The organism is Paenibacillus sp. V4I3 (assembly GCF_030817215.1).
Lineage (GTDB): Bacteria > Bacillota > Bacilli > Paenibacillales > NBRC-103111 > Paenibacillus_E.
The window spans coordinates 2,614,481-2,728,829 of the sequence record NZ_JAUSZA010000001.1; the positions used below are offsets into that span (position 1 = coordinate 2,614,481).

The 114,349-nt window shown below is 43.9% G+C and carries 129 protein-coding genes, 3 pseudogenes and 1 riboswitch (2 of these 133 cut by a window edge); of the genes and pseudogenes, 105 read left to right on the forward strand and 27 right to left on the reverse strand.

Annotated elements, in window-relative coordinates; all coding sequences use genetic code 11:
* The 5 genes from QFZ77_RS11990 to QFZ77_RS12010 form a co-directional block, all read left to right on the forward strand.
* Window positions 1-40, forward strand: partial view of an ABC transporter ATP-binding protein gene (locus tag QFZ77_RS11990; RefSeq protein ID WP_373462736.1) — the end only. Its footprint begins 758 nt before the window's first position; only the last 40 of its 798 coding nucleotides appear in the window; the start codon falls outside the window, past its left edge; the stop codon is at window positions 38-40.
* Window positions 41-61: 21 nt separating this feature from the next.
* Window positions 62-1,399 carry an FAD-binding oxidoreductase gene (locus tag QFZ77_RS11995; protein ID WP_307439705.1) on the forward strand — a complete coding sequence of 446 codons (1,338 nt, stop codon included), beginning with the start codon at window positions 62-64 and terminating at the stop codon, window positions 1,397-1,399.
* A gap of 134 nt (window positions 1,400-1,533) precedes the next feature.
* On the forward strand, window positions 1,534-2,313 hold the full coding sequence (locus tag QFZ77_RS12000) for an ABC transporter permease (RefSeq protein WP_307449451.1): 780 nt from the start codon (window positions 1,534-1,536) through the stop codon (window positions 2,311-2,313).
* A gap of 59 nt (window positions 2,314-2,372) precedes the next feature.
* A complete protein-coding gene (locus QFZ77_RS12005) occupies window positions 2,373-3,593 on the forward strand; it encodes an amidohydrolase family protein (protein WP_307449452.1) in 1,221 nt (406 codons plus the stop codon).
* Between the two features lie 164 nt (window positions 3,594-3,757).
* The gene (locus tag QFZ77_RS12010) at window positions 3,758-5,653 is read left to right on the forward strand and encodes an ATP-binding protein (protein ID WP_307439707.1); all 1,896 of its coding nucleotides are present in this window, start codon (window positions 3,758-3,760) and stop codon (window positions 5,651-5,653) included.
* A 47-nt stretch (window positions 5,654-5,700) separates the two neighbouring features.
* On the opposite strand, the gene QFZ77_RS12015 is transcribed toward QFZ77_RS12010, so the two are convergent.
* The 3 genes from QFZ77_RS12015 to QFZ77_RS12025 form a co-directional block, all read right to left on the reverse strand.
* Complete coding sequence (locus tag QFZ77_RS12015) at window positions 5,701-5,940, reverse strand: NHLP leader peptide family RiPP precursor (RefSeq protein WP_307439709.1); 240 nt, start codon at window positions 5,938-5,940, stop codon at window positions 5,701-5,703.
* 80 nt (window positions 5,941-6,020) lie between these two features.
* Window positions 6,021-6,953: a hypothetical protein gene (locus QFZ77_RS12020; protein WP_307439711.1), complete on the reverse strand. Its 933-nt coding sequence runs from the start codon at window positions 6,951-6,953 to the stop codon at window positions 6,021-6,023.
* Window positions 6,953-9,238, reverse strand: coding sequence for a helix-turn-helix domain-containing protein (locus QFZ77_RS12025; RefSeq protein ID WP_307439713.1), 2,286 nt, complete (start codon window positions 9,236-9,238; stop codon window positions 6,953-6,955). The genes QFZ77_RS12020 and QFZ77_RS12025 overlap by 1 nt, the downstream gene beginning before the upstream one ends.
* 269 nt (window positions 9,239-9,507) lie before the next feature.
* On the opposite strand from QFZ77_RS12025, the gene QFZ77_RS12030 reads away from it, so the two are divergent.
* The 9 genes from QFZ77_RS12030 to QFZ77_RS12070 all read left to right on the forward strand — a co-directional run bounded on the left by QFZ77_RS12030 (window position 9,508) and on the right by QFZ77_RS12070 (window position 18,901).
* Window positions 9,508-10,431 carry an ABC transporter permease gene (locus QFZ77_RS12030; protein WP_307439715.1) on the forward strand — a complete coding sequence of 308 codons (924 nt, stop codon included), beginning with the start codon at window positions 9,508-9,510 and terminating at the stop codon, window positions 10,429-10,431.
* A gap of 11 nt (window positions 10,432-10,442) precedes the next feature.
* A complete protein-coding gene (locus QFZ77_RS12035) occupies window positions 10,443-11,333 on the forward strand; it encodes a carbohydrate ABC transporter permease (RefSeq protein WP_307439717.1) in 891 nt (296 codons plus the stop codon).
* Between the two features lie 64 nt (window positions 11,334-11,397).
* The gene (locus QFZ77_RS12040; RefSeq protein ID WP_307439719.1) at window positions 11,398-12,981 is read left to right on the forward strand and encodes an extracellular solute-binding protein; all 1,584 of its coding nucleotides are present in this window, start codon (window positions 11,398-11,400) and stop codon (window positions 12,979-12,981) included.
* Window positions 12,982-13,159: 178 nt separating this feature from the next.
* Window positions 13,160-13,600, forward strand: a complete 441-nt coding sequence (locus QFZ77_RS12045) for a MarR family winged helix-turn-helix transcriptional regulator (protein ID WP_047676650.1) — start codon at window positions 13,160-13,162, stop codon at window positions 13,598-13,600.
* A gap of 35 nt (window positions 13,601-13,635) precedes the next feature.
* Window positions 13,636-14,556: an AEC family transporter gene (locus QFZ77_RS12050; protein ID WP_307439721.1), complete on the forward strand. Its 921-nt coding sequence runs from the start codon at window positions 13,636-13,638 to the stop codon at window positions 14,554-14,556.
* 89 nt (window positions 14,557-14,645) lie between these two features.
* The gene (locus QFZ77_RS12055) at window positions 14,646-14,948 is read left to right on the forward strand and encodes a hypothetical protein (RefSeq protein ID WP_307439723.1); all 303 of its coding nucleotides are present in this window, start codon (window positions 14,646-14,648) and stop codon (window positions 14,946-14,948) included.
* Between the two features lie 36 nt (window positions 14,949-14,984).
* On the forward strand, window positions 14,985-15,347 hold the full coding sequence (locus QFZ77_RS12060) for a DUF423 domain-containing protein (RefSeq protein ID WP_307449453.1): 363 nt from the start codon (window positions 14,985-14,987) through the stop codon (window positions 15,345-15,347).
* A 135-nt stretch (window positions 15,348-15,482) separates the two neighbouring features.
* On the forward strand, window positions 15,483-17,018 hold the full coding sequence (locus tag QFZ77_RS12065) for a PAS domain-containing sensor histidine kinase (RefSeq protein WP_307439725.1): 1,536 nt from the start codon (window positions 15,483-15,485) through the stop codon (window positions 17,016-17,018).
* A 14-nt stretch (window positions 17,019-17,032) separates the two neighbouring features.
* Complete coding sequence (locus QFZ77_RS12070; RefSeq protein WP_307439727.1) at window positions 17,033-18,901, forward strand: putative bifunctional diguanylate cyclase/phosphodiesterase; 1,869 nt, start codon at window positions 17,033-17,035, stop codon at window positions 18,899-18,901.
* A gap of 44 nt (window positions 18,902-18,945) precedes the next feature.
* On the opposite strand, the gene QFZ77_RS12075 is transcribed toward QFZ77_RS12070, so the two are convergent.
* Window positions 18,946-19,443 carry a hypothetical protein gene (locus QFZ77_RS12075; RefSeq protein ID WP_307439729.1) on the reverse strand — a complete coding sequence of 166 codons (498 nt, stop codon included), beginning with the start codon at window positions 19,441-19,443 and terminating at the stop codon, window positions 18,946-18,948.
* A 181-nt stretch (window positions 19,444-19,624) separates the two neighbouring features.
* Between QFZ77_RS12075 and QFZ77_RS12080 the strand changes: the two genes are divergently transcribed.
* From QFZ77_RS12080 to QFZ77_RS12135, 12 genes and pseudogenes are all read left to right on the forward strand, one after another.
* Window positions 19,625-19,927: a YunC family protein gene (locus QFZ77_RS12080; RefSeq protein ID WP_307439730.1), complete on the forward strand. Its 303-nt coding sequence runs from the start codon at window positions 19,625-19,627 to the stop codon at window positions 19,925-19,927.
* Between the two features lie 197 nt (window positions 19,928-20,124).
* Window positions 20,125-20,949 (forward strand): basic amino acid ABC transporter substrate-binding protein, encoded by an 825-nt coding sequence (locus tag QFZ77_RS12085; protein WP_373462589.1) that lies wholly within the window; start codon window positions 20,125-20,127, stop codon window positions 20,947-20,949.
* 83 nt (window positions 20,950-21,032) lie between these two features.
* Window positions 21,033-21,680: an amino acid ABC transporter permease gene (locus QFZ77_RS12090; RefSeq protein ID WP_307439734.1), complete on the forward strand. Its 648-nt coding sequence runs from the start codon at window positions 21,033-21,035 to the stop codon at window positions 21,678-21,680.
* Window positions 21,681-21,693: 13 nt separating this feature from the next.
* Complete coding sequence (locus QFZ77_RS12095; protein ID WP_307449458.1) at window positions 21,694-22,416, forward strand: amino acid ABC transporter ATP-binding protein; 723 nt, start codon at window positions 21,694-21,696, stop codon at window positions 22,414-22,416.
* A 256-nt stretch (window positions 22,417-22,672) separates the two neighbouring features.
* Window positions 22,673-23,341 carry an ABC transporter ATP-binding protein gene (locus QFZ77_RS12100; protein ID WP_307449460.1) on the forward strand — a complete coding sequence of 223 codons (669 nt, stop codon included), beginning with the start codon at window positions 22,673-22,675 and terminating at the stop codon, window positions 23,339-23,341.
* A complete protein-coding gene (locus QFZ77_RS12105) occupies window positions 23,331-24,365 on the forward strand; it encodes an efflux RND transporter periplasmic adaptor subunit (protein ID WP_307449464.1) in 1,035 nt (344 codons plus the stop codon). The genes QFZ77_RS12100 and QFZ77_RS12105 overlap by 11 nt, the downstream gene beginning before the upstream one ends.
* A 19-nt stretch (window positions 24,366-24,384) precedes the next feature.
* Window positions 24,385-27,270, forward strand: coding sequence for an ABC transporter permease (locus QFZ77_RS12110; RefSeq protein WP_307439737.1), 2,886 nt, complete (start codon window positions 24,385-24,387; stop codon window positions 27,268-27,270).
* A 2-nt stretch (window positions 27,271-27,272) separates the two neighbouring features.
* Window positions 27,273-28,151, forward strand: a complete 879-nt coding sequence (locus QFZ77_RS12115) for an ABC transporter ATP-binding protein (RefSeq protein ID WP_307439739.1) — start codon at window positions 27,273-27,275, stop codon at window positions 28,149-28,151.
* 182 nt (window positions 28,152-28,333) lie between these two features.
* Window positions 28,334-29,632, forward strand: coding sequence for a homocysteine synthase (locus tag QFZ77_RS12120; RefSeq protein ID WP_307439741.1), 1,299 nt, complete (start codon window positions 28,334-28,336; stop codon window positions 29,630-29,632).
* Window positions 29,633-30,200: 568 nt separating this feature from the next.
* Window positions 30,201-30,585 (forward strand): annotated as a pseudogene (locus QFZ77_RS38145) (M15 family metallopeptidase); the annotation flags it as partial.
* Window positions 30,586-30,763: 178 nt separating this feature from the next.
* Window positions 30,764-31,783: a Gfo/Idh/MocA family protein gene (locus tag QFZ77_RS12130; protein ID WP_307439745.1), complete on the forward strand. Its 1,020-nt coding sequence runs from the start codon at window positions 30,764-30,766 to the stop codon at window positions 31,781-31,783.
* 30 nt (window positions 31,784-31,813) lie between these two features.
* Complete coding sequence (locus QFZ77_RS12135) at window positions 31,814-32,770, forward strand: AraC family transcriptional regulator (RefSeq protein ID WP_307439746.1); 957 nt, start codon at window positions 31,814-31,816, stop codon at window positions 32,768-32,770.
* Between the two features lie 51 nt (window positions 32,771-32,821).
* Here QFZ77_RS12135 and mtnA read toward each other — a convergent pair whose 3' ends face one another.
* A complete protein-coding gene (mtnA, locus tag QFZ77_RS12140) occupies window positions 32,822-33,913 on the reverse strand; it encodes an S-methyl-5-thioribose-1-phosphate isomerase (protein WP_307439749.1) in 1,092 nt (363 codons plus the stop codon).
* Window positions 33,910-35,136 carry an S-methyl-5-thioribose kinase gene (mtnK, locus tag QFZ77_RS12145; protein ID WP_307439751.1) on the reverse strand — a complete coding sequence of 409 codons (1,227 nt, stop codon included), beginning with the start codon at window positions 35,134-35,136 and terminating at the stop codon, window positions 33,910-33,912. The genes mtnA and mtnK overlap by 4 nt, the downstream gene beginning before the upstream one ends.
* Before the next feature lie 207 nt (window positions 35,137-35,343).
* Between mtnK and QFZ77_RS12150 the strand changes: the two genes are divergently transcribed.
* The 14 genes from QFZ77_RS12150 (at window position 35,344) to QFZ77_RS12215 (ending at window position 47,084) form a co-directional block, all read left to right on the forward strand.
* The gene (locus tag QFZ77_RS12150; RefSeq protein ID WP_307439753.1) at window positions 35,344-35,796 is read left to right on the forward strand and encodes a Dps family protein; all 453 of its coding nucleotides are present in this window, start codon (window positions 35,344-35,346) and stop codon (window positions 35,794-35,796) included.
* Between the two features lie 90 nt (window positions 35,797-35,886).
* On the forward strand, window positions 35,887-36,057 hold the full coding sequence (locus QFZ77_RS12155) for a hypothetical protein (RefSeq protein WP_307439755.1): 171 nt from the start codon (window positions 35,887-35,889) through the stop codon (window positions 36,055-36,057).
* A 429-nt stretch (window positions 36,058-36,486) separates the two neighbouring features.
* Complete coding sequence (locus tag QFZ77_RS12160; protein WP_307439759.1) at window positions 36,487-37,056, forward strand: DUF1802 family protein; 570 nt, start codon at window positions 36,487-36,489, stop codon at window positions 37,054-37,056.
* A gap of 167 nt (window positions 37,057-37,223) precedes the next feature.
* A complete protein-coding gene (gene sufC / locus QFZ77_RS12165; RefSeq protein ID WP_307439761.1) occupies window positions 37,224-38,054 on the forward strand; it encodes a Fe-S cluster assembly ATPase SufC in 831 nt (276 codons plus the stop codon).
* 89 nt (window positions 38,055-38,143) lie between these two features.
* Window positions 38,144-39,439, forward strand: a complete 1,296-nt coding sequence (sufD, locus tag QFZ77_RS12170) for a Fe-S cluster assembly protein SufD (RefSeq protein WP_307439763.1) — start codon at window positions 38,144-38,146, stop codon at window positions 39,437-39,439.
* The gene (locus QFZ77_RS12175; protein WP_307439765.1) at window positions 39,436-40,662 is read left to right on the forward strand and encodes a cysteine desulfurase; all 1,227 of its coding nucleotides are present in this window, start codon (window positions 39,436-39,438) and stop codon (window positions 40,660-40,662) included. The genes sufD and QFZ77_RS12175 overlap by 4 nt, the downstream gene beginning before the upstream one ends.
* On the forward strand, window positions 40,649-41,083 hold the full coding sequence (gene sufU, locus QFZ77_RS12180; RefSeq protein WP_171642966.1) for a Fe-S cluster assembly sulfur transfer protein SufU: 435 nt from the start codon (window positions 40,649-40,651) through the stop codon (window positions 41,081-41,083). The genes QFZ77_RS12175 and sufU overlap by 14 nt, the downstream gene beginning before the upstream one ends.
* 60 nt (window positions 41,084-41,143) lie before the next feature.
* Window positions 41,144-42,541, forward strand: a complete 1,398-nt coding sequence (sufB, locus tag QFZ77_RS12185; RefSeq protein ID WP_047676683.1) for a Fe-S cluster assembly protein SufB — start codon at window positions 41,144-41,146, stop codon at window positions 42,539-42,541.
* A 235-nt stretch (window positions 42,542-42,776) separates the two neighbouring features.
* The gene (locus tag QFZ77_RS12190; RefSeq protein WP_307439772.1) at window positions 42,777-43,880 is read left to right on the forward strand and encodes a C40 family peptidase; all 1,104 of its coding nucleotides are present in this window, start codon (window positions 42,777-42,779) and stop codon (window positions 43,878-43,880) included.
* Between the two features lie 115 nt (window positions 43,881-43,995).
* Window positions 43,996-44,217 carry a hypothetical protein gene (locus tag QFZ77_RS12195; protein ID WP_307439775.1) on the forward strand — a complete coding sequence of 74 codons (222 nt, stop codon included), beginning with the start codon at window positions 43,996-43,998 and terminating at the stop codon, window positions 44,215-44,217.
* Window positions 44,214-44,852 carry a hypothetical protein gene (locus QFZ77_RS12200; protein ID WP_307439776.1) on the forward strand — a complete coding sequence of 213 codons (639 nt, stop codon included), beginning with the start codon at window positions 44,214-44,216 and terminating at the stop codon, window positions 44,850-44,852. The genes QFZ77_RS12195 and QFZ77_RS12200 overlap by 4 nt, the downstream gene beginning before the upstream one ends.
* A gap of 5 nt (window positions 44,853-44,857) precedes the next feature.
* Entirely contained in the window at window positions 44,858-46,054 is a 1,197-nt protein-coding gene (locus QFZ77_RS12205; RefSeq protein WP_307439779.1) for a glutathionylspermidine synthase family protein, read from the forward strand.
* On the forward strand, window positions 46,051-46,698 hold the full coding sequence (locus tag QFZ77_RS12210) for a signal peptide protein (protein WP_307439781.1): 648 nt from the start codon (window positions 46,051-46,053) through the stop codon (window positions 46,696-46,698). The genes QFZ77_RS12205 and QFZ77_RS12210 overlap by 4 nt, the downstream gene beginning before the upstream one ends.
* Window positions 46,695-47,084: a DUF350 domain-containing protein gene (locus tag QFZ77_RS12215; protein ID WP_307439783.1), complete on the forward strand. Its 390-nt coding sequence runs from the start codon at window positions 46,695-46,697 to the stop codon at window positions 47,082-47,084. Before QFZ77_RS12210 ends, QFZ77_RS12215 begins: the two co-directional genes overlap by 4 nt.
* Here QFZ77_RS12215 and QFZ77_RS12220 read toward each other — a convergent pair whose 3' ends face one another.
* The 3 genes from QFZ77_RS12220 to QFZ77_RS12230 are packed head-to-tail and all read right to left on the reverse strand — an operon-like array spanning window position 47,085 to window position 49,968.
* Window positions 47,085-48,134, reverse strand: coding sequence for an HD-GYP domain-containing protein (locus tag QFZ77_RS12220; protein ID WP_307439785.1), 1,050 nt, complete (start codon window positions 48,132-48,134; stop codon window positions 47,085-47,087).
* A gap of 45 nt (window positions 48,135-48,179) precedes the next feature.
* Entirely contained in the window at window positions 48,180-49,244 is a 1,065-nt protein-coding gene (locus QFZ77_RS12225; protein WP_307439788.1) for a ThiF family adenylyltransferase, read from the reverse strand.
* Window positions 49,245-49,266: 22 nt separating this feature from the next.
* Complete coding sequence (locus QFZ77_RS12230) at window positions 49,267-49,968, reverse strand: molybdenum cofactor biosynthesis protein MoaE (RefSeq protein WP_307439790.1); 702 nt, start codon at window positions 49,966-49,968, stop codon at window positions 49,267-49,269.
* 128 nt (window positions 49,969-50,096) lie between these two features.
* Here QFZ77_RS12230 and QFZ77_RS12235 point away from each other — a divergent pair, with 128 nt between their 5' ends.
* From QFZ77_RS12235 to QFZ77_RS12275, 9 genes are all read left to right on the forward strand, one after another.
* Window positions 50,097-50,567: a hypothetical protein gene (locus QFZ77_RS12235; RefSeq protein WP_307439792.1), complete on the forward strand. Its 471-nt coding sequence runs from the start codon at window positions 50,097-50,099 to the stop codon at window positions 50,565-50,567.
* Window positions 50,568-50,635: 68 nt separating this feature from the next.
* On the forward strand, window positions 50,636-52,096 hold the full coding sequence (locus QFZ77_RS12240; protein ID WP_307439795.1) for a bifunctional metallophosphatase/5'-nucleotidase: 1,461 nt from the start codon (window positions 50,636-50,638) through the stop codon (window positions 52,094-52,096).
* Between the two features lie 112 nt (window positions 52,097-52,208).
* Complete coding sequence (locus QFZ77_RS12245) at window positions 52,209-53,021, forward strand: undecaprenyl-diphosphate phosphatase (protein ID WP_307439799.1); 813 nt, start codon at window positions 52,209-52,211, stop codon at window positions 53,019-53,021.
* A 118-nt stretch (window positions 53,022-53,139) separates the two neighbouring features.
* Window positions 53,140-54,273 carry an HD-GYP domain-containing protein gene (locus QFZ77_RS12250; protein WP_307439802.1) on the forward strand — a complete coding sequence of 378 codons (1,134 nt, stop codon included), beginning with the start codon at window positions 53,140-53,142 and terminating at the stop codon, window positions 54,271-54,273.
* Between the two features lie 64 nt (window positions 54,274-54,337).
* A complete protein-coding gene (locus tag QFZ77_RS12255; protein ID WP_373462590.1) occupies window positions 54,338-56,566 on the forward strand; it encodes an MMPL family transporter in 2,229 nt (742 codons plus the stop codon).
* A 129-nt stretch (window positions 56,567-56,695) separates the two neighbouring features.
* Window positions 56,696-57,823, forward strand: coding sequence for a radical SAM/CxCxxxxC motif protein YfkAB (yfkAB, locus tag QFZ77_RS12260; protein ID WP_307439807.1), 1,128 nt, complete (start codon window positions 56,696-56,698; stop codon window positions 57,821-57,823).
* Between the two features lie 25 nt (window positions 57,824-57,848).
* The gene (locus QFZ77_RS12265) at window positions 57,849-59,186 is read left to right on the forward strand and encodes a hemolysin family protein (RefSeq protein ID WP_307439809.1); all 1,338 of its coding nucleotides are present in this window, start codon (window positions 57,849-57,851) and stop codon (window positions 59,184-59,186) included.
* A 14-nt stretch (window positions 59,187-59,200) separates the two neighbouring features.
* Entirely contained in the window at window positions 59,201-60,247 is a 1,047-nt protein-coding gene (gene ytvI / locus QFZ77_RS12270; protein ID WP_307439810.1) for a sporulation integral membrane protein YtvI, read from the forward strand.
* A gap of 28 nt (window positions 60,248-60,275) precedes the next feature.
* Window positions 60,276-60,983, forward strand: coding sequence for an HAD family hydrolase (locus QFZ77_RS12275; RefSeq protein ID WP_307439813.1), 708 nt, complete (start codon window positions 60,276-60,278; stop codon window positions 60,981-60,983).
* A gap of 74 nt (window positions 60,984-61,057) precedes the next feature.
* Here the strand turns inward: QFZ77_RS12275 and QFZ77_RS12280 are convergent, their stop codons facing one another.
* Window positions 61,058-61,750, reverse strand: a complete 693-nt coding sequence (locus QFZ77_RS12280) for a C40 family peptidase (protein WP_307439815.1) — start codon at window positions 61,748-61,750, stop codon at window positions 61,058-61,060.
* A gap of 212 nt (window positions 61,751-61,962) precedes the next feature.
* Here QFZ77_RS12280 and QFZ77_RS12285 point away from each other — a divergent pair, with 212 nt between their 5' ends.
* The 3 genes and pseudogenes from QFZ77_RS12285 to QFZ77_RS12295 all read left to right on the forward strand — a co-directional run.
* Entirely contained in the window at window positions 61,963-62,199 is a 237-nt protein-coding gene (locus QFZ77_RS12285; RefSeq protein ID WP_307439817.1) for a spore coat associated protein CotJA, read from the forward strand.
* Complete coding sequence (locus QFZ77_RS12290) at window positions 62,196-62,462, forward strand: spore coat protein CotJB (RefSeq protein WP_307439819.1); 267 nt, start codon at window positions 62,196-62,198, stop codon at window positions 62,460-62,462. Before QFZ77_RS12285 ends, QFZ77_RS12290 begins: the two co-directional genes overlap by 4 nt.
* Before the next feature lie 15 nt (window positions 62,463-62,477).
* Window positions 62,478-62,714: pseudogene (locus tag QFZ77_RS12295) on the forward strand (manganese catalase family protein); the annotation flags it as partial.
* 12 nt (window positions 62,715-62,726) lie between these two features.
* Here the strand turns inward: QFZ77_RS12295 and QFZ77_RS12300 are convergent.
* The 4 genes from QFZ77_RS12300 to QFZ77_RS12315 form a co-directional block, all read right to left on the reverse strand.
* A complete protein-coding gene (locus QFZ77_RS12300) occupies window positions 62,727-64,319 on the reverse strand; it encodes a recombinase family protein (RefSeq protein ID WP_307439821.1) in 1,593 nt (530 codons plus the stop codon).
* Window positions 64,320-64,399: 80 nt separating this feature from the next.
* Window positions 64,400-64,750, reverse strand: coding sequence for a LytTR family DNA-binding domain-containing protein (locus QFZ77_RS12305; RefSeq protein WP_307439823.1), 351 nt, complete (start codon window positions 64,748-64,750; stop codon window positions 64,400-64,402).
* 208 nt (window positions 64,751-64,958) lie between these two features.
* Window positions 64,959-65,040: riboswitch (cyclic di-GMP riboswitch) on the forward strand.
* A 97-nt stretch (window positions 65,041-65,137) separates the two neighbouring features.
* On the reverse strand, window positions 65,138-65,362 hold the full coding sequence (locus QFZ77_RS12310) for a helix-turn-helix transcriptional regulator (protein ID WP_307439825.1): 225 nt from the start codon (window positions 65,360-65,362) through the stop codon (window positions 65,138-65,140).
* A 225-nt stretch (window positions 65,363-65,587) separates the two neighbouring features.
* Entirely contained in the window at window positions 65,588-65,974 is a 387-nt protein-coding gene (locus QFZ77_RS12315; RefSeq protein WP_307439827.1) for a helix-turn-helix domain-containing protein, read from the reverse strand.
* Window positions 65,975-66,137: 163 nt separating this feature from the next.
* Between QFZ77_RS12315 and QFZ77_RS12320 the strand changes: the two genes are divergently transcribed.
* The 17 genes from QFZ77_RS12320 (at window position 66,138) to QFZ77_RS12400 (ending at window position 73,733) form a co-directional block, all read left to right on the forward strand.
* Entirely contained in the window at window positions 66,138-66,365 is a 228-nt protein-coding gene (locus QFZ77_RS12320; protein ID WP_307439829.1) for a helix-turn-helix transcriptional regulator, read from the forward strand.
* A gap of 12 nt (window positions 66,366-66,377) precedes the next feature.
* On the forward strand, window positions 66,378-67,223 hold the full coding sequence (locus QFZ77_RS12325; RefSeq protein ID WP_307439832.1) for a BRO family protein: 846 nt from the start codon (window positions 66,378-66,380) through the stop codon (window positions 67,221-67,223).
* 100 nt (window positions 67,224-67,323) lie between these two features.
* A complete protein-coding gene (locus QFZ77_RS12330; RefSeq protein WP_307439834.1) occupies window positions 67,324-67,470 on the forward strand; it encodes a hypothetical protein in 147 nt (48 codons plus the stop codon).
* Between the two features lie 110 nt (window positions 67,471-67,580).
* Window positions 67,581-67,898: a hypothetical protein gene (locus tag QFZ77_RS12335; protein ID WP_307439836.1), complete on the forward strand. Its 318-nt coding sequence runs from the start codon at window positions 67,581-67,583 to the stop codon at window positions 67,896-67,898.
* A 138-nt stretch (window positions 67,899-68,036) separates the two neighbouring features.
* A complete protein-coding gene (locus QFZ77_RS12340; protein WP_307439838.1) occupies window positions 68,037-68,756 on the forward strand; it encodes a hypothetical protein in 720 nt (239 codons plus the stop codon).
* A complete protein-coding gene (locus QFZ77_RS12345) occupies window positions 68,753-68,968 on the forward strand; it encodes a hypothetical protein (RefSeq protein WP_307439840.1) in 216 nt (71 codons plus the stop codon). The genes QFZ77_RS12340 and QFZ77_RS12345 overlap by 4 nt, the downstream gene beginning before the upstream one ends.
* Window positions 68,965-69,135, forward strand: a complete 171-nt coding sequence (locus QFZ77_RS12350; RefSeq protein ID WP_307439842.1) for a hypothetical protein — start codon at window positions 68,965-68,967, stop codon at window positions 69,133-69,135. The genes QFZ77_RS12345 and QFZ77_RS12350 overlap by 4 nt, the downstream gene beginning before the upstream one ends.
* Entirely contained in the window at window positions 69,107-69,313 is a 207-nt protein-coding gene (locus QFZ77_RS12355) for a hypothetical protein (protein ID WP_307439844.1), read from the forward strand. The genes QFZ77_RS12350 and QFZ77_RS12355 overlap by 29 nt, the downstream gene beginning before the upstream one ends.
* Window positions 69,297-69,455, forward strand: coding sequence for a hypothetical protein (locus tag QFZ77_RS12360; RefSeq protein ID WP_307439845.1), 159 nt, complete (start codon window positions 69,297-69,299; stop codon window positions 69,453-69,455). Before QFZ77_RS12355 ends, QFZ77_RS12360 begins: the two co-directional genes overlap by 17 nt.
* A 42-nt stretch (window positions 69,456-69,497) precedes the next feature.
* The gene (locus QFZ77_RS12365) at window positions 69,498-70,370 is read left to right on the forward strand and encodes a YqaJ viral recombinase family nuclease (protein ID WP_307439846.1); all 873 of its coding nucleotides are present in this window, start codon (window positions 69,498-69,500) and stop codon (window positions 70,368-70,370) included.
* The gene (locus tag QFZ77_RS12370; protein ID WP_307439848.1) at window positions 70,370-70,987 is read left to right on the forward strand and encodes a 3'-5' exonuclease; all 618 of its coding nucleotides are present in this window, start codon (window positions 70,370-70,372) and stop codon (window positions 70,985-70,987) included. The genes QFZ77_RS12365 and QFZ77_RS12370 overlap by 1 nt, the downstream gene beginning before the upstream one ends.
* A 2-nt stretch (window positions 70,988-70,989) precedes the next feature.
* Complete coding sequence (gene recT / locus QFZ77_RS12375) at window positions 70,990-71,838, forward strand: recombination protein RecT (RefSeq protein WP_307439850.1); 849 nt, start codon at window positions 70,990-70,992, stop codon at window positions 71,836-71,838.
* A 532-nt stretch (window positions 71,839-72,370) separates the two neighbouring features.
* Window positions 72,371-72,631, forward strand: a complete 261-nt coding sequence (locus tag QFZ77_RS12380) for a hypothetical protein (protein ID WP_307439852.1) — start codon at window positions 72,371-72,373, stop codon at window positions 72,629-72,631.
* Complete coding sequence (locus QFZ77_RS12385; protein ID WP_307439856.1) at window positions 72,628-72,996, forward strand: hypothetical protein; 369 nt, start codon at window positions 72,628-72,630, stop codon at window positions 72,994-72,996. Before QFZ77_RS12380 ends, QFZ77_RS12385 begins: the two co-directional genes overlap by 4 nt.
* Window positions 72,993-73,208 (forward strand): hypothetical protein, encoded by a 216-nt coding sequence (locus QFZ77_RS12390; protein ID WP_307439857.1) that lies wholly within the window; start codon window positions 72,993-72,995, stop codon window positions 73,206-73,208. The genes QFZ77_RS12385 and QFZ77_RS12390 overlap by 4 nt, the downstream gene beginning before the upstream one ends.
* A complete protein-coding gene (locus QFZ77_RS12395) occupies window positions 73,168-73,338 on the forward strand; it encodes a hypothetical protein (RefSeq protein WP_307439859.1) in 171 nt (56 codons plus the stop codon). The genes QFZ77_RS12390 and QFZ77_RS12395 overlap by 41 nt, the downstream gene beginning before the upstream one ends.
* Window positions 73,335-73,733, forward strand: a complete 399-nt coding sequence (locus tag QFZ77_RS12400) for a YopX family protein (RefSeq protein WP_307439861.1) — start codon at window positions 73,335-73,337, stop codon at window positions 73,731-73,733. The genes QFZ77_RS12395 and QFZ77_RS12400 overlap by 4 nt, the downstream gene beginning before the upstream one ends.
* A gap of 19 nt (window positions 73,734-73,752) precedes the next feature.
* Here the strand turns inward: QFZ77_RS12400 and QFZ77_RS12405 are convergent, their stop codons facing one another.
* A complete protein-coding gene (locus QFZ77_RS12405; protein ID WP_307439863.1) occupies window positions 73,753-73,917 on the reverse strand; it encodes a ribbon-helix-helix domain-containing protein in 165 nt (54 codons plus the stop codon).
* Between the two features lie 126 nt (window positions 73,918-74,043).
* On the opposite strand from QFZ77_RS12405, the gene QFZ77_RS12410 reads away from it, so the two are divergent.
* From QFZ77_RS12410 to QFZ77_RS12545, 28 genes are all read left to right on the forward strand, one after another.
* Entirely contained in the window at window positions 74,044-74,199 is a 156-nt protein-coding gene (locus QFZ77_RS12410; RefSeq protein WP_307439865.1) for a hypothetical protein, read from the forward strand.
* A gap of 2 nt (window positions 74,200-74,201) precedes the next feature.
* Entirely contained in the window at window positions 74,202-75,119 is a 918-nt protein-coding gene (locus QFZ77_RS12415) for a phage replisome organizer N-terminal domain-containing protein (RefSeq protein WP_307439866.1), read from the forward strand.
* Between the two features lie 64 nt (window positions 75,120-75,183).
* Window positions 75,184-75,873, forward strand: coding sequence for an ATP-binding protein (locus QFZ77_RS12420; RefSeq protein ID WP_307439868.1), 690 nt, complete (start codon window positions 75,184-75,186; stop codon window positions 75,871-75,873).
* Between the two features lie 99 nt (window positions 75,874-75,972).
* A complete protein-coding gene (locus QFZ77_RS12425; RefSeq protein WP_307439870.1) occupies window positions 75,973-77,364 on the forward strand; it encodes a DNA cytosine methyltransferase in 1,392 nt (463 codons plus the stop codon).
* Window positions 77,365-77,459: 95 nt separating this feature from the next.
* Window positions 77,460-77,912: a hypothetical protein gene (locus QFZ77_RS12430; RefSeq protein WP_307439872.1), complete on the forward strand. Its 453-nt coding sequence runs from the start codon at window positions 77,460-77,462 to the stop codon at window positions 77,910-77,912.
* Window positions 77,909-78,076: a hypothetical protein gene (locus tag QFZ77_RS12435; protein ID WP_307439874.1), complete on the forward strand. Its 168-nt coding sequence runs from the start codon at window positions 77,909-77,911 to the stop codon at window positions 78,074-78,076. Before QFZ77_RS12430 ends, QFZ77_RS12435 begins: the two co-directional genes overlap by 4 nt.
* Window positions 78,073-78,273, forward strand: a complete 201-nt coding sequence (locus QFZ77_RS12440) for a hypothetical protein (RefSeq protein ID WP_307439875.1) — start codon at window positions 78,073-78,075, stop codon at window positions 78,271-78,273. Before QFZ77_RS12435 ends, QFZ77_RS12440 begins: the two co-directional genes overlap by 4 nt.
* Window positions 78,233-78,592 (forward strand): RusA family crossover junction endodeoxyribonuclease, encoded by a 360-nt coding sequence (locus QFZ77_RS12445; protein WP_307439877.1) that lies wholly within the window; start codon window positions 78,233-78,235, stop codon window positions 78,590-78,592. Before QFZ77_RS12440 ends, QFZ77_RS12445 begins: the two co-directional genes overlap by 41 nt.
* Before the next feature lie 463 nt (window positions 78,593-79,055).
* Complete coding sequence (locus tag QFZ77_RS12450) at window positions 79,056-80,039, forward strand: hypothetical protein (RefSeq protein WP_307439879.1); 984 nt, start codon at window positions 79,056-79,058, stop codon at window positions 80,037-80,039.
* A 49-nt stretch (window positions 80,040-80,088) separates the two neighbouring features.
* A complete protein-coding gene (locus QFZ77_RS12455; RefSeq protein WP_307439882.1) occupies window positions 80,089-80,493 on the forward strand; it encodes a hypothetical protein in 405 nt (134 codons plus the stop codon).
* 160 nt (window positions 80,494-80,653) lie between these two features.
* A complete protein-coding gene (locus QFZ77_RS12460; RefSeq protein ID WP_307439885.1) occupies window positions 80,654-81,073 on the forward strand; it encodes a hypothetical protein in 420 nt (139 codons plus the stop codon).
* A complete protein-coding gene (locus QFZ77_RS12465) occupies window positions 81,070-82,797 on the forward strand; it encodes a phage terminase large subunit family protein (protein ID WP_307439887.1) in 1,728 nt (575 codons plus the stop codon). Before QFZ77_RS12460 ends, QFZ77_RS12465 begins: the two co-directional genes overlap by 4 nt.
* Window positions 82,798-82,801: 4 nt before the next feature.
* On the forward strand, window positions 82,802-84,970 hold the full coding sequence (locus tag QFZ77_RS12470; RefSeq protein WP_307439889.1) for a portal protein: 2,169 nt from the start codon (window positions 82,802-82,804) through the stop codon (window positions 84,968-84,970).
* Window positions 84,971-85,067: 97 nt separating this feature from the next.
* Window positions 85,068-86,024 carry a hypothetical protein gene (locus QFZ77_RS12475; protein WP_307439890.1) on the forward strand — a complete coding sequence of 319 codons (957 nt, stop codon included), beginning with the start codon at window positions 85,068-85,070 and terminating at the stop codon, window positions 86,022-86,024.
* Window positions 86,025-86,079: 55 nt separating this feature from the next.
* Window positions 86,080-87,039: a phage major capsid protein gene (locus tag QFZ77_RS12480; protein ID WP_307439892.1), complete on the forward strand. Its 960-nt coding sequence runs from the start codon at window positions 86,080-86,082 to the stop codon at window positions 87,037-87,039.
* A 13-nt stretch (window positions 87,040-87,052) separates the two neighbouring features.
* Window positions 87,053-87,259, forward strand: coding sequence for a hypothetical protein (locus QFZ77_RS12485; RefSeq protein ID WP_307439894.1), 207 nt, complete (start codon window positions 87,053-87,055; stop codon window positions 87,257-87,259).
* Between the two features lie 88 nt (window positions 87,260-87,347).
* Window positions 87,348-87,629 (forward strand): hypothetical protein, encoded by a 282-nt coding sequence (locus QFZ77_RS12490; protein ID WP_307439897.1) that lies wholly within the window; start codon window positions 87,348-87,350, stop codon window positions 87,627-87,629.
* A gap of 5 nt (window positions 87,630-87,634) precedes the next feature.
* On the forward strand, window positions 87,635-88,828 hold the full coding sequence (locus tag QFZ77_RS12495; protein ID WP_307439899.1) for an SGNH/GDSL hydrolase family protein: 1,194 nt from the start codon (window positions 87,635-87,637) through the stop codon (window positions 88,826-88,828).
* Between the two features lie 30 nt (window positions 88,829-88,858).
* The gene (locus QFZ77_RS12500) at window positions 88,859-89,428 is read left to right on the forward strand and encodes a phage adaptor protein (protein ID WP_307439900.1); all 570 of its coding nucleotides are present in this window, start codon (window positions 88,859-88,861) and stop codon (window positions 89,426-89,428) included.
* Between the two features lies 1 nt (window position 89,429).
* Window positions 89,430-91,025, forward strand: coding sequence for a hypothetical protein (locus tag QFZ77_RS12505; RefSeq protein WP_307439903.1), 1,596 nt, complete (start codon window positions 89,430-89,432; stop codon window positions 91,023-91,025).
* A gap of 10 nt (window positions 91,026-91,035) precedes the next feature.
* A complete protein-coding gene (locus QFZ77_RS12510) occupies window positions 91,036-92,178 on the forward strand; it encodes a hypothetical protein (protein WP_307439905.1) in 1,143 nt (380 codons plus the stop codon).
* Window positions 92,179-92,229: 51 nt separating this feature from the next.
* On the forward strand, window positions 92,230-92,571 hold the full coding sequence (locus QFZ77_RS12515) for a hypothetical protein (protein ID WP_307439907.1): 342 nt from the start codon (window positions 92,230-92,232) through the stop codon (window positions 92,569-92,571).
* Between the two features lie 2 nt (window positions 92,572-92,573).
* Window positions 92,574-92,783: a hypothetical protein gene (locus QFZ77_RS12520; protein ID WP_307439909.1), complete on the forward strand. Its 210-nt coding sequence runs from the start codon at window positions 92,574-92,576 to the stop codon at window positions 92,781-92,783.
* Window positions 92,784-92,793: 10 nt separating this feature from the next.
* Window positions 92,794-94,713 carry a hypothetical protein gene (locus tag QFZ77_RS12525; RefSeq protein WP_307439911.1) on the forward strand — a complete coding sequence of 640 codons (1,920 nt, stop codon included), beginning with the start codon at window positions 92,794-92,796 and terminating at the stop codon, window positions 94,711-94,713.
* Between the two features lie 4 nt (window positions 94,714-94,717).
* Window positions 94,718-98,311, forward strand: a complete 3,594-nt coding sequence (locus QFZ77_RS12530; RefSeq protein WP_307439913.1) for an LPD38 domain-containing protein — start codon at window positions 94,718-94,720, stop codon at window positions 98,309-98,311.
* Window positions 98,312-98,556: 245 nt separating this feature from the next.
* Window positions 98,557-98,754, forward strand: a complete 198-nt coding sequence (locus QFZ77_RS12535; RefSeq protein ID WP_307439914.1) for a hypothetical protein — start codon at window positions 98,557-98,559, stop codon at window positions 98,752-98,754.
* A gap of 238 nt (window positions 98,755-98,992) precedes the next feature.
* Window positions 98,993-99,211 (forward strand): hypothetical protein, encoded by a 219-nt coding sequence (locus tag QFZ77_RS12540; protein ID WP_307439916.1) that lies wholly within the window; start codon window positions 98,993-98,995, stop codon window positions 99,209-99,211.
* Window positions 99,177-99,917, forward strand: a complete 741-nt coding sequence (locus tag QFZ77_RS12545; protein ID WP_307439918.1) for a peptidoglycan recognition protein family protein — start codon at window positions 99,177-99,179, stop codon at window positions 99,915-99,917. The genes QFZ77_RS12540 and QFZ77_RS12545 overlap by 35 nt, the downstream gene beginning before the upstream one ends.
* A 50-nt stretch (window positions 99,918-99,967) precedes the next feature.
* On the opposite strand, the gene QFZ77_RS12550 is transcribed toward QFZ77_RS12545, so the two are convergent.
* The 5 genes from QFZ77_RS12550 to QFZ77_RS12570 are packed head-to-tail and all read right to left on the reverse strand — an operon-like array spanning window position 99,968 to window position 101,374.
* Window positions 99,968-100,204 carry a hypothetical protein gene (locus QFZ77_RS12550; RefSeq protein WP_307439921.1) on the reverse strand — a complete coding sequence of 79 codons (237 nt, stop codon included), beginning with the start codon at window positions 100,202-100,204 and terminating at the stop codon, window positions 99,968-99,970.
* Window position 100,205: 1 nt separating this feature from the next.
* Window positions 100,206-100,643, reverse strand: coding sequence for a hypothetical protein (locus QFZ77_RS12555; protein WP_307439923.1), 438 nt, complete (start codon window positions 100,641-100,643; stop codon window positions 100,206-100,208).
* Window positions 100,640-100,846, reverse strand: coding sequence for a hypothetical protein (locus tag QFZ77_RS12560; RefSeq protein WP_307439927.1), 207 nt, complete (start codon window positions 100,844-100,846; stop codon window positions 100,640-100,642). The genes QFZ77_RS12555 and QFZ77_RS12560 overlap by 4 nt, the downstream gene beginning before the upstream one ends.
* A 30-nt stretch (window positions 100,847-100,876) precedes the next feature.
* Complete coding sequence (locus tag QFZ77_RS12565; RefSeq protein WP_307439928.1) at window positions 100,877-101,131, reverse strand: hypothetical protein; 255 nt, start codon at window positions 101,129-101,131, stop codon at window positions 100,877-100,879.
* Window positions 101,132-101,134: 3 nt separating this feature from the next.
* The gene (locus QFZ77_RS12570; protein WP_307439930.1) at window positions 101,135-101,374 is read right to left on the reverse strand and encodes a helix-turn-helix domain-containing protein; all 240 of its coding nucleotides are present in this window, start codon (window positions 101,372-101,374) and stop codon (window positions 101,135-101,137) included.
* Window positions 101,375-101,525: 151 nt separating this feature from the next.
* Here QFZ77_RS12570 and QFZ77_RS12575 point away from each other — a divergent pair, with 151 nt between their 5' ends.
* From QFZ77_RS12575 to QFZ77_RS12590, 4 genes and pseudogenes are all read left to right on the forward strand, one after another.
* A complete protein-coding gene (locus tag QFZ77_RS12575) occupies window positions 101,526-101,771 on the forward strand; it encodes a hypothetical protein (RefSeq protein ID WP_307439932.1) in 246 nt (81 codons plus the stop codon).
* Between the two features lie 5 nt (window positions 101,772-101,776).
* Window positions 101,777-102,040 (forward strand): hypothetical protein, encoded by a 264-nt coding sequence (locus tag QFZ77_RS12580; protein WP_307439934.1) that lies wholly within the window; start codon window positions 101,777-101,779, stop codon window positions 102,038-102,040.
* 303 nt (window positions 102,041-102,343) lie between these two features.
* On the forward strand, window positions 102,344-103,291 hold the full coding sequence (locus QFZ77_RS12585; protein WP_307439936.1) for an FtsK/SpoIIIE domain-containing protein: 948 nt from the start codon (window positions 102,344-102,346) through the stop codon (window positions 103,289-103,291).
* Window positions 103,292-103,316: 25 nt separating this feature from the next.
* Window positions 103,317-103,667 (forward strand): annotated as a pseudogene (locus tag QFZ77_RS12590) (manganese catalase family protein); the annotation flags it as partial.
* Window positions 103,668-104,247: 580 nt separating this feature from the next.
* Here the strand turns inward: QFZ77_RS12590 and QFZ77_RS12595 are convergent.
* The 3 genes from QFZ77_RS12595 to nagB form a co-directional block, all read right to left on the reverse strand.
* A complete protein-coding gene (locus QFZ77_RS12595) occupies window positions 104,248-105,006 on the reverse strand; it encodes a YdcF family protein (RefSeq protein WP_307439938.1) in 759 nt (252 codons plus the stop codon).
* A 178-nt stretch (window positions 105,007-105,184) separates the two neighbouring features.
* Entirely contained in the window at window positions 105,185-106,357 is a 1,173-nt protein-coding gene (gene nagA, locus QFZ77_RS12600; protein ID WP_307439940.1) for an N-acetylglucosamine-6-phosphate deacetylase, read from the reverse strand.
* Window positions 106,354-107,082 (reverse strand): glucosamine-6-phosphate deaminase, encoded by a 729-nt coding sequence (gene nagB, locus QFZ77_RS12605; protein WP_307439942.1) that lies wholly within the window; start codon window positions 107,080-107,082, stop codon window positions 106,354-106,356. The genes nagA and nagB overlap by 4 nt, the downstream gene beginning before the upstream one ends.
* A 266-nt stretch (window positions 107,083-107,348) precedes the next feature.
* On the opposite strand from nagB, the gene QFZ77_RS12610 reads away from it, so the two are divergent.
* The 4 genes from QFZ77_RS12610 to QFZ77_RS12625 all read left to right on the forward strand — a co-directional run bounded on the left by QFZ77_RS12610 (window position 107,349) and on the right by QFZ77_RS12625 (window position 109,931).
* The gene (locus QFZ77_RS12610; protein ID WP_307439943.1) at window positions 107,349-108,017 is read left to right on the forward strand and encodes an HAD family hydrolase; all 669 of its coding nucleotides are present in this window, start codon (window positions 107,349-107,351) and stop codon (window positions 108,015-108,017) included.
* 76 nt (window positions 108,018-108,093) lie between these two features.
* Window positions 108,094-108,318, forward strand: a complete 225-nt coding sequence (locus QFZ77_RS12615) for a spore germination protein (protein ID WP_307439945.1) — start codon at window positions 108,094-108,096, stop codon at window positions 108,316-108,318.
* Between the two features lie 210 nt (window positions 108,319-108,528).
* Window positions 108,529-109,527: a cation diffusion facilitator family transporter gene (locus QFZ77_RS12620; RefSeq protein ID WP_307439947.1), complete on the forward strand. Its 999-nt coding sequence runs from the start codon at window positions 108,529-108,531 to the stop codon at window positions 109,525-109,527.
* Window positions 109,528-109,556: 29 nt separating this feature from the next.
* Window positions 109,557-109,931, forward strand: coding sequence for an ArsR/SmtB family transcription factor (locus QFZ77_RS12625; RefSeq protein WP_373462591.1), 375 nt, complete (start codon window positions 109,557-109,559; stop codon window positions 109,929-109,931).
* A 45-nt stretch (window positions 109,932-109,976) separates the two neighbouring features.
* Here QFZ77_RS12625 and QFZ77_RS12630 read toward each other — a convergent pair whose 3' ends face one another.
* From QFZ77_RS12630 to QFZ77_RS12645, 4 genes are all read right to left on the reverse strand, one after another.
* Window positions 109,977-111,110 (reverse strand): YheC/YheD family endospore coat-associated protein, encoded by a 1,134-nt coding sequence (locus QFZ77_RS12630; RefSeq protein WP_307439949.1) that lies wholly within the window; start codon window positions 111,108-111,110, stop codon window positions 109,977-109,979.
* Between the two features lie 6 nt (window positions 111,111-111,116).
* Complete coding sequence (locus QFZ77_RS12635; RefSeq protein ID WP_307439951.1) at window positions 111,117-112,244, reverse strand: YheC/YheD family endospore coat-associated protein; 1,128 nt, start codon at window positions 112,242-112,244, stop codon at window positions 111,117-111,119.
* Window positions 112,244-113,608, reverse strand: a complete 1,365-nt coding sequence (locus tag QFZ77_RS12640; protein ID WP_307439953.1) for a YheC/YheD family endospore coat-associated protein — start codon at window positions 113,606-113,608, stop codon at window positions 112,244-112,246. Before QFZ77_RS12640 ends, QFZ77_RS12635 begins: the two co-directional genes overlap by 1 nt.
* Before the next feature lie 100 nt (window positions 113,609-113,708).
* Window positions 113,709-114,349 carry the 3' portion of a YheC/YheD family endospore coat-associated protein gene (locus QFZ77_RS12645; protein WP_307439956.1) on the reverse strand. Its footprint extends 487 nt past the window's final position, so 641 of the gene's 1,128 nt are visible here — the last part of the coding sequence; its start codon lies beyond the right edge, outside the window — the gene reads right to left on this strand; the stop codon is at window positions 113,709-113,711.

Genomic DNA, 114,349 nt, shown 5'->3' on the forward strand with positions numbered 1-114,349 from the left:
TGATTTAGTTCGTGAAGTATCTGAAGCTTTGGATCATTGATACGAAAGGGTGAATAAGCTCATGGCCATGAATATTAGCTGGGAGAAAGAGATACAGGAGCAGCTTGCTAAGGAAATCGTGTTTGTTGATGGCGAAACGAGAGAAAAGCTCTCTAAAGATTATTACTGGTACTCCCCTGTTCTTAATCGCCAATTACAGAATATGAAAGCGGCCGATGTCGTTGCCATACCGCGCAATGAAGCCGAGGTGGCAGAAGTATTAGCCTTCGGTTACCGCCATAACATTCCCGTTACCGTTCGTGGAGCTGGTACAGGTAATTATGGTCAAGCGGTTCCCCTACAGGGCGGTATTGTCTTAGATCTAAGCCGAATGGATGAAATTCTCGAAATCGGACCTGGATATGCTCGTTTACAATGTGGAGTTCGTCTAGGTGTCATTGATAAAAAGGCTCGAGAAGTCGGACAAGAAATTCGCATTTATCCCAGCACTTATGTGAAAGCGACGGTTGGCGGCTTTATAAGCGGTGGTTCCGGCGGAATCGGCTCAATTACCCACGGAAATCTATGGGATGGCAATGTGCTGGAAGCCGTCATTTATACGATGGAAGAATCTCCGCAGCGCTTGGTTATCCAAGGCCGTGATTTATTTGATTATATTCATAATTATGGGACGACCGGAATTTTGACAGAGGTGACCATCCCGCTTTCTCCTCGCACCGAGTGGGCTCAGGCTATAGCAAATTTCGACACCTTCGAGCAATCAATGCGATTCGGTGAGGCTCTTGCCAGAGAGGAAGCCATTCTGAAACGGCTCATTGCTCCGATGGAGTGGCCAATTCCCTCTTATTTCGTTCCGTTTGCCAAAGTGATCAAGCCTGGCATAGCCGCTGTCATGCTTGAATTTGCTGAGGATACGCTGCCGTTAGTCGAAGCTCTTGCCCAAAGTTATGGCGGGCACATCGGCCATCTTATTGAGGCTAAAAATTACCGGAAAACGATCGGGGTATCGGATTTTACATGGAATCATACGACATTATGGGCAATGAAAACGGACTCTTCCATGACGTATCTGCAAGCTGGCTTTAAGCTGGATTGCTATATGGAACAAATTCAGAAGATTAAAGACAAATATGGGGAAGAAGTTTACCTACATTTTGAATGGGTACGCAGCGGTGGGGAAATCTCACCAAATTCGCTTCCGGTTGTTCGCTTTGAGAGCGAAGAACGCTTATACGAGATCATTCACTATTGTGAATCGATCGGCGTGAAAATATTTGATCCTCATACCTGGGTGTTGGATCATGGCGGACGTGGTGAAGTTGGCAGCATGGAGCGCAAGAAACGTGAGAATGATCCAAGGGGGCTGCTGAATCCAGGGAAAATCATTTATGAGATGTAAATGAAGGGGGACGTACAATGGCTGTAGATTCTAAATACCTGCAAATACTACCGGATGAAATATTCCCTGCCCGCGAACGGGCGGCTTGGGCTAATCGATTGGAAGATGGGGCCTCACCAGGGCTTCGACTTCTGATGCTGCTTAAGCATCTTTTACCACCGCTAGTTGCGTTTGTTGTTTTCATCGGAGGCTGGGAACTCATTGCTTATTTAGTGAAAGCTCCTGTTTATCTCGTACCTAAGCCTTCCGATATCGTCGCAGCAGCCGTAGAAAACAGACATGGACTTTGGGTATCTGTAAGGACAACGACGTTGGAAGCTGTGCTTGGATTTTTCCTCAGCATTATATTAGGAGTTACTGGTGCCATTCTTTTGGCAAGCTCCAAATGGATTGAGAAGAGTGTTTATCCTTATGCGATAATTTTACAGACCATTCCGATTGTCGCCATTGCCCCTCTCATTGTGATATGGTTCGATGCGGGTGTGAATGCGATTGTCATTATTACATTCTTAATCGGATTCTTCCCGATGCTTTCGAATACGTTAATCGGTCTAAATTCCACAGATCAAAATATGAGTAACCTGTTTTATTTATATAATGCGAATGCGATTCAAACGATGTGGAGGCTGCGAATACCAGCTGCCCTGCCTTATATCATAGCCGGTCTGAAAATCTCCTGTACTTTATCCGTGGTCGGGGCTATTGTCGGTGAATACATTGCCGGTATCGGCGGAGGTCAAGGCGGACTTGGTTATGCGATAACGTATGCCGCTGCTCGTTTAAAAACTCCTTATTTATTCGCTTGTGGACTTTCAGCATCAGCACTGGGCATTATTTTCTTCTTATTAGTCAACGCTTTCGCCAAATGGCTGCTTAGTTCGTGGCATGAATCCGAGATGAAAAAGGATAACTAAATGGCACCAAGGTAAAGAGGGTGAGTTAGCTGCTGGATATTGTATTTCGTAATGTGCGTATGCTTGGACATTCGGAGGACCGAGGTCTTGTAGATATCGGTGTAAAAAACGGCAAAATCGCCGTGCTTGGAAGTATTGCCGAACATGGGGAACGCGAAATTGATGGGATTGGTCACCTGCTGCTCCCGCCATTTGTGGAGTCCCATATTCACTTGGACACCGTCCTAACGGCGGGGGAGCCCGCCTGGAATGAGAGCGGGACCCTATACGAAGGCATCGGATTATGGCAAAAGCGGAAACAAGCGCTCACCTACGAAGACGTCACGGAACGAGCAGAGAAGGTGCTTCGGATGCAGATGGCTGCCGGTATCCTGCATGTACGCACCCAAGCAGATATCTCAGATCCGAATCTGACTGCACTACGTGCACTTCTTGCCTTGCGCGAGCGCGTAAAACCATACATGAACCTGCAAGTTATCGCGTTTCCTCAAGACGGTATTCGCGCGTGTCCCGATAATGAACGCCGTCTGGAGCAAGCTTTGGAGCTTGGCGCAGATGGCATTGGGGCGATTCCGCATCTAGAACCTATGCGTGAGGAAGGGCTATTATCGCTTGAAATTTGCTTCAATCTAGCAGAGAAGTATAGCTGCTTCGTCCATGTTTTTTGCGATGAAATGGACGATGCTCACTCCACGTTCTTAGAAAGCGTTGCCCATCTCGCGATTCGTTCTGGACTACGCGAGCGAGTAACAGCTGCGCATGCGAACGCTGCGGCCTATTATGGGGAAGCTTATTACCAGAAGGTGCAGGGAATGCTTGCGCGCTCGGGCGTGAATGTCGTTTGTTGTCCGCTCATCAATAGTGCTATGCAGGGCAGATATGACGGCTATCCCAAAGGCCGAGGCATCACTCGAATTAAGGAATTATGGTCGGCTGGCATTAATGTGAGCATTGCACATGACGATATTCAGACCCCTTTCTATCCGCTGGGTACAGGGAATATGCTGCAAGCAGCTCATATCGCTGCCCATTTAGCTCATATGACGGGGCGCGAGGAAGTGGCGGAGCTTGTGCGTATGATCACGACACGTGCAGCGAGCACCCTGCAGCTCAAGGAATATGGGCTCGAGATTGGCCATCCAGCCAGCTTTATCCTGCTGCCTGGAGATGACGCTATGGATCTTGTTCGAGAGCAGCCTAGTTGTCGGTATGTTGTGAGCCAAGGCCGCATTGTGGCTGAAACTGTGCCTGCAAGGAGTCAATTGTTCACTACATTGTAAATGTGAATATTTATACAATAAGCAGTCCCCCTGTTGTTATTTCGCAGGGGGCTGTTTATGTTTTGTTTTTCAAATGTTTACCAGTGAATAAGAAGGGAAAGCAAAGAAACCTGTCGAATTTATATTGTTAATTACTTACAGTTTTCTTCGGGGGAGGAAAATAAATGAAACGGATATCTCGAGAACTCTGGAAAACGATGTTGGTTATGATCTTCTGTTGTGGATTCATGTCTTCCCATGCTTATGCCGATGATAAAGTGGATTTGAAAGCGATCCCAGATTGGAGCATCATGTGGGGTGATCCGCCAGGTGGTCTAGAAGGAGTAATTGCTGCTTCCTCCAATCATTGGATTAAAGTCATTAACGGCGAATCATCTCCCAAGAAACCGAAAGAAGTTTCTTCGGCATGGATTAGACTCCAACTTCCATCCCATATACCTAAAGACTATGGCATATACATTGAAGGAATTCATACGCAGAACCTTTGGGTGTACATTGGCGATCGCTTAGTTCGAGAAACCGAGTTTAATTTTCCATATGATAAACAAAGAAGTTTATTTCCTATTGGCAGTGAGGATGGAGGGAAAGACGTTTATTTAAAGCTGGAGACAAAAATGGATCGCTTGGGTATACATTCAGCAATTAAGCTGGATAATTATACGTCTTTGATGCAAACATTTGTATTTCAGGATTTGCCGGACATTATACTAGGGTGTGTCTTTCTCTTCATGGCTGTGATGATACCGATAGGTTCTTTCTTCCTGAGAAAAGTTCAATTTATAAGCTGGGTTTTAATTAGTGTACTTAATTTAACGCTTGGAACTATATTTATTACATATTCCGCTTTCATGTACGCAAACTTTACGAACTATGGCGGTTTATATATTGCTTTATTTGATATATCGCTTGCCGTTTTCTTGCCGACACTCACTTATTATTTTGAAAAAATATTTGATGACGGCAAATATAATCTGATTCGTTGGTTTAGAAAATTCCAGGTTATGTATTCATTTTCATTAATTACTTTTATGCTCGTTAATCTACTCAATGATTATCGTTTTAGCAAAGTTTATTCATTTTTTTCGGTTAACGTTTTAGGAATTATTATGATTAGTCAGTTCATTTTAATGATTGGTTTCTCCCTCAAGTTTGTGCGAAAAGGGAACAAGGAAGCTGTTATTTTCTCATCCTGTTTTTTCTTGTTAGCTTTTATGAGTACGCTAGACCTTATATATTACTTTGCTAGTTCTCAAAACTATAAGTTTTTCTTCTGGAAATGGGGAGTTGTAGGATTTATTATTGCCATTATTGTCGTATTAGGCAGGCGCTTTGCCATCAATCAGGAACATATGATTAACTATTCCAAGGAATTAGAATTCTATAACCATCAGCTTCAGCTCTCGGATAAGATGGAAATGATAAGCTCGTTGGCCGCATCTGTCGCTCATGAGGTCAGAAATCCTTTGCAGGTAACACGAGGTTTCTTACAGCTTATTGCTGCTAGAACAGATGATAAGAACAAAGAATATATGGGCATCGCGATTGAAGAATTAGATCGGGCTTCTGTAATCATCACGGATTTCCTGACATTTGCCAAGCCACAGCTTGATGATCTCGTTGATTTAAATGTTTCCAAGGAAATTAACCAGATTGAAGGTATTATTGTTCCGCTAGCCACTTTGCATGGCGGGCGGATAACCGTTAGTGTTCCTAATGATTTATATTTACGCGGAAATGCTTCGAAATTGAAGCAAGTGCTGATTAACATTATCAAAAATAGCATTGAAGCCTTTCAGGTTGATGGTCAAATTCATATATGGGCGTATGCTAAACAGGAGAAGGTTTATATTCATATCAAAGATAACGGTGAGGGGATTGAACCCGCGCAGTTGATCAAATTAGGGGAACCCTATTATTCAACAAAAACAAAGGGGACAGGACTTGGACTCATGATTACTTTTCGAATCATTGAGGCGATGCAGGGACATATTGAGTTCCAAAGTCAGAGATATATTGGGACGGAGGTAATACTCTGTTTTCCCTCGATTGCTGTTAAATAAAAATAGGTGCTGTGCTAACAAAGCACAGCACCTATTTCATATTCGTTTTACCACATATTTTCAGTGCCATTCGTAGTAACCAATACTTTTGCAGGATTCGTAGGAATGACAAGTACAAACTCAGTTGAAGTTTCTTCAACCGCTTTAACTTTGATGTCATCAGGAAGTGTGATGTTAAATGCTTGTTTTAGCGCGGCTTTTGGATTAGCAATAAGTTGGTTCTTGAATGCTTCATCTTCCCAAGCTTTTTGAATAATTTGAGCTTTCAATGTTTCATTTGATGACATTACTAATCACTCCTTGTCAATTGGGTAATTTTACCTTCATGACAAATTATAACATGAATATTCAGAATAATCTACCAAAATCAACTAGATTTCGACAAAAAATAGTTTAAACCACCTTGTGCTAGCATTTTTCTACTATTTTTGATTTCGTTTGAACCTCTAAGTATGTTTTCCACAAGCGAGTCATGGAAATTGATCATTTGTGTCATGGATATTTGTAAGCCTAGCAATTGCTCATGATGAATAATTGCGATTTGCCCATACAAATCCAGAAAGTCATGCACATACAACTGCTGCTTCACCATTTCGGGCGATACAGTACTATCCGTTGATAGCTGCAAATGCTTACGCAGCGAAGCCACTAAGCAATTGTAAGAACCCTCTTCCAAATCTTCTTCCCAGTCAGCCCAATCATCCAGCATTTGTAAAGTGATAAGCGTTTGTTCTACAGCCGCAGTGACGACAGGGATAAGGTGGGCTTGATTTGATAGTAGAAGAGCTCCCGTGCTGGCATTTTTGACGGGACTTGCTTTCTTAGCGACTTTGCCAATGTCGTGATGGAAGTAATCGGATTGCTGCTCATTGGAAACAGCTTCAGACCATTCCATGATATACGTCTCGTAGTAACTCCAGAAAGGCGACCCGGCAGGGAACATTTCTCTATAAGTGGATAGAAACTGCATATGAAATAAATTGGCGAGCGGCAGCTTGTCCTTATGCTCACCTTTGGCTGAATCCATGATATCGTCTTGTATAAAATAGTAGAGCATTACAAATACATTCGCTAATGAGAGTTTATTTATCGACTCTGGTTGCAGTTCAGTGATGTCTTTCATCCAATACGGAAGAAGGTAACAGATATAATTTTTAGTGCTTTCTTCTTTTCTTCCGTCAAATGTAGCTAAATAAGCAAGTCCAATGTGATCTAACGGTGCTGGAAATCCGCTAACGATGCGTTCTGCCTCCGCAAATACGTCAGCAAGATCTTTCTCATGAGCCAAAAACCAGTTCATCAAACATCAATTCCTTTCTGAATAGAAGGTGCTGAATTTTGAGTATAATGTTTTCTGAAATCGTTTGGTGTAATGCCATTATACTTCTTAAACTTTCTGTAAAAGTACGAGTCGCTGGTGAAGCCGGTCTTTTCCGCTATTTCTGCCACAGAGAGGGAAGAGTGTAGGAGCAGTTCTTTCGATTTATTCATACGGACGTCTTGAATCAAATCCGTAAGCGCTGCCATCGTATGTTGTTTATATAACCTACTGATATAAATAGGAGACATATCCAGTTCATCGGCAATGAAATTTAAAGATAAGTTCTGGTTTGCATAATCCTTCTCGATAATGTCATTCATTTTTTTAATTAATTCCACATGCTTGGAGCTTCTTTTTTCATCCAGCTTTTTGTAAAGCAGCTCGAACAAGTGGTAGAACTGAACATTAATTTCTTCAATGGTTTCTACTTGATTCAGGGAAGCGGTTGTCGTATCCAAATAAAGTGGAAGGGCTATGGCGTTATTCTTATTGATCGTATTAAGAACGTTATTTACCGTAAGTGTTAAATGGGATATAGCTAATTGAACAACTGAATAGGAAAATTCGGCAGTTTCATTAACAATATCAGCGTAAATGGTTTCCGCTTCGGTTGAATCTCCGGTCATTAGACAATCGACCAGTTGTTTTTCCTTATGTGTTGGAAATTTATACTCCTTAGATCGATACTCCATGATCTCTTCTGACCATATGATGCATCCGTGACCTCTGAACAATCGGTGGTAGGAAGCTTCCAACAGCTGTTTATAGAGGTGAATGCATTGCCCTGCATGATCTTGTAAGGGACTTATGGTGATGGAGACGGACAGCTTGATATAGTCGGCAATGGATGTTTGCATCTTGTGGAGTATAGCCATGAATGCCTCATGATCCCACTCGAAATCGGACTCCTGCGCGGTAAGCAGCAGCAAGATATGGTCATCGCCCATATCAATGGCTTCGGCTTGAAAGGTGGGGGAGCTAATCTCTGTGCATATATTCATTACGGCATATCGCAACAATTTAAACTGATCCTGATATTTATTAACGTTATCTGTAAAGTGATCAATTTTTACCATAATTAACAAAGAAGAATGCTGAATGGTTATTTTTGATCCAAAATAACGCAATTTTTCTTGCAAGGCTATCGGGTGATAGGCCTCTCTTCCCATAATAATATTTCTCAGGAAATCCTGACGTAAGATTTGTAGATTGTCTCTTTTTTCGATTTCTAATGTTTTTAAGCTGCGTATCACTTTATCGATGGGATCGAAAAGTTTTCGTGAAGTGAAGAACGAAATAAGTAATCCCGCAATGAGTATGCTCAAGCTGATGTAAATCGTTTTCGTTCTCATGCTCTTGATTTCTTTCGTGATGATGGTATAAGGTGTCGTTCGTACATATCGCCATCCCAATGAATCCGGAGCTGTGTATGAAATCAGCGACTTTGTGTTATCAACAGAGTCTACCAAATACCCAGGAGATGATGCGTTGGCAATAATCTTCTTGATGTAAGTTATATCCGAATAATTGGTCAATACCGGATTAACTCCGTCAGTGGAGAGCAGTAAGCCCTCATTATTAATAATAAATTCGTTGCTGGAACGGCTGTTTGTTATGTTTTTCAAGGATTTATTGAAGAAAGATTCCGAGATATTCACAATAACTGCGGAGTTTAAGGAATTATTTATATTGATTGCATCATAACACAAATAGGAATAAATACCGACCTTAGAGACTGTGAGTTGAGCGTTGCCAACTAAATTAAACGTTCTGGGAACGGGTAGAAAAGGCGTATAATCCTGAAAATGGTCCAAAATATCTACCATGCTTTGATCGCCTAGTGTGGATTTGGATTGAATGCCGCTTTGAGAATTGTCGGAGCTGACGTAGAAAAGATCTGATTTACCGTTATACACATAGATGGAATCAATAAATGGCATCGCGAAGCGATAATTGTTGAGCTGCTGCATGGCGCTAGTTACATCGTAGATATCAGGTTTATCGTAAAACAACAGCTTACTGATGACAAAATCCCGATAAATTTGAAAGGACAAGGAGGTAGCTGTCCCTGTTATGGTTCGAATTTCCTGACTGGTTTGCATCAAACTGTTGGAATCGGATTCGTACACTTGATTGAGCGCGATATTATCGAAATTAAAATGAAGAATGCTGGAGGATACAAGCAGAGTGATGACAATAGACAAAATGATACTCAGCAGTATATTTCGATATACCTTTTTGTTGTCATGAGTGCGCTTCATCATGAGACTATCCCCCCTGGTTCGTAGGAAAAGTATATCGTACCTATTTGGCACTTGCAATGGAACCAGATGAGTCGAAAGGAAGAAAAAGTACCGAAAAATCCGGAAAGTCCATGAATGTTTAAAATGTACATACTTGCATAAGGAGCCTAAACTGCAAATTATTCATATTTAGTATCATATCTTCACTATCTCTTCCAGAATAGCTAGCTATATAATTCGAGCATGACATACAAATCAACATTCAAAATTAGGCAGGGAGGCTTCGCAGCATGTTACGAAAGAATGGTTTCTTGTACGAGTTAAACAAAAACAAAATTTTGTTTCTCATGATAGCACCAACATTAGTATTCTTTTTCATTAATTCTTATGTGCCGATGGTTGGGATCTACTTCGCGTTTACCAGATTCGATTTTAATGGAGGGTTATTCGGAAGTCCATTTGTGGGATTAGAAAACTTTAAATTCCTATGGAAGTCGGGAGCGCTATGGGGACTGACGAGAAATACAGTGGCTTATAACCTTGCTTTTATTTTATTTGTAAATGGCGCAGCGATCTTTTGTGCGATTATGTTAAGTGAAATGAAAGGCAAGGCATTTAAGAAGATCACGCAATCCGTCATGTTTTTACCTTACTTTATATCGTTTGTTTTATTGAATGCTATTGCGTATAACATGTTTAATTACGATACGGGCTTTGTGAATACCACGCTAAAGTCATTTGGTTCGAATCCGATGGATATTTATAACACACCGATAGCTTGGATATTCCTTTTGGTCATTTTCTATGTGTGGAAAAACTTAGGTTATACGATGGTCATCTACCTCGCTACTATTACAGGCATTAGCGATGAATATTACGAAGCCGCGAAAATCGATGGTGCGAATATTTTTCAAAGGATTTGGTACATTACGGTGCCCATGCTAAAGCCAACCTTTATCATATTACTCCTGTTTTCATTGGGAAGTATCATGAAAGGACAATTCGATCTCTTTTATCAGCTCATTGGAAACAACGGGATCTTGTACAATACAACAGATATTCTGGATACTTACGTATTTCGTTCACTAAAAGTGACATTCGATATCGGGATGGCGACTTCAGCCGGATTGTTCCAGTCCTTCTTCGGTTTTGTATTGATAATGACAGTGAACTATTTCATTAAAAAATCAAATGAAGAGTATGCGCTTTTCTAGGGGAGGTTCCAGTGAAGTCTAACAGTATTGATTCTGTCGCGTTTTATATTATTGCCTATCTAATCATCATAACGATTTCCGTGATCTGTATTTTTCCTTTTTTACTGTTGATATCGGGGTCATTTACCGACAATGAGTCGATTGTTCGTGATGGTTACCATTTGATTCCGAAAGTATTTTCCCTTGCAGCCTATGAAGCCGTTCTAACATTCCCAGGAAAAGTACTAAGGGCTTATGGGGTAACGATCTTCGTTACCATCGTTGGTACAACGCTTGGATTGTTCATGATGACGATGGCTGGTTATGTCTTGCAACGAAAAGATTTCAGGTACCGTAATCAACTTTCCTTTTACATTTATTTTACTACGCTGTTTGGCGGAGGCCTGGTACCTTGGTACATTATGATCACCAAATATTTGCAATTGACGGATACGTATGCAGCTCTTATTTTTCCAGGGCTCATGACTCCTTTCCTAATTATATTAATGAGAAGCTTCATTAAATCCTCCATACCGGAGGAGCTTACAGAGTCATCAAAGATTGACGGTGCCAACGATTTTACGATTTATTATCGTGTAGTGCTTCCTTTAGCAATGCCAGGTATTGCAACAGTAGGGTTATTCCTGGCATTGCATTATTGGAATAGTTGGTTCTCTACGTCGCTGTTCATCAACGATCAGGATAAATACGAACTGCAGTATTTTCTGTATAACATTATTAATACAGCTGCAGCCGTTTCGCAGCTAGGCGTGAGTACGGGGGTTTCATTCGGACAGGATATCCCAACGGAATCCACCAAACTGGCTATGGCTATGATTGTTACGGGTCCAATTCTCCTTCTATATCCGTTCGTACAAAGGTTTTTCGTTAAAGGATTAACGATTGGCGCTGTCAAAGGTTAGAACTGAAACGGATACTTGCCGTCAGCTAACATATATTATTCAAGAATAAAAAGGGAGGATTTATATGAAAAGTAATTTGAAAAAGATATACAGTGCATCTATGGTACTAGCGTTAGCAGGTTCCGTTGTCGCTGGGTGCAGCAGTTCGACTACACCATCGTCCAGTCCTACTGCTGGAACGCAAGCAACGAAAACACCTGAGGCTTCCGCTGTCAGCAAACCAGCAGGTCTTGATACTTCGAAGAAAGTAGAGCTACAATTTTATATGTTAGGTCCAGCGCCTAAGGATCTTTCCGTCATCGAAGAAGAAGTTAACAAGCTGGCACTTAAGGATCTGAATGCGACGGTCAAGTTTAATTTCACGACATGGACCGACTGGGATCAGAAATATAAGCTGCTTCTATCGTCAGGACAGCCGATCGATTTGATTTTTACAGCTGATTGGACGCAGTATCAATCCTATGCGAAAAAAGGAGCTTTCCTTCCGCTGGATGAATTGCTCCCTAAAGCAGCTCCTAAATTAAACAGCTTCGTGCCTAAAGATATGTGGGATGCGGTTAAAATTGACGGGAAAATCTATACTGTTCCTGCCACCTACAAAGAGTATGTGACAACAGGCTTTATCTGGCGTGAAGATCTCAGAGAGAAATTCAATTTGCCGAAGCCGGATTCGCTTGCCAACTTTGAAGCTTATCTGGATGGAATTAAGAAGAACGTGCCGGATATGATCCCGTTGGCAGCAAACAGCGATGTGAAAACGAATCTTTCAGATCTTTATAAAAATTTAACGATAGATCCGGTTGGAGCACTTCCTTACGGAATTGGTATTCCCTATAAAAATCCTTCGGAAGTTACTTCCTACTGGGGCTCAGCTGAGCATTTAAAAGAGCTGCAAACCTATAAAAAATGGCAGGATAAAGGCTACATTACCAAAAACGTTCTGAATGTTAAAGACTCTATGACAGATCTGATTATAAACGGTAAAGCTGCGGCCAACATAGGCGATAACCCAAGCCGCTTTAATGATCAGAAGATCAAAATTGATGGTACGCATCCGGACTGGAAACTCGAATACTATCCAGCGCCTCTGATAAAGGGGCATGCAGAGCCTGTGCATCCTATTCATAATGGATTTGCGATTCCGAAAAGCAGTAAAAATCCAGAGAGAGCTCTTGCCTTCTACGAAAAAATGGTTACAGACAAAACATACAATCAATTAACGGAGTATGGAATTGAAGGTAAGAACTATAAGGTTGAAAACGGATACTATACGATGATCGGCGATAATAACAGCAATGGATTCCCTAGAGAATCTATGCAAGGTTGGGCGTGGAGAAATCCTGAATTTATGCTCTTCGACAAAGGCTATGATGGCGTAAAGAAAATTTTCGCAGATCTTGATAAAATTTCATCACCAGATAAATTTACAGGTTTCGCTGAAGACTATACGAGCTACCAAGCTGAGAAAGCAGCTTTAGAGCAAGTCGAAAAGCAATATCTGTATCCTCTGGAAGCAGGTCTAGTAGCAGATGTTGAAGGCGGACTCAAAACCTTTATGGAAAAAGCCAAATCAGCAGGGCTGGAGAAAATCCAGGCAGAATACAAAAAACAATGGCTTGAGTATGTAAAAGTTGCAGGGATTAAATAGGTAAGCAAGTTGAGGGATTCACAGTCTATTGTCATCCTGGATGGCAGTTGCTGTGAGTCCCTTTTTCGTATTCACCTATAGAAGTTAACTATTCACATTGACAGAGGGATTTATTTTATATACATTTGAAACAAATCGATTGTTTACAATATGACTGAACAGAAAGGAAACCAATCCAATGAGCAGCAGTGAATTTTTAAAGCTAGAAAATCAACTGTGCTTTAGTCTATATGCAAGTTCGAGAGCCATTACTCGCATGTATCGCCCTTTTCTTGAAGGTTTGGGGATTACCTATCCGCAATATTTGGTGCTGTTGGTTCTCTGGGATCAAAAGGAAAGTACAGTCAAAGAGCTTAGCGAGAAGCTTGATCTTGATTCGGGTACTTTGACACCTATGCTTAAGCGGATGGAAGCTCAGCAACTGGTTCAAAGGAAACGATCTTCTGAAGATGAACGTGTCGTGAATATTCAAATCACAGAAGCGGGTCTTGCCCTTTACGAGAAGGCACTTTGTATCCCACAGTCGCTGCTTGCGTCAAGCGGGCTATCTCCTGAAGAAATTTACACTTTTAATGAACAGTTAAAACGTATTATCAGCAGCGTAAATGCGTTCGATTAAGGAACGACTATAGGTTTTTGAAGTGAGGATCTGGAATGAGTTATTTCATATACATTTTAGTGAATAACATTGTACCTATTAGTATTATGATTGCGATCGGCGCAGCGATGTACCGCGCTTTCCAGATTGATATTAAGACATTATCGAAGCTTAATTTCTACGTGTTTTCACCCGCCTTAGTTTTTGTTAAGCTGTATGAGTCCGAAATGAACTTGCATATTTTAATGCAGGTTCTCTTGTTTTTTGTCCTATTCTTTAGTCTCCTTTTTGCCAGCATTGAGGTTGTTATTCGGTTGAAAAAGATGCAGCGCGGTATGCGTATTGCCATGCGCAATAGTGTTATTTTCTACAATAGCGCTAACTACGCACTGCCGCTGAATCAAACTGTTTTTGGTGGGAATGCCTATACGTTATCTATCCAAATCGTGATCATGATTATGCAAACGCTAATTCCCAATACATACGGCATCTATACCTTAAATGCACATAAATCTACTTGGAAAGCAACGATGAAAACCATTCTTTCCTTACCGGTCATTTACGCCATTCCGATTGCACTGCTGCTGCGGTATTTCCATTTACCTGTTCCGGGATCGATTCATATACCGCTGCAGTATATTTCAAACGCTTTTATGGCGACAGCTTTGCTGACCCTAGGTGTGCAGCTTGGCGGTATGAAATGGGAATTTCATTTTTCCAATGTGCTCGTTTCTAATATACTAAGACTTGCCGCAGGACCGCTGCTCGGATTTTTCGTTGTTTGGCTGCTTGGGATTGAAGGGATTACGGCCAAAGCATTGATTCTCTCGTGTGCTGTGCCGACCTCTTTAAGCAGTGTGCTGCTGGCCATTGAATATGAGAATGAACCGGAGTTTTCTTCACAGGCTGTCTTTACTTCAACTTTATTTAGTATGTTTACAATTCCAGTTGTTATCTTTTGTTTGGATTTTATATGAACATGGATGGGAATCATGAAGTTAGCAGGAATTTCGACATTTTTCGGCGAATGGGTAATCATACTTATCTTTAAAGGGGGACATCCTTAGTGCGTTACCAATTTTGTCAGTATGTTACGATTGTGGATATGAATGAAGAAATTTTGTCAGAGGTATTATTTGACCATGGCGATTTTGAATCGAATGCATTAACGATTGGTTCATCTGTGGTGATTTATCAGCTTGGTCTGAAACAATTTGATGTTGTTTATGACAAAAGAGAAGGCAAAACCACTCGTAATAAGGTTGTAGATATTGAACTCGATCTTATCAAAAAGCCTTCGGTAACACGTGTGTTTTTGGAGCCCGTGCGGTTAATTGTCGGTCAGCATGATATTGGCGAAGTGGAATAAATAATATCGTTTCGGAAAGGAAAGAAGACGAGAATGATGAAACTTTTTTTGCTGATAGGCAGTTTGAATGCATTTCTTTCAGTCGCTCTAGGCGCTTTTGGGGCTCATTACTTGAAACAAAGGATTCCGGATAAGATAGATGTGTTTCAGACCGGCGTACAATATCACATGATTCATGCGATAGCCCTCATCCTTATTGCTCTTTTGTCAGATAAGCTGGCAAATAGCTCGATGGTGAATGCATCGGGGTGGGGCATTTTTATTGGTATTATCCTGTTCTCAGGTAGTTTATATGGCTTGAGTCTGACTGGACTCAAGTTTTTTGGACCCATTACCCCACTAGGCGGGCTCAGTTTCTTGGTTGGATGGATACTTCTAGCCGTGGCCGCTTACAAATAAGAAAATGGAAAGAGTCAGGAAATCTGACTCTTTTTTCATTGTATTTTGTCTTCTAAGCAGGAAAAAGCTCGGATCATGTAGAAAGTAATCCATGACGGATTCGATCATTCTTCCTTAATTGAATGGATGTGGCGCATGGCTGATATCATGGGGAACCAATCAGAAACGGGTAAGCCAATTGCTTCGGAACTAAAACTATTCACAAGCCATGAGCTATATCATCAATTGTTTGGTTGCGCAGTCATTTCAATGGCAATCGTTAGTCTGGACGGCAGGTTACTCATGGTTAATACATCGTTATGCCGCCTCTTAGGATACGCAGAAGAAGAATTGATTGGTCTGCCTATTCAGGAGTTTTCGCATCTTGATGATGTGGCTACCTATGCAGAACTATGCGAACAGACCCTTCGTGGTGAGCGGGAATCTACTCAAAGAGAGAATCGCTATGTCCATAAGGATGGCACCATAATATGGGGAATTATTCAAGTTTCCTTCATTCGTGATACGGAAGCGTATCCAAATCTTGTAGTTGTGCAGATTCAAGATGTATCGGAAAGAAAACGTTTGGAGCATAAGCTTGAGGAAAGCAGGCGTAGCTATCAATCCCTGCTAAATCATAACCAAAATCAACTCATTCTAAATGCCGTTTCAGAGGGCATGTTTGGCATCGATGAGCATTTTGGCACTACGTTTTGGAATAAAGCGGCGGAGTGCTTAACGGGTTACACCTATGAAGAAATGGTGGGGAAGAATCCTTATCTCGTTTTGACACGTGCTAGTGGAACCGATGAAGATTTGCAAATCAAGAATGAAACTGTGTTAGATCGAACGATGCTCGAAGGGGTTTGTGATTGTTCAAACGAGATCTTTTACAAAAAAAATGGAGACTCGTTTCCGGTTGAATACATGACTTCGCCGATCTTGGATCAAGATCAAATCATTGGAGTTGTCCTATCATTCAAGGATATTACTGAGCGGCAGCGTACGGAAGAGCTGCTCCACAGGTCAGATAAGATGTCCCTTATCGGGCAGCTTGCTGCTGGAGTTGCTCACGAAATTCGTAATCCATTGACTACCCTCAAAGGATTTATGCAATTTCTGCACCAGGGTGCTGTAAATAAAAAAGAATACCATGATATTATGATGTCCGAACTAGAACGGATCGAACTGATTACGACAGAAATGCTCGTTCTCGCTAAGCCGCAATTCATACAATACCAGCCCAAAAGTATCGAGAATATTATCAAAAGTGTCATAACCCTGCTTGAGACACAGGCCATTATTAGTAATATTCAATTCGTTGTCGCTATGGAGCATCATCTGCCGCTTGTTCATTGCGAGGAAAACCAGCTGAAGCAATCCTTCATTAATTTGCTCAAAAATGCGATAGAAGCCATGCCAGATGGCGGAAAAATCGATATTCAACTATTTTCAGTTGGAGACAAAACGGTGCGTGTGTTGTTTCAAGATAGAGGGCATGGGATATCGGAGGATGTATTGGCTAGGCTTGGAGAGCCCTTTTATACAACGAAGGAAAAAGGGACTGGGCTTGGCATCATGATTACGAATAAAATCATTGAGGATCATCATGGCCAGTTTGTGGTTGAGAGCAAGGTGGGAGAAGGAACGGTTGTCAGTGTGACGCTTCCTATTACCAATAGTGAGCAGTAAGAGGAGGCTAATTTGTGAAAAACCGGCTCTATATTGGCGGATATCTGTTAGTCGCCATATTCGTAAGCTTTTACGTAAAGCCGTATGCTGCATGGATTTATTTGCTTGCCTCACTAGTGCTGCTTATCGTGCTGCTTAGAAAGAGTGGAAGTATACAATCCTTAAAAAAAGAAATGCCGCGGGATCACACTTATTTAAATGTGCTTGATTCCTTATTCGAGCACAATCCTAATGCGATTGGTATTTTTGATCAAGATGGTAAATTTATTCGGATTAATTTAGCGGCAGAAACCATCCTCGGCTACTCCGTATTTGAGCTGCTCAATCAACCGTTTATCAGCTTTGTTACACAAGAGCAGCTGGAGCGGACAGGTAGCCAGCTTGAACAAGTGAGAAGCGGGACTCCTGTTACCTTTGAAACAGCTGTTATACATAAAAGCGGCTACCGGGTGGATTTGAACGTGACTGCTGTTCCTGTTGATTTGCAGCCTAATTCCAAAGGCAATATTCTAATATGCCAGGATATCACAGAACGTAAGCGCGGTGATGAGCAAGTTCGCTACATGGCTTATTATGATGATATGACAGGGCTGCCGAACAGGCGTATGTTCAGAGATAACTTGAATGAGCGGCTAAGTATTTCCAAATCCATTGGACAAAAGGTAGCTGTCTTCTATTTGGACATCGATCGCTTCAAGCTGGTCAATGACAGCTTCGGTTATGATTACGGAAACATGCTGCTGCTGCAGTTAGCGGAGCGTTTCACGAGATGTGTAACGGTCAATGATTATTTAGCTCGCACGGAAGGCGATGAATTTGCCTTTTTCTATACGAATGTGGCCGATTCTAATGACGTAATTGCGGTTATAGCAGAGATAAATCGTGTCCTCGAAAAGCCGTTTCTTTTAGAACAATATGAACTACATATTACAGCTAGTATTGGCGTTGCGATTTCCTCTGATGACGCCGATGAAGCGGAAATACTTATGAAATATGCTGACATTGCATTAGCTAGAGCCAAAGAGAAGGGGCGCAACGACTTTCAGATCTTCAATACGGACATGAAGTCAGTTTCAATCAACCGCCTCAAGCTGGAGAGTGAGCTTCGCAGAGCGATAGTCGGGGATGAGTTCATCTTATACTATCAGCCTCAGGTCGATATTGAAACGGGAAGCATTGTCGGTGTCGAAGCCTTAATTCGCTGGGATCATCCGGAGAAAGGTCTCATCTCGCCAAACTATTTCATTCCCTTTGCTGAGGAGTCCGGATTGATCGTGCCGATCGGTGAATGGGTACTGCGCGCTGCATGTAAGCAAAATAAAGCATGGCAGAACCAAGGGTATTCGATGATGCCGATATCTGTGAATCTGTCTATGCGGCAGTTTTTTCAACACAATCTCAAAGGCAAGATCAGACATGTTTTGGAACAAACAGGACTTGATCCGCAGTACTTGGAACTTGAAATCACCGAAAGCATGACGATGGATGTTGATCACGCCATTCAGTGCTTACTTGAGCTTAAGGAGCTAGGCGTGAATGTAAGCATTGATGATTTTGGGACAGGCTACAGTTCGCTGTACTACTTAAAGAAATTTCCGATTGATAAGCTGAAGATCGATCGTTCCTTTGTTCGAGATATCATGGTGGATCCGAATGACGCGGCCATCGTGGCCACGATTATTGCGATGACGCACCATTTGAACTTGAAGGTCATTGCTGAAGGCGTAGAAACTGAAGATCAACTGCATTTTCTGCATCAGAATCGCTGTAATGAGGTGCAGGGCTATTGGTTTAGTCCACCCGTAAGTGCGGATGAACTAGAACAAATGCTAAGAACGGGTATTCCAAATGCTTCAGCTGCTGCGTCTGTCCATGCCAAATAAAAGTAAGAGGGTATCCATATTCTAGGAAACCCTCTTACTTTTATTTAGAAAGCGACATAATCATCAATTTCATTCAATTTGAATAAGTAGACCTTCTTCTCATCTACATGATACACCGATACATTTTGATTACTGCTATCATAATTCAAAATCCGACATGGAAGATTAAGCTGGATTCCTTGACCTTTGATAACCGTTAAACGGATTAACGTATTATTCACTTTGAAACTTTCCAATTGCTCAATAATTGTATCTGAAGCTCCGCTGTTGTCGGTGGCTTTCGCCGTAGCTGTTACAGTTGAAGCTGGGACAGCAGCCGTTTTTTTGCTTGGTTGTAACGGAGGAGTGCTCTCTTTTTTGGTGTTAAGTTCAATCAATTTGCCAAGTTGAATGCCATTAATAATTTGGTAATCCTTGACTGTATCCACATTCAGAAGATGAAGGAGCTTTTCCATGGCAAGGCCATTCGTGGCATCTTCAATCAGAATTTCTACGGTAAATAAATGCCCATTCGGACTTATATTTGCTTTTCCTTGACTCATATAGCCTCCTTGCTGCCCAGAAACTGCGCTAGTACTTACTATATCATGATATCAAACCCAAATATAGCTTGCTTTCCCCATGAATTTGAAATTCACCCGAAACTTTTCAAACCTTTCTTACACCGTACTAGCCGACCGCGCATATACTACCGTAAGACTGCGAAGAGGAGCTGTGCAGAGCATGATGCGCGTTGAACCCATTCTCCTTGAAGGACGTACTGCAATTGCTATTGAAGTGAAGCTGCCGAAAACGACGTTGTTGGTTGTGACAACGGATAAAGGTTATATTATGTGTGGCGCTCTCGATGTTGCGCTGCTCAATGAACGCTTGAAGGACAGGAATATTGTAGCTGCACGGGCAACGGGGGTTCGTACGATTGAGGAACTTCTGGAAGCGCCGCTTGAATCGGTGACACACACTGCAGAAGATTTGGGTATTGTAGCTGGGATGACGGGACGGGAAGCCATTTTGAAAATGATGTAAAAGTGTTTTGAATGACAAAATTAGAACGCTTAGGATCTTTGGATCTCGGCGTTTTTATTTATTTGAGCATAATGACCAATAAACTTTCTTAACATTGTGCAGATATCTAAAAATGTGAAAAATTAGCCATTTTCAATATATTTCTAGCGAATTTCCTTAACAAAGGCGTTGTTATTTTATTGACCAAGTGTTAAAATATGATTCGTCCATTACATAGAACGGGGGGAATTATTTTGAAAAAATTAATGTTTTTTATACTGACTGCAGCTTTAGTTGTTGCTCTTGCAGGTTGTGGTTCTAAGGAAAGTGGTGGCACGAAGTACAAATTTGCTACTGATGCTGCCTATGCACCAATGGAATATATGGATAAAGATAAGATGACTGGCTTTGATATCGATTTTCTTGCTGAAGTGATGAAGGAAGCAGGTCTTTCCTACGAAGTCGCGAACACAGGCTGGGATACCATGCTAACAAGTGTGAAGCAAGGTAAAGAGTTTCAAGCAGGAATTTCCAGCGTTTCAATTACAGATGAGCGTAAACAAACTTACGATTACTCCATCCCTTACTTCGAATCGACGAACATGATTCTTGTTAAAGAAGGCAGCCCGATCAAAAGCGCGGTAGACTTGAAAGACAAGAAAGTAGCTGTTCAAATTTCTACAACAGCGGATACGCTGATGAGCAAAATTATGGGCGAGAAGAACCCATCCTTGAAACGTCTGGATAATAACACATTAGCTTTAATGGAGCTTGAAAATAACGGTGTTGACGCTGTTGTAGCTGATATTGCTATTGTTCGTGAATATGTGAAAAATAATCCGAACAAGAAATTCACTACGATTTCTGATCCGAAAAACTTTGAGTCCGAATACTACGGTATTTTGTTTCCTAAAGGCAGCGAGCTTAAAGCAAAGTTAGACCCGGCAATCAAGAAAGTTATTGAGAACGGTGCTTATGCAAAAGTGTACAAAAAATGGTTCGGTCAAGAGCCGGATACAAAGAAATTACTTGAACAAAAATAATAGGTCAACAGCATGCGTGACTTCAACCTTACGCATGCTTTTGTTCTGTAAATAGCAAAAAAAATGAAGAAAGGAAGTGTGGAATGGATTTTCGTTTTGATATCATTTTTGAATATTTACCTTTATTGCTCAAGGGTACGCTCTGGACTATTGGCATCTCCATTCTTTCCATCCTGTTCGGCTCTGTACTAGGGTTAGCTGTTGGATTAGGCAAAATGTCGCACCGTGCCTACTTAAGATGGCCGACTAGTATGTACGTTAACTTTTTCCGCGGCACACCGCTGCTTGTTCAGATACTGCTTGTCCACTTTGGAATCGTTCCATTATTCATAGGAACAACGAATGCGATCATCGCTTCAATTGTTGCCTTGTCTTTGAATTCAGCAGGCTATATGGCCGAAATTTTCAGAGCCGGTATTCAATCCATCGATAAAGGACAGACGGAAGCCGCGCACTCGCTAGGAATGACCCATTACCAAACCATGAAATCGGTTATTTTGCCTCAGGCGATTAAACGTATGATTCCTCCATTTGGGAATGAATTTATCGTACTGATTAAGGATTCCTCCCTGTTCGCTGTTATTGCTGCACCAGAATTGATGTATTGGTCCAATGCGATGCGCAGCCAATACTTTAAAGTCTGGGAACCTTACTTGACAGCTGCTCTTATTTATTTCATTCTCACTTACTCTCTAAGCAAGCTGCTTGCTTATCTGGAAAGGAAAGTGTAGAGATATGACTGCAATGATCGAAGTTAGAAATCTTAAAAAATCGTTCGGAGATAATGTCGTCCTTCGAGATATTAGTGCCGATATTCAGAACCAAGAGGTTCTTGTTGTGATAGGACCTTCGGGATCAGGGAAATCGACATTTCTGCGTTGTTTGAACCTGTTAGAACAACCGGATAGCGGCAGTATCTTGATTGAAGGTAAATCGATTATGGATCCGATGAATAAGATCAATGAGATCCGTATGGAGCTCGGAATGGTCTTCCAGCGGTTTCATTTGTTCCCGCATATGAAAGTCATTGATAATATCATGTTGGCACCTCTTCAAGTGAGAAAATGGCCAGAGGATAAAGCGCGTAAGAAAGCGCTGGAGCTTCTAGATAAAGTTGGGCTTGCAGATAAAGCCAATGCCCTTCCAGACTCGCTTTCGGGCGGTCAGGCACAGCGTGTGGCTATTGCAAGAGCACTGGCTATGGAGCCGAAGATCATGCTGTTCGATGAGCCTACATCGGCTCTTGATCCCGAAATGGTCGGGGAAGTGCTTGCTGTAATGAAGCAGCTGGCCAAAGAAGGGATGACAATGGTTGTCGTCACGCATGAAATGGGCTTCGCTCGCGAGGTCGGTGATCGCGTTATGTTTATGGAACAAGGCGTTATTGTCGAAGTAGGAAAGCCTGAGCAAATTTTTGAAAATGCCACGCAGGAACGAACGAAATCATTTTTGTCTAAAGTGCTCTAGCACTTTTCAGAAGAATAGAAGTAAGCAGGGAGGATCGCATGTCGATCCTCTTTTTTATTTGTATCTTTTTGGCAAAAGATAGATTTATAATGAAGGTAACTATCTTATATTGAAAATAAAGGTGATTTGTTACATAGCTTTACTCATTTTTTTAAGCGCTTCCAAAAAGGTGTATTTCTCTATATCTACGCTTGGTCATTTCGATTCCAATTCTGAAGAGGTGCTAACTTTGAAAACGTATGAAGATCAGGTGCCCATGGTACAAGCAATTGGCGTTACACGTGTTTTCGGGAAAGGACCGGCTGCCGTTCACGCATTGCGGGGTGCTCATTTAAGTATTCCCAAAGGCAGACTAGTAGCATTGCGGGGAAGATCAGGATCTGGTAAAACAACGCTGCTTAATATATTAGGGGCACTCGATCATCCGTCGGAAGGCACCGTTTATTTAGAAGGCATGGAGATCAGCCGTTTATCCGAGGCGAGGCGCAATGAAGTCAGACGGAAGCAGATCGGGCTTATTTTTCAATCTTTTGCCTTGGTGCCTTATATGTCAGCCTACGAGAATGTAGAGTTTGGATTGCGCATTTCGGGTATTCACCCCAATCAATATAAGCGTTTGGCAGAAGAAGCGCTAGATTTCGTTGGATTGAAGCCGAGAATGAAGCATCGTCCCTACGAACTTTCCGGAGGAGAACAGCAGAGGGTAGCGATTGCCAGGGCCATTGCGCACAAGCCTAAGTTGATTTTAGCAGATGAGCCTACAGCAGAGTTAGATAGCAGAATGGGTCTCCAGGTGCTTAAACTGTTCAAAGATTTGGTGCAAGAAGGAATGACAATTATTTTGACCACGCATGATCTCGCTATTATGGAAATTGTAGATGAAGTGTATGCACTGGAGGATGGTACCATTGTCGATGAAGGTTAATAAATTTGCTTCTCAGCTCGTTCTAATAACAAGTGCTATGTTTTTACTAGCGGGATGCTCTCTGTTGCCCAAAGAAGAGGAAGCGCTTAAACCGCCTTTAATCAAACCCGTAAAAGAAAATTTCGACCTTTACGAAGTGAAGAAGGGCAGCATAACGAGGAAGGTCAGTGTTGTTGGGACTTTTAAGTCTAGTCAAACGACCAACTATTATTTTAAAGAGTCCGGTCATCGGTTAGCTGGATTGCGCGTTAAACTAGGCGATACCGTTAAGCCGGGAGATGTGCTTGCTGAACTGGAAAAAGGCGACTTAGAAACTCGGATTGCCCTTCAAAAACTGAATCTGGAGAAATCCCAGATTGCTAGTGTGCAAACGAGGCAGTTTGACCCCGATCAAGTGCTATCGAATCGTTTGAAGGCTATAGATGTCGAAGCCGCGCAGCTCCAATTGGCCTCCCTTCAAGCCCAGCTAGACAAGACAATGTTGACGGCCGATTCTGCGGGAGTGGTAACTTACTTAACCGATGCACAGCAGGGAAATGTCGTGGATGCCTTCAGTACGCTTGTCGTCATCGCTGATCCTACAAAGCTGCAGTTATCTTACGAATCTTCAGATTCTAGTACACTTTCCGGTATTGAAGTTGGCATGGATGTTGAAGTGAAGATTGGTTCCTCTGGAAATAAGATACAAGGCAAAGTGCTGCGAACACCCTCAAGCTCACCTCCAACAGACAACAAAGCGCAAGCGGAAAGAAATGCGAAAACGATTATTATTGGGGTTCCCGATGGAACTGAAGGAGCAGCGATCGGTGTATCCGGAGACATAACGATCATCGTTGAGAAACGAGAAAATGTCATTGTCATACCAAGAACTGGTCTTCGAAGTTACTTAGGTAGGGATTACGTTCAAGTGTTGGTTGGTGAAAGTCGGAAGGAAATTGATGTAGAAAAAGGGCTTGTAACACCGACAGAAGTGGAAATCCGAACCGGACTAAAGGAAGGTCAGAATGTTATTTTAAATAACTAGCATCTTTAGGAGGATAGCAATGGCTTTATTTCTAATGATTCTCCGTAAAATGATCAAAAACCGCTGGCTAGAGCTTAGTTTGCTTGTGGGACTAATTATTTCGGTCGCACTTGCCAGCTCAATGCCTATTTATACACACGCCATTTTACAGCGTATGCTGATCAAAGATTTGGAAGTTCTTCAAACCAACACGCAGCAATATCCCGGGCAAGCCTATAATTCTGCCTACGTAATGGGAGAAAGCGGAGATCAACTTTTAGCGGAAACGGATGCCTTTATGGCAGAACAAAGCCAGCAGTTCGGCTTGCCGATTCTCCTATCCACGATTACGCGCAGCACAGTAAATTTCGAGCTTACACCTAGCGATCCAAGTAAAGTAGACCCTAAAGTGAACCGTTCAGCTGAATTAACAGCGATGTCGGAGTTGGAAAAGCATATTCGCATAGTTGACGGTGTCATGCCTTCTACTGAACCTGTAGATGGTGTATATGAAGCTTGGGTATTCCCTGAACTGCTAACTCAATTAAAGATTGTACTGGGCAATGAATTGACTATCGCTAACAAAGATTTGAAACAAAACATTCGAATAAAGCCCGTAGCTGTTATCGATCGTACAGATTATGCTGAACTTTATTGGACGAACAATATGAGCGACTTGCGCACAAAATTTTTCATCCCCTTTGCTTTATTTGAGAAAGATTTTACGAAGAACAAAAGTTTTCCCAACACATTTTCCTATTGGAATTACATACTGGATTATCATCAATTGAAGCTGGAAGGTCTTGAAGCCTACACTGGCACACATGAAAGGATAACCGGCTATTTAAGCAATCATTTCAACACGAATACAGTCAAAAATCCAGCGATTACCACATTGAAATTGTATGGTGAGAAAGAGAAAAAGCTCAGAATTATGCTATGGTCGCTTAATGTGCCCATTAGTATTTTACTCGCCTTCTATTTATTCATGGTTGCCAATTTGATTACAGAACGACAGAAAACAGAGATTGCCGTGCTGCGCAGCAGAGGAGCAAGCCGGACTCAGATTCTGCTAGGTTATGTGCTGGAAGGTATTTTATTAGGGGGAGTTGCCCTGCTAGTTGGTCCTCTAATTGGCCTGCAGTTAACGAAAATATTGGGTGCATCGAATGGATTCCTAGCGTTTGTCCAGCGCGCAGCAATGGAGGTCAAGCTGAATAAGGAGGCTTATCAATACGCTTTAATTGCCGTAACCGCATCGGTTTGTATGACTCTTATTCCCGCTGTACTTGCCACTCGCGCTACAATTGTTAGCCATAAACAAACCATGGCAAGGAAGAACAAGCTCTCTTTTGTGCATAAAATGTTTATCGATGTTGTCTTATTGGCAGTTTCTATCTATTTATTACAAAGCTTTAACCGACGGATGAATGATCTGGTTGCCTTAGGGCTGGACTCTATGGACATGAAAGTAGATCCACTCCTTTTCGTAGTCCCGGCTTTATTCATATTCGCCATGGGCCTGTTCCTACTGCGAGTATATCCGTGGGTCATTCAACTATTCTATCTCATCGGCCGAAAATGGTGGCCACCCTATTTGTATTCAACGCTGCTCCAAGTTGGCAGATCAACCACACAATATCAATTCATTATGCTGTTTATCATCATGACACTGGCAACAGGGTTGTTTAGTGCCAGCGCAGCAAGGACGATGAACAAAAATATTGAAGAGAAGATCCGTTATAAGAATGGGGCGGATATTGTTCTGCAAACCAAATGGGACAATGATGCACCGCCTCCACAGTCAGGGCCGTCTGGTTTACAGGAAGAAGCGAGCTCAATCCCTCTTGTTAAGAAGAAAGTCCAATATACGGAGCCTCCGTTTTTGCCCTTCACACAGTTGGCAGGTGTAGAATCGGCGGCTCGAGTGTTTAATAAGAAAGATGCTTATTTCGCGCTTGGCAAAGAAACAAAAAAAACAGCATTCATGGGCATTGATACCGATGAATTCGGTCAAACAGCTTGGCTCCGCGACCATTTGCTCGATCATCACTTTTATGAGTATTTAAACCTATTGGCTGGCGATTCCAAAGCCGTGCTTATTTCCAAGTCTATTGCCGAGGAAACTGGTGCCAAAGTGGGCGATGTGGTGCATTTAGGATGGAATGATGTTGAGGGTGCCACTTGTGTTGTATATGGGATTATTGATTACTGGCCGAGCTGGAATCCCAATCCGATCTTAACCGCTGGAACCAAAACAGGGAGCAGTTCTGACACGACGAAGCAAAGTAAAGTGGATGCACCGAAGTTAGTTATTGGGCATCTGTCCTACATTCAAAATAATATGGCCGTTGAGCCGTATGATGTTTGGCTAAAGCTAAAACCAGATATGACCAGTCAAGCTTTGTATGAGGAGCTAGAGCTTAAACATATATCGCTCTCAAGTTTAATGGATACGAAGCAAATGTTGGTTCTCTCCAAGAATGATCCATTCCAACTGGCTGTGAATGGCGTTATGACGCTGGGCTTCCTGATTGCTATTGGCATAAGCTTTATCGGGTTTCTCCTGTACTGGGTGCTTTCATTGTCCGGACGGATCTTACAATTCGGTGTGCTTAGGGCGATGGGTATTTCTTTTGCGCAGCTGATCGGAATGTTAATAGCTGAACAATTATTAACTTCTGGCGCAGCGGTTCTAATTGGCATGATTACGGGGAATACAGCCAGTCGATTATTTGTTCCTTTATTCCAATTAACTTTCGATTCCTCAAGTCAAGTGCCGCCTTTTCAAGTGAGCTTTGATCCGAGTGATCAGCTGCATTTGTACATCATTGTCACTGTGATGATAGGGACGGGTCTACTACTACTCGGCACGATGCTGTCCAGAATTAAGATTCATCAAGCCGTTAAGCTTGGGGAGGATTAAGGATGATTCACTGTGAAAATTTAGTTAAAATTTATAAAGCGGCTGACATAGAAGTCGTTGCTTTACAAGGGCTTGATCTCCATATCGAGGAGGGAGAGCTGATGGCGATTATCGGCAATAGTGGCAGTGGCAAATCGACGTTGTTGAATATGCTTGGAGGGTTAGATCGACCTTCGGCAGGTAATCTCCACGTAGATGGGAAGGATTTGTTGAAATTTAAGGAATCGGATCTGGTGAAGTATAAAAGGGAAACCGTTGGCTTCGTCTGGCAAAATAATGCACGCAATCTGATTCCCTATTTGACAGCATTGGAAAATGTAGAGCTGCCTATCCTGCTGCAGGGACGACGCAAGCGCCACCGCGCTATAGATTTACTGGATGCTGTAGGTTTGAGCCATCGAAGAAATAACAGACTAAATGAGCTTTCTGGCGGAGAACAGCAGCGTGTGGCTATTGCTATTGCGCTCGCCAATCAGCCGAGGCTCTTGCTGGCAGATGAACCGACAGGGTCAGTCGATACGAAGATGGCGAATCAAATTCTCGATCTGTTCCGTGAGCTGAACCGCAGCTTCGGTTTAACGGTTGTTATCGTCACACACGATCCGCTTCTAGCTAAGAAAGTAGACCGCGTCGTTGCCATTCGTGACGGCAAAACCTCCTCGGAGATACTGCGGCGCAAATCGTATCAAGAGGAATTGCTGGAGCTTGAGCAAGGTATTATTGCTGCTGATGGTGACTCTCATGTTGAATACGCGGTCGTTGACAAGGCGGGTAGACTGCAAATTCCTGCTAACTTCCTCGAATCAATTGGTGCTTCCAATACGAATAAAGTTCGCGTTGCGATGGAAGATGGACGAATTGTTCTTCTTCCGCCAGACTAATCTTAAGAAAGGTCCGCTCATGAATGTACATTTTTGGTATAGAAAAAAAGCCAATATGTTATGTTGACTTTACCTAGATATTTCCATTAGAATGAATGTATACTATTCCAGTAGGAATTATTGAGTTTGAGATAAAATGACTGCATTGATTCAATTTATACTTATCCTAGGAGGCATGTGCAATGTCAGATTCAGAACGCCAGTACTTACCGGAAACGCTAGCCATTCATGCGGGTCAACAGGTTGATCCAACGACTAATTCAAGGGCTGTACCGATTTATCAAACGACATCCTATGTGTTTAACGATACGGACCATGCTGCAAATTTATTTGCGCTCAAAGAATTTGGCAATATTTATACGCGTATAATGAACCCTACGACCGACGTATTCGAGAAACGGATTGCCGCGTTGGAAGGTGCCCCAGCCGCTCTTGCTGTAGCATCCGGTCAGGCAGCCATTACCTTCTCCATTCTGAACATTGCTGAGGTAGGAGATGAAATCGTTTCAGCTTCTTCCTTGTACGGCGGTACATATAATTTATTTTCAAATACATTGCCTAAACTAGGCATTAAAGTGAAATTCGTTGATCCGAGCAATCCGGAAAATTTCCGAGGTGCGATTACGGACAAGACCAAAGCCATTTACGCGGAATCGATCGGTAATCCAAAGGGGGATATTCTCGATATTGAGGCTGTAGCGGCTATAGCACATGAAAATGGAATTCCTTTGATTATTGATAATACATTCCCGAGTCCTTACCTGCTTAGACCGATTGAGCATGGGGCCGATATTGTTGTTCACTCCGCAACCAAATTCATTGGTGGACATGGAACAACAATTGGCGGCGTAATTGTAGATAGTGGTAAATTTGATTGGGCTGCAAGCGGTAAATTTCCTGGTTTGACAAAGCCTGATCCAAGTTATAACGGCGTTGTCTATACCGAGGCTGTCGGTCCAATTGCCTACATCATTAAAGCACGGGTTCAGCTGCTACGAGATTTAGGCGCTTCCTTATCTCCTAATAGTTCGTTCCTTTTATTGCAAGGGCTAGAGACACTACATCTGCGTTTGGAACGCCACAGTTCTAATGCCCTTAAGGTTGCTCAATTTTTAGAGTCACATGAATCCGTAGAATGGGTTAGTTATGCTGGCTTAGAAAGTCATCCTTCCTATAAACTTGCTCAGAAGTATTTGCCGAAGGGACAAGGCGCTATTTTGAGCTTTGGTATCAAAGGCGGTATTGAATCAGGCAAGAAGCTGATACATTCCGTTAAACTATTCTCGCATTTGGCGAATGTCGGAGATTCGAAGTCATTGATTATTCATCCTGCAAGCACGACGCATGCACAATTGAATGAGCAGGAACAAGTATCTGCCGGTGTGTCTCCTGGACTAATTCGATTGTCCGTTGGTACGGAAGCGATCGAAGATATTATCTATGATTTGGAACAAGCGATTGCATCAAGTCAAGGCTTGTAAAAGCAAAAGGAATTATTTTACGAATTCTAAACTTGTAACCTTACACGAATACGCATAAAATAGAAAAGGCTGTGATCTAGGTACAAAACCTAAAATTGCAGCCTTTTTAATTTGCAATGCAACTTTTACACGAGATTTGAAGTCTATTTCATGTGTACGTTTTTCTTATTTGAGGAGGCAACTAGAGATCATGAACAACAAGTCGAAATATACACTCGCCATACTTTTGGCGTTATTCATAGCAACAGGATGCAGCAGAGGGGAAGTAACTCCTTCAGGTAGTCCCACTGCAACGGCTACTCCGCCGGTTAGTTTGGGAAGTCCTACACCTTCTTCGAACCCTTCTCCATCGCCTTTAACAACACCGAAACCCTCAACAGTTCCTACGGCTTCCCCATCAACCTCTGCTGTTCCGCCAAAGAGCGGAGCTATCCAAGTTGTAGCCAAACCGGAGAGTATAACTGTTCTTGTAAATAAGCAAAATTCACTGCCATTGAGTTATGAGCCGACGGATTTAGTATATCCTGACATTCCATTTATTTTTGCTGAGAAAAATGAAAAACGTAAAATGCGTAAAGCCGCTGCCAGCGCGATCGAAAAGCTTTTTGCTGGAGCTGATAAGGACGGTATCCACCTTTCTGGCGTTTCGGCATATCGCTCTTATGCGACGCAGAAATCTCTTTTTCAGCGTTATGTGCTTAAAGACGGCGAAGAGAAAGCCAAAATGTACAGTGCTGTTCCTGGGACCAGTGAGCATGAAACTGGGCTAGCCATAGATGTAACGGGCAGTGACGGGAAGTGTGCGGCGGAAGATTGCTTTGCTGGAACCAAGGAAGCGAAATGGCTCGAAGCACATGTGGCGGAGTACGGGTTTATTATTCGTTACCCCAAAGGTAAAACAACGATTACCGGCTATCAATACGAGCCATGGCATATTCGTTATGTGGGTATAGATGTTGCGAAAGAAATGGTAGACAAAAGCTTGACAATGGAAGAGTACTACAATGCTGTGCCTGTAACCAAGTAGTAAAAGGTGTCACTATTTTGCACCTTATTCTGTCGCTAATTCGAAATTTATCAAGATGTTATGGCATGTTACAATGAATCCAAGTCACTTATTTGGAGGTTAACATGATTAGAGTAGCGATGTTAAGTTTTTGGCACGTGCATGCAAATGACTATGCAAAACAGGTAGAGGGGCATCCAGATACCCAGATTGTCGCGGTTTGGGATGAGCTTCCAGAACGTGGGCAAGCGGAAGCCGCGAAGCGCGGTGTGACCTTTTACACAGATCTAGCGGAGTTATTAGCAAATAAAGAAATTGATGCTGTTGTTGTGGATACACCGACCAACCTACACCGAGACGTAATGATCGCTGCCGCGAAGGCAGGTAAACATATTTTCACAGAAAAAGTCATTGCGCCAACTTTACATGAAGTTAATGAGATTCTGAATGCTGTTAATGAAGCGGGTGTGACATTGACAGTTTCATTGCCTCGTTTGAATCCAGCTTATACGTTAGCGATTCAAGAAATTGTCCAGAAGGAATTATTGGGCCAGATTACACTCGTTCGAACACGTTTATCACACAATGGCGGCATTTCCACGGATGCAAATCCAAGTGGTTGGCTGCCTGAGCATTTCTACAATGCAGAGCAATGTGGCGGAGGCGCCCTGATTGATCTCGGTTGTCATCCTATGTATTTAACTCGTTTATTGTTGGGGCTGCCTGAAGCTGTAAGCGCTTCTTATGGCTATGTAACAGGTAGAGAAGTTGAAGATAATGCTGTAGCAACCCTCCAGTATGCAAATGGTGCTCTTGGCATCGTAGAAGCTGGCTTTGTGAATGCATTTTCACCGTTTGTAATTGAAGTACACGGTACAGATGGCAGTGTGCTTTATTCCGACCATGATGGAAGAGTCTTGCTTCGTACGAAAAAGCTTGCAGATGCAAGCACGAAATGGGTGGCGTATGAGAATGGTCCAGAAGCGAAGCCTTCTGCATTTGATCAGTGGGTAGCTCATATTCAAAATGGGACAAAAGCGGTAGAAAATATTGGGCTCGCTGTGGATCTAACGAAGTTGATGGAGGCTTCTAATCGTTCCGTTGCAGCCAAACAGCAAGTGCGGCTTGATTCACTAACCCAGTAATTTTTACAGGTAAAAAAGGAGGGGCTACGGATGAGTCAGCCATTTTACTTTGAACCCATGCTCGAGAATCCAATGGCATTGGATCGCTTGGAGTTAAGCTTCCGGTGGGGTTCTTATGGACTTCGAGTACTGCGCTGTCATCTGACTTCCTTTCCTGCAGGAATGATCATAGATTTTCATCAACATTCCGAGTATGAAATCCATTACATCCCTTATGGCAAAGGCAGGGTGATTCTGGACGGCATCACGCATCCCCTTCAAGAAGGCATGCTTTATGTAACGGCACCAGGTGTTAGTCATCGCCAAGAGGCCGATGAGCGGGAAGCGATGGGTGAACTATGTCTGCATGTGGATATTGTAAAGCTGGATCAAGGTAATGATGAGCGAGGTTCTATGTCCGTCCCAGAAGCATGGGGAGAAGCTTGGGAGATTGCTGAGGCAGATGCATGCTTAAGGCAGCTGAGCGAGCTTCCTCATGTCCCTGCTTTAGATCGACAGGAAGCCATGAAGTGCTTTCTTATCGCCTATGAAGCTTGGCGAAGCAATCAGCTAGGGCAGTACACGATCATTAAGCAATCCATTGTGCAAATGTTGTTAAGGACAGTGGGAGCCTATAAGGCGGACCAGCAAGGGGTGAACCTGCCTGCACGTGATATGAAAAGCTACCGTTATCAGCTTGCTATTCAATTTATTGAGGATAACTTTCGCCGTCCTCTGACGCTTGAAGGAGTAGCTGAACGCTTACAGATCAGTTCAAGGCAGCTCCAACGCATCTTCAAGGAACAGGCGTGCATCTCGTTCAGTGAATACTTGGAGCAGGTACGTTTGAAACATGTTTGCAGCGAGCTGCTTCAAACCTCGTTGACCCTTGACAAAATTGCGGAAAGCAATGGCTTCGCATCTAGTAATTATTTGCACTATGTCTTTAAGAAAGCGCATGGTGTCACTCCGAATCAATATCGTGATCAACTATTGAATCATGTATAAAAGTAAAGGCTGTTCCCTCGTAGAGTGATCTACAAAGGGAACAGCCTTTTTTTATTTGAACAGCTTACGCAAGTTTTCCATATAAGGAGCTTGTATAATACCTTTTTCGGTAATAATTGCTGTCACATATTCATTAGGTGTCACGTCGAATGCTGGATTAAACACTTTTACCCCTACCGGAGCTGTACGTTTACCAAAGCCTTGGGTAATTTCATCCTCATGACGCTCTTCAATAGGGATGTCTCCGCCCGTCGGCGTATTCAGATCGATCGTGGAGAGTGGGCTCGCCACGTAGAACGGTATGCCGTGCGCTTTCGCTAGTACGGCTAAGCTGTAGGTGCCGATTTTGTTGGCAACGTCACCGTTAGCCGCTACACGGTCTGTTCCTACGATGACAGCCTGGATCCACCCCTTCGACATGACCGCGCCGGCCATGTTGTCACAGATCAGCGTCACGTCAACGCCTGCTTGCTGCAGTTCAAAGGCGGTCAGCCGTGCGCCTTGCAGCACCGGCCGAGTCTCATCCGCGAACACTTTGATGTTCATGCCTTTTTCCTTAGCCAAGTAGAACGGCGCTAGCGCCGTGCCGTACTTGGCTGTCGCTAAGCCCCCGGCGTTGCAGTGCGTCAGCACGCCGAACCCATCCTTGAACAGCGTAAGCGCATGTTCGCCGATAAGGCGGTTCGTTTCCTCGTCCTCGGCTTGAATCTTCTGCGCTTCCTCCAGGAGAGCTTCCTTGAAGGCAGCCGGGCTTACGCCCGCTGCTGCCAAAGCAACAGCCTGCGCTCGCATGCGATCGAGCGCCCAGAACAAGTTCACAGCTGTCGGACGAGATGTCGCCAGGTAGTCCGCTTGCTTCTGGACTTCCGCCAGAAGCCCGTCCAACTGAGCATCCACTTCACGGATGCCGAGGTATACCCCATACGCGGCGGCGATTCCTATCGCTGGTGCGCCGCGAACCTTCAAATGCCGGATCGCTTCCCACACCTCAATTGGTGTCTCCAGCGGCAAATACACAATCTCTTCCGGCAGCAGCCGTTGATCAAGAAGATCAAGCTGCTTGCCATTCCAACGCAAGGATTGCAAGGCACCTTGGTTCTCAAGGTTTTGCACTTCTAAATCTTTGTTGTTCGTGTTCGTCATAGGACAAATCCTCTTTCTGCAGCAGATTCTTGGGTGGCGATGGCAATAAGCTCATCGATAGATTTCACTTGACGATTGGTACGAATGAATGAAGTGCCAATGGCTAACGCCAAGCGCTGTGCACGCTCTCTTGCAACTGCATCTTCGATTTTATCAATATCAGCCACATGTGCAAGACCAACAATACGGCGCACCATTTTAGCTCCGGCGAATCCGACTGAGTCTTGGAGCAGATTGGCTAGGAAGTAGTTTTGATAGCCAGGTGTTTGAAATACACGATCTACGCCATGCTCATTCCATAACGCGCGGAAATTCGTTTCGAAATGGGTCCATACGTCCTTCACGGTTTGTAGTAAATACGCGCGATAGGAAGCACGGCTTTCAACATCCTTACTCCAGCCCTCTTGAGCAGCGAAATTGAGGAGCAGGTTCGCAAGTACAGCGCCAATATCGAAGCCCATCGGCCCATAGTAAGCGAACTCGGGATCAATCACCTTCGTGGAATCAGGTTTAATAAAGATACTTCCTGTGTGCAGATCGCCATGAAGGAGCGCTTGTGCACTCGTAAGGAATTTGTTGCGAAGGATAGCTACCTCAAAGTGAAGCTCGCTGTCCGCCCAAAGCTGTTCAGCCGCATCGCGGATGTGAGCTTCAATATTATTCGTTTCTGCATCGCGATACGGATCATCGAAGATTAAGTCTTCTGTAATTTTGCAAAGCTCGGGGTTGATGAAGCGACCCTGTTGGATTTTCTTTTCTTGTTGGTTTTTGCCTAGATCAGATGTGAAAAATAACGTATTTGCAAGAAAACGACCGATATGCTCAGCAAAGAGTGGGTATTGATTACGTTCAATTAACCCTCTGCGCATAATGATATGGTCACTCAGATCTTCCATCACGGTAAGCGCCAAATCAGCATCGTAAGCATAAACGTGAGGTACGAGGTCCGGATTCAAGCCTTCTTCTATCAAGAGCGCTTCACTTTCAATTCGTGCACGGTCCAATGTTAACGGCCAGGATTCGCCGACAACTTTGGCATAAGGAAGGGCTTGTTTTAAAATAATACTTTTTCCTGTAGCTGTTTCCGATATGCGAAAAACGAGATTTAAGTTGCCATCGCCAATTTCATGACTAGTTAAGTCAGAGCCCGGTTGAAACAGATTTGGAATATGACGTGCGTATTCAATGGCTTGGGCTTCACTTAAAGGATGATAAGTGGACATGTAGTAACCTCCTATGATTCATTGGATTTAATTCCAACTAACTTACTATGTTTTAATCGTCTTTTCCTAGTATAAGACAAAATGTAGCCGCTTGAAATACTAACTTTGGAAATGTTGCACAAATTACATAAAATAAGTGCTTCTAACGTAAATTAACGCGTACATGAACAGAAAATAACAGAGTATTAAAAGATCAGGAGGCTTACTATGGTGACAACGTCCTTAACACAATCTATCCAAATTGTTCTGAATAAGCAAATTGCAAACTGGGGTTTACTTTATGTCAAGCTGCACAACTTTCATTGGTATGTGAAAGGCAATCAGTTTTTCACGCTGCATGTTAAATTTGAAGAGCTTTATAATGAAGCTGCCCTTCACGTGGACGAGCTGGCTGAACGGTTGCTTTCTATCGGTGGCCAGCCGGCAGCTACAATGAAAGCTTTTATAGAATTATCGTCCCTAAAAGAGGCCTCAGGTACAGAAACCGCTACGAAAATGGTCGAAGCTGTTATCGAAGATTTCACGTTCCTTACGCAAGAATTAAAAGCTGGCATGCAGGCTTGTGAAGAAGTTCAAGATGACACGACGTCCGACATGCTTCTAGCTATTCAAACTTCCTTGGAAAAGCACCGCTGGATGCTTCAGTCATTCCTAGGATAATCAATATTTACAAAATCTTTAACCTGACCAAACATGTGGTTGATGAAACTTGGCTATACTTGAAGCAAAAGAGTTCTGGAGGATGTCATTGTGATGAAAATCCTGAATCTGCTGCTTGTTGTGGCCGCTTGCTTCTTTTTGCTCCTGATCGCTTTCGATGCAGACTCGCCTAGCACGGCTGCTGATCCTAATCCCATGAAACAAAATCAAGACCAGTTTACCCGTATGCAACCAACGTATTACGCTGAAACTTCGAAATAAAAGAGAGTAAAGGGGTGGCCCCAGTGTAAGTAAGGCCATCCCTTTTTATGTTGTCTCGAGTTTTGCCGTTTACTTACATGATGTTTGTCTGTAGATCAATTCCCCGATGATCTGTCCTCAGCCAATATTTACAATCCCGCTCTAGCAAATTTGATTTTAGAGTCATTCAGCTTTCGTGAGGGTAGATGGGCTATAGTCATCGAGCAACCTCAATTGAGCATATATGACCATTGAGCCCGATTTAAGACACCTCAACATAGAGCAATATTGTATAAATGAATCATCGATCTCTAACGTCCGATAGAAAAGTAAAGGATCATAGAAACGGGACTTTCTAGGTTTAGCCAGATGTCTTGATGTCACATTGTTTTGCTTCCTTATATTCCTTATAATAAATAAGATTAATGAGGAGAACGAGGTGTTTGCGTCATGGGGAAACCAAAGGCCCTGAAAGAATGGGCATCGGCTGTTAAAGCATTGGAAGATGGAACGCAAATTTTTATTATGCGCAAGGGAGGAATTGTTGAGGAAACAAAAGATTTTCAAGTGGAATCCTCTGATTTCTTTCTCTATCCAACGTATGAACACCAGAGAAAAGAATTATTGAAGGAAGATTATCGCGGGGTTATCGATGAATCCCTCATAGGCTGGAGTGCAGACGATACACACGTAACGATTAACAGCTTTGCTCGAATGGTTGAAGATATTGAGGTCAGTGATCAAGAGCAGTTGAATAAACTGTATCCTTTTCACATTTGGACGGAAAATTTCACGGAAGAAAGATTAAAGTGGAAACGCAAAAATCCGCTTCATATCATGCTGTTAAGGGTATATACATTGGTACAACCCTTGCAAATTCCGATCGAACAAGCCTATATAGGCTGCAAATCATGGATTGAGCTTGGAACTGATATACCGGAAGAGTCTTCCTTGGTTCCAGTCTTGAGTAATGAGGCGTTTGCTGCGATGGTTGCTGAAATTAAGCATACTTTGGCGTAATTAAAAGGTTGCATTTTCAGAAAATGACCTTCTTTTTCATGCAAATGCCCTTTCTTGATTTAACATAGTAAGTTATAATAGAATTATTCTAATGAGAATCAATGATAATCATTTGAAATGGTTGTCATTTATCTTGTACATTCAAACACATTATGGAGGCTTAAGAAATGGCGAATTCATCAACATTTACAATAGACGGTCTAAAAGCGAACGTCGAAGGAAAGGAAATTTTGAAGGGTCTTAGCCTGGAAATCAAAGGCGGAGAAATTCATGCCATCATGGGACCAAACGGTACAGGTAAAAGTACATTGGCTTCTGCTCTGATGGGGCACCCGAAATATGAAGTAACTGAAGGTTCTGTAACCTTAGACGGTGAAGATGTTCTAGAAATGGCTGTTGATGAGAGAGCACGTGCTGGTTTGTTCTTAGCTATGCAATATCCAAGCGAAATCACGGGCGTAACGAACGCTGACTTCTTGCGCAGCGCAATGAACGTTCGTCGCGGTGAAGGCAACGAAATTTCGTTGATTAAGTTCATTCGTCAAATGGAAGCGAAGATGAAGCAGTTAGAAATGAACCCTGAGTTCATGCACCGTTACCTGAACGAAGGCTTCTCCGGTGGTGAGAAGAAACGAAATGAAATTCTTCAAATGCTTTTGCTTGAACCCAAATTCGTTATTTTGGATGAAATTGACTCCGGTCTTGACATCGATGCATTGCGTATCGTAGCTGAAGGTGTTAATGCTATGCGCAGCGAAGAGCGCGGCTTCTTGATCATTACGCATTACCAACGGTTGCTGAATTACGTTAAACCTGATTTTGTACATGTTATGATGCAAGGTCGTATCGTGAAATCCGGTGGTCCTGAGCTTGCAGAGCGTCTGGAAGCGGATGGTTACGATTGGATCAAAGAAGAACTCGGTATCGTGGATGAAACTGTTGGTCAAGATACGGAAGAATTCAAAGTTCCAATGAACACGCCTGGACCGAAGTACTAAAGGAGAAGAGACTTTGGTCAACGACCCAAGGTCCCAGAAAGGAGAGACTTTGATCTTCGGATCAAAGATCCCTATAAATGGAGGAAACCATGAGCATTCAAACAACACTTTCCATAGATACTAATGCTATCATCGAGCTCTCCCGCAGCAAACAAGAGCCGGAGTGGGTGACTGCCCTTCGTATAGAAGGGTTAGCGTTAGCGAATTCTTTGGAATTACCTACGCTAGAAAAGACGAGAATTGACCGTTGGAGCATCTCCTCCTATGGTTCCTATAAATTGCAAGCCCCTTTGACATCCCTCGATGCTTTACCCGAAGTTGCCAAAGGATTAGCCAATTCCGAAAACTTGATCGTGCAACGCAACTCCGGTATCGTGTTCAACCAAGTATCGGCGGAATTGAAACAGCAAGGCGTTATTTTCACCGATTTGGAAACTGCAATTCGTGATCATGCGGATTTGGTGAAGTCATACTTCATGAAAGCTGTAGAAGCCAACGAAAATCAATTAACAGCTTTGCATGCTGCTCTATGGAACGGTGGCATTTTCATCTATGTACCGAAAGACGTTCGAGTGAGCCTTCCGCTGCAAGCGTTATTTGTAACCGATGATGCCGAAGCGACTTTTGCACCACATGTCTTGATTGTTGCTGAACAGTTTAGTTCAGTTACTTATGTAGATAATTTTGTATCTTCCGTATCAGGTGTTCCAATGGTCCAAAACGGGATCGTTGAAGTATTCGTGAAGCCAGGTGCGCGCGTTAACTATGCATCCGTTCATAACTTGGAAGAGTCCGTTACGGACTTGACTTACCGCCGTGCGATCATCGAAAACGATGCGAGCATTCAGTGGGTAGTTGGTGAAATGAACTACGGCAACACCCTTTCTGATACAACGTCGATCCTCAAAGGCAAAGGTTCCGACTCCGATGCTAAAGTGATCTGTGTAGGAACTCAGGAGCAGAAGTTGAACTTGACAACACGCGCTGTTCATTGGGGCAAAGCATCGACAAGCGACATGATTACTCGTGCCGTAATGAGAGATGGCTCCACAGCGATCATCAACGGGATTACGAAGATCGAAAAAGGCGCAACAGGCTGTAACGGTCAACAAACAGAGAAAGTGCTTATGCTCAGCCCGAAAGCGCGCGGCGACGCGAATCCGATTCTTCTTATTGATGAGGATGATGTTAAAGCTGGTCATGCGGCGAGTGTTGGCCAAGTAAATGCTGAGCAAGTTCACTATCTGATGTCTCGTGGGATTACGAAGGAAGAAGCTCAGCGCTTAATTATTTACGGATTCTTAGCTCCAGTCGTTTCCGAAATTCCAATTAAGAGCGTTGAAGTACAGCTGCAAAGCTTAGTGGAGAGGAAGCTGGGACAATGAATACCTCGGAGATACGTGAACTTTTTCCCATTCTGAAGCAAGAAGTGAACGGTCATCCGCTGGTGTACTTGGACAGTGCTGCAACTTCCCAGAAGCCTATTCAGGTGATTGAAGCACTGAAGCACTATTATGAGTGGGACAATGCGAACGTTCACCGCGGGGTTCATACCCTAGGTTCCCGTGCAACGGATGCGTACGAAGGAGCCAGAACCAAAGTGGCTAAGTTCATCGGTGCATCCAGTGAGCAGGAAATCATTTTCACTAGAGGTACGACAACGGCGATCAACATTGTAGCAAGCAGTTATGCGAAATCCGTATTGTGTGAAGGCGATGAAATCGTCCTTACACCGATGGAGCATCACAGCAACTTGATTCCATGGCAGCAAGCTGCCAAGGCAACAGGCGCTATTTTAAAATATATTCCTTTACAGCCTGATGGTTCGATTTCGCTTACAGATGTTGAAAACACCATAACCGATCGTACGAAAATTGTTTCGGTTGTGTATGTATCCAACGTTTTGGGTGTCGTAAATCCGATCAAAGAAATCGCCCAAATCGCCCATAAGCATGGAGCGAAGATGATGGTCGATGGCGCACAAAGCACACCACATATGAAGGTGGATGTACAAGATTTGGATTGCGACTTCTACGCGCTTTCCGGTCACAAGATGTGTGGCCCTACCGGAATCGGGGTATTGTATGGAAAGAAGGCCTTGCTGGAGAATATGGAGCCCGTTGAATTTGGCGGCGAGATGATTGATCATGTGGATCTCTATGAGTCAACATGGAAAGAACTGCCTTGGAAGTTTGAAGGTGGAACACCAATCATCGCTGGAGCTGTTGGCCTCAGCGCGGCAATCGATTTTCTACAAGAAGTCGGTATGGACAATATTTATAAACACGATATTCAGCTCACGAATTATGCAATGGAGCGTATGACCCAGATCGAAGATCTGGTTGTCTATGGCCCTACTGCGAATCGTGCAGGACTCGTAACGTTTAATCTAGGCGATGTGCATCCTCATGATGTGGCAACCGTTCTGGATGCGGAAGGAGTTGCTGTGCGTGCCGGTCACCATTGCTGTCAGCCTTTAATGAGATGGCTTGAAGTGAGTTCTACGGCTCGTGCAAGCTTCTACCTATACAATACGGAAGCGGATATTGACCGACTTATGTTGGCCTTACAAAAAACAAAGGAGTACTTCGGCCATGCAATTGGATGATTTATACCGTAGAGTGATTATGGATCACTATAAAACACCGCGCAACCGTGGGAAGTTTGAGTCTGGCGAAGCAGTTACCATTGATCTTAATAACCCGACCTGTGGTGATAAGATTTCCCTGCAGATGCAGGTAGAAGATGGTATCGTGAAGATGGCTAAATTCACAGGTGAAGGCTGTTCGATTAGCTTATCCTCTGCATCCATGATGACGGATGCGGTCAAAGGTAAGACCATCGAAGAGGCGCTGAAGATGGCTGATGGTTTTTCTGGCTTGATGAAGGGCGAACCTGTCGAATTTGAATATGAAGATATTGAGGCGTTATCTGGGGTAAATAAATTCCCAGCACGTATTAAATGTGCAACCCTGGCATGGAACGCACTTCGCAAAGGGATTGAACATTCTCAAAAAACCGATAATTAACGCAAAAGCGATGCATAGATTAGAAATTTGCTGCACAAAAATTCTAAGGAGGAATCAACCATGGCTAAACAAATGCCAGATCTCGAGGATTACAAATATGGTTTTAGAGATGAGCACAAATCGATTTTTCAATCGGGTAAAGGCTTAACTCGTGAAATCGTTGAAGAAATCTCCAGAATTAAAGGCGAACCTGAGTGGATGCTTGAGTTTCGTCTGAAATCCCTGGAGCAATTTTTCAAAATGCCAATGCCACGTTGGGGCGGAAATATGGATGATCTGGATTTCGATGATATCCAGTACTATGTAAGACCGTCTGAGAAGCAAGGCAAAACGTGGGAAGAAGTTCCTACAGAAATTAAAGAAACATTCGACAAACTTGGTATTCCAGAAGCGGAACAAAAATTCTTAGCTGGTGTATCTGCTCAGTATGAATCTGAAGTTGTTTACCACAGCATGCAAAAGGAACTTGAAGACCAAGGCGTTATCTTTACGGATACGGATTCGGCTCTTCGGGAATACCCAGAGCTGTTCAGACAATATTTCGGAACTATTATTCCACCGAGCGACAATAAATTCGCTGCGTTGAATAGTGCGGTATGGTCCGGCGGTTCGTTCATTTATGTCCCTAAAGGCGTGAAATGTGAAGTTCCTTTACAAGCGTACTTCCGTATTAACTCCGAGAACATGGGGCAATTCGAGCGTACATTGATCATTACGGATGAAGAAAGTTTTGTACATTATGTAGAGGGCTGTACAGCTCCTATTTACAGCACAAACTCCCTTCATAGTGCGGTAGTTGAAATCGTATGTCTCAAAAACTCCCGTGCGCGTTACACAACGATTCAAAACTGGGCACCGAACATCTACAACCTCGTTACCAAACGTGCGGTTGCAGAAGAAGGCGCTACAATGGAATGGGTCGATGGTAACATTGGATCCAAGCTTACGATGAAGTACCCTGCTGTTGTGCTGAAAGGCCGCGGCGCTAAAGGGATGGTTCTTTCCATCGCTGTAGCTGGTAAAGGACAACACCAAGATGCTGGCGCGAAAATGACGCATCTGGCGCCTGATACAACTTCAACGATCGTATCCAAATCGATCTCCAAGCACGGTGGTAAAGTAACGTACCGTGGTCTAGCTTCCTTTGGACGCAACTCACAAGGTTCCAAAGCGAACATCAAATGTGATACCTTGATTCTCGATAACGAGTCAACGTCAGATACGATTCCTTATAACGAAATCATGAACGACAACATTACGCTTGAGCATGAAGCAACAGTATCCAAGGTATCTGAGGACCAATTGTTCTACCTCATGAGCCGCGGTCTTACTGAGGCTGAAGCGACGCAAATGATCGTTATGGGCTTCATCGAGCCGTTCACGAAAGAACTTCCGATGGAATATGCCGTAGAAATGAATCGTCTCATTAAATTTGAGATGGAAGGTTCCATCGGTTAATCGATATGTACAACTTAAAGCGTGCCCGAGATCCTCGGGCACGCTTTTTTTAAAGTGAATACTTGTCTAGCAAATAAGTCTCTCTGATCAGAAAACCTGCCATATCAATCACTCTTTCATTCAATATATTCCCAAGATGATCCAAGCCGTTCAAATGGCCTTTTATGCATATTTATAAGCCACTTGTCTCACTCTATAGAGGATAATTATGTGTTCCTAAAGGAGAATAGAAGCGATGTGGAAAAAACTGAAAGTAGCAGCAATTGGTAGCATAGTAGTCATGATGGCAACTACAACCGCTTGTGGGAGGAATAATGTCAGACCCAATAATGCAGCACCAACGCAGAATCCTACCGCACAGTCAGGAACAGGCAATATGCAGTCTCAAAGCTTGTCACAAGCAGGACAAGGAACGACATTAGGTAATGATGACGCTGTTGTACCCATTAAAGTGATTAACAATGTAAATTATGTAGCTGCACGTGAACTCATCCAAACCCTAAAGTTCCAGTCAAACTGGGAAGAAGGAAATCAGAAGCTGTTAATTGGCGATAATGACGCAAACTTCGAAGTGACGATGAATTCGACGAAAGCCATGAAAGATGGTGCAGAAATCCGAGTTAGCCAACCCTTTATCAAGGAAGGTGATTCGGCTTACTTGCCAGTCTCCGCTTTGGCAGATTTGTTTCAAGAAGATATGTCATATGAAGTACAGAATGGCCAATTGTTGATTCATGCTGCTCCGGTTGCTCCAATTGAGCGTGAAGATGACACTGACCCCCGCGGTAACACAGCGGAGCTTGAGTTTGGCGATGATCCAACGGATCCTTTCAAAGGTGAAGGTACGGGAGCGAACCCGGCATCAATGCTACAGGATGAGGATGACCTTGAGGTGTGGTCACCTAATAATCATGAAGAAGTAATTCCGGTTCTAAAGAACATTGATATTAATTCAATGATTAACAAAGGCAAGCAATATTTAGGTGTGAAATATTTATTCGGCACAGGACCTTATCCGCAAACAGGAAAATTTGATTGCTCGACATTTACTCAATATGTTTTTGGAAAATATGGTGTAAAGCTACCAAGGCTTGCTCGTCAACAAGCGGCGCAAGGAAATTTGGTTAGCCGAAAGTCCTTACGCAAAGGTGATTTGATGTTTTTCTATGTACCAGGTCGATTCAAAACCAATAAAACAATTGGACATGTTGGTATTTATATAGGCAACATGCAAATGCTTCATGCTTCACCTAAACCAAAGGATGGCGTTCAGATTACTAATATCAATAAAGCGTATTGGAAATCAACGTTTCTACGAGCAAAACGTGTAGCTTATTAGTCCGTTGAAGTCTATCCTTAGGGGTAGACTTCTTTTATTTTTCATTGAACTGAAACAAAAGTTCTGTTCGTGCGTTTTATCTAGTATGAAGTCTTGAATGGAGGAAGATGAAACGATGAATATTACGCTCTTCGAAAAATTAGTGGACGGACAACTGCAAAAAATTAGTGAACGCCCATGGGATGAACAACTCATTCAGGCCTTAAATGTAGCTAACTTTGTTCTTATTGGCGGTAAGGAATATGAAATGATCGAAGGAAGACTGAACTTAGATCTTAATGTTTTTGAGCTTTTGTTGGTTACAGTAGGCTCAGAAGGGGGAGGGAAAAGGCAGTGAAACGACCGCTTAAAGTGCTTTCAACCTCTATAGGCATCATGCTCGTTAGTCATTTGCTGCTGCTATCAGCGCATGCCGCGGAGTCTCCTAACCCGAGTGCTGCTGGAGCAGGATCATCTAAGCTGGTTGAATGGTCTTCAGAAGACGTCAAAGCTTATTACGACCCTTCAGTTGACTGGAGTTTGCCCGTGCCTGTGCTATCGGATAATAAAACGACGTCGCCTTCTCCGTCTCCTACGCCTGTAGCAGGGGGGAGCTCAACGGGCTCAGGAGGAAGTACAACCCCAATCATTGTGAATCAGGTATCCGGTGGTGGTGGTTTTGGCTGGGATGATCTATTACTGTACCATTTGATCTTTAATACGGTAAGTCCTTACTCATCGAGTAGTTGGGGAAGCAATCACCGCTCCTATCATTATCGTTCCAATACACCATATGTGACGAAAACCTATCAACCGAGTTCGTTCTCGAATCGATCCACAACGAAGACACCAACAACCTCAAGTGGAACTGGCACGTTTACATCCAATAATAAGTCATCGTCAAGTACCAAATCAACCTCAACCTCTTCCGGTAGTATTGGCGGTAAATCAAGTGGTTTCAGCTCTTCGTCAAGCTCCAGTTCAGGAGGTTAATTTCTGTGATATATGAAGTCATAGGAACACCTTCTGCCGACAGAGATCATAGGGTGCTGCAGCTGGCGAGCCTTGGTTTTACATGGGCAGATATGGAAGATGAAGCGTACTGGATTGACCAACTTGTGGTCATGCAGCGACATGCATACGTAGAACTTATTAATGCAGCTGGAGTTTTGTGGCGCGTGTTTGATAAGACGGTTCGTTATGTAAAAGGGAAGAGGGATTTATATGAGCTCTTATCTATTCCTGAAGTGCTGTGGGATGGGTTAGATCGGCTCGAGCCCGATGCCGCGGGCTTCATTAGTCGATATGCAAGATTTGATTTTACCGTGAATCAGCAAGGTGAAATTAAGCTTTTAGAGCTGAACGCAGATACACCTACGGGGTATGTAGAAGCAGCGATCGCTACACCCTGGTTATGTGATCAAATGGGAATAGAATCACCGAACCGTGCTATGAAAGAACTAATCCGCTCAGCGTGGGAGATCGAAGCGCCTGACTTTGCTGCCTGCATCGCATATGGAAAGCATGTTGAAGATACAGGAACCATAGATGCACTTGTAGCGCATAGCGGAAGAAGGGTGACCTGTGTCGATTGCTTGGATTTATGGATCGACGAAGGCGTCGTTAAGGTCGGAGAGAACCAAATCATCAGCAAAATGTTTGCGCTATATCCGAAGGAGTGGATGGGCATTGATGATGGAGGAGAGGCCTTCTCCTATGCGATTGAAGAACAACTCATACAACTTTTCAATCCATTGCACGCGGTCATCTTGCAGTCTAAAGGGTTGCAAGCCATCATATGGGGCTTGCATGAGGAAGGCGCAGTATTGTTCACCTCAGATGAACATGAGGCAATAAGGACCTATATGCTGCCTACTTATATGACGCCTGATCTTACAGGTGATTACGTGTCCAAATCCATGTTCGGTAGAGAAGGCGGCTCGGTTGAGTTATATAACACGCAGGGTGAATTAGAGGTCAAAGATGAAGTTGGCTTTGATACGAGTGTGTTTTTCAAACGTGTGTATCAGCAGCGAGCCGATTTGCCCGAGCTAACTTTTGCTCATGGAAATAAACATTTATTAACAGGTCTCTTTGTCCTTAATGGAACACCGTGTGGATTATTAGGTAGAGCGGGTGGGATGATTACAGGAAATGCTAGTCAATTTGTAGCGATAGGAGTGAAAGAGTCTTGAAACAAGGACGATTTTGGCTAATGGCAGCGGGCTTCGTTGTATGCATCCTAATCATTTGGGGCATTAGCAGTGCTTTTCATAAGAAGCCAGCTGTCCTGAGTAAGGCGACGGTGGGAAGTCCGGCAAGCACAAGCGATAGGAATGGTGAAGTACCGTGGGATTACCAAGTACAGCAGGCAAAAGTAGGGGATTTATTGGATGGAGATATGGTTCTGCTGCCGAATAATGAACGGATTTCAAACGATCAAAATTTTGCTACAGGGGACCAAGTGTGGGTACTGAGCTATATGCAGGCAACAATGAAAACGGATAATCAAGGAAAGAACGATGTGACACTTTCGCAATGGAAGCCAATTAAGACATTTAAAACGAAAGAAGAAGCTGAAAAAGATTTGGCGGAGTTAAAAATAGAAATAAAGACGGATGTGAAATTAGTTGGGGTTTACAAAACGGAGCAGGATGGCAAATTCCGCTATTTCGCGGTTACTGATCTACCAACAGGACAGAAAGTGAAGCAGCCCATTCCTGAGGAACGCTATGTAAGCTTTAAAAACAAGAAGGAAGTACAGGTTATTCTAGAGGAAGTACACGATTACAGCAATTTTGATCAATCCATGGCGAAATTTCGGGGGTGGGCAGAATGATTGTTTTGGATATTGTAATTAGTTTATTTGTGATTGTGCTGCTGCAATTCGCAGGTATGTATGTGTTTAGTTTAATGACGCCCTACCGCGATATGGAGGAAATAAACAACGGCAATGTAGCTGTCGGTATTACCATGGGTGGTAAATTTGTAGCTACGGCGATTGTTTTAGCTATTGCAGCTTACACAAATTCATCGATTTGGCATATGAGCTTATGGTTCGCGGTAGGGTATGTATGTTTGGTTGCTACGTATTGGATCTTTGATTGGCTTACACCTGGTGTGAAGCTATCTGATCAACTAAAGCAAGGGAATGTAGCGGTTGGCACGCTGCTAGCTGCTGTCTATATTGGAATCGCAATTGCAGTTAGCAGTCTTATTATTTAATTAGATCGCGATTTTCGTTATTTCTACGTCGCCAAGCAGTGATAGATCCAAGAATTGATTATTAATGTTAATGAGCGGTCGGAAGATATCAGTTGGATTTGTCATGACGATCGTACCGACGCGTCCGTCACTGAGTGACACTTTCTTACCGATAAAATTAGGAATCATGTTGCGGATAAATACTTGCGTTATTTTCGGATCAAGCTGACCAAAACTCATGCGGTGCAGTTCCTTTAGTACGATCAAAAGATCACGTTTTTGCTGGTAAACCCGGTTGCAGATCATAGCACTGTAAACGTCTGCAACCGAAATTATAAGTGAGTACGAATGGATTTCTGTACTTTTTTTGCGTAAAGGATAGCCTGTACCATCCATACGTTCATGGTGCTCTAGAGCAACGAGAGCAAGGGTATTGTCATTAAAGGATTTTTTGATGATATCATAACCATATATCGTATGTTTCTGAATTTCATTGTACTCATCGTTGGTTAGCTTTGCAGGCTTATGTAGAATGTCCGAATGGATTTTGCTTTTACCAATATCGTGGAGATAGCCTGCTTTTCCAACATGAAGGGCTTCCTTCTCGCTTTTATTCATCCACTTGGCAATATAGTAGGATAACATACCTACTTGCACACTGTGTTGGTACGTATAATCATCGTTGCTGTTCAAAGAAAGCAGTAACGAAACAACGTCTTTCTCTTCTTGAAAGCTTTCTATCATCGGATTGAAAGCGGATTCTATAAGTTCATTATCAATAGATTCCCCGTTTTCGACGGCAGCAAATAAATCTTTTATACCGGTGATTGCATCGTTAAAAGAGTGTAATTGCTTGCTATTTGCTTGGCGGACTGTTGGCTCTTCAAGCTCATTTACGGCTTCATTCCCTCTAGGGTGTATGTCTACATACTCTACACTGTGGCGATTGAGCATCAAAATATCTCCCGCATCGACGACAGTGCCTGATGAAAGAAGATGAAGTCCTACCATATTGTAGGAATCAGAAATAAGTTTATCACCAACAATAAGTTGAAGTACATGTATACGCATAGAAGCTCCTCTCCTAGTCCTATAATCCGTAGGTATATAGTTATACTACATCCCAATATATCGGCTGTAAAGACTTTTAGCCTGAATTAAATTTTCGGTTCCTTGGATGAGAACACGGCCATCTGGAAAGATGATCATGTGCAAATCCGGGGCTGCTTGGAATTTTAAAAGGAAGCGATTTTTCTCTACAGGACCAAATGGTTTTAATCGCTCTTCCCAATATTCAAGCGGTTTATCGGAAGGAATTACCGGGTGAATCTGGACGGAATTACGACCGCATAAGGATTGAATCGTGTCACTTTCCACACCGATTTCTAAGTAATCGTACTGCTTCATTGCGCAGGCGGGACAGTCTGATTTAAGCGCACCTGCTACACTAATCGCCGAATTCTGATTGAACCATAAGTCCCATTGCTGCATTCTAAGATTAAGCTGTTCGTTCGCGCCAACAAGCAATTTAAGAGCTTCCGTTGCTTGAAAGGAAGCTACAACATGAATGATTCCGCCAATAACGCCAGCAGTATCGCAGGTTTCAGTTGTGCCTGCGGCGGGTGCTTGTGAGAAAAGGCAGCGAAGGCAAGGTGTTTGTCCCGGGATGATCGTCAAAGAGACTCCTCTAGAGGCGACCGCACCGCCATAAATCCAAGGAATTCCTAGTTTGATACTCACATCGTTAATGAGGAAGCGAACCGAGAAGTTATCGGTTCCATCTAGAATTAAATCTACATCACTTAACAGCTGTTCAGCATTCAAGGAATTCAGATCGGTTACATGAGGTTCAATCGTTACCTGTGAATTCACGAGTTGTAACCGTTTTGCTGCAGCAATCGCTTTGGGTGTAGTGCTAGCTGCATCCTCTTCATCGTATAGCATTTGCCGTTGTAAGTTGCTAGTATCGACAAAATCACGATCGATCAATCGGACGTAACCGACCCCTGCGCGAACCATATGGTTGGCAAGAACGGTGCCTAGAGCACCCATTCCTACGATAGCAACTCGACTTCCCCCGAGTTTGCGCTGTCCTTCTTTGCCAATGGGGGAAAACAGGACTTGTCTGGAATAGCGCGTATCAACGCCATCATTTTGATCTATATGTAGATGTGTGTCCAAGTGTGGTCATCTCCAGTCTGGTTTATTCGAATTGCGGCGTTTGGAGCGGGTTCCAGGGACCTGTTTGGCTACCTTTCCACTCCGAACCATCTTCCCATATTTCTTTTTTCCAAATGGGTACGATTTGTTTCAGGCGTTCAATCGCATACCGACTCGCTTCATAACAATGGACTCGATGCGGGGATGAAACGGCAATAACGACGCTAGCTTCGGCAATAGCGACCTTGCCCAAACGGTGTGTAATTGCACAAAGCGTGCCTGGCCACTGATTTTCTATCTCTTCACCGATGGTTTCCATGGTTTTGAGTGCCATCGGTATATAAGCTTCATATTCCAAAAGGACGGTCCGCTGCCCATAGGTCATCTCTCTTGTTGTCCCTATGAAGGCAAGCGAAGCGCCGTGATTAGGGTGGTTGACTTTAGAAGCTACCTCGGCTGGATCAATCGTATCGTGGGTGATTTCATACTTAGATGGTTGACCGCCTGACACAGGGGGAATCAGTGCAATTTCATCTGCAGCGGTGACGATGTCCTGATCTCCGGCATAGGCTTGATTTTTAGCAAAAAAACAGGTCGCAAGTGGAGTGGAAGCTGCCGGATAGGCTGCTGTAATCTGCTGTTTGAGCTGCTCAATAGAAATGGATTCTTGTTCGATATCTATAATTAGGACGGAAGTCCCGAATAGGTCTACCAATCCTGCAAAGAGTTGGATGTGTATGTTCACGGCTCTGCTCCTAATGGCTTAGTTGTTGGAATCCCTTACAGCATATCATATTTTGACCTGAAAATGGTATAATGGGTAGAGCATTTGGATCACAAATGGCGTTTAGGGATGAAAGGGGAAATGTATTCATGCAAGAAGATTTACGCATACAAGTGTCAGACCAACATATAAAAAATGAAGCATTCACGATATCCGAGATGGTTGCTCTTGCTGAGCAGCAGTTATCACTCCAGGACCGTGTACCGAATGTGCAGGGAGATGCCTTTGATTTGAAATCGTGGTATCGGAGCTGGAAAAGAAGCCGTAATGAGGGGCATGCTGAAGAACCTACGCATCTGAAAGTGGAGGCAGTAGACGAATTTGAAGCACTAATGCCTTGGTCACAATTAGATTCTGCTTTAATTCTATACGCGCAAGATGGACAGGCGCTCAAGAAAGGTTATCCGATTCGTCTTTATGTGCCAGATGGCAGCAGTGAATGTCTCAATGTCAAAAGTGTTGTCAAAATATGGTTTCTTCATGATCAGGCGCTCGGGGAAGAAGCGACTTTCGGCTTCAAAAACAGAGTGGCACTTGATGAGCTAAAATTCAAGAAATGAGAGGAGATTCTGCTGCATAAGATTAGACATGCTTCGGATCTGACTTACAAAGAAAAGAGGTGAACGGAGTGTCTGAGCCCTTGCAACGACTCGTTATTTTACATACGAATGACATTCATAGTCATTTTGAACAGATGCCCAAAATTAGCGCATACTTTGATCGCGTACGTCGGCTGTGGCCAGCTGATCAGGTATTGACACTTGATATTGGCGATCATATGGACAGGATGCGCCCTGAAACGGAAGGCACGAATGCTTCTGCCAACTTGGAAATTATGAACGCGACCGGCTACGAAGCGATGGTCATGGGTAATAATGAAGGGCTAACGTTCACACCGGAATTGTTAAGAACGGTTGTGAAGGAGCATGCCAAATTCCCAATTATAGGAAGCAATATTGTAGAAGTGGCGACGAATAAGACGCCGGATTGGATGCTTTCTACACTTACGATTGAGAAATCGGGTCTCAGCATTGGCATCATTGGGGTAACAGCTGCTTACCAAGCGTACTATGAATTGCTTGGATGGTATGTAACGGACCCAATCGAAGCTGTAAAGGTTTATACTAGGCTTCTGCGCCCAAGGGTGGATATCATTATTGTCATGTCCCACTTGGGATTGCGCTCGGATCAACGCATGGCTGAGGAGCTGGAAGGCATCGATGTGATCCTCGGCGGCCATACGCATCATGTACTTGAGGAGCCGCTCCTGCTCGGCGGCACCTATATTTGCGCCGCCGGCAAGTTCGGTCAGTACGCCGGCCATATTGAACTTGCCTACGATCCGGCGCAGCGCCGGATCGTGGAGCTCCAAGGGCGCGTCGTCCCTATGACGGACGCAAGTGAAGAAGACAGCAGTGTTACCACGCTGCTGGAGCACTACCGCATCGCCAGCGCAGCGGCGCTGGATGCGGAGGTGGCGCAGCTGCGGGAACCGCTGCGCCTTGATTGGTACGGTGAATCCCCGCTAGGCAACTTGCTTGCCGCAGGGATTCGCCGCTGGACCAGCGCCGAGATCGGGCTGGTCAATAGCGGCCAACTCCTTCAGGGACTGAAGGAGGGGCGCCTGACACGAGGCAGATTGCTGGAAATCTGCCCGGGGCCGATCAACCCCTGCCGCATGCTGCTCAGCGGGGCAGACCTGCTCCAAGCGCTCGAAGAGTCGCTGCTTGGCGAGTTCATGGAGAAGCCGATCCGCGGCTTCGGCTTCCGTGGCGAGGTGCTGGGCGTGCTGTGTGTCGACGGATTGACCGTCATGACCGACAGCACCAAAGCACCTTACGAACGCATCATCGCTGTGAACGTGGGCGATGAGCCTTTAGACCTTAGCCGTGACTATGTCGTTGGTACGATCGACATGTTTACTTTCGGCTCAGGTTACTTATCACTCGGCCGCGGTAAGCAGGTGACGTATATGCTGCCTGAATTTATCCGTGATGTACTAGCTTCTGAGCTTCGTGATGAAGATGCGATAGTAAGCAGTCATTTCCTACGATTTACGGATAGAAGACCTCCTACTAATAATGAATAAGTCGAACAACCACGACCTTTGTCGAAGGAGTTGTCAGATCTACCAAGTTACAGGTAGAATAGATAATTGGACAGGAGTACATCTATAAACTCTCAACTCATAGGGGGAAACCATGCATACTATTTTTGAAGCGATCATCATTGGGATCGTAGAGGGATTGACCGAGTTTTTACCGGTTTCTTCTACGGGGCATATGATTCTAGCACAAAGCTTATTAAACACCCAAAATGATGAAGTAATGAAAACCTTTGATTTTGTCATCCAACTTGGCGCCATTATGGCCGTCGTCCTCATTTATTGGAAACGGATTTTATCTTTATTCGGGTTAGCGAAAAGGAAAAGCGAGAGTAAGACAGGAAAGAAACTAAACTTGCTGCATATTCTTATTGGGATCGTTCCAGCAGGGATCATCGGCGTCTTGTTTAATGATATCGTCGACGAGAAGCTTTTTAACGCAACTACCGTGTTGATTGGGCTTGTTCTTGGAGGTATCCTGTTAATCATTGCAGAGAAGAAGAAGGAACAGCCGAGTGCTGTAGTTTTGGATGATTTGACTTATCGTCAAGCGTTCTTCATCGGTTTGTGGCAATTAGTTTCCATTTGGCCAGGATTCTCCCGGTCTGGATCGACAATCGCGGGTGGAATGCTGTCCGGCGTAAGCCGCGCTGCTTCTGCCGACTTCACTTTTATTATGGCGATTCCAATTATGTTTGGAGCTTCAGGTGTCTACTTTCTTAAAAACTACGAAGCACTTTCTTCGAATGACTTAGGTTTCTTTATAGTCGGTTTTGTCGTTGCATTCATCGTTGCTTTGTTGGCTGTTGTTTCTTTCATCAAGTTTGTTCAAAATATGAAATTAACGTATTTTGCTTACTATCGGTTTGCGGTAGCCATTATTTTCGCTCTTTATATGTTCTTAAAGTAATAATTACTGTTTCATTTATCGAACCGCGTCGAATGATGCGGTTTTTTTTATTGAACTTTTTTGTGAAATCTATTACATTTAGATAGAAAGTAACGCTCACCTATTCGGGGGTCCTGAAATGCTGTTAATGCCGATCAACATGTGTCATCCTGGAATGAGGTTGGCCAAGAATATTTACAACGACGATGGTATGGTCCTGCTGGCCGTTAATGTTGAGCTTTCTCAGAGACTCATTGATCGACTTTTTACATACGGAATCGACTACATATATATTCAAGATTCTCGGACCAATGACATCATTCAAGAGGATGTCATTCAAGATGAAACGAGAACGAAGGCTGTTCTCGAAATCCGTAACACCTTTAAGAAGGTTATGGAAGACTCGAACAAACGCGGAGCCGTTCATTATTATGATATCGGACGTAATTTCCGTGATGTGATGAAAATGATTATTGACGATCTAAGCGCTCATCAAGGGGCTATGGTTATGCTCAATAATATGAATGTGAAGGATAATTACTTATTTCAGCATTCTGTGAATGTAAGTATTTATGCCATCATGCTGGGAATTAGCTTTGGGTACAGTCGTGAGAACCTTGAAACACTCGGATTAGGCGCTTTGCTTCACGATATTGGTAAGACGAAAGTACCACTTGGTATTCTTCGCAAGCCTTCGCAACTGACCGAGCAAGAGTTTACCGAGATGAAGAATCATACGACATACGGTTTTAACATTTTGAAAGACGAACCGAACATTCCTCTTTTGTCTGCACATTGTGCTCTTCAGCACCATGAGCGAATTAACGGAAGCGGTTATCCGCGTGGGATTCAAGGTACAGAAATCAACGAATTTGCCAAATGGGTTGGGTTAGTCGATTCTTATGATGCTATGACGACAACAAGAGTATATAGAAGACCTTTACTGCCGCATGAAGCTATGGAGCAACTGTTCGCGGGCTCAGGCACGATGTATGATCAAAGTCAGATTGCCTTATTCCGTGATAAAATCGCGATTTACCCATTAGGCATAACCGTTCGATTGAATACTGGGGAGTTTGGCATCGTATCTAAGTTAAACGTAACCGTACCTCATAGGCCGATCGTTCGCGTGCTTGAGGATCAATCCGGTCAAGAGCTAAAGGAACCATACGAAATTGATCTGTCAACGAAGCTTTCTACATTAATTTCAGAAATTGGGGAAATTAAAGTAGGCGAATTTGATCCGGATGAAAGTATGCCGACCATATTTTAAGATAAAATATAGATAACAAGCCTGAAGAACCTGGGAATCCAGGTTCTTTTTGCAAATTAGGGGGATGCATGTGAGAGAAACAGCTGTGAAAGGGAAGTTTTGGAGATGGGGATATGCGATGCATCGTTTCCGCTGGCTCGTGCTTATTATTGGCGTGCTTCTGCTTCTCAGCTTTGCTATTTTTGCTCAGAAAACACCGGGTATGCTCAAAGACAACGGCTTTACGCCTAAAGGTAGTGAGTCCGATCGTGGCCTAATTCAACTGCGGGATGAGCTTGGTGTCCCACTTACGATGCTGAACCTGGTTTATACGGGGGAAGGGCTCGATATGACGGACAAAGTCCATCAACAAGCCATTATGGATTCGCTTAGTGAACTTACGAAGCTGCCCTATGTTGAAAGTGTGAAATTCGTCGCGACACCTCGTAACGAGGGTCATCGGGATGTACTGGCCGTAACTGTGTCTCTTAATCTTGATACCGACCCTGCTCTGGAGAAGTATCCGGAGCTTAAGGAACGCGTGCACCCGCCCAATGGCATGAATGTCTATGTGACTGGTGGACCTGCTATTTTGCATGATATGCAGGAAGCGAGTAAACATGACATTGCCAAATCAGAAGCGATTGGTTTGCCGATTGCGCTGATTGTATTATTAATCGTGTTTGGCACCCTAGTCGCCGCGCTATTGCCTATGATCGTTGGGCTTATGAGCGTTACCCTTACATTAGGGATTACCTATTTTATCGCGCAGCACCAATCCTTATCGAATTTCCTTCCGAATATGGTGACGATGCTCGGTCTTGCCGTAGGAATTGATTACGCTTTGTTTCTCGTCAGTCGCTTTCGAGAGGAACTCAAGGTACAGAAGAATGTGGCTGAAGCTGTGGCCATGACTTGTCAGACTGCGGGTAAATCGATCTTTTTTTCCGGTATAGCAGTGCTGATTGGGCTGCTTGGCATGCTGTTTGTAGATCTCACCTTTTTCCGCTCCTTGTGTTTGGGCGGTGTAATTGTCGTTTCGATATCCGTTATAGTCGCGAATACGATGCTGCTGTCGCTTCTCGGTATACTTGGTGAGCGAATTAACTCTTTGCAGGTCGTTCCTAAACGATTTCGCAAGCAAGAAACGTCCCGCTTTTGGGAACGAATCGCTTATGCTGTAATGAAAAGGCCCGTTCTATTAGTTGTCATCGTCGGCGGTGCCCTAATCTACACCATGACCCCGATGGGTCATATAAAGTTAAATGTACCGAATGCTGAGGTGCTGCCTCCCAGCTACGAATCCCGATATGGCTCGGAATTATTGAAAGCCGCCTATGATCCACGTATGATGGGACCTATCCAAATTGTTATTCATACGGAAGGAGAAGTTTGGAAAGAGGCTTCGATTCGTCAAATTCGAGCTTATAGTGAACAGGTTAAAGGGATATCCGGTGTAAAAGAAGTACAAAGTTTTATCAGTTCACTAGGTCAACATTCGGATGCCGAGTTAGCAGTCATGCTAAGGGATTCAAGTGTCAAAGCACAAATAGAAAGCAATAAATTTGCAAAAGGAAACACGGCTCTGATGGTTGTAGTGCCTGAGAAAGATACCGATGATCCTACGACGGATGGCCTTGTCCGAGAACTTCGCAGCTTAAGTAAGGACGGACTTGATATTGCAGTCACTGGCGGACCGGCTTATAGGCTGGATATTATAGATCGCATTCAGAATGAAATTCCGGAAGTATTAACGTTTGTGATGGGGATTACCTACATCGTACTGTTGCTTGCCTTTAGGTCCGTTTTGCTGCCGCTCAAGGCTGTATTAATGAACATGCTCAGTCTTGGCGCGAGTCTCGGTGTTGTTGTGTTAGTATTCCAGCATGGCTACATGGCTGATTTGCTGCACATAACGTCCATTGGTTATGTCAGTGCAACGCTGCCAGTTATCATTTTTTGTGTAGTGTTTGGCATATCCATGGATTATGAAGTATTCCTGATTTCTCGCATTATGGAGGAGTATGAGGCAAGCGGTGACAATGATAAGAGTACGGCTGAAGGGCTTAAGAAAACGGGAAGCTTAATAACAAGCGCTGCTTTCATATTAGTTGTAGTTGTAGGATCATTTATTTTTACAGATATCGAAATCATGAAGGCGTTGGGGCTCGGTCTAGGTCTCGCTGTTCTGATCGATGCGACCATAGTTCGAGTGATGCTCGTTCCTGCACTCATGAAACTGCTTGGGGATGCGAACTGGTGGGCACCTAAGTGGCTGCGAATGAATTTGCAACCGAAAGCAGAGAAACACTAGCGGGGCTTCACAATAACTTGCCGCCGTTTCCTTTTTTACGAATCATAAGTTACAATAAAGGGCATAGGTATAGGCATGATAGGAACAATTAGCTTGTGAATAGGAAATGATAGGTCAGGTGTAAACAGCATGAATATGAATGGAACAAGCTCCATCCTACCGGAGCTAACCCCCGCTTACGATCCATGGGACCCTATTCGGTCTTATCGCAAATACGGGAAACAAGTACTAACAAGTGTAGAGCTTACAATAACGAATTTGTGCAATATGCGATGTGAGCATTGTGCGGTTGGGGATTCGTTAACCATGTCGGAAGGGCCGCGTATTCCCTTGCCGATCATTTTGAAGCAGCTGGACCAGGTTGAGCATTTAGAAACGATCAGTTTGACCGGAGGAGAGCCTTCGTATCACATCAAGATCGTCAAAGACTATATGCTGCCAATCCTTAAATATGCACGAGAGCGCGGTATTCGCACACAAATCAATTCTAATTTAACGCTTGACTTAGCCAGGTATGAACTTCTCGCTCCTTATCTGGATGTCATGCATATTTCTTTCAATTACTTGAATGCTGACGATTTCCATCAAGTCGGCTTTGTGAATAGCGGGCATCCTGTTGGTTATGATACCGCGGCGCGAATGTATGAACGCATGGTTGATAACACGATCGCGCTTAGCAAAGGTGGACTTTATGTCTCAGCGGAATCAATGATTAATACACGCACACATGAGAAATTACCGCAGATTCATAAGCTGATTGGGGAAATGGGCTGCAAGCGCCATGAGGTTCACCCGATGTATGCCAGTTCCTTTGCTTCTCATCTTCCTATGGTATCTCTGGACGAGTTAAGAACGAGCATTCATCGGTTGTTAGACAGCCGGAATCGTGACATGTGGATGCTGTTTGGCACACTGCCATTCTTTGCTTGCAACGATCTTCAAGAGGACAGAATATTGGTTAAAAGGCTTCGCGAGGAGCCTAATGTAACTGTACGTAATGATCCGGATGGACGCAATCGCTTGAATGTGAGCACTTTTACTGGAGAAGTGTTCGTCACGGATTTTGCAAATGAACCACCTTTAGGTAATATACATGATGACCAGTTAGATACCATTTTTGCCCGTTGGGAGAATAATCCGCTGAATCAGCGTGTAAACTGCTTCTGCAGCAGTGCTGCTTGTTGTGGCCCTAACCTGCTGGTAGCCGAATCGTATTACCGTTCTGTTGATTTCAAAAGCCGCAAAGCTATCATCTAATCATATTACTGAAGGAGATATACGCTTGCCACATACTTCGTTTGATTTCGGTTCCATTGTTCTTAACCTGATAGTAGTCATTATATTAGTCCTGCTCAATGGTTTCTTCGTTGCTGCTGAATTTGCGCTTGTGAAGGTTCGACAATCCCGCATTCAACAGTTAGTCAATGAAGGCAGCGGCAAAGCAAAGTATGCCATCAAGGTAACGTCGCAGCTAGATACTTATTTATCAGCAACACAATTGGGGATTACACTTGCCTCTTTGGGACTAGGCTGGGTTGGTGAGCCTGCCATCTCGGAGTTGATCATGGAGCCCCTCTTACATAAACTTCAAGTAGAGACTTCGGTGTATACGACGACCTTGTCTTTCATTGTTTCATTTGGATTTATTACGTTCCTGCACATTGTGCTCGGTGAACTAGCTCCGAAATCGTTCGCGATTCAAAAAGCGGAATTAACCTCGTTATGGCTTTCAGCTCCGCTGTTATTCTTCTACAGGCTGTTTCGCCCGATTATCTGGCTGCTGAATGGTACAGCAAATAAATTTCTATCATGGATTGGTGTAGAACCAGCAAGCGAGCATGAGGCCGCCCATACAGAGGAAGAGATTCGTATCCTGATGGATGAGAGTGTCAAAAGCGGCCATATCGATCAAGATGAAATGGTGCTTTTCGATAATATTTTTGAATTCTCAGAACGTATTGCTCGTGAGGTTATGCTGCCGCGGACGGATATGGATTGTCTATTCCTAGAGCTAAGCTTCATTGATAATTTACGTATGGTCCATGAGACGAAGCATACACGTTACCCTGTAGCTGATCAGGATAAGGACAACATAGTTGGTTTCGTTCACATTGCTGATTTACTGACAGCTGATCCGGATGAAGAGCAGGAAATTAAAAACTTTATTCGTCCAATTCTCAATGTTCCAGAGTCGATGGAAGTCAGTCGTGTATTGAAATTAATGCAGAAAAAACATTCCCAACTTGCTATCGTTATTGATGAATACGGTGGTACTGCAGGACTTCTAGCACTAGGGGACATTCTGGAGGAGATTGTTGGCGAGATGCACGATGAGTTCGATATCGATGAGCGGCCAGGTGTTGAGGTGAAAGATAAGTATACGTCCGTAGACGGCCGTGTCCTGATTGAAGACTTGAACGACATGCTGGATCTGGACATCGATGACGATGATGTGGACTCTATCGGGGGTTGGTTGTTTAAGAAGCTTGAAGGTGCGCCTGTAAAAGGCAAAAGAGTAGCTTTCGGCAACCACGTGTTTGAAGTATCCGAAGTAGATCGACTGCGTATCGTGCGCATTCACATAACGAAAATCAACGCTGTCAGACCTGTAGATGAATAAGCGGAGGAGACCTGATGTCGCCTAAGACAATCATAATCATGGTGCTTGGATTGCTGCTATTGTACGGATTGTTTACCATAGGCTTGCCATTCTTACTCGCGCTCGTGACAGCTATTTTCTTGGACCCTTTAACCGTGCTTCTCATGCGTGCTGCAAGGGTGAACCGATTGATTGCAGCTACGATCATTTGTACCCTCTTTACGCTGCTGACGCTGACCTTATTTTATTTCATTGGGTTAAATGTCGTCACAGAGCTCATTGACCTTGGCCGCAAAGCGCCAAATTATATGGATGAAGTGAATAAGTATATGGATCAAGCTGTCAACCGCACACAATTGTTCTATGATTCCTTGTCACCAGACATGGCGGCTCAAGTGCAAACTTGGCTGGAAAGCAGTACAGAAACCTTAACAGGGGCGTTAACCAATGTATTAAGCGGCATTTCTGGCTTCTTTTTAAATATGGCTGGAAAAATTCCAAATTTATTTATTTTAATGCTCATGTACGTCATTGCTTTATACTTGTTTATGTTTAGTTTACCAAAGCTTAGGATGTCTTTTCTGTCCATGTTCGAAGAGCATTCCAAAGGAAAGATGGAGAACGTGCTGACTTACCTGCGGGAAGCTATCTTTGGCTTCATTCGAGCTCAGCTCATCATGGCCGTATTAACTTATTTGGTCACTTTTATAGGCTTACTGGTCTTACGAGCTGAATATCCGCTAGCCATTTCCTTATTGGTGATGGTTATGGAATTCGTTCCCGTGATTGGTACTGGGCTTGTGTTTATTCCTTGGCTCGTCTATCAACTGCTGATTGGACACACGGGAATGGGTGTGGGATTGTTAATCCTATTCCTTGTTTTGACGATATTCCGCCGCATTGTAGAGCCTAAAGTACTCAGTGATGCTGTTGGAATTAATGCGCTTGCTGCTTTGATCAGTTTGTACGTTGGTTTTGAATTATTAGGAATAACAGGTCTCTTTCTAGGGCCGTTGGTTGTTATTATTTATCAAGCTATGCGTAAAGCTGGCTTGTTGAACTTAAATATTAAGCTGGATTGAGCCGCAGTATATGAACAGGGTGGTAGGAATGAAGTTAATTTTATTTGATTTGGATGATACGCTGTTTGACTTCTCAAGTACGTGGAATGTCGTGATGAAAAAGATGTTTGCGGAACATGAAGTGACAAAGGAGTATGACAACGAGGCGTTCTTTTCTGCATTTCAAAAGAAAAGCGACGAGCTATATTACCTATATGAGCAGCGCATTTGCACTGTTGAAGCGTACCGCAACCGAAGGCTGATCGAAACATTAGCTGACCATCAGTACACGATGTCGGAAGATGAGGCAGAAGCTTTCAACTTACAATACATCCAACTATATGAAAATAGCTTAGCGCCCGATCCTCACGTGTTGGAGCTGCTGCTGAAGCTCAAGGAACGTTATCAGCTAGGAATCATTACGAATGGACCTCACGATATGCAAGAGGGTAAAATAGTGCGTCTAGGTCTGAAGGAATTGTTTCCTCCCGAGCAGGTGTGGATCTCTAATGTCGTTGGAATGGCCAAGCCTGATCCGCGTATTTATCAACTGGCTCTTGATTATTTCAATGTGCTGCCAGAGGACACCTTATTCGTAGGTGACTCCTGGGAAGCGGATGTAGCTGGTCCGCTGCAAATAGGCATGAAGGCAGTTTGGCTCAATAAATATGGTAAAACACCTCCTGCCTCCGACTCCGATAAGAAACCGCTCGCGATCGTTAGTCAGCTTCATGAACTTATTGATTTTCTAAATTAATGCTCCCTCAAATGCTGCTTACTTAAAAAAGTCCCTGCTTCATTGCCAAATGGCAACGCGGCAGGGACTTTTTTTCAATATACGCGCTTGGCTCCTAAATATTTAGGTCCCCAATACGAATTCATCATACTCTGAGGGTAAATGCCAGCTGACCTAGTAGCTGATAAGAACTGCCCATTCCCTAAGTAGAAGCCTACATGGTCTACCACTCCCGGAGCTGCAATTGCAAAGAAAACCAAGTCGCCTGGCTGCAAATTAGGTTGATTTACAGAGATTCCTGAATCAAAAAGGCTTTTAGACGTTGTCCGCACAGCGGGTATCCCATGCTTGTTGAACATGAAGTAGACAAAGCCAGAGCAATCAAAGCCTTGCGGGGTCACACCTCCCCAAAGATAAGGTACCCGAATGTAGTTCATGGCGTCTTCCAACATCACACGTTTGGTTATTGCATGGGCGATGCTGAGCCTAGTTGAGGCATCTACGATACCCGTAGGAGGAAGAAGATAAGCTTTCTGGTAATCTTTCACTGCTTGTGTGGTTATTGTTCCAAAGTAACCGGTTACAGTTGGATATGTAAAAAAACCGAGGAACTTCAAGTTTCTCTGCAGCCCTGTTACAGAGGAACTCGTCATTCCTTGTGTCAAAGTAGTGCTGCTGGTTGTTGAGGTAGCAGTAGCGGCAGAAACAGGAGATAAGGGAAATATGCTGCTTACGGAGGTTGTTACGAATATTGCGGCAGTTGCGAGAAACAGCTTTGGTGTAGTCATCGTAGTTCCCTCCATAGTATATACGTAGATTCTTACAAATCGTCATCTGACAACGATTGATCTCATTGTAGCTGTCAACGATTAACCCATACAATATGGAAATGTTGGAAAACATGTGATTTTGGCCAAGTCATGCCGCATATAACGAGCATATAGGCCACTGTTGCTACGCCTGATTTCATTTACTCCCAAGACAGAAGAGGAGGAGAGATATGCATATGCATTCGCATTCGCAATTTAAAAAATATTTCCCATTTATCGGTCCATTTGATCCTTGTCCACCCATTCGAGTGAAGTTTTACAACACGCCGCCACAATTATATATCCACTTTCAACCACCCGGTTTGCCACAGTTTAGCCCCTATGAAGCACTGAAGAAAGGAACGCTCTGGCCGGCGCTTTACGGCCCTTATGAGTCTAAAGCGGTAGAAGGAGGCCCATTGACATGAGTGAACCCATGTTGCCAGACTTGTATTACAGACAGCTTCACGATCTGCAAGCCGTAGATTTCGTCTTAGTTGAGCTGACGCTGTATTTAGATACTCATCCTGATGACCTGGGTGCCATTCAACAATACAATCAATTCGCACAAAAGAGGAAACAAATTGCCGGGCAATTTGAGATGGAATTTGGCCCTTTGATGCAATACGGTCATAGTTACACAAAACAACCTTGGCAGTGGTGTGAACCTCCATGGCCATGGCAAGTCTGAGAAGGAGGAGAGCGCATGTGGATTTATGAAAAAAAGCTGCAGTATCCGGTCAGAGTCAGTAAATGCGACCCTCGGATGGCAAAACTTCTGCTCGAGCAATATGGTGGCGCTGATGGGGAGCTTGCTGCGGCACTACGATACTTGAATCAACGCTATTCGATCCCAGACAAGGTGGTGGGGCTGCTAACGGACATTGGGACGGAGGAGTTTGCCCATTTAGAAATGATTGCAACGATGGTGTATAAGTACACCATAAGAGGATATCTACAAGTTTCTAAATGTTAGCGTGATATTAAACTCATCTCCGACCTGTGATTTCTCCTTCACATACTCCACTCTGGCAAGTATCGACTTCATAAGTCCGTTCTTCCGCTGCTGATCCGTAGACAGCTTATATTGTTTCAAGGCCCCCTCCATAGAAGGGATAACATCCTTTTGCGTTCTCTCCTTATTCCGAGCATCAGACAATTGAGCCTCAGACTGCTTGATCTTCTCTTGCGTCTCTTGGATACGCTCAGTTAGATTCTTGGACCGCTCAAAGAAAGTTTCCTCATCATATATCTTTCTTTCCAGATAATCGAACAGCGTGCTTTTTTGTGCCTCTAATTGGACAAGCTCATTCCGCAATGTTTGGACGAGATTCTCATGTACTCGAGAGTTGTTGTCATCTTTGGTTTTTCGTTGTCCTATTTTTTTGAATTGCTTTAACATAGCATCCACAGTCTGAATAATACGATCTTCAACAATGTCAAAGTTAGATCCTTTGCAATCGCAGTATCTATTGTTACACAAAATCGAATAACCGGATGTTTTGCGATACTTAGGAAATCCCTTGAGCACCATTGCTCTGCTACACTTACCACAGAAAATTAGTCCGGCCATAGGGTTAACAACTTTGAAAGCTTCTTTAGTTGGGTTGCTTAAATTTTCTTTGAGTTTCGCTGCAGCACGCTGAAATACTTCATCACTAATAATTGCATCGTGTTTGCCATTTACATCGATCCAGTCCTCTTTGTCTTTAGCGATGTATAAATACTTCTTATCTGGCGTGACTGTTTTAACTCTGGCTTGTTTCTTCCACTGAATTCGCCCAATATAAACTTCGTTCCGTAGAATCTGCAGCACCACATTGAAATTCCAAGCAGTAGTCTGACGATATGTAGGGATCCCCATACTTTGTAATCTTCGAGAAATTTTCACTCCACCCATATCAATGAGTTTCCCGTCTTCCTCGATTCCATTTACATACCAATCAAAAATCATTTTAACAACGTCGGCTTGTTCTGGGTTCGGCTCCAGGTATCTTTCGCCACGCTCGTTGTAAGCTAATTTATAGCCGTATGGAGGACGCGTGCCGATATAATTACCCTCAGTCGCAGACGCTTCCCTACCGCGCTGTAATCGTCGTTTGATCGTCTTATACTCGCGGCGACTCATGAACAATCCAAACTCAAAGTATTCTTCATCAAACTCATTGTTTGGATCATAGGTCTTATTAGGCGTGACGATGAGAGTGGAGCTGTGTTTGAACGCTTGAGCTACCATCCCCTGATCGACGGTGTCCCCACGCGCCAAACGTTCCACCTCGACCACTAAGACACCTTTCCATTTGCCTTCCTCTACATCACCAAGAAGTTTCATTACCTCCGGACGATCGGATATGCGGTCCCCTGAGACAATTTCCTGATATATATGTGTGATGTTGATTTTAAGCTTCTTAGCTAAGGCGAGAAGGATTCTTTTGTGTTTAGCCAGTGTTTCCCCTTCGCCATGTGATTCGGCTTCTACATCAGCTCTAGACTTCCTTAAATAGATGCAATATTCGCCATTTGGTAATGTGTTAAATTCTTTTGCCATGATGTACCTCCTAAATAAAAAAGCCCGTTAGGGCTTATTGTAACTTAATATATATCTCTATTAATAGATATTTTATCTGATTAGTATTTGCGTATGCTCTTCAAATACTTAATCACCTTTGATCTGTTATCTCTTGATACATAACAAGAATTAATTTCTTTCTCTCCGGATTTCAAGAAGTATAAGATATTCTGTTTCGGATCGTAATCAGTAATTTGTTTAAAATTTACAATTGTGTTCTGCTCAACTCTTTGGAATAAGCTATCGCTTGTTGCCGCGGCGAGATCCATAACAGTTCGTACCAACTGGTAAGAAGATGAAGCGGTGTGCAGATATATGTAGCGTTTAGCTGATTCGGAATCGATGTAAACAACATCTTCAAAGTCCAAAAAAAACGCTTGTCCTGTGTCTGAAATAACTGGTGCTTGCATTCCGTACCAACTCCGCATTAGGGATTTGCTACAAGTATGTACAAAATCAGTTTAACTTATTAGTATACACCATAAAATTCATGAAAAAACTACCGAATATGTAACGTATTCCGTACTTGTTGGAATGTATTTCCTATGTCATATTTGGTTTACACGATATGTAAATTATTGTCGATTCGTGAACAATATAGGTGGTTACATCAGTTTCATCAGATAATGGCAAACCATTCGAAAGGATGGGACGCAAAGCCACGACCTAAAGCGCAAGCTATGGTAGACGGGTTGCCGGAGGTGGATTATTTTGTGTACCGTTTTTTAGAGGTATGTATGGTATTTCAAAAGAAATATACACCTATAGGTGTAGTCCGCTCTAGGGAGAGTAGAAAACTACTCTAACCTATTGCTATGCTCCCACTCGTAAAGGTCTTCGATATCACAGTTTAGAACCGCGGATATTGATTTGGCTATTTCCAATGACATAATCTTGCGGTTAAAAATGTAATGTGAGATCATTTGAGGTGAGAGGTTCACACGCTTAGCAAGCTCTGCTTGATTAATTCCTGCTTGCTTAATGCGTAGGCGCAATAGGCATTTCCCTGCACGGAAAGCCATAGCCAGCCTCTCTTTTTGTATTCAATTTTAAATGGTAATAACTTCCTTGTACCAAACGCATGTTCTGTATTACAATACAAATACGAACATTTGTTTTGAGGTTCAAAACAACACTAACATTATAATGAGACGAGGATGACTGCATGGATGATGAAACAGGTATATTAGAAATAGCGAATATCTTTGAAGAAATAAGCGATCTTCCATTAGAACTACAAGAAAAAATTAAGTTGTTTTATTCAAAGATCGACGCGCGGAAAAAATACCTTGAGCAATCGCCAGGAAATCCATCTTCTCCTCATTTGTAAGTTCCATATTTTTATAAGTAAGTTTAACCTTTTTAATATCTTCTGGTTTATTCAAATCAATCATATTATGTAATTTTTTATATTCTTCTGAAAAATACATATTGGGGTCATCAGTCCTTCCTACTAAGAAATCGGTCGATACCTCAAAATAATCAGCAATTTTTTTAAGTGTTTCTAAGTCAGGTTCACGAGCTCCATTTTCATAACCTGAATAAGTAGTCCTCGCTATGCCTAGTTTAAGAGCTAGGTTTTTTTGTGTTATCTTTTCTCTTTCCCTCAATTGTTCTATCCGCTTCGCGAACAAAATATCACCACCTTCATTAACTTATTATAGCGACGCAAAACGAATCTTAACTGACATTACTCAAAACTCGTCATTATATTAAAATATGTGTTGACATGACTCAAAACGAGTCATATAATACAAATATAGTCAGTGACGCAAAATGAGTCAGGAGGTGACGCACATGAGGACGTGGCTGACGCAACTACGAGAACTCAAAGGGTTTACACAGTTGGAAGTTGCTAATTTAATAGGAATTTCAAGGAGTCACTATTCTTCAATAGAGACAGGGCATCGCAATGCACCACCAAAAACAGCTAAAAAAATTGCTGATGTTCTCGGGTTTGAATGGACGCTTTTTTTTGAAGAAAAAGGACGCAAAACGAGTCATAAACAAACAAAATCAGCTTAAGGAGATGATCTAATGAATCAACTATCTCAAATCTTTATGTATGAAGGTGCACAAGTGCGCACCGTAGTAATCGATGATCAACCTTGGTTTGTACTTAGAGACTTATGTGATGTTTTGGAAATCAGTCATGCTCCTGCTTTAAAACAAAGGCTTTCGGATGATGTAGTTTCAAACTACCCCATGCCTGACAGTTTAGGGCGCATGCAAGACACCACGATTGTTAACGAGGATGGAATGTATGACGTTATCCTCGAAAGTCGTAAGAAGGAAGCTAGGACATTTAGAAGATGGGTTACTGGTGATGTTCTTCCAACCATCCGTAAAACTGGATCATACAACACTCAACCTCAATATATACTTCCAACCTTTGCAGAAGCTTTAGAAGGATATGCCGCTCAACTAAGAATATCCGAAGCGCTAGACGCTCAAAACAAACAATTAGCTTTAGAGTCTGCCGAGCAGAAACAAAAGCTTAAGGAACAAGAAGCGCCAGTAGCTATCTACAATCTTGCTATCTCAGCTAAAAACGCAATGTCCATGCAAGAAGTTGCTAAAGCACTTGGTACCGGGCGTAATCGCTTATACGACATCTTGCGAGAAGAAGGAATCATTATGAAAGGTTCGACAATGCCTTTCCAAAGATACTTAGATTCCGGTCATTTTAAGGTAACAGAGCGGCCGCGGACCAGTGGCGACACGATTGTAAATGATCCAGCCACACGGGTTTACGCTAAAGGATTTGATTATATTGCCAGGCTGCTACAAAAACGAGCTGCTCAAGAAGAACGAGCAAGGAAACTTGTTGAAGAAGCTGCTGAGCAATCACTTAAATACAATACGGAACCAATTCTTCAATAGATAGTCTCCTCAAGGTTGAGGACACCCACAACATCTGCAATAAAACAATAGGTTAGTCCCACTAAACCACAAGCATACACATAAAGCGGAGGTGATACAGATGCAGGAAATTCGGATTGGCAACACGATCATAAAGATTGATACCTCATATGTAGACACACGCACAGCAGAACAAGCCAAAGTTGATGAAGCAATGCTAACGGATGCAGTATGGGCGCTTTATGACGAACTGGAAGAGGCTGTCTAGCCTTCTCCATGATGGACGAGCCTACCATGTAACGTATTCTACCATAACTATCCAATAGTAATCACTAAAATTCACTATTGTTAACCTAAAGTTTACACAAAGGAGCCAGCATGAACCTACAAATATGGGCTAAAACAGTGCAAGATACGCCATTCACCGACGAAGAGTTAGTTGCTGTCAGAAGATTCGTCACTGATGCACTTGAAAGACCACAATCGACAGAAGAAATAGTGAGGTTGAATTTAGAGTTGCGGCTCATCAACCACATCGGAATTACATCATCAGGAATTATGGTTGATGTCCTTCAGTTGAAGCAAGAAAACGAAAAGCTAAAGCAGCAAATCAGCGAAATGGCTAAGTCATACTACAATCTGGCAATGGAGAATGAAGAGTTACAAAAACGGATTGAGATGGGGGTTATGACATGAACTGCTATTGCTGCTCAAGAAAGGCTACACACCGCATATACGACGATTTAAAGCCGGTATGCACCATTCATCGGGACGAAGCTTTAGAAGAAGAGAATCAGCCAATTTTGGTCATGAGGATAGAGGAGGTAGTGAAGCGTGGAGACGTTGCAAGGACCGCTTAAGGATGTACGCTTCGATATTTACGAACGAGTACAAATTGAAGAAGTAAGTGAGAATATCTTTGCACTTACCAAAACTGAACTTACTCCGCATATAAAGATGTTGATGCGTAAAGATGAAATCCAGTTAGTAGGTTATCTTCAACTGAAGCTGAGCTACAAGGATAGCGGTAGATTTCTTATGCAACATGAGTATCAACATAACATTCCAGTAGAAATCAAGATCCCTGCAAGCAGAGTTACGGACGCTTATTTGCTTGATGCAGATATAGAGAATTTCAATGTTGAGGTAATGGGATCAAGGAACGTGAATGTAACAGGCGTTCTCATTGTATACGAGAAGGAGACAAAAACTATGTCGGACAAAGTGAAGTTGCCTAGAGAGGTAACGGAAGCAATTGACAAAATGAAGTACATGGGCGTTGTGTCGATCATGGCAAATATGGCCCATTGGAGTGAAGAAGACCCTACTACAGAAGAACTCTACACCATTCACGATTACTATCTTAAAAACCCTTACATGATTGCACAAGCCCTAGTTAACGGCTACGAGATAGAAGAGACACCAGAAGATAAGGTGAGGGAGTATTACAATCAACAAAATTCTATTTGTACAGATAGACAACATTCTCCTGCTAATGCAATCAGAAATGTACTTAACTTTCTTGAAATAAAAATCGAGGGGGTAAACGCATGACCAAACAACAAATGCTGGATTACCTTCGCGACCAATCATTCTGGATCAACCAGTTAGCGCAAGAAATCGAAGATGGCGAGGAGATCACATGTGCATGGGCCGTGGATCTGGATTTACCGGAGTATCAAACTGAAGTGGTCACGATCCACGAGCAATTGAAGTTGAACGCTGAGTTACATACTGCAGTAGAGGAGAGGAGAATCGGAGCATGAGCATATATGACCCACAATTCCTCAAGCATTACTTTCGTTCTGAACCAGATGAAGAGTTGAACATGAAGTTGATATTCACCACAAGTAAGTCAGAAGGCGAAATGTTGAAGCTGGAGATTGAAAGGAGAGCAAAAGAGAATGCCAAACTTAGTGAGCGAGTGTTGTAACCGGACAGCGGTTGACGGTATCGATCGAGAGTTTCCTCTTGGCGGCCAAATGTGGTCGATCGCCTACAAAATCAAAGTGTGTGAGTGCTGCGGAAAGCCTTGTGATGAAGTTGAAGAGTGTGAGGTTTGCGGTGTAGTCGGATGCGTAGGAGCGTGTGAGCATGATCAAGCCAGTTAGTTATTATGATCTCGCTAAGGAAGCAAAGGAACGCGGAGACGCAAGAGCCTTTTGGAGAGCAGTTAAGCAACATGCACGAGTGATGAAAAAGAAAAAAGCCGCTGCGCTAACAGTGGCTCCAGAAAACCAACGACTAGGTTAAGTTTCTACTCTAATCATACCACAATCCAAGGAGTTGTTATAGATGCAAGCATTGCGGCTTATATCCACTAAAGAACTTACCCATGACGACTGGTTGGACCATCGACGTACAGGGCTTGGCGGCTCAGACATTGCAGCTATCTGCGGAATGAGCCGCTACAAGTCAGCAATGGAAGTTTACTTGGACAAGCTTGGCGAGATTCCACCTCTTGAAGATAACCCGAAAATGAAAGCAGGACGCATGCTTGAACCGGTTATCGCTGAATGGTTCGCGGAAGAAACGGGAATGAGAGTACAGCGTCAAAACTCCATTTTCCAACATAAGCAATATCCGCACATGTTGGCTAACATCGATAGATGGCTTCCAGGACTAAATGCAGGGCTTGAGATCAAGAACACAGGCGAATATTCCAAGCACGATTGGAGCGGCACACAGGCACCAACGGAATACATTCTACAGTGTAATCATTATATGGCTGTCACCGGAGCTGACAAATGGTTCATATGCGTTCTGATCGGCGGTTGGGATCTTCAATGGAAAGTTATCGAACGGGACGAAGCACTCATTAATAACCTCATAACGATTGAAAATGACTTCTGGCATAATCACATACTCGCAAAAGTTCCTCCGGCTTTCTCTCATCAAGATACCGACTATCTGAAAGAAAGATATAAAGAGTCCTACGCTGATTCTACGTTTGATTTACCTGAAGAAGCCTATCCCATCATGGAAACACTTATCGAGGCTAGAAATGCTAAGGAAGTGGCCAAGCTCGCTGAAGAAACCGCAAAGAACCAGATCAAAGGGATCATGCAGCATAAAGAATTAGCTTATTGGCAAGGCGATTTGAGGTTTACTTGGAAGTCCAATAAAAAAGGAATCCGCTCATTCAGAGTGGTTGGGGGAGAAGAATAATGCAGGGATTAAACTTTACTATTTTTGATTTTGAAACTACTGGACTGGATCCAGAAAAAGATAGAGTCATAGAAATGGCAGCAGTTCGGGTATGTGATGGACATATTGTCAGCGAGTTCAGCACTTTAGTAAAGAACGGTCCTGTTATTCCTAAGATCACGGAGATCACCGGAATTACAAACGAAGAATTGGAGCATGGGATGCCAGAAAGAACGGCGTTTCAAATCCTTAACCGCTACCTAGGAGACAGCATCCTAGTTGCTCATAACGCAGCATTCGACCTTGCCTTTCTCCATCATTCATTAATGCGAAACGCTGACCGGACATTCGATAACTCTTTCTACGACACACTCACTATAAGCCGTGACAGACATTATTACCCTCATAAACTTACTGATATGTGTGATCGTTACGGAATCAAGCTAGAAGGCGCTCACAGAGCTTTGAATGATGTATACGGATGTTGGGATCTACTTAAGAAAATGCATGAAGAAGAACCCGTTGATAAATGGATGAACAAGCTTGGTTACATGTCAAAGTATGGCGCTCCAAAATGGACACCTGAGTATGCAGTAATCTTCCCGACTGAAAATAAATATGAGCCACGGAGCGTGTAACGATGACAACACAAATCGATCAATCAAGCATTTCAAATAAATTATCCAACAAAGCAAATGAAGCCACGGGTCAAGGAAAAACGATAGCTCAGCTATTCGATGATATGAAGCCAGCTATTGCTCAAGCAATCCCCAAACATATGACGCCTGATCGGTTGCTCAGAATCGCTACTACGGCAATTAAGACCACTCCTAAGCTAAAGGCATGCACCGCTGAATCTCTTCTTGCTTCGGTCATGCAGTGCGCTCAGTTAGGACTCGAGCCGGGCGTTCTCGGTCATGCCTACCTGATCCCTTATAACAACAAGAAAAAAGATGCAAATGGTAAAGAATATTGGGTGCAAGAAGCTCAGTTCCAAATTGGCTACAAAGGGTTACTCGACCTTGTGAGACGTACTGGCGAGATCATGAGTATCTCAGCGCATGCGGTCCATAAGAATGACAAATTCGAGGTTGAGTACGGGATCAATGAAAAGCTAAGCCACATACCTGATTTTGAGGGTGATCGGGGTGAGGTAACTAAATATTACGCTTATGCCAAGTTCAAAGATGGCGGCTATTCATTCCTGGTCATGGGTAAGAAGGACATTGAGCGGCATAGGGATATGTACTCTAAAACAGCAAAATTCGGTCCATGGGTTGATCAATTCGACGAAATGGCTAAGAAGACGGTTATCAAAGCACTCGTAAAATACATGCCTATCTCTATAGAGCTTCAAAGCAAAGTGGCCATGGACGAAACCATTAAAACAGAGATCGCTCCAGACATGGGAGAAATCATTGACATCACCGATCACACTAGCGGATATCCGGAGGATTTACAGTCTGAATTAGACAATGCAATTATATGATCACTTTTACACTCAATTCCTGTCCTAAGCCACAGCACAAACGTAACAAACCAACAGCCAAGCAGAGGGGCTCCATTAGCCCTTCTGTAAGGCTCCAGTTAGCCGCTAGATCAAACGGACGATGTGAGCGATGCGGACGAGGTGGAATCGCTCTACAAGCCGCACACACGGTCAGACGTTGGAAGATAGAATCGCGCACGACAGTGAATGAACTCTCTCACCTATGCATTGAGTGCCATACATGGGCTGATACAACGGGAACGGGTAGAGATTGGCTAGAGGCGTTCAGACTGAAACTATTGGAATAGGGTGAGTTCATGCTGAAAATAAGGCAATACCTATGCAGACACGATTTCAAGATCATTGCAAAGCATGGCACATCTAGTCAAAACCTTTGGCAATGCCAAAAATGTAAAGTTTACTGCATTCAACATTGGGGACTTTTTGAGCATTATTTACACAAGACTCCTCATATAGGTGGTTGGGTTTACACAACAAAATGAATATTGAGGATCTTAAGGAGTGAATACCTATGACGGAAGAACAGATACAGAAGTATGAGAAATGGCTAGATGATAATTCGACTTACGATGTAATTTTATCCGCAGAAATATTGTCAGACTTGAAAACCATCCAACAGCAAAAGGATCTACTCGTTGAGGGCTTAAAAGGAATCGAAGTGAAGCTGGCATACCTAAATGCTGATAAGGAAGCTAAGAAAGTAGTAATGATTATGATCGATGAGCTGTTTGCTGCCCTCCAACAAATACAAGGGAAGGATGAAGAACGATGACCAAAGAGGAAATATTGGCGATGCAGCCAGGGCGTGAGATGGATGGAGAAATCGTTAAATTGTTGGGGTTCGAAGTGAATTCTCTCGATGGCATGGGTTACTGGGTATACGTAGGCAACGATCAAGACGCATGCCTGTTCAGACCATCGGAGAATGTTCGGGACGCTTGGCATGTAGTGGAGAAGATGAGGGAACGCATATTCAGTAAACGCCGTGTTTTCCTTGATAACCTTCAAGAACTAACACGATATATCGGCACTATTGACAGGACTGTAGCTTGGCCTGATGTGTTTTGGTTCGTGAATCCAGAGTCAATATGCAAGGCTGCTCTACTCGCTGTAATGGAAGGGAAGGATGAAGAATGATAGACAAACAAAAGCTGATCAAGTGGATCGAAGATAAGAAATATGTGTACACCATGGATGAAGAGTTATTGGAAAGCGAAGAAATAGCACTATGTAAGGGTGCGATGAAGATCCTTAACAGGCTTAGTTGGGAAATTAGTATAGGGGAGTTTGATGTAGAGGAGGTTACACATGAACGAAGTGAAGCGTCTATCAAGCCGTCTGCCGGTTAAACGAATCTCCCGTTGGGAAATGTTCATCGCTAAGCAGAAGATGCGTATACAGGAGTTTAAGGACGTTAACTATCCGGTGGCTTACAGGTACTACAGGAAGTTTATGAGATGGGTGGGTGCGGAGCTATGAGAGAGATTAAGTTTAGATGTTGGGTTGTACGTGATTCAGAAGATGACGAAGAAGTTATTCCATACATGGGGGATATGAGAGAAGTCGAGTCCTATATAAACCCATTTGAAGAACAACGTAAAGGAAACATCATCCTCATGCAATGGACAGGCCTAACAGATCGTAACGGAGTGGACGTGTATGAGGGTGACGTTGTAGCTCTCGATTCAAATGGCGTTGAAAGATATCAACACGGAGTTGTTTGCTACGATTCATGCCAAGCGAAATATAAATCAGTTCCACCTATTACTTACAAAACTAATGCAGGTAATGGTGGATGGACCGGATATGAATTGCGCCATTATTGCGAAGTCATCGGCAACATATACGAGAATCCAGAACTCATAAACTCATAAAAGGACTAGGGGGTAACTGTTACTTACTCCCTTTCTCCAACTGCTCGGCATACTTCTTAAACAAATCTTCAAGCGCCTCATCCACTAGCTTAGATTGTGGGATCCGCGTAATTTCAGAAAGCTTTATAAGAGTCGCTTTATATTCACTATCGACTTTAGTCGCATAAGGCACGCGTTCAGACATATCATGACACCTCCATACAAAGTATAACCGAGGAAGTCTATTAATATAAATACAGACAAGTCTTGTATTGTCATGACAAGTAATGATATAGTAAGTATAGGATTTAATATAAAGGAGGAAGACAACATGCAAACATGCAGCGTGAACACGTTTCAAATTAAAATTCCTGATGAAATCAACCGGAAAATTAAATCCGATGCAGCTCAGACAGGACTCACCAAACATGATTGGATTATGAAGGCGATCATTAAGGTGCTTAACGAAGCCGACAAGGCGGTGTAAATATGGCAGACGTTAGATGGATTAAAATCTACACAGACATGATCAGTAACAAAAAAATCAAGCGGATCCGCAAGCTGCCAGAGGGTAATAACATCGTTTTAATATGGGTGTTTCTCTTAGCGCAAGCAGGGGAATGTAACAAAAGTGGAGCTCTCTATTTAACCGATACAATATCATTTAGACCTGAGGACTTGGCGATTGAATTTGATTTTGAAGTATCCGTTATCAATCTTGCACTCATAACTCTTGAACGGTTCTCTATGATCGAGGTATTCGATGAAATCATTTATATAAAAAATTGGGATGAATATCAGAACATCGAGGGAATGGACAAAATAAGGGAACAAACAAGGCTTAGAAACATTAAATACCGAGAAAAACGCAAACAATTACTACTCAGTGACGTTAGCGTGACGTCACATGACGAAACAGAACTAGAACTAGATTTAGAAATAGATTTAGAAAAAGAATCTCTTCTATCTGCTGCTGCGGAAATTGCATGCACCAAGGAAGATGAACCTATTAATTATTACAACGCTCATAAAAAAGCATTTGGATTCTATTTAAACCCACGACAAAACGAAATATTAGGCGCCTACATCGATCAAGACGGAATGCAGGAAGCAGTAATCATCCGATCCATAGAGAGAGCTGCTGAAAAAATGAGAGGTCCGTATCGATTTGGACTCATTGAAACCATCGTTAAGGGTTATTTATCTGCTGGAGCTAAAACGATAGAGATAGCGCTTGCGCTGGACGAAGAATTCGATAAGGGAGGAATGGAGAATGCTCAGGGCAATAAAGGACACGTTCGATATGAGCAAAATACTGGCATCGGTTCAGGCAATCAAAGAAGAGAAGAAGGTGCAAGTGCTGTCGGATACTACGACCAATACCCAGGTGTTGTCCAGCGGCTCTGAGGGATGTGGAAAATGTGTGGATGGATTCATCCTTGATGGGTGGGTAGCCCGAGAGTGTTCGTGTATGCAGCAAAATAGAATGAATTCCCGGATGCAGAACGCCATGATCCCTGAGGAATTCGATAATGCAGAGTTTCACACTTACCGTACAGTTTCAAAGACTCAGGAAGGCATGCTTAGAAAGATGACCGAGTATTTAGAGAAATTTGATGAATTACGTAGCCAGCGGACTAATAGTTTTGGATTTATATCCGTGTTTGGTGAACAGAAGCTGCGTGAGATCAAGAATCCTGCGGAACGAGTACGCATGAAGACGTTACATAACAATTTCGGATTAGGAAAGACACATCTGCAAATAGCTGCTGCCAAAGAGTTAATCAAGCGTGGTATTCCAGTGGTGTGTATTTCGGATGTGTCTTACATGGACCAGCTATCGAAAGCAAGGGCGTATAACGATGAAGGGGCAGCAGTTAACCGGATGTTAGACTCTGCCATTCATGCTCCTGTACTGGTATGGGACGATATCGGCAAGGCCAAGCCGAGTGAATTCAGATTGGACATGTACTACCAGATCATTGATGAGCGTTACAAAGCAAAGCGGCCAATCATCTTCTCCTCAAACGAGGATGACCAGACATTAACCGAGCGGATCGGGGACGCAGCTTCGAGTAGACTCTTGGGAATGTCCAAAGGCAATTGTTACGCAGTCGAGGGATCTGATTACAGGCTCAAAGGAGCTGCGGCCAATGGGTGAATGGGAATTCGACGCAGAAGCATGCTGCCAAGCCATGGAAGAAGAAATGGCATATGAGTTTAAACAAATGATGCTGGAGAGAAAGGCGGAGACGAACGGGTGAAATTATTAAACGAAATTGTTGTAGATAATTTTGCAGGCGGCGGTGGGGCATCAACCGGCATTGAGTTGGCTATAGGAAGATCAGTGGATATTGCAATCAATCACGATCCAGCAGCTATAGCCATGCACAAGGTTAACCATCCAGAATCTGAGCACTATTGTGAATCAGTGTGGGATGTGGACCCGAGAGAGGTTACCAAAGGCAGGCCAGTTGCATTATGTTGGTTCTCACCAGACTGTAAACACTTTTCTAAGGCTAAAGGCGGCAAACCGGTACAGAAAGAAATACGAGGATTGGCATGGGTAGCGTTACGTTGGGCTGCAGTTATTAAACCGAGAGTGATTATCCTAGAAAACGTGGAGGAATTCGTTACCTGGGGCCCGATAACGAAAGACGGATACCCGGACCCGAAGCAGAAGGGGCGCACATTCAAAACTTTTGTCAATGCGCTCAAGCGTCAAGGTTATGCAGTGGATTGGAAAGAGCTTAGAGCTTGCGATTACGGAGCTCCGACGATACGGAAAAGGTTTTTCATGATTGCACGGTCTGATGGCAAGCCGATCACATGGCCTAAACCAACACACGGGGACCCTAAAACATTACCGGTTACAGCAAAACGATTGAAGCCATGGAGAACGGCTGGCGAAATCATTGACTGGTCCTTGAAATGCCCGAGCATCTTTGAACGTGAAAAACCCTTATCTGATAATACGTTAAAACGGATTGCTAAAGGAATTGTGAAGTTTGTCCTTAATAACGAACCGTATATTGCACCGGTAACACATAAGACCAATGACCATACAGACGAAGTAGCAGCTTTCTTAGCTCAGTATTACACAGAAACATCCAGCCATGAAGTCAGAGGGCAATCACTAGATATGCCGATCTACACCATACCCACAGCGAACCGGTACGCACTTGTAACCAGTCACCTTGTAAAGTTCAAAGGGCAAGAATACGGAATCAGTCTAGAGAAACCATTCCACACCGTAACGGCCGGCGGCAATAACTTCGGTGAGATCAGAGCATTCCTAACAAGCTACTACGGCGCAAGTATCGGGAGTGACTGCAACGAGCCCTTACACACCGTCACAACCAAAGACCGGTTCGGATTGGTAACGGTAAAGGGCGAAAGCTACCAGATCAATGATATAGGCATGAGGATGTTAGAACCGCATGAACTGTTTGCCGCACAAGGCTTCCCACCTGAATACATTATTGACCGGGATGGTGACGGGAACAAAATGCCGAAAACAGCACAAGTAGCACGTTGCGGTAATTCAGTACCACCACCGTTTGCAAATTATTTAGTCCGAGCTAATCTTCCGGAATTGTGCGGAGATCATGGTTATAAAGAGGAACATCAGATGGAACTGAAACTGGTTTAGAACTTGCCGCAGGCCATCGAGCCCGACCGAATCACCTAGCGATAGCGGCAGCCGTATCAGGGTTTAATAACTATTATTTTAAGGAGCAGATAACCATGATAGAGCAAATAAAGAAAACCTTACAGAAAATGACGAATGGATCTGACTGGACCAACTTCGATGATTGTGAAGATTCAAAGACGGTGTTTGAATATGATCGCTTAACTGAAAGAACTTGCGACATCATTGCAGATTGTCAAACCATAGAAATGGCGCAATTTATCGCCAACATTCCTGAATGTTTACGGTATCTCATCGGTGAAGTAGAACGACTGAAACCTCACCCTGTGATATGTGGAAAGGGATATTGCAAATCACCTGCTGACGATTACGTTGGAATGTTCATGTCAAACGAAGAGTGCCCAGCGTGTAATGCTCATCACATGCAAGTCGTGAAAGAAAACGAGGAACTACAGAAGGCACTAGAATACATTGCGGACGAAGAAAACTGCTTTGACAATCTCCCGTTGTATGCCCAGAAAGCAATCGAAAGGAGCAAATCCCAATGATAAAAGAATCCGTTTTACGCTCACTCGCATTCATGCAGCTAGAAAAAATGATTAAAGCCGGCAAGTACCTCGATCAATGCAAAGCGGAGTGGAAGTCGCGAACCGGTTATGAATATCCAAGGATGTCAAAGTTTCAGCCATATGACGGAGGAGAGAGCGCATGATCCTCTATCAGTTAACAATCAACGGTGTACCTTTTGGAACGCCTAAACCTGAGTGGGTAGTCGATAAGATGATCAGCCGCAGCAGAACGGCCGTATCAGGCGAATTAGAAAAGGTGATCATTAAGCCGGAGCTCAAAGTGATCGGAGGGCAAGCATATGCAGACGATTCGAGTGAACGAATTTCCGCCAACGCTTAATGAGCTGAACAATCTACATTATCGCAGCCGAGCCAAAAAGAAAGAATACTGGGAAGCACTGATCATGAAAGAATGCCTAGCACAACGTATCACGCCAATGGGCAAGATATCAGCAACGTTCGAATTCTATTTCCCTGATAAGCGGCGAAGGGATTTGGACAACTACGGGTTTGCGGCTAAGTTTTGCTTAGATGGATTGGTGAATGCCGGCGTGTTGAAGGATGACAGTTACAACGAGGTTGCGGAGCTAAGATTCGTCAAAGGTGGAATTGCTAAGCCGAAGTGTTTACTCATTCATTTGGTGGAGGTGTCGGCATGATCAAAGTGGGAAGTTTATCAGTAGGTGTGCTGAACGGTTTATTACTGAGTGCTTTGTTTTGGACATTCATGTGGTGGGTGGTGATGAAATGAACCAAACAATCATGAGTACAGTCCAGAGCCTCTCAGGACGTCATACAGGCGTGTTTATAGTCTCGGATGACCCAAATATCATCCGAGACTCTATGAAGCTCACAGACGCCTTTAAATCAGTAATAGGGGGTGATGTGAGTGAGCGAACAAAATCAGACGGAGGAGGCGCACGAAAACAATGATTGGATGTTCGGGGATTGAGAGGACGAAATTCAGAGGTGACGGGTCCAAGAAAAGGTGCGAAAAGTTAAAACGAAATCTTAGATATTTATCGAAAATTAACAGAAAATACAAAGAAAAATAGAGTAAACTATGCTATAATATAGATAATATAAACTTATTTGAACGAATTTAAACTCAGGAGGCTGAATATGGAAACTCTAGTACAAAAAGTAGCGCGTTTAAGAGACGAATTGACTGCTTTACAAGCACATGAAGGCAATGAGGCGGCTATCAATCAAAAGGCTATTGAAATTCATCAGGCAGAGGACGAGCTTAAAGCTGCACAGATCACTGAACAACAAACAACAGTGGTAAATGCTACCTCTCAAACAGTTACACGCCAGTATGACTTCAACGTAGATTATAACGACATTTTCGGTACGTCGATCCTTAACGACAACATTCAAGCCTTACTAGACGCTCAACGAGAGCAACTACATAGCTATTACATGGGCCTACAGGAAGAACGCGACGATCAGATTCGTGGTCTGCGTAAAGAAGTGGATGAGGCTAATGACGAAAACAAACGATTGATCGAAGTTAAGGGTCAAGCAGAGTTGGAAAGAGACGACTTCAAGAAACGATTCGAGAACGCTGGAGAGTTAATCAAGGAATTGCAAACTGAAGTATCTCGCCTGAAAGACCGTGAAATGGAACTCCTTAAACGTGCTGAAGAAGCGCCGTTACTATATCCGCACAAAGTGATCGACATTACTCCTAGCAACCTTGATGCTGGTGAAGCTATCCGTGAGCAACGTGCAAAAGAACTCGCTGCTAAACCTAAAGTATGGGATCTGCAATGGGTTGATGAACTGAAACAAACGGAGTATAAAGGCGTAGGTGAAGATGGAACTGAGCTGATCATCAAGAGGCTAGAGCTTGGTAGATACAACGTTCAGGTGGGACCCCGGCCTGAGCAAGCTGTTACCGAAGTGGTTGCTGAGGATGTTCAAGACAGCGTAACTCAGGAGGAGCCATTTCAAATCGTTAAATCAGTCGAACCACCAACGATACCAATGGCTCAGGGACCATCAATCAGTGGTGTACAAGAAGCCGTTACGAAAGAATACATCGAAGACAGACTCGCGCAGTTCGCTAGCGAATTTGGATTGGTGAAAGGTCAAGTGGCTTAGTTGGTCCTAGTCCGGCATGACAACCAACAAACTTTAGGAGGAACCCGGCATGAGTACTGATTGGAGAACAGAGTATAGTGATTTGTGTAATGAGATTGAGATATTGGAGATTAGAGCGAGTGACTTGGAGAGACAGCTTTCCTCCTCGTGGAAGCAATGCTATAACGGCATACAAATGCCTCTAGATAAAGCAGTAGTGTGGAATGATGAAGCGAAAGAGAAGCTTCTTGATGTAGTGAATGAGATTGAGCATAAGAAGCAAACGAGAATGTTGATTGAGTCTAAGCTTGGAGAGTTCAAAGGGCTTGAGTATCAAGTGGCGTACAATCGTGATATCTTGCGTAAACCGCTCACTGAGATTGCCGAGGAACTAGGATATAGTTACGGTTGGATCATGAAAGTAAGCATGAGAGTGAAGAGACTAAAAGGAAGAAAGAAGGAAGAATCCGCTTGAATAATCCTGATATACTGATATTAGGTTAGTTCATGCCGGACGACCTCAAAGGGAAGTGATACCATGCTAGACGCACTTGATGCGATCTGCTGGATAGCACCTCCCTTTTTGTTTTGGTATCAACTATGGCTGAGTGTTTATTACAGAGAGGGTGGTGACGATGCAGGGACAGAAGCTGAGCGATGAACTGAAAGAGAGTATCAGAGCGCACTTAGCGATGACAAACAACACGCGCGAGACTGCCCGTCACTTCAACGTTTCTGACTACTCAGTGAGGAAAATAAGGGATGAAAAGCCCGATGAGTTCACGCAGCTTCACGCAGACAAAAAGACTGAGTTTGTGCATAATGCATGGTCGATGGTTGGCGAGATATTGAACGAGATGAAAGTGAAAATGACCGATGCAAGCTTTAGAGACTTAGCGACTGGACTTGGCATCATTACAGATAAAGCATTACTCGTTAGCGGTGAAGCAACAAGCCGCAGCGACAATAATAATAAGAACACGCATGAGCTTGGTGAGATGACAGCCGAGCAAGCAGATGAGCTGATCAGAGCATACGTTGGTGGATCGTCATGAGTACCGCATATGACTACTGGAATACACGACTAGCCAAGGCTAATCCGGAACAGCGCAGAGTTATCCTTGCTAAGATGATTAAGCACGTTAACGAGACAAAGCAGCGTGAGAATGCGCTCAGAGTTAACAATGCTTATGAGTGGATCACACGCAACAACTTCACCAATGAGAATGGTATCCCGATGGAGTTTGCTGACCGCGACTTCATGATCCAGCCGCTGTGTGATGAGTCAAAGCTTCTAGCGGTACTCAAGTGCTCACAGGTTGGTTTCTCTACAATGTCGATATTCAAGGCCTGCTTCCACAATGCGAAGTACGGTCATAACATCATATATACGCTTCCGACTGATTCTGACGTTGAAGAGTTTAACAAAGCTAAGACGAACATGATACTGGACAACAATCCAACGATCAAAGCGCAGATGATCGAGAACAGTCTTCACACGAAGTCGTTCCGAACACTGAGCGGAGATAACGTTGGATTTACTTTTTACAAAGGGACATACGGGAAATCAGCATCTATCATGCAAACAGCTGACATTCTCATCAAGGATGAGTTTGACCGCAGCAATCAAGGTGTGCTGAACGCATACAAGTCACGTATCAAAGCCAGTGCATACGCAGCTGAGTGGGAGTTCAGCAATCCGAGCTTCCCAAGCTTTGGCGTCGACTACACATGGCAGCTGAGCGACCAGAAGCATTACTTCTATTGGTGCCCCAAGTGTGACCATCCTTCATACATCACATACGAGCCTGAAAGCTTCGATGGTGGCAACACTCACCATGTATGCAAAGAGCGGCGTGAGTACGTGTGTGGTGCTTGTGGTGATGTGTTAGACAGGCGCACAGCTGATAAAGAGTGGGTACCGAAGTATGAAGATGATCGCGACGGTATCAGCGGCTATTGGATTAGCCAGATGATGGCACCGTGGATCAGCGCAAGAGAGCTTATACGTGATGAGAAGCTTATGTTGCCTGATGTATTCGCTAACTTCGACTTAGGCCGAGCGTATGCATCTAACAGTAATAGCTTGGACCCGAGCAACATCATCAAGAATGTACAGTACGATGAGAATGGTTACATACCAAAGGTTACTCCTGGTAAGTTCCGCTGCTTAGGCGTTGACCAAGGTGGTACTGACGATAACCCGAAGCTGTACTGTGTCAAAGGTACGGAGGAAGGTATCGACGAGGTCATTAAGCTAGACTCATGGGAGAAGCTGCACAACTACATGAGGATGAAGAACATCAGCATGTGTGTGATCGATAATGCACCGAAGCCTGAGAAAGCTATCGAGCTTGCTACAGCGTTCCCGGGCAAAGTATGGCGCTGTGTGTTCGACTACAACGACGAGAGGAAGCAACTGTATGAGGGTGATTATAAGACGCGTATCCTTAACGCTCATCGTACTCGCATATTTGATCGTGTTGTGGACGGATACATTACAGGTGAGCGTAAAGTGTTTATTGACGGTCTTGAGCGTTCTCTTAGCGGTATGGCTCCAGGTAATGAGTCGCTATGTATCCACTGGAAAGCACAGCGGAAAGTAGGGGGCAATGGTGAAACTCCTGCGGATCGCGAGAAGAACAAACACTTGAAGCTAGATAAGCAGGGTAACATCAGGCCGATGTGGGTGAATGAGGGTGCCGATCACTTTAGTTTGGCTGACATATACAATCAGTTAGCGCAGCTGGTGATCAAGAAGCAAATGGAAGGAGCGTGATACCGTGGCAGATGATAAGCCAAAGAGTCCAGATGAGCAGAAGCTGAAGGATCTCAGTGACCGCATGAACACCGACTTACAAACGTCGAAGAAGTACATGGACCCGATACATCAACTCATGGACAAATACTACAGTATGTACCGTAACCGATGGACGGACAACAACCAAGACTTCCAAGTGAGTGACTTATACGCTTATGTGGAGACAGTGGTGCCGATCCTAACGAACAACCGCGTGAGAGCAACGGTGCATAGCGACTATCCAGACTATATCAAGCATGCTGACGGTATAGCGGATATCCTAGATCACACGTATGACATCAACGATTGGGATTATAAGTCGCAGAAGATAGCGCGTATGGCCGAGATATACCGTTCAGCTATTGCTTACACTGGATTTGATGCTGATTACAAGAATGGCTCAGGTAAGCTCGACATCAAAAACATTAATATGCGCTGGTGTTACTTAGACCCGGCACCAACAGAGTTCGAGGAATCGGGCTTCTTTTTCTACGTTGAGCCTAAGCGACAGAGTGAAGTCGTGAAGATGTATCCGAAGAAGAAACAGGAGATCATCGACAGTGTTGGCAAGTCTAGCGCATCCATGGGAAGTGATCAGAAGGGGAACAACTGGTTCAAGTCATGGGTAAACACCATGAAAAACTGGGTGACATTCTCTGCTGACAGTAAGAGTATGAACCGTCTGCAGGAGTATCAAACGTTACCGGAGCTCACAGAGGATCAGAAGCGCAAGAACAGTGTGGCATTCATTCACTATTGGTACCGCGATGATGACGACAAATGGCGCTGCTCCTACTGGGCTGATGATGTGCTGCTTGAAGATATGCCGAATCCATTTTGGCATGAGAGATTGCCATATGACATCTACAACCCAACAGATGACATTCTATCCACGATGGGCGTGCCGATGGGTGAGCATATAGAGAATCTCAACTATGAGAAGAATGTGATGATGCAGTACATTGTGAAGTCAGCTGAACGCGCGGTTGATCCTATTCTCATCTTTAACACAGCGATGGGCATTAAGGATCCGCAGGCATTGCGCGAGAAAGCGACTGAGACAGGAACGTTAGGACTTAACAATCCCGATATGGTTCCGCTAAGCGCCATTGCAGAGTACTTTGTACCGCCTCCGCTGCCTAACTATGTGTTAGATCTACCTGATCGCTTCTCACAGCTTGAGGATAGGCTCACAGGCGTAAATGACTCCTTCCGCGGTATGAGTGATGCTACAAGCGGTAAAGAGGTACAGCTCAAGCAAGAAGCAGCTTACACGCGCATCAAGACGAAGATTGACAACTTCGAGCGCTTTAATAAATCCATAGCTGAGAAGATTATTGTTAACGCTATGCAGTTCTACAAAGAGACTCGCGCATTCCGGATTAAAGGTGATTACACCAAGTACGCGGATATGCAAGGGCAAGAGGATGCACCGTTTGAAGTGCAGCCAATCCAGAAGGGTATGGAGCAAGTTCCGCAGCAAGAAGGCCAAGAGCCTACGCAGGAGCCTGTATATGACCGCACTGAGTTCTTCATGTATGCCAATCCCAACGAGTGGACGAATATTGTCGATGATCAGGGCGAGGAAGCACCGCAAGCTGAAGGATTGGAGCAAGAAGATGCTACACCTACCAAGGAAAGCGCCGAACGAGCTTACAAGATACTACAGTTCACCGTAGAGATCGAGGCAGGTTCTTCACTTCCAACCTCACGCATGGCGAGAAAAGAGGAAGCGCTCGAACTGGCCAAGATGCAGATGATCGATCAGGAGGCTGTGTTGGATTCATTCGACTGGCCTAAACGTGATGACATCATTAAGCGCATGAAAGAAGCGCAGCAGGCACAGATGCAACAACAGCAACAGATGCAGGAGCAACAAGCGCAAATGCAAGCACAGCAGCAACAAGCGCAACAACAACAACAGATGGAAATGAAGCAAATGGAGATGCAAGCGAAGCAACAGGAACAAGCCGCTAACCATGAGCATCAAACGAAAGTCACACAGATGAACAATGATGCAAAAGGACAGCCGACACAAGGCGACCAACAACCACAACAGCCTGATATAGCTGGTGGACTGGACAAGTTGCGTCAAGCTGATCCGCGTCTAGCCAACCTGAGTGATGAGGAAATCATGTCATTAATTGCATAATTATCCGCTTAACAGGCCCATGCTGAGACTGCATTGGGCCTTTCTCAATTATTCGTAAATAGAACAACCCAAACGGGACTCTATAGGAGGAATTTATATGTTTAAGATCAGTACACCGCGCTTTAATTTGGATGGTTCAGAAGGTGGAGGCGACGATTGGGGCAGCATTGCTCAGTCAGCTTTTAGCGATGAATCGGTGGATGATGGACAAGCGGAAGCCCCGGACACGGAAGAGTTAGAGACAGCGGAAACAACGGACACCGAAGATGCGGTTGAGCCCGACGGTGAGCCTGAGCAAGAAGAGGAAGCTTCAACGAGCCCATTTGATGATGAAGCAGAGGTTGAACTAGGCGAGGGACGCCAGCCAGTCAAGTTTGCTGAGCTCAAGCAGGGTTATTTGCGGCAGAGTGATTACACGAAGAAGACACAGGCTTTAGCAACAGAGAGATCCACTTTCGAAGCTGAACGCGCATCATGGGAACCGGCTAAGCAGACGGATGAGTTCTTGAGGACTAACCCATGGTTGGCTCAACAAATCAATGGCTTCATTCAGGAGTTTAGAAACACAGGCTCCATTCCCATCGAGGAAGCCATGCAAGACATGCAATACGGTCAGTACATCAACACTCTTGTGGCTGATGTGACGCGATTGACATTAGAGAATCAGACGTTACGTGGTGACTATGAAGGTATCAAGCTCACTAGCGAAATGACAGGCCTACAGAATGATCTAAAAGCCGAATACGGCGAGTTAGTAACACCAGAGTATATTGAGTCACTCCAAGAGCGTGGCAAGGCTGAGAAGCTTTCTACAGCGACATTGAAGGACATAGCCGAAGGTTACTTAACGAAACAAAAGCTGCAGCAGACACAACAGGATACAAAGAAAGTTACGAAAGAGGCGCAAGCCAAAACAATTCAAAGCTTGCAGGAGAAAAGGACATCATTACCACCACAACCGAGGCAGAACGGCCAACGTCCAGGCGATAACACACCAGATACATCCACGATGGACTGGATGCAAATGGCGAAATTGGCAGCAGGTAAGATGTAAATTGGTTGGGTGATGATTCCTTAAGTCTCGCTGACAACAAAGGAGGAGCCTTATTATGGCTGGAGGAAATTTTGACAAGTTTTTAGCATCGTTTTTACCGTTGATCCCAAAGAAAATGTACGACAATATCATGAAGAGTTCACCGCTCATGTATCAAATCATGAAGCAGAAGAAACAGTGGGATAGCGGCGGCGACACGATCAAGATTCACTTGAAATATAAACATGCGACTAACGTTGGGTCTTACCAAGGGTATGACACAATGGATATCACTCCACAAGATACTCGCACGGATGCTGAGTTTAAACTCAAGCAACTGTATGCGAGTATTATTTTTAACGGCTACGAGGACGCGGCTTCTTCAGGTGAGAATGCAATCTTCAAGATGGCACAAATTGCTACTGAAGATGCAGAAGCAGCTCTGAAGGACCTGTTTGCACAGCTGATCTTCAAGGATGGCACTGGTAACGGTGGAAAAGATATCCTCGGCCTTAAAGCTGCAGTAGATGACGGGACAGCCGTTGCTACATATGGAGGTATCAACCGTTCCACATACACATGGTGGAAGTCACAGTATGACGGTGCAGCCGCTGCGCTATCTACTGCTAAGATGCAAGCGATGTTCCTTAAGTGTTCACGCGGTGGCGTAGAGAACAAACCTGATTTCATCGTGACCGACCTGAATCAGTTCCAGAAGTACCTTGCGCTAGTCGATGGTAAAACAACGATTCAGCAGCCGCTTGGTAAAGTTGGACAAGAGTTCGCTAACCTTGGATTCACTCAGGTGTCCTTCATGGGCGTGCCGGTGGTTTATGACGAGTACTGCCCAGCTAACACCATGTACATGCTCAACTCCAATACACTCCAATTGCACGTTAAGCCGGGTAAGGACTTCAAACCAACTGAAATGGTGAAGCCTGCTAACATGGACGCCAAAGTTGGTCAGATCCTTTGGGCTGGTGAACTTATCTGCACAGAGCCACGCGCTAACGGTAAACTTGAGAACTTAACTTAAGGAGGGGAAACAAATGTCAGTTAACAACACATTTCGCGCTAATACATTAGCTAATACATCCGGTATCACGACTATCAACGGTACGGAGTTGACTATCGAATTCCTAACAGCCAACCCAACAAACACATCAGGCATCCCACGCATCTGGTTCAACCTTACAGACTTCAAACTATACACGTATGATGGCACTACTCAACGTGCATCGGCTGCACAAGCCTAATACTGCTGAACAATCCTAACGGAACTCAGGCCACCTTGACACAATGTGAGGTGGCCTTTTTTCGTTGGAACTCAGAAAGGAGATCATTATGAGCGAACTCGAACAGACGATTCATCTAATTAACGACAGCGAACCATTCACAGCAATGTGGGATGGAAAGATATACTGGCTGACAGCCGATCCGCTTGAGGTGGAAAAGGGAATAGCGGAGCATTGGCAACAGCGTCATCCAGAATTAAAGTTACGCATTGAGTCAATAGCAGCAGAAGAGATAGAACGAAGGGACCCGGTTAATCCATTAGAGGCTAACGATAGAGGGGAAGCGTTCGCAGGCATCAAGAGGACTCGCAAGAAAAATAGCGAGGAGTGATGTGAATGTCAACGAATAAAACGTGGGTTAATGGTGCATTGGCTGCGACAAGCGGGAGGCGCGGATCCGATGAAATCAAGCGAATTTCCGTAGGTTCGCGCGGGCAGATTCCCAATCAAGGGATGAGTAACGGTGCGGAACAGTCTGCAACATTCCTAACCAGACACGTCATTGGATGTGATTGTCATGATATTACCGTCGTATATCCTAACTGGCACAGTGAGAACGGTGGAGACGTAAGCGGAGATAACGATATTATGGTGAAGTTTTCGATTAAGTCAGTCAATGCGAGTAATGCAGCCACATACTTCCCTGCATATTTCGGTGATGTCCAAACGGTAACGATTAAGCCGGGGGCGACGGTTGAGTCCGAACCAGTGGCAATTGACCTTAAAAAAGGTGACGTCATCGAAATTCTGACCTATGTATCCGTAACAACTTTAGGCCAAAAATGGCCGCAGGGCATGACTATCTACGCTGAAAAAGGCGATGGTAAAGCATCAGGGGTGGATAATACAGCAGGTGGATCTTGCCCGACAGTTGGTGTTTATGGGTATACGCCCTTGGTTATTGTGGGAACGCCAAACAACCCTGGTGAAACAGCCATTATGTTAGTTGGTGATTCTGTTATTAGTGGCGGCGGCGATGGCATGAATGACATGGGCTATGCCGTGCGTGCGATAAACGATAAATACGCATACAGCATGATGAGTCGTGGTGGTACGTCCGCTGATGGCATGATCAATCAAACCGGGCGCAATCGCATGAAATTGGCCAAGTACTTTACATCAGCCATTGTAAATTTCTTCACAAATGACATCAACAATGCTGTAGACCTTGCGCAAAGGGAAATTGAAGTTTTATACGTTTGTAACCAATTATATAGACGAGGTATAAAAAAGATTGCTTATGCAACTTGTACGCCTAGAACAACAAGTACAGATTCTTGGGCAACCGTAGGTAACCAAACGACGGCAAATAGCTATTTCGCAGCAGGGGCAAGTAAACGCGGACAGGCGAATGCGTGGTTACGATCATTACCTGCACCAATTACCGCAGTATTCGATGTATCCGATATGGTAGAAAATAACCGTGATAGTGGTATATGGAAAGCCGGATACACGGATGATGGTATTCACCCGAATGTCACCGGGCACATTGCAGCAGCAAAAGCGATTGATTTAACTGTATTAATTTAATTAATCGAAGTTCGCGAAAGAAGGTGAACAATGGGAGCATCAACTACAGCTCAATTAATCGCAAAGGGTAAGGCTGAGAACGGATACAATAACGCTGGTATCTCATCTGACAACGCGTGGCTAGATTTTTTCAACGATGCGTTGCGTGATCTGGTCGATGAACTGAACATTCAAGAGGTACTGCCTACAATTACACACGATGGGCTTACAAGAGAGCATGATCTGCCTGCAGATTATTACTCTCTTATTGTGTTTAACGATGGCAGTAATAACCGCATTGTCCAGCGCAGGAACTACGATCAGCAGTATCCTCCAGGCTATTGGGTGTTATACAAGGGCAGCAAGTACGTGCTCGACCTGTATAACTTCTCATTCGCCAATACCTTCGCCGGATTGTATCAGCGCTATGCAAAGGCGTTGTCATCCACTACAGACACGCCAGAGGTGCCGAGCGTAGGTGAGAGGGCCCTAGTATATTACGCGATATCTAAAGCACTGTATAACAATAATCAGATGGGTCAGGGACAAGAGTACGAGAAGAAGTACGAGCAGGAAAAATTGAAGATCCGCACAGCAGCGTCTCGAGCAAGGGGGCAATGATATGAGTCGCAAGAACATAACAGGTAGCCCAACAGTGGAAATGGATATCCCAAGTTTCGGAGGACTGAACACAGCTAAAACGTTCTCCGAGATCGGGCTTTCCGAGTCTCCTAAGATGCTTAATAACCTTCCTCGTAAGATTGGCGGTTTAGCGAAGCGTGACGGAACGATACCACTCACGACAGCAGCTATAGGAGCTATCAAGACGCTCACTAACCTACGCAAAGCAGGAGTTAACACAATTCTAGCTACGAGTGGCACAACGCTCTATAAATACGCTTCTGGTGCGTTTACAGGGGCTACGATGACCAACGCGCTCAACCGTGCCGATATCGACGCGGCGCAGTTTAAAGATGCAAGCAGCAATGAGGTACTCGTTATCACGGACGGTGGTGTGCTGAAGTATTTCAACGGTACGGCTGTGGTGAATGTGACGCCTGCTGCAAATGATGCAACTGGTCCTGCTAATGTGTTGGCTACGCTTAATTCAACGATGCCTCCCGTTGGCATACTTGTGCATAACAACAGGTTAGTCATATGGGGTAACAACACGGATCAGATCAGCCATAGTAAGCCGGGGTTTTACGATTACTTCCGCGCTACCGATTATCAGCGGTTTGTTAGAGAGAATGACTACATTGTTCAGTGTGCTTCATTCTCAGGTGCGTTCATCGTGCTTATGCGGCGTCACGTAGGCGTTTTGTTCGGTGATGGATACACAACTCCTGCAACGAGCGAAGACTGGTCACAGGACTTTCTAGACACCACAGACGGGTGCGTGAATCCGAAGAGTGTTCAGCTGGTTATTTATCCAGATGGGCGAGAGGAATTGTTCTATCAGTCGGATAGAGGCGTACATGCAGTCTACACGCTTAACACGCTGTCACTTGATACGTCAGCTCGTTATGCAACAAAGAGCGTCACACAGTTTCAGATTGACTTCACATCGTTGGGAGTATCAAAAACAGAGTGGGCAAATGCTACGGCTTACTTTAAGGATGGTCGATACTGGCTGATTTATAAAGTCGGATCAACGTGGAAAGGACTTGTATTTGATACGATCGATCAGCAATGGAGGCCAGTGGACAACATCAGCGCCAATTCCTTTTACCATGACGAGGATTACTTCTACTTTGCAGGCGATGAAGGACATCTGAAGGTGTTTGACAGCTCGTTATACAGCGATTGGTCAACGTATAACAAGGCAGTCGGGACGAATACACCTATCAACTGGTACTGGTATAGCAAGCTAATGACGCCGAAGCTCACAGGATACGATCATTTATGGGATATTCTCATGATCGAAGCGAAGCAGTTTAACCTCTCATCGACCATTGACATTGAGGTGAATACGTACAGGGATCGATACAGTTTGATTGGAGCTCTCAAAACTGAGGTCATGATCATCGGTATCTCGAAGATCGGACAAGCGCAGATTCAGAACCCTAACCTGACAGATTACATCAATAATGCCAAACGAATCGGTCCCATGGGACTTAAGGGGCAATATGCTCAGATCAAAATGAGTAATAACCGTGATGAGCCAGTCGAGGTATACAGTACAAAGATGGAATGCAGGGTCATGACAAAGTACTAGGAGGAACGCAATGGCTACACCGGGACCAATTAACAGAACATTACTCCAGTCGTTTTATCAGAATGCCGGGGATGTTTACGATGATACAAAGACAGAGGGGGCTTTTGGCACTCTAGCAGATCAGGTCGATGCAAATTATGACTATACTTCTGGATTAGTAGCAGGAGGGGTGTTACAGCCTTATCCTGCTTTTTTGTCGAGACAAGCCCTCATCAACGGTAACTTTGATGTTTGGCAAAGGGGAACGAGTTTCACAGGAGGCGTTTATTCAGCGGATAGATGGGTTGCGGTAGTTACTGCTCCATCCGATAACACCGTAACAAGGCAATCGTTTACTTCTGGACAAACCGAAGTTCCAAATAATCCGCAATACTTTTTAAGATTTAGCCCTACAGTTAATCAAGCAGCAGGAAGTAATGTGCGGCAAAGAATTGAAGGAGTAAAAACGCTGTCGGGAAATACAGTGACCCTTTCGGTATGGTTAAGGTCGAGCGTTCCTATTTCGGCGACACTTCTTATAAGGCAAAATTTTGGAACTGGTGGAAGTCCGTCAGCATCAGTGGACTTTTCAACCAATGTAAGCGTCACGACGTTATGGCAAAGGTTCACGTTGACAGCAACCTTGGGTAGTATTTCTGGGAAAACGTTGGGAACAAACAATAATGATTGCTTAGAAATTATATTTATTACAAACTTAGCCAATACCGCGCATTATTTTGATGTAGCCCAAGTCCAAGTCAACACTGGAAATCAAGCGTTACCGTTTCAACCGAAGAGTGTTGCAGAAGAGTTGACGTTGTGTCAGCGGTATTATGAGAAAAGCTACGATTATCTAGTTGCTCCTTTAACCACATCTGGTGCAGGAATAGAAAAAAAAGTAGTACCATCAAATACTATTGCAAGTTTTCAACCATATGGAAAAACTAGTTTCAAAGTTGTTAAACGAATCATTCCAACTATAACGGTATATCCTTTTACAACACCAACGAATACAGGTAGGGTTTCAGACAGTAATGGTGTCGATCTTGCCGCTGCAAGCGGAGCGACAACAAATATAGGAACCGGTGGATTTGATGTTTTTAATAACGCAGCATCACAAACAACAGTTAATCAAGTTGTAATTTACCACTGGACTGCGGATTCGGAAATTTGACCTGTGTGAAATTAAAATTTAACTATCTACGGACTGCAAAGGAGCTAACACATGAACGATTATAAACACTTCATACGCATAGACAGCAACAACATTGTTATCGACGGTTACTCTGATTGGCAGGAAGACAAGCGCGGTACCGGAGAAATTCAACTATCTGGTGAATTTAGCCGACACTTTCAATTCCAATTAATGACCAGTAAAGGACAGTTCATGTATAAACTCGTGAATGGTGCTATGACACCAAGATCACAGACTGAACTTGATGCAGAATGGGCGGCACGTCCTCCAGCTATTAAAACAGAAATTGAGATCGTTAAAGAAGAGAACGCGCAGCAAAATACGCAAATCATTGATCTATGGGAATCACTACTCATTGCGGGGGTGTTGTAATCATGCCAATTTACGCATCGTTAACATCAGCATATGCAAAAGCTATCTATCTGGATGGGACAAGACGGTTTTCGTCCATTCGACCTGAGTATGTGGAACCAACGAAACAATACGGGGCAGACAATTACACGATTGAACAGATCGACAACGCTTTAGCGCAAGGGTGGATTACAACAGAAGAACATCAACAAACATTAGCCTACAGAGCATAGGAGGTGACGTATGGCTACGATAAGTCAAAATCAATATGATTATCTCAATGGACTTGTAAAATCAGGTGGCGGCAATGGGGAGTGGGCAAAGTCACAGCTTAACGGAGCGACAGTAGCGAAACCGCAAACAACAACGAACACAGGTATTCCTAAGACTACACAAAATCCAGTAGGGAACAATGGCTTTACACCTACACCATATTCACAAGGAAATAACTTTGGCGCAGGTAGTTCCACATCAAATACTTCGACTCCTCCAGCGATAACAGCTGCAGCCAACCCACAAACTAATAAAAGTGGACAAACTCAGCAGCCGTCATGGATGGGGAACCAATATGGCCAAGTACAGGGTACAGATTGGTACTCAACGAACCCGACGAACCCGAACGCATCAAAGTACCGCGCTGATGGCTCTCCTGTAGCAAGCATTGGCTTGAGCGATGACAAGGGGTTTAAGTTCGATGGATACGGATCACCTGAGCAATTCAAACAGATTACGGATATGGTGGCAGGAAACAATGTCGCAGGGGTAGATCAATTGGTGAGAGGTTGGATCAATGATGGAAAACTCATCTCAAATGATTCCATTTACAATAATATCAATAAAGTTGTAAATTCCAACACTTCAAAAGATCCAGCAATCACAGCAGCCGCATCATACACACCAGAAAAAAACTATGGCACCTTGATTCCTACTAACCAAATAGGCGTCGGCGCGCTAGGTTACGATCCCAACAACCCGATAGTATCTAGTATCATGAATGGCGTAAATCAACAGACATCAGCGATCAATCAAGGGTTGAACTTGTCACAGCAGGCAAACAACGCGCAGGTTTCAGAGAACAACCGTTACAAAGATGAAAACACTGCAAAACTAACCAAACAAAAGTCGCAGGACTTAGACAATGCTGTGCAGTTTCAGAACCGTCGGGGTGGCTTCTATTCTGGTGGCCTAGACTATCAACAGGGCGCAATCAATAACGGCTACCAAGAGGCTGTGGGAGGCTTAGAACGTGACACTGCAGCACGTAACAATGCGATATGGAGCAATAATGCAGCATTAGCTAAGAATGCGTCTGACAATATCGCGATGCTATTGCAACAAGCGCCTGAAAAGATCCAAGCGGCCCTCACCGCTGCGGCTGAGAAGCAAGCAGAGGCTAAAGCTAAAGAACGTCAACAAAATCTTGACAATGCTGTAAAAGTTGCAGGAGTAACAGGTTACTACCAAGACCCTATGGTACAAGAAGTACAACAAAAAATGGCCCAAAACAGTGATGCATGGTTTAATGCAAATGCAACTGAACGAGCGAGATTAGCAGCGGAAAATCAACAACTAGGAGCTAGTATTGGTGCATACCAAGATGCACAAGGTAACTGGTTAGCTCCGGAACCTCCACCAACATTAGCTCGAGAAAAGCAAAAGTATGATCAAGTGTATGAAAAGTATCGTGATGAAGTTAAAGATGCTCAATGGTTATCTGACTTTGATCGCGATAACGAGCAGTGGGGTCTTGAGTTTGCAGTCGATAAAGCATATAAAGCAGGACAGTTAAGTATTCAACAGCGTAATTCGGCCATTAGTGAAGCAAAAGAAGCTAGACTGGCCAGTGGTGCTTCCTCTAAAGCGGCGAAGGAAACAGAATCAGGTGGAGCTAAAGTCTCTAGTACTCAATTCAATGATGCATTTAAAACACTTCAACAAAAATATGGTGTAGCTCGTTATAGAGAGTCAGGTAAAGACTCAAAAGGAAATCCTATCTATGACGAAAGTGCACCACCAACATACGTAAATTCAACAAATCCCGATCAGCAAGCTAAGATCGTTACGGAAGTGCTACAACTTGGGTTAAATGATGAACAGACACTGCAAATGTGGAATAAACTTGGCATAACCGAGGAGCAAGCAAGACAACTATTAGGAGGATAATCCTATGTCAAAATATGATGACCTCAGAAAAGCCGCTGGTATAGCTCCAGTGGCTTCTTCAAGTAAGGGTAAAACAACTGGTAAGGGAGTAAACTTCTCTACGCGAGACGTTACACAAGCTCCAATCATTGCACCTTCACCAGATGCTTTAGCTAGACCTGTACGACCTACACAAATGGTATCAGTGCCTAGTTTTGACGTTACACAAAGCGCTTTATTAAGGAATATTAATGCGAGTGCTGAACCTCCTTCAGATACACCAATACAGGATATCATTGCTAAAGGTGCGTCTAAGTTTGCTAACCTACCTGTAGTCAAACCTGCATTGCATGGTTTAGGTACAGCAATTGAATATATTGAAGATTTGCCTGTCATTAAACAAGTTGGTGGAGCTTTATCAGCTGCGTATAATACCGTAGCCGAAGCCCCTAGCGTCGCATCTAAGGATTGGATTTCACAAGCTAGGAAGAACATAGCAAATCTTGCTACGTCTGATACAGAGCCGATTGAAAGAGGTATTAGAAACATTGTCGCAGGAGCTATGGATCCCGAAGCAGCAAGGGCTAGAAAAGATGAAATCATTGCTGAACGTACAGAAGGTTTAGGGCCAGTAAGTAAATTTGGGGTAGAAGCACTTAGTCAAGGTGCAACATCGGCGTTATCGTTAATTCCTGCAGCTGGCGTAGGTCGTGTATCTAAGTTAGCTAATGTATCAGGTGACTTACTAAAATCTCCCGTTAAATCTAGTATATCAGCATTAAGAGAGATAGCCGCAGCACGTGCTGTTGATGACGTTGTAGAACCGATTAGTCCTACTAGAGCTGATGAAGTTCCTGCAAACCCTGTGTCAGAACCTACACCTGATATTGTCAATCCCCCTGATGTGCCTGCTATTAAAGGGTCGTGGTTCACTCGTTTATTCGGAGATCAGCAAGGACTAGGGTTCTCACCGTTTGGTTCTAGAGCGAGTAATCGAATTATCACAACAGAACAACAGATCGTTAACAACCCTATCAAATCTACAGTAAAAGGTGTAGTTGAAAATACAAAACAAACAAGTAGATCTGCGTATCAAAATACTGTAGATTACTTAAGCCCTTTAAAGAAAATAAGCCGTGAAACGTATGACACTGCAATGGATGCGAGTAGAGCAAACAACATAGGAAACACGATTATACGTGATAAATTTGTTGATTTAGAGGGAAATGTAATCGGTAAAAGTTTAAATGATGTTATGGCGAACTCTCGTGGATTAGGCAAGAAAGTAGATGATTACTTAATTTTAAGACATGCCGTGGACCGCATGCGCCGCGGCGAGCGTGTATATGATGATGCCTTGCAAATGACACCAGAGAAGGCAGAACAAGCCATTGAAAAGTTGGAGCAGAGATTCCCGCAATTAAAAGGTATTGGTCATGAATGGAACGTTTACAATGAAAACATCCTTAAAACTGGTGTGAAAGAAGGTTTAATTACGCAAGAAGCTCTTGATGCCATGCGTACAAAAAATCCGAATTACGCAGCCATGAAACGCCAATTCACCACAGCAGAAAAGTTCTCGCGTCCAGGATTCGGTGGAAGTGGTGGATTCTCAGGCCAAAACGCTCCAATTAAAGCGGTTAGCCCAACAGGTTCAACACGGAGGATTGTAAGTCCGATAAGATCCGCAGTCGAGCAGACATACGCATGGCAAACTGCTATGTTAAGAAATCGCACGATGCAGGAGATTGTTAAAACAGTACAACTTGATCCCGAAGGTATGAAGGGGCTAGTTGAAATTGTGAAGAAGCCTACCACAAGCTATAAGAGTTTGGATGATGCGTTGCGTGAAGGTGGTTCAGAGGAATTCCTGAATCAATTAGACAATGACTTTAAATCCCTATTCAAACATGCTAAACCGGGTGATGAGAACATTGTCAGATCTATGGTGAATGGTAAACCTATATATGTTAAAGTAAACGATCCAGAGGCTGTTAAGGCTTTATTAGGCATGGGTTCTGAGGAATCAGGTTTGCTTATGAATGTGATGCAAACTTTATCCAATGCAACAAAACGTTCTGCAACTGGACTATTAGCACCGATGTTCTCCTTTAAAAGTTTAGTCGGTGATACTTTCCAAGCCGCGGTGCAATCACAAAATCCATTAAAACACGTTTCCGTAGATATTCCGGTTGCTATCTATAGTACCTTAGGTGATATATTGAAGATTCCAGGTATGAAAAAATTATCTGAGGACTTCAGAAGGTCAGGCGGCGAGTATAGCTCTTTGTTACGCGGTGATCGTTCTGTTAATAGATCAGTTCGTGGCCTTCGCAGAGAAGCTCCTATATCCCCAGGAGGAGTTGTGAAAGGTGCTGAAATAGCGATTAAAGCCCCATTTAAAGCACTAGAGAAAGTAGCGGATGCATCAGAGAACCTAAACCGTATGGCGGCATTCAGACGCGCTTTAGTTGGTAAGGAGCGAACGCCTGAGAATGTACGGGCCGCTATTAATGCAGCAAGGGAATCCACTACCAACTTTTCTCGTAAAGGAGCATGGACTAGACAAGCAGAAGCCTTGGCACCTTATTCCAATGCAGCTGTACAATCTATCTACCGGCTTGCGAGATCAGGCATTAGGAATCCTGTTAAAACGTTAGCTGGCGCGACATCATTAATTGTTGTACCTAAGCTGTACGAGTTTGCTAAATTCAATGATGATCCTGATTATCAGAACTTACCTGCGCGTGAAAGGTACCGGAATATCATTTACAGCAAGAATGAAGATGGCACATTCAACAAAGCACCAATGCCAATGGAATACGAGGCTATGGCAGGGCTTATCACTGATATTTTGAATGATGTGATCAATAACGATCCACAAGCGTATAAAGGAACGTTAGACGCTATAGCTAACTCCTTAACGCCACCAATGGTTTCTGGTGCTTTACAAGGAGTTACACAGGGCGGTGGACCTAAACAGTCATTAACTGGATTAACTAATTCAACTGTATTTGCACCTGTCTCAGCCGTTACTGGGAACAAATCATTCACAGGCGCGCCAATTGTACCACAAGACATTGAAAAGTTTTCAACACCGTATCAATTCAATGAGAAAACTAGCTCTCCTGCAAAGGTTATTGGCGAGAAAATTGGCATGGCGCCAATGACAGTTGACTATTTATTGAAACAATATTCAGGTGATTTCGGCAGGTTAGTATTGCCTCTTACAAGTGATGTTGGTTCAGGGACTGCTAAAAACACCTTGTTTAAAAGCTTTGTTGTAGATCCTGTATTTACAAATACTTTGACCAATGACTTCTACGATGCATCCGAAAAATTAAAGCAAGCTCATCAAGACAACATTGGAAAGGAAGCTCCATTGCCTAAGTGGTACGACGACGATCTCAGGATACTTGTTACATCAACTGCAAAAGGTTCGATTTCTAAGCAATTGTCAGATCTATCAAGCGAGAAAAAAGAAATAAACAAAGACACAACCATATCTGCAGGACAAAAATCACAAAAATTGCGTGACATTCAAAGAAAAATGAATGATATTTATATTGATGCCAATATGCAAATGCAAAGGGCAGGAGTTCCAATGCAGAGTAGATAGGGGTGTTTTTGTGAACGGAGTTCTATTTTTTTGGTATTTATTTTTTATCGCCAGCTTTTTGTTACCTGCATCAGCAATAGCGATGATACGCAGGAATAAAGAAGCTAGATTTCCTGATTGGTTTAACCCGATACTCTATATGCTTGTATTCTTAGGAATACAATATTTTCTTATAACAAATTATCCATAAAATTGTGAGTCACCTTCGGGTGGCTCTTTTTATTTTACTAAAGGAGCTGATGCAATTGATTGTCTTTGATGAATCTATGGAACTGGAATCGGACGTGTCAGACATTACCCTTCAATTCATACAGGCTACCTATGGTCCTATGGTGAAGGATTGGCTTTTATTGCCCGGACCTGTTCCAATACTGGGGGTAAGCCATGTTGATCATCGAGATACTGGAGTACATGTGGGAGCACAAAGGGTCGTTAACCTTTGATGCGATCCTGCTTTTTTTCATGCGCAAGTGGCTGATACATGAGGCTCACAAGATACTGCACCTAGGCAGAGAAGGGGAGATACTTTGGATAATCGAGAGATTAGAGCGGATGACGGGAGAGAGATACGATGGACGACAGGATTTCTCGAAGCTAGTCAGGACCCGTTACATCGGGAGATATTATTCTTACTTACGCAAGGGAACAGAGTTGGCCAATCGGCAAAGGAGAGTGAAAACCATGGAAAACATTAAATGGGCAACGTTAGTACCGGGAGTGATCAGTGCGGCTAAATTGGTGCTGCAAAGCTTTGGCATCGACATTCCTGATGAGCATATAAATTCAATCGTTAACGGAGCTGCAGCAGTTGGAGCAATCGTAGCTATCTTCATGTCACACCGTAAACAGGAGGCGACGACGACAAATGGACCTACTATTTCCGGAGGATTTAATAAGTAACTTAGGCGTACCGCAGCTGATCGATATCCGCGACCAATTGCCGGTTAATTCGAATTATACATGGGGGCAGCTGGCAGGCGTGCGGCCTCTTGAGGATTTAACAACAATTGCCTTGCATCATGACGCAATCAGTAAGACTAGTACGGCCGGCAATAGCGATCTGCAGCTTGCAACCAATATCGCTAAGTCACATATACGGCTTACTAAGAACGAAGAGAAGGGAGACGCAGGTTTTCCTTACCATGTATGGATCCGCAACGGCAAAGCATACTGGACTAACAATGTGTTAGACAGAACGTATGGCGTAGCGAGTAACAACGGGTATACCGTACATGTATGCGTGTCTGGTGACTATGTAAACGGGGATTCGCTTACCGAAGATGATCGGCGCGTGCTAACCGCTGTGTGTGTTGATATAAGTAAGCAACTACCGAGTTACAAAGGAATCAAAGCTCATTGCGAACTGAACGCCACTAGTTGCCCTGGCTACGATTACAACCGCATTAAAGCTGATGTGGCAAGCTACGATCAAATGGTGCAAGAAAGGTACAGAAATAGGGTTAACGCTGCGTATAACACAGTACTTCGCTTTCAGGACCTGTATAATAAGGCGAAAGATCCTGCTTTCCAGTTCAAGGATGTAGCTCTCTGCAAGTTGGAGGACATTGCCGCGTACATGGTGCAGAAAGATTATATGAATCCGTAAACGTTGAAGAGCCTAGTATGGGAAAGCATCCCGTCTAGGCTTTTTTGTTTTTAAAAATCCTTATTCTCCTCCGCACCCCTCTGTATCACCACGACCTGACCATCTTCATATATGTCCACAAAGTAATCTACGCCATTGTTCCTCCTGTAGTTGTAAACCGCATGAGGGTGTTGCCTACCTTCCCAGCCGAAGAATGTTAACTCACCGAACCGGTTAAAGTAATCCTTTGCTTCCTGCAACGATGTGAATTTAGGTAGTCTGGATATGTCTACGTTGCTTTTTCTCATGTTAGATCACTTGTTTAACAGCGGCGAATAGTGCGTCGCAGAGTTCAACTTTATCCCAAGATATGTACTTTCCATCATCTTGTTTGAACGATACTCCAAACTTATCTTTGTGCGTGTCTAAGGAAAACTCAGTTTGATTACGTAAAAATTCAATCATCTGTCCTATGGAAAGGAGTGGATATAATTTATCTAAATTTCCCATATGCCCATTATCTTTATTTTCGTAAACAAAAAAAGCTACGAACACACCTTTTTCCCCATAAAATTCTCTAGGATGTTTAGCAACTGTGCTTAATACTACTGTCTTTCCGTTCGATTGATTATTATTCTCGGCTGATAACGCATAATCGCCTTGCTTTGGCTTCCACCACTTCTGTATATGTACCTTCTGCTCATCCGTTAGTGTATTTAGATCCTCTATGGTTATCCTCTGCTTCATGGGTTATCTGTCTCCTTTACCAAACGATCTACTTCGTCCGGAGTTTCTACAACATCCATAGTTATATCTTCTTTAAAAACTATCTTCGTACCAATAACCATGTTGTTTCTTTCGTGTTTAAGTGGCTCATAATACAAAACATTATCAACATTAATCCTGAAAACCGTATTTAGTTTACGATTGTTCACTTTAATAAATCCCATATATCTCATTCCTCCTCATAATTGTACAAGTCACCAAAATCGCTTTGGTTCGTTAATTAAAATAGCTGGCATATCGAGTGGTAGGTAATTGCTGTATTTAACTCTCATAACTCCATGCTTAGTACGAACTTGAGTTACATCCTCCATATGGGCCAGTTTAGTTATTAATACTACATTTTCTATTTTATTTCCTTTTGCAACAAAATCATCGATATCCTTGCTGTTAAGATCAGGTAGCATGGAATCTATTAACTTCTGCAAATCCTCCATTTTAAACGTACTCACTACTCATCCCTCCGCATATTCAGCAATATCTTCAACCTTACAATTTAGCACATAGGCCAGTTTGATAAGATACTCCGCGCTCATTGCATTCTGTAAAATTCCGTTATTATCAGTCTTCGTCATCTGCGAAAAGTAGGACTTGCTTATTCCTAACTGATCAGCGATCCATGATTTCTTTATTCCTCTAGCTGCTATGTATGATTCCAGTTTGCTACGTATAGGCAAATGTACCGAACTCCTCATATATGATTATCCTCCTTTCATTATGCTTGGATCCTAATTATAACACAATACTTTGTATATAACTTAAAAAAAGTTTAGTCATATGCGAATAAAGTCCGAGCATTCGACAATAAGTATGTTATACATCCCGTTAAATAAGGAGTTGGTCAGCATGATTGGAGAGTTAGTCATAGCGACTTACATCGTGGAGTGTGCGCGTGGTTACTATGGGTACTGGAAGGAAGCGCAGAGGAAGAGGCGTGCATTAGATAACTTGGGTGAGTTTTTGAAGAGCTCTAAAACGTGGGAGGAGCTGCTGAAACAGATGCAGGAAGATAAGTTGAATAACCCCGTGTTATACACGCGAATCCCTCAAACTTGGCTGTCTAAATTGTACATGAGATGCGTGAAGGAGTGAGCAGTATGAGCAAAAAACGCGAATATATGATGAGTCCATTTAGGCAAGGTTTGGATGAGGACATTCGCAAGAAGTACAACGAGATACCCGATGGTAAGCGTGCAGAGGTGCTGAGAGACGCGTTTCGGTTATGGTGCGGTATCGATAAGAAGTTAGTTTACGAAGCGACAGAGAAGCCCATCAAGCAGCCTACACGTCCACCATTCTTAGCGAAGGGAGTGAACAACAATGGAAATAGCCTTCACAATATTGGGCCTCGGCGCTCTTGATGCCATTATCTCAGGTGTTCTCAAGGAAGCTAAGCAGCAAAACAAGATCATTTTCGTCAGAATCTCGATGTATGTCACCGTAGCTATCATCGTGTTAGTCGAGGTTTCTAAGCTCATCAACTATGCCAGGGTGGTGTTTGGTATATGATACTTTTCGCTTTGGGAGCAGCATGTATGGTGGCGAGTATAGGAAGCGCGGTGGTTATAGCTAAGGGTGGAGGAGGGGATGCGAGGAAAGATAAGCTTCACGTCTGCTTTGATCGAGCTAAGCTGTACATCAGGCAGAGGATTGAGGAGAAATGGGTGTTTACTTACCCGACCGTCGATGGTCAAGAAGAGTTCAAGGAATATAAGGAGTATACTTTTACGCTGCCGATCGGTGTGGACCCCGACAGAGTATTCAAAAGCTACTGGGTGTTCAAACAGGGATTCGGTGAGCACATCGATATTATTGGCGATACGGCAACGTTTAAACTTAAGGTGTATAACAAAGGGTTAGAGCAGTTTGATTACAATGTGTTAGATGTACCAACTGCCGGCATTAGACTGCCGATCATCGTCGGCCGGTCACGTGAAGGTTGGGAAGTATACGACATGGTGGAGAATCCTCACTTGCTCATTGCAGGGGAAACGGGCAGCGGTAAGAGTACGCACATACGGGCGCTGCTGACCACACTCATTCATACTAAGTCGCCCGATGAGCTGCAACTGTACCTTGCCGACATGAAGCGCAGCGAGTTCCATCTATTCAGAAACGTGCCGCATGTAGTTGAGGTCGTCACGGAGACGGAAAGGCTTATTGAGGTACTGAAGGAGCTCGACATAGAAATGAAGCATCGTGGAAATCTGTGCGACCAGTACGAAGTGTCCCACGTGGACGATCTACCCTTCAAGATGCCATACATCATCGTTTGCGTAGATGAGGTTGCGCTGCTTAAAAAGGAAAAGGAGATCATGCGGATCTTAGAGGACATAACAGCAATTGGAAGGGCACTTTCAACATTTGCAATACTGTCTCTTCAGAGGCCTGACGCGGAGGTGCTAAACGGGAAGCTGAAGCAAAATCTAACAGTGCGAATGGCATTCAAACACGCGGATGGGATTAACTCAAGGATCACTCTAGGATGCGAAGGTGCAGAGGATATCAAGGCGAGTGAGTCAGGACTCATGTTATACAAGAGGGATGGGATTAAGCGAGTGCAGAGTCCGTATCTGAGTTTGGTGGAGGCTAAGAAGTTATTGAAGGGATAGGTAAAATAAAAGTAGATATCCTTTAATGGTTAATAAGCTTACAAAAGACGCAACCATCGATCAACTGAAGGCCGCTGGTCTGGACGATCACTATGTGAGCCACGACAAAGCGCTCTTCTATCAGAATGCATCCGGTGTACCTTGGACGGCCGCCTACATACAAGCCAAAGGAGACCCCATAGCGGACCTCTATGAGGATATTGCCGCAGAAGAGAAAGCAAGAGCCACCTATCAATGGTTGATTGATGTAACCGATGACGTTGACCTGCAGGACAGTCTAAAGTTCCTCCGCGAGCGGGAGATTGTGCATTCCCTGCGATTTAGAGAAGCTGTTGAAATTTTGAAGGATGATCGGGAAGCACAGAAGGTTTTTTAAGCAGGAGGTGAGGGCTAGGACGAGGTAGCTAGGATTAGGGATAAAAAAAGCGGGCCGTGGGCCTGCTTTTTGCTGTTAATCAGACGATGTTTATTATTGCTGACGGATGCTATCTTAGTCGACAGTAGAGATAAGCTCGCATTCTGAGCTTGTCTCAGTGAATTTCCGAGCTTACCTCGCTTACCTCGCTTACTTTAGGATCGGAAACCGAGCTTATCACAAGCACCACTGGTCGAAAGAGCGTTTTTCTGAGCCTATTTGCCAATTCTGCGTTTCATCCTCTTCTGTAAGCTCCGAAACCGACTTCTCAGCCGACATCCACTTACTTGATCGCTGCTCTCGCTTACTTTTAGGCTCCGAAACCGCGCTTATCTCAAGCGCGACTAGATGAAAGAGCGGTATCGGAGCCTATTCGCCAGGCAGTACAAGAGAGAGTGGGGAGGGGAGAAAAATTGAAAACCTCAGCAGCAACGGAAGCAAAGGATGTAAGGATGTAAAAGAATGCAAAAGAAGAATGTAAAATGATGCATTGGTGCAAAAGAAAGCCATCTATTACTTGTGCGCAATAAGCCGCCAGCCACTAATTGTTCCTGGCTGCAAACAAGCCTAAGAATTCCTTCAGCGCAATCGTTGTGGTGGATAAACCGCTGGAAGAAGGAATGAATTTGTTGATACTGAGGTACTGCTTCTGCTGAGAAATATAGTCGGTAGGGTACGGGACTACGTCTATTTTGAGCTTTTGGAATTGCTTAACGGATCGGGGCATGTGGAAGGCAGATGTGATGAGTATTGGAGCTTTCCAGCCTTTTTCTGAGAGAATAGCTTGTGTATTCACGGCATTTTCCTCGGTATTGCGACTCTTATCGTCCATGGAAATGGACGATTCGGGAACACCAAGCGCGAGAAGGTGCCGTTTGGCGATCTGAGATTCATTGCCCGAGTCACGAAACACTTGACCGCCAGACAAAAGGATGGGCAGTTTTGTACTTCGATATAGTTCAGCAACTGTTAATACACGCGCGGCCGTATTTCCTGTCAGATATCCTTCCCCTTTGGTAAGAGGGTCTGGATTATCCATGGTTGCGCCTCCAGTTAGTAGAACTAGCACGTCGCCGGACACTTGAACTGGTGGTGTGTACCTTCTTTCGATGGAATTTAGTAACGAATTGCCGAAATAAGGCATGGAGGATATGCCTAGAAGAAGTGCGGCTAGGCCTACAAGAAGTGTGCCAAGGTACTCCTTTTTTTGCTTCAGCCATAAAGCTATAGCCAAAAGGAGAAGTATGATAATTCCAGGAGGGAATAATAGGGTGTAAGCGATTTTTATCAAATAAATCATATCAGGCTTCAAACCCTTTCTTGTGTGAGCTCAAGTATGGTGTTAGGGGTTTTCGACAAAAGTTGGTATTTTCCTGCAAATTTACAAGAGCTTCAAAGAGGCCAGATGAAAAAAGCCCCGGCTTCGCGATTAGAACGAAGTCGGGGCTAGTATCAACGAATATGTGCGTCAAGCCAACTTAATCTATAATTTCTTTGCCGCGAACCCATACATGTTCGAGCTCTAATTCAGGGCTGACGAGCAGCAAGTCAGCCAGCTTGCCCTTCGCAATCGAGCCGTGCGACGCCTCGAGGCGCAGCAGCCTCGCAGGGTTGCCGCTTGCGAAGCGGCTCGCGTCTTCGACGCTGACTCCGACCTCGCGCACCATAAACCGGAGCGCCTCGATCATCGTCAGCGTACTGCCGGCGAGCGCGCCGCCTTCCGTCAGCCGGGCTACGCCCAACTGTACGGTCACGGCTTGCCCGCCCAGCTCGTACTGCCCGTCGCCGAGTCCCGCGGCTGACATGGCGTCCGTGATCAGCAGCAAGCCATGCGGCTGCTTCACCATCGCCAGCAGGCGAATCGCTGCTGGGTGCACGTGGTGCCCATCAGCGATCACTTCGCCGCTGATGCGTTCGTCGGTGAGTATCGCACCGACGGTTCCGGGTTCGCGATGATGCAGCGGCTTCATCGCGTTGTAGGTGTGCACCGCATGCGTAAGCCCTTCGCGAACCGCCGACTGAATGTCGGCATAGGTCGCGTCAGTGTGGCCGCATGCGGCAACGATGCCATGATCGCGCAGCCACGCGATCATCTCAAGGCCCCCCTCGCGTTCGGGGGCCAGGGTTAACTGCTTCATGAGCTGCGGATAGCGCTCATGCCAGTCTTCGATCCATGAAAGCTGTGGCGGCACCATAAGGTTCGGATCTTGTGCGCCTGCCCATTTGGGTGAGATGAAAGGACCCTCCAGATGTACGCCAAGCAGCTGAGCGTATGGCATCTCTTGGCGCTTATAGCGGTCTACTTCACCAAGCACCCGATCAATCGCCTCTCGAGTCGCTGTCATCGTCGTAGCTAGCATGGAGGTTGTGCCGTGTAAGGCATGAAACCGAGTAATAATGTCAAGTGTCTCTGGATTCGAATCCATGAAATCGGCGCCGTATCCACCATGTACGTGAACATCGATGAATCCTGGTAACAACCAGCTTCCATGGGCATCGACTGACCTAGCGGCAGAACCGGCAGCTGATGGGTCCCAGTCGGACATATCGCCAACAAAAACGATGAAGCCATCCTTCACATGAAGGATGCCTCGCTCGATGATTCCCTGCTCCGTAACGATTTTAGCCCCCGAAATCACAAGTTCACTCATTCAAAAAGCCTCCCCGCCTCAGCATCAAGAAGAACGACAAGATGTGGGTGAGTTTGCAAAAGGGTCGCCGGAATTTCCGTTGTAATCGGACCTGTAAGAGCGCGATGTACGATCTCGGCTTTATCGGCTCCACGAACGATCAGCAGGATCGTTTTGGCTTTCAAAATGGTGCCTACACCCATGGTTAAGGCATGCGTCGGAACTTCATCAATGGAGTTAAAGTAACGTGCATTCGCTTCGCGAGTCTCCGCTTTTAATTCTACACGGTGTGTACCGCTGATCAAGGAATGATCGGGTTCATTAAAACCAATATGCCCGTTATGGCCTAGGCCTAGAATTTGCAAATCGATCTGTTTCGCTTCTTCCAAAAGTTGGTTGTAACGCTCGCATTCCGCATCTAAATCTGTTGAATTTCCGTTGGGGATATGGGCCCCAGCAGTAGGTAAGTCAATATGTGCAAACAAATGCTGCTGCATATAAGCGTGATAGCTCTCTGGGTGATCTACCGGTAAGCCGACATATTCATCTAAGTTAAAGGTTGTGACAGATTTAAAGCTAACTCGTCCTTTATCGTAAGCCTTAACAAGCTCCTCATAAATGCCTACAGGTGTTCCACCTGTGGCTAGACCTAATACCGCTTTAGGCTGCATTTGGACAAGCGAGGTAATAATGCCAGCTCCTGCTTCATTTAGCTCTTGTTGATTTTGAAAAATATGAAGGTTCATGATCGTCTTCCTCACTTTCAAAGATAAGTTATCCAATAGGGATGTTTGCAAGATGTGATACCTATTTTGATTAATTATGATAGGTTTTTGCATAAAAATATCATTTTTAAAACAAATTACTCTCATTTCAATCATAACTGAATTTTTTCTTATCGGCAACAGGCTTTTTCCTAAATATGAATATTGACTTACATGGGTATGTTTGCCATTCTTATCTAAGATCATAACAATTATTTTCGAAACTTAGCATAAGAAGGAGCTTGATAATGAGTAATCAGAGAAACCAACCTGAAGCAATGCTTTTTGACTTGGATGGAACATTATTTCAGACGGAGACCTTACTTCTGCCTGCTTACCATAAGACGTTTGATGAGCTTAGAGCTAAAGGTCTTTTTGCCGGTGAGACTCCACCAGAAGAGCGAATCTTGGGGGCGCTAGGCATGCTTCTTGAGCACATTTGGGAGCGGGTATTACCGGATTCACAGATGCGAACTCGTCAGGAAGCAGATATGCTGTTGATCAAGTATCAAATGGAGGGACTACAGAAGGGGCAAGGCGATCTTTATAAAGGAGTAGCTGAAACCTTACAAGTTTTACATAGCAAAGGAATTCGTTTATTTGTCGCAAGCAATGGACTCGAAGATTATGTGCGGCATGTTATTGAAGCCAAAGGTTTAGCGCATTTATTCGAAGGTTTGTACAGTGCAGGGCAATATCGAACGAGATCCAAGGTGGATTTAGTAAAAATACTTCTGGAAACACATCATATCCAATCAGCGTGGATGGTTGGCGATCGCTCCTCCGATGTAGAGGCAGGACTTCAGAATAACCTAACCGTAGCCGCTTGTGATTATGCAGGCTTTCGTGAGTCGGGAGAGCTAGATGGTGCGCATATACGAATCCGCAGCTTCGTCGAATTGCTTGAATATTTGTAATTAAGGGTAAGCTGTCGCAAACACGGCTAGATGGGCATACACTGTAGAACTTTGATAGGTAAAGGTGATGATCAGAATGCCTTCTTTTATAGGAATATTCAATATTATCAGGAATGAAGGAAGTCTGGTGAACGGCGATACTTGTGTGATTGCTCCGACAAGTGCATCCAAATCGTATGCTGGCAGCGGCGGTGCAATTACGGGAGATTTCGGGGTATCCAATACGCTGTTTAGTGCGACGATCACGTTTGACCCGGATGGGATAGAGGCGGGAGCGAACAAAACAGCATCAGGGACATAACGGTTCCAATATTTGGTTAGATCGATTCAGGCTCATGTGAAAGTGAGCAAATGAATCGATCTTTCTTTTTTTGGAAGAAACGATATTGACATCAGTCTGTTTAACTTACTATTATGTATATATGAGTAGATGCTCATATATAGTGAAGCCATATATAAAGCAAATGGCAGCACTCCATTCAAAAGGATTTAGAGTCAGGGAGGGAATTCCATGCAGCATCATGAGTCTGAAGTACAGTCACATCAACACAAAGATCACTCTAATTGCAGCGGTCATGTGGGTCATCAAGGACACGATCACGCTCACCATGGACATCATCATGGACATCACCACCATGGCCACAGCGGAAATAAACAGGGACTCCTTATTGCGCTATGTATAACAGCGAGCATCATGATTTTAGAGTTTGTAGGTGGACTATGGACCAATAGTCTGGCGCTGCTCTCGGATTCAGGCCATATGTTAAGCGATGCAGGCTCTCTTGTTTTAAGTCTCACCGCCCTTTGGTTCGCAGCCAAGCCATCATCAGCTCATAAATCCTATGGCTTTCATAGAATTGAAATCCTAGCGGCTCTATTCAACGCTGTCACACTATTTGTGATAGCAGGGCTCATTATCTGGGAAGCAGTTGGGCGATTTATGAATCCTCCTACTGTCGCCAGTGGTTCGATGATGCTCATTGCATGCGTCGGTTTAATGGCGAATTTACTTAGTGCTTGGGCACTTATGCGTAAAGGGGATGTGCATGGCAATCTCAATCTGCGCAGCGCTTATCTGCATATTCTAGGTGATGCTTTGGGGTCTGTGGGAGCAATCTTAGCCGGTGGGGCTATGCTGGTCTTCGGTTGGTATGCAGCTGATCCAATCATTAGTATTATTGTGTCTTTACTTATTCTTAAGGGGGCTTGGACCGTCCTGAAATCGACGATTCATATATTGATGGAGGGAACTCCTGCCTCTGTTTCTTATGGGGATGTCAAACTCGTGCTGGAGAGCATAGATGGTGTTATCAATGTACATGATTTACATATTTGGACGATTACTTCAGGCCTTGATTCTCTGAGCTGCCATTTACTCATTGCCGATGATCGTGATAGTCAGGTAGTCCTCCAAAAAGCTATTCATCAAATAGAGGAAAGATTTCAAATCACTCATGCTACTATTCAAATTGAAAACTCGACTAACGCCCATCCGGAACTAAAAGTATAGCTAAAGTAAAATTCTAAGGAGGGATGATCATGGAAAAAATAGGGATAGAAGCAAGTGAAGGTGAGGACACATGTACTTGTACAGGTGTTGGTTCGGAACAGCTTATGCAGGAACCTCAAATAACGGAGGAGCAGGCGGTAGGGATTGCGGAGGTATTCAAAGCCTTAGGCGATCCGACAAGGGTTAAAATGATCTATTACTTGCAGCATAGGGAGCTATGCGTGCATGATCTTGCAACGCTTCTTGCGATGGGGCAGTCGGCCGTTTCACATCAGCTCCGCTACTTGCGGGATTTGCACATTGTCAAAAGACGTAAAGTGGGGAAAACGGTCTTTTATTCGCTAGACGATGACCATATTGAGCAAATTTTTGTTCAAACATTGGGACATCTTCAGCATATGTAGGCCGGAAGCTGGCTAGTCTTTAGCTGACGCTTCCGATTGTTTGCATTATGATTCGATCTTTTTGTCTTCCGTTTTCTGTTCTTCTATTTTTATTTTCTTTTGTTTCATCATATAGACAGCATATTCAAGTGGCCTTGTAACCGCCTTCTGATAGATCGAATGTTGACCGATTTTGCGAAATACTTCTCGTGATGGCTTAGGATTGACTTCTAGCAGCCAAACATTTCCTTTGGGATCTACGGCAATATCCATGCCCAACTCGCACAACTTACCGAATTTACTTTCCAAATAGTCAGCGAGCTTATACGCGAAGCTGTTCATCTCTTTCTTAATTGCCTCCATTTTTTCTTCGGAAGAAAAACGGTAGGCTAACAATTTATCCTGAGTTACTGCACTACCGCCGCCATGAAGATTCGAAGTGATGCTGCGTTGAGGACCAATTCGGCCCGCACAACCGGTTACTTCCCACTCACCACGGCCATTTTTCTGAATTAGCAAACGATAATCATGCACACGGCCATCCCTCAGTGTTAACTGGATTCCTTGCTGTATCACATAATCTGGGCTCAATTTCAGGGTATGCAGTTTAATGGCAAGCTGTTTTTCCGTGGCGCGGAATGGAGCGATGATGGTTCGCTGTTGATTCCTTCCTTGTAATAGATAAAGATCAGAACCTAGCTGTTCAATTCGTAATATTCCTCTTCCACCCGTGCCATTCTTCGGTTTGACATAGATTAGCTTATGCTTCTTTAGAACCTTCAGCAGCTCCTGCACGGAGCTATATCGTACTGTAGCAGGCAAATAGGGGCGAATGCTCTCATTCTCTGAAAGGGTTTGATGCATCGACCATTTGTTAGCTAAAGGTTTACTTAAATAGGTAAGCTTGGCATGTTGATTACGAAATGCTTTGAGCATCTGATAATTTGCCGCAGCTTTATATCGGCAGCGATCATAAATAATAGGGGGAAAGGAAGTCCGCCTGCGAATCCATTTCCCCAGACCGGAATCATACGTCAGCGTGCGAACGGCGTTGTCACCTTCGACGTCATCCGGGGTAAATACCTCAACTTGAACACCAAGTTTCTTTCCTTCCCTGCTTAGCCGCTGAAAGTAAGAAAGCTCTTCGAGTCGAGTTTTACTTAAATAGATAGCGAGTACGCCTAGTCGTTTCGAAGACAAGCATAATCACCTTCTTCTCCCATTATTGATCAAGTAAAGGCTGTAAAGGATAATGCGTTCAAGTGATTTTTGACGAATTTTGGGTTCATCGAATTTCATTGGTTTCGAATTAGCTTCGAAGAACCAGATGTGTCCTCCGGTATCGACACCAATATCCATAGACATTTCGCCAAGTTGATTGCCGGATGACCTCTCAATTTGCGCAGCGAGGGTAACAGCAGCTTTGCGAACTCGCGCCAAAATATTTTTGGCTTTCGTGGCACCAAACGCAGATGTAAGCAGTTTGCGTGGCTCGTCAATTGATCCGCCGCGAGGTACATGTGTCGTGATGCTAGCTCTACCCGCTACACGAGCTCCAATACCGGATACACTCCAGGCACCTTTGGACGTCTTCTGGACTAAAGCACGTAAATCGTAAGCGCGCTCTTTGTATCTCGTTAAAGCGATACCTTGCTGCACGATATAGTCATGGGTACCACGATGTTTATTCCATTCATTCCACAGCTCATCAGTGGAATTGTGGTAACTATAAGCCATCTTCTTATCTTCTTGGCGGCTCAGCCGATAATTACGACGGCCATTTGCAGTCGTTAATCGATCAATGCGCATAATGCCTCTCCCAGCTTTACCTTTTACTGGTTTTAAGTAGAGAACGGCATGTTTACGCAATAGCTGAGTTAAATCATTTGCCGAGTTTAATTGCTGTGTATCGGGCATATAAGGTTTACTTTCTTTGGCACTATTTAACCATCCGAACAAGGTCCATTTGTTGAAGAAGGAAGGATTGAATAAATGAATGCTGGCGCTGCGATTGCATGCTTGAATGGTTTGCTGGACCTCTGGCTTCATTTCCATCTTACGATAGGGAATACGATTGTATACGACTTGTGGAGCGGGAACGAGTTCCCTGCTCCATTTTTTGGTTTCGGTATTAAAGCGAAAGCCATATATTTCGGGGCTGGATAAGGTGAAGTCCTTCGTAGTCACGATGTATACATCAACACCAAGTCGTTCGCCAGTTTGAATTAAATCCCTGAAATTATCCAGATTGCCGCGAAATACACGCTTACTATCCTTAACGGTGAGAATGGCAAGAGTAGGCTTTTGTCTTATCTCATGCAGGAAGAAGCCCATTAGCTTTCCCTCCTAGAGCGGAAGCGACTCAAAAAGAGGCAGTGCTCGTAAATATTTTGTAAAGTAGCGACGTCGCCTTCTTTCAAAGAGGGATGCTTGAAAATGGATCTCCCCGGTTTGGCATTTGCTTCGAACATCCAGATTTTCTCACTTTGATCAATACCGATATCAAATCCGAGTTCTCCAAGTAAATGGTTATAGTTATTCTCGATGCCCTCGGCGAGCTTAATAGCCGTTTCTTTGGCATTGGTGAGCACTTGCTCCGCGCGAGAGCCGTAGATTTGACGTAGTACCTGTTCTGGTGTCATCAATTGACCGCCATTGCGGATATGGGTGGTAACACTGCCTTTACCAGATTTTTTCGCCCCGATCGCAGCTACAACCCAATTGTTATTACCATTCTTCGTCAAATGGAAGCGGAAATCTATCGGACAGCTATCGATTTCAATGAGACGGATCCCTTGCTGTGCTACGTAGTTCGTTAGGCGACCACGCCCAGTTCCAAGCATTTGCATCAAACCATCGAATTTCCCATAACGAATGAGAACATTTTTACCAGCTTTGCGATAGCGAACGAAGTAACCACGCTTAGGGTTATAAGTCACACGGAAAATACCGATGCCTAGGGAGCCTGCCGTTGGTTTTAAGTAAATGAATTTGTGTTTATCAAGCATTTCCTTAATTTGATCCGCAGAAGGATTGATCCGGGATTCTGGGACGAAGCGGAAAGCATCATCGCCATCTAACATTTTGTAAACGTCCCATTTATCAAAGAAGCTCCAGTTAAAGAGGGGAATCCCTCTTCGAACAAAACGGTCCTTAAAGCCTTCCATACCTGCTGATTTCTCCGCTTTGCGGCTGGACAGCCGATTATAGACTACATCAGGCAATGGGAATGTTTTGCGTACCCAGCCTCCGCCTTCTTTCGGAATAATGCCTGTAACCGTTTCTTGAACCCAATTTACGCTGCTGGGGCTGAATGCGAAAGCGAAAGACTTCGTTGAGGCTGTACTCATAATTTGGCGAATGAATCCAGTTTTTGTACCAAATGGAGATGTACCACTCACTACGTTGGTTAAGATACCAATGAGTGGGCCGATGCGAAGTTCTTTATTATTGCTATTGGCTACGAACACACTCCCTGTTCGAGGAATGCGCAAGGAGGCCATCAGGGAAAACGGAATGTACATATGCTGACCACTTTTTTTGATCAGACGGATCGGTAGGGTCGCTTTTTTACTGCCAACCTTTACAGTTATCGATTTATTGCCGGTTAACCGTAAAGCTTTGACGAGTTCACTTGTTAAGTAGACCGATCTATCTGTTCGTTGTACGGCGTGGAGCATACACGTTGTCAAACTCATTAGGTTACCCTCCTAAACTTGTTGCCCTACGGGGCTTTCCGTGTCAAAACAAGCAGATATGACCATCTGCCTACTTTGGCACATACCAGCAAAGCCAAGCTTAACTCAGCTTTTTGTGGAGTAAGAATCCAGCATAATGTATGGGGTTTGCAATGGATTTCGTGCGTGCTTTCTCGTTACGCATTCGTGCGAAAATCGTCCTGCCCGGCTTCGAGTTCACTTCAAGAATCCACACGCGACCACAGGTATCAATCCCTAGATCAATACCAAGCTCAGCCAGCCGCCCGTGATGAGCTTCCAGAAAAGGAGGAATTCGGCTTGAAAGCATGGCGAGTGTGGCTATAAGCTCATTTGCCTTCGAGTCACCAAACTCCTTGGTAAGGAACGAGGTTACCTCTTTAGCAGTGCCTCCGCCATGTAGATTAGAGGTGATGCTTCCAGGTTTGCCAATACGTACGGCCATGCCGGTACTCTCCCATAACCCACGGCCGTTTTTTTGCACGAGGGAGCGCACATCGTATGCCATTCCCTCGGTTGAATGTAGAGTTAGGTATTCTTGTATCAGATAGGGTCGCATACCAATCAGGTTGCGAAGCCAAACCCAGCACGAATCAAAGTCTTTAAAATCACGCTCTATGGGGTGATTATGGGCATCGCGCCCTTTTATATGAAAAGAGTTGTTATCGTCCATTGTGCTTAGCTTGTGAATGTGCAATGCACCCCTGCCCTGGCTGCCACCCT

Coding starts and splice junctions, on each gene's coding strand:
- QFZ77_RS11995 (WP_307439705.1), top strand. CDS start 62: ATGGCCATGAATATTAGCTGGGAGAAAGAGATACAGGAGCAGCTTGCT.
- QFZ77_RS12000 (WP_307449451.1), top strand. CDS start 1,534: ATGCTGCTTAAGCATCTTTTACCACCGCTAGTTGCGTTTGTTGTTTTC.
- QFZ77_RS12005 (WP_307449452.1), top strand. CDS start 2,373: ATGCTTGGACATTCGGAGGACCGAGGTCTTGTAGATATCGGTGTAAAA.
- QFZ77_RS12010 (WP_307439707.1), top strand. CDS start 3,758: ATGAAACGGATATCTCGAGAACTCTGGAAAACGATGTTGGTTATGATC.
- QFZ77_RS12015 (WP_307439709.1), bottom strand. CDS start 5,940: ATGTCATCAAATGAAACATTGAAAGCTCAAATTATTCAAAAAGCTTGG.
- QFZ77_RS12020 (WP_307439711.1), bottom strand. CDS start 6,953: ATGAACTGGTTTTTGGCTCATGAGAAAGATCTTGCTGACGTATTTGCG.
- QFZ77_RS12025 (WP_307439713.1), bottom strand. CDS start 9,238: ATGATGAAGCGCACTCATGACAACAAAAAGGTATATCGAAATATACTG.
- QFZ77_RS12030 (WP_307439715.1), top strand. CDS start 9,508: ATGTTACGAAAGAATGGTTTCTTGTACGAGTTAAACAAAAACAAAATT.
- QFZ77_RS12040 (WP_307439719.1), top strand. CDS start 11,398: ATGAAAAGTAATTTGAAAAAGATATACAGTGCATCTATGGTACTAGCG.
- QFZ77_RS12045 (WP_047676650.1), top strand. CDS start 13,160: ATGAGCAGCAGTGAATTTTTAAAGCTAGAAAATCAACTGTGCTTTAGT.
- QFZ77_RS12050 (WP_307439721.1), top strand. CDS start 13,636: ATGAGTTATTTCATATACATTTTAGTGAATAACATTGTACCTATTAGT.
- QFZ77_RS12060 (WP_307449453.1), top strand. CDS start 14,985: ATGAAACTTTTTTTGCTGATAGGCAGTTTGAATGCATTTCTTTCAGTC.
- QFZ77_RS12065 (WP_307439725.1), top strand. CDS start 15,483: ATGGCTGATATCATGGGGAACCAATCAGAAACGGGTAAGCCAATTGCT.
- QFZ77_RS12075 (WP_307439729.1), bottom strand. CDS start 19,443: ATGAGTCAAGGAAAAGCAAATATAAGTCCGAATGGGCATTTATTTACC.
- QFZ77_RS12080 (WP_307439730.1), top strand. CDS start 19,625: ATGATGCGCGTTGAACCCATTCTCCTTGAAGGACGTACTGCAATTGCT.
- QFZ77_RS12085 (WP_373462589.1), top strand. CDS start 20,125: ATGATTCGTCCATTACATAGAACGGGGGGAATTATTTTGAAAAAATTA.
- QFZ77_RS12090 (WP_307439734.1), top strand. CDS start 21,033: ATGGATTTTCGTTTTGATATCATTTTTGAATATTTACCTTTATTGCTC.
- QFZ77_RS12095 (WP_307449458.1), top strand. CDS start 21,694: ATGATCGAAGTTAGAAATCTTAAAAAATCGTTCGGAGATAATGTCGTC.
- QFZ77_RS12100 (WP_307449460.1), top strand. CDS start 22,673: ATGGTACAAGCAATTGGCGTTACACGTGTTTTCGGGAAAGGACCGGCT.
- QFZ77_RS12105 (WP_307449464.1), top strand. CDS start 23,331: ATGAAGGTTAATAAATTTGCTTCTCAGCTCGTTCTAATAACAAGTGCT.
- QFZ77_RS12110 (WP_307439737.1), top strand. CDS start 24,385: ATGGCTTTATTTCTAATGATTCTCCGTAAAATGATCAAAAACCGCTGG.
- QFZ77_RS12115 (WP_307439739.1), top strand. CDS start 27,273: ATGATTCACTGTGAAAATTTAGTTAAAATTTATAAAGCGGCTGACATA.
- QFZ77_RS12120 (WP_307439741.1), top strand. CDS start 28,334: ATGTCAGATTCAGAACGCCAGTACTTACCGGAAACGCTAGCCATTCAT.
- QFZ77_RS12130 (WP_307439745.1), top strand. CDS start 30,764: ATGATTAGAGTAGCGATGTTAAGTTTTTGGCACGTGCATGCAAATGAC.
- QFZ77_RS12135 (WP_307439746.1), top strand. CDS start 31,814: ATGAGTCAGCCATTTTACTTTGAACCCATGCTCGAGAATCCAATGGCA.
- mtnA (WP_307439749.1), bottom strand. CDS start 33,913: ATGACGAACACGAACAACAAAGATTTAGAAGTGCAAAACCTTGAGAAC.
- mtnK (WP_307439751.1), bottom strand. CDS start 35,136: ATGTCCACTTATCATCCTTTAAGTGAAGCCCAAGCCATTGAATACGCA.
- QFZ77_RS12150 (WP_307439753.1), top strand. CDS start 35,344: ATGGTGACAACGTCCTTAACACAATCTATCCAAATTGTTCTGAATAAG.
- QFZ77_RS12160 (WP_307439759.1), top strand. CDS start 36,487: ATGGGGAAACCAAAGGCCCTGAAAGAATGGGCATCGGCTGTTAAAGCA.
- sufC (WP_307439761.1), top strand. CDS start 37,224: ATGGCGAATTCATCAACATTTACAATAGACGGTCTAAAAGCGAACGTC.
- sufD (WP_307439763.1), top strand. CDS start 38,144: ATGAGCATTCAAACAACACTTTCCATAGATACTAATGCTATCATCGAG.
- QFZ77_RS12175 (WP_307439765.1), top strand. CDS start 39,436: ATGAATACCTCGGAGATACGTGAACTTTTTCCCATTCTGAAGCAAGAA.
- sufU (WP_171642966.1), top strand. CDS start 40,649: ATGCAATTGGATGATTTATACCGTAGAGTGATTATGGATCACTATAAA.
- sufB (WP_047676683.1), top strand. CDS start 41,144: ATGGCTAAACAAATGCCAGATCTCGAGGATTACAAATATGGTTTTAGA.
- QFZ77_RS12190 (WP_307439772.1), top strand. CDS start 42,777: ATGTGGAAAAAACTGAAAGTAGCAGCAATTGGTAGCATAGTAGTCATG.
- QFZ77_RS12195 (WP_307439775.1), top strand. CDS start 43,996: ATGAATATTACGCTCTTCGAAAAATTAGTGGACGGACAACTGCAAAAA.
- QFZ77_RS12215 (WP_307439783.1), top strand. CDS start 46,695: ATGATTGTTTTGGATATTGTAATTAGTTTATTTGTGATTGTGCTGCTG.
- QFZ77_RS12220 (WP_307439785.1), bottom strand. CDS start 48,134: ATGCGTATACATGTACTTCAACTTATTGTTGGTGATAAACTTATTTCT.
- QFZ77_RS12235 (WP_307439792.1), top strand. CDS start 50,097: ATGCAAGAAGATTTACGCATACAAGTGTCAGACCAACATATAAAAAAT.
- QFZ77_RS12245 (WP_307439799.1), top strand. CDS start 52,209: ATGCATACTATTTTTGAAGCGATCATCATTGGGATCGTAGAGGGATTG.
- QFZ77_RS12250 (WP_307439802.1), top strand. CDS start 53,140: ATGCTGTTAATGCCGATCAACATGTGTCATCCTGGAATGAGGTTGGCC.
- QFZ77_RS12255 (WP_373462590.1), top strand. CDS start 54,338: ATGCATGTGAGAGAAACAGCTGTGAAAGGGAAGTTTTGGAGATGGGGA.
- yfkAB (WP_307439807.1), top strand. CDS start 56,696: ATGAATATGAATGGAACAAGCTCCATCCTACCGGAGCTAACCCCCGCT.
- ytvI (WP_307439810.1), top strand. CDS start 59,201: ATGTCGCCTAAGACAATCATAATCATGGTGCTTGGATTGCTGCTATTG.
- QFZ77_RS12275 (WP_307439813.1), top strand. CDS start 60,276: ATGAAGTTAATTTTATTTGATTTGGATGATACGCTGTTTGACTTCTCA.
- QFZ77_RS12280 (WP_307439815.1), bottom strand. CDS start 61,750: ATGACTACACCAAAGCTGTTTCTCGCAACTGCCGCAATATTCGTAACA.
- QFZ77_RS12285 (WP_307439817.1), top strand. CDS start 61,963: ATGCATATGCATTCGCATTCGCAATTTAAAAAATATTTCCCATTTATC.
- QFZ77_RS12290 (WP_307439819.1), top strand. CDS start 62,196: ATGAGTGAACCCATGTTGCCAGACTTGTATTACAGACAGCTTCACGAT.
- QFZ77_RS12300 (WP_307439821.1), bottom strand. CDS start 64,319: ATGGCAAAAGAATTTAACACATTACCAAATGGCGAATATTGCATCTAT.
- QFZ77_RS12305 (WP_307439823.1), bottom strand. CDS start 64,750: ATGCAAGCACCAGTTATTTCAGACACAGGACAAGCGTTTTTTTTGGAC.
- QFZ77_RS12310 (WP_307439825.1), bottom strand. CDS start 65,362: ATGGCTTTCCGTGCAGGGAAATGCCTATTGCGCCTACGCATTAAGCAA.
- QFZ77_RS12320 (WP_307439829.1), top strand. CDS start 66,138: ATGAGGACGTGGCTGACGCAACTACGAGAACTCAAAGGGTTTACACAG.
- QFZ77_RS12325 (WP_307439832.1), top strand. CDS start 66,378: ATGAATCAACTATCTCAAATCTTTATGTATGAAGGTGCACAAGTGCGC.
- QFZ77_RS12330 (WP_307439834.1), top strand. CDS start 67,324: ATGCAGGAAATTCGGATTGGCAACACGATCATAAAGATTGATACCTCA.
- QFZ77_RS12335 (WP_307439836.1), top strand. CDS start 67,581: ATGAACCTACAAATATGGGCTAAAACAGTGCAAGATACGCCATTCACC.
- QFZ77_RS12345 (WP_307439840.1), top strand. CDS start 68,753: ATGACCAAACAACAAATGCTGGATTACCTTCGCGACCAATCATTCTGG.
- QFZ77_RS12350 (WP_307439842.1), top strand. CDS start 68,965: ATGAGCATATATGACCCACAATTCCTCAAGCATTACTTTCGTTCTGAA.
- QFZ77_RS12355 (WP_307439844.1), top strand. CDS start 69,107: ATGCCAAACTTAGTGAGCGAGTGTTGTAACCGGACAGCGGTTGACGGT.
- QFZ77_RS12360 (WP_307439845.1), top strand. CDS start 69,297: ATGATCAAGCCAGTTAGTTATTATGATCTCGCTAAGGAAGCAAAGGAA.
- QFZ77_RS12365 (WP_307439846.1), top strand. CDS start 69,498: ATGCAAGCATTGCGGCTTATATCCACTAAAGAACTTACCCATGACGAC.
- QFZ77_RS12370 (WP_307439848.1), top strand. CDS start 70,370: ATGCAGGGATTAAACTTTACTATTTTTGATTTTGAAACTACTGGACTG.
- recT (WP_307439850.1), top strand. CDS start 70,990: ATGACAACACAAATCGATCAATCAAGCATTTCAAATAAATTATCCAAC.
- QFZ77_RS12380 (WP_307439852.1), top strand. CDS start 72,371: ATGACGGAAGAACAGATACAGAAGTATGAGAAATGGCTAGATGATAAT.
- QFZ77_RS12385 (WP_307439856.1), top strand. CDS start 72,628: ATGACCAAAGAGGAAATATTGGCGATGCAGCCAGGGCGTGAGATGGAT.
- QFZ77_RS12390 (WP_307439857.1), top strand. CDS start 72,993: ATGATAGACAAACAAAAGCTGATCAAGTGGATCGAAGATAAGAAATAT.
- QFZ77_RS12395 (WP_307439859.1), top strand. CDS start 73,168: ATGAACGAAGTGAAGCGTCTATCAAGCCGTCTGCCGGTTAAACGAATC.
- QFZ77_RS12400 (WP_307439861.1), top strand. CDS start 73,335: ATGAGAGAGATTAAGTTTAGATGTTGGGTTGTACGTGATTCAGAAGAT.
- QFZ77_RS12405 (WP_307439863.1), bottom strand. CDS start 73,917: ATGTCTGAACGCGTGCCTTATGCGACTAAAGTCGATAGTGAATATAAA.
- QFZ77_RS12410 (WP_307439865.1), top strand. CDS start 74,044: ATGCAAACATGCAGCGTGAACACGTTTCAAATTAAAATTCCTGATGAA.
- QFZ77_RS12415 (WP_307439866.1), top strand. CDS start 74,202: ATGGCAGACGTTAGATGGATTAAAATCTACACAGACATGATCAGTAAC.
- QFZ77_RS12420 (WP_307439868.1), top strand. CDS start 75,184: ATGCAGCAAAATAGAATGAATTCCCGGATGCAGAACGCCATGATCCCT.
- QFZ77_RS12430 (WP_307439872.1), top strand. CDS start 77,460: ATGATAGAGCAAATAAAGAAAACCTTACAGAAAATGACGAATGGATCT.
- QFZ77_RS12435 (WP_307439874.1), top strand. CDS start 77,909: ATGATAAAAGAATCCGTTTTACGCTCACTCGCATTCATGCAGCTAGAA.
- QFZ77_RS12440 (WP_307439875.1), top strand. CDS start 78,073: ATGATCCTCTATCAGTTAACAATCAACGGTGTACCTTTTGGAACGCCT.
- QFZ77_RS12445 (WP_307439877.1), top strand. CDS start 78,233: ATGCAGACGATTCGAGTGAACGAATTTCCGCCAACGCTTAATGAGCTG.
- QFZ77_RS12450 (WP_307439879.1), top strand. CDS start 79,056: ATGGAAACTCTAGTACAAAAAGTAGCGCGTTTAAGAGACGAATTGACT.
- QFZ77_RS12455 (WP_307439882.1), top strand. CDS start 80,089: ATGAGTACTGATTGGAGAACAGAGTATAGTGATTTGTGTAATGAGATT.
- QFZ77_RS12460 (WP_307439885.1), top strand. CDS start 80,654: ATGCAGGGACAGAAGCTGAGCGATGAACTGAAAGAGAGTATCAGAGCG.
- QFZ77_RS12465 (WP_307439887.1), top strand. CDS start 81,070: ATGAGTACCGCATATGACTACTGGAATACACGACTAGCCAAGGCTAAT.
- QFZ77_RS12475 (WP_307439890.1), top strand. CDS start 85,068: ATGTTTAAGATCAGTACACCGCGCTTTAATTTGGATGGTTCAGAAGGT.
- QFZ77_RS12480 (WP_307439892.1), top strand. CDS start 86,080: ATGGCTGGAGGAAATTTTGACAAGTTTTTAGCATCGTTTTTACCGTTG.
- QFZ77_RS12485 (WP_307439894.1), top strand. CDS start 87,053: ATGTCAGTTAACAACACATTTCGCGCTAATACATTAGCTAATACATCC.
- QFZ77_RS12490 (WP_307439897.1), top strand. CDS start 87,348: ATGAGCGAACTCGAACAGACGATTCATCTAATTAACGACAGCGAACCA.
- QFZ77_RS12495 (WP_307439899.1), top strand. CDS start 87,635: ATGTCAACGAATAAAACGTGGGTTAATGGTGCATTGGCTGCGACAAGC.
- QFZ77_RS12500 (WP_307439900.1), top strand. CDS start 88,859: ATGGGAGCATCAACTACAGCTCAATTAATCGCAAAGGGTAAGGCTGAG.
- QFZ77_RS12505 (WP_307439903.1), top strand. CDS start 89,430: ATGAGTCGCAAGAACATAACAGGTAGCCCAACAGTGGAAATGGATATC.
- QFZ77_RS12510 (WP_307439905.1), top strand. CDS start 91,036: ATGGCTACACCGGGACCAATTAACAGAACATTACTCCAGTCGTTTTAT.
- QFZ77_RS12515 (WP_307439907.1), top strand. CDS start 92,230: ATGAACGATTATAAACACTTCATACGCATAGACAGCAACAACATTGTT.
- QFZ77_RS12520 (WP_307439909.1), top strand. CDS start 92,574: ATGCCAATTTACGCATCGTTAACATCAGCATATGCAAAAGCTATCTAT.
- QFZ77_RS12525 (WP_307439911.1), top strand. CDS start 92,794: ATGGCTACGATAAGTCAAAATCAATATGATTATCTCAATGGACTTGTA.
- QFZ77_RS12530 (WP_307439913.1), top strand. CDS start 94,718: ATGTCAAAATATGATGACCTCAGAAAAGCCGCTGGTATAGCTCCAGTG.
- QFZ77_RS12540 (WP_307439916.1), top strand. CDS start 98,993: ATGGAAAACATTAAATGGGCAACGTTAGTACCGGGAGTGATCAGTGCG.
- QFZ77_RS12545 (WP_307439918.1), top strand. CDS start 99,177: ATGGACCTACTATTTCCGGAGGATTTAATAAGTAACTTAGGCGTACCG.
- QFZ77_RS12550 (WP_307439921.1), bottom strand. CDS start 100,204: ATGAGAAAAAGCAACGTAGACATATCCAGACTACCTAAATTCACATCG.
- QFZ77_RS12555 (WP_307439923.1), bottom strand. CDS start 100,643: ATGAAGCAGAGGATAACCATAGAGGATCTAAATACACTAACGGATGAG.
- QFZ77_RS12560 (WP_307439927.1), bottom strand. CDS start 100,846: ATGGGATTTATTAAAGTGAACAATCGTAAACTAAATACGGTTTTCAGG.
- QFZ77_RS12570 (WP_307439930.1), bottom strand. CDS start 101,374: ATGAGGAGTTCGGTACATTTGCCTATACGTAGCAAACTGGAATCATAC.
- QFZ77_RS12575 (WP_307439932.1), top strand. CDS start 101,526: ATGATTGGAGAGTTAGTCATAGCGACTTACATCGTGGAGTGTGCGCGT.
- QFZ77_RS12580 (WP_307439934.1), top strand. CDS start 101,777: ATGAGCAAAAAACGCGAATATATGATGAGTCCATTTAGGCAAGGTTTG.
- QFZ77_RS12595 (WP_307439938.1), bottom strand. CDS start 105,006: ATGATTTATTTGATAAAAATCGCTTACACCCTATTATTCCCTCCTGGA.
- nagA (WP_307439940.1), bottom strand. CDS start 106,357: ATGAGTGAACTTGTGATTTCGGGGGCTAAAATCGTTACGGAGCAGGGA.
- nagB (WP_307439942.1), bottom strand. CDS start 107,082: ATGAACCTTCATATTTTTCAAAATCAACAAGAGCTAAATGAAGCAGGA.
- QFZ77_RS12610 (WP_307439943.1), top strand. CDS start 107,349: ATGAGTAATCAGAGAAACCAACCTGAAGCAATGCTTTTTGACTTGGAT.
- QFZ77_RS12615 (WP_307439945.1), top strand. CDS start 108,094: ATGCCTTCTTTTATAGGAATATTCAATATTATCAGGAATGAAGGAAGT.
- QFZ77_RS12620 (WP_307439947.1), top strand. CDS start 108,529: ATGCAGCATCATGAGTCTGAAGTACAGTCACATCAACACAAAGATCAC.
- QFZ77_RS12625 (WP_373462591.1), top strand. CDS start 109,557: ATGGAAAAAATAGGGATAGAAGCAAGTGAAGGTGAGGACACATGTACT.
- QFZ77_RS12635 (WP_307439951.1), bottom strand. CDS start 112,244: ATGGGCTTCTTCCTGCATGAGATAAGACAAAAGCCTACTCTTGCCATT.
- QFZ77_RS12640 (WP_307439953.1), bottom strand. CDS start 113,608: ATGAGTTTGACAACGTGTATGCTCCACGCCGTACAACGAACAGATAGA.